This is a genomic window from Pseudomonas sp. DCA-1, from assembly GCF_046523955.1.
Classification (GTDB): Bacteria; Pseudomonadota; Gammaproteobacteria; order Pseudomonadales; family Pseudomonadaceae; genus Aquipseudomonas; species Aquipseudomonas putida_Y.
The window spans coordinates 5,007,672-5,120,885 of the sequence record NZ_CP169881.1 but is presented as its reverse complement, the minus strand read 5'-3'; the positions used below and the strand labels follow the sequence as shown (position 1 = coordinate 5,120,885).

General features: G+C 58.8%; 109 protein-coding genes and 1 other RNA gene (2 of these 110 running past the window's edge). 74 read left to right on the top strand and 36 right to left on the bottom strand.

Annotation, left to right across the window (positions count from 1 at the left end; genetic code table 11):
• Window positions 1–282: the final stretch of an ankyrin repeat domain-containing protein gene (locus tag ACE4QZ_RS24145; protein ID WP_279934973.1), read on the top strand. 378 nt of this gene lie to the left of the window's left edge; only the last 282 of its 660 coding nucleotides appear in the window; its start codon lies off the left edge, out of view; its stop codon occupies window positions 280–282.
• Between the two features lie 59 nt (window positions 283–341).
• Here ACE4QZ_RS24145 and ACE4QZ_RS24140 read toward each other — a convergent pair whose 3' ends face one another.
• A complete protein-coding gene (locus ACE4QZ_RS24140; protein WP_028697631.1) occupies window positions 342–1,217 on the bottom strand; it encodes a WYL domain-containing protein in 876 nt (291 codons plus the stop codon).
• A 119-nt stretch (window positions 1,218–1,336) separates the two neighbouring features.
• Here ACE4QZ_RS24140 and ACE4QZ_RS24135 point away from each other — a divergent pair, with 119 nt between their 5' ends.
• The 3 genes from ACE4QZ_RS24135 to ACE4QZ_RS24125 all read left to right on the top strand — a co-directional run bounded on the left by ACE4QZ_RS24135 (window position 1,337) and on the right by ACE4QZ_RS24125 (window position 3,068).
• A complete protein-coding gene (locus ACE4QZ_RS24135) occupies window positions 1,337–1,597 on the top strand; it encodes a hypothetical protein (RefSeq protein WP_028697630.1) in 261 nt (86 codons plus the stop codon).
• 8 nt (window positions 1,598–1,605) lie between these two features.
• On the top strand, window positions 1,606–2,655 hold the full coding sequence (locus ACE4QZ_RS24130) for an ADP-ribosylglycohydrolase family protein (protein ID WP_279934972.1): 1,050 nt from the start codon (window positions 1,606–1,608) through the stop codon (window positions 2,653–2,655).
• Window positions 2,656–2,942: 287 nt separating this feature from the next.
• Complete coding sequence (locus tag ACE4QZ_RS24125) at window positions 2,943–3,068, top strand: hypothetical protein (protein ID WP_257205338.1); 126 nt, start codon at window positions 2,943–2,945, stop codon at window positions 3,066–3,068.
• 500 nt (window positions 3,069–3,568) lie between these two features.
• Here ACE4QZ_RS24125 and ACE4QZ_RS24120 read toward each other — a convergent pair whose 3' ends face one another.
• Genes ACE4QZ_RS24120 through ACE4QZ_RS24090 form a run of 7 tightly spaced genes read right to left on the bottom strand, consistent with a single transcriptional unit; the run spans window position 3,569 to window position 10,414 of the window.
• Complete coding sequence (locus ACE4QZ_RS24120) at window positions 3,569–4,465, bottom strand: hypothetical protein (RefSeq protein ID WP_021784354.1); 897 nt, start codon at window positions 4,463–4,465, stop codon at window positions 3,569–3,571.
• The gene (locus tag ACE4QZ_RS24115) at window positions 4,465–5,205 is read right to left on the bottom strand and encodes a DUF3944 domain-containing protein (RefSeq protein ID WP_021784353.1); all 741 of its coding nucleotides are present in this window, start codon (window positions 5,203–5,205) and stop codon (window positions 4,465–4,467) included. Before ACE4QZ_RS24115 ends, ACE4QZ_RS24120 begins: the two co-directional genes overlap by 1 nt.
• Window positions 5,206–5,215: 10 nt before the next feature.
• Window positions 5,216–5,545 (bottom strand): YkgJ family cysteine cluster protein, encoded by a 330-nt coding sequence (locus ACE4QZ_RS24110; protein ID WP_033738470.1) that lies wholly within the window; start codon window positions 5,543–5,545, stop codon window positions 5,216–5,218.
• Window positions 5,538–7,172, bottom strand: coding sequence for a GTPase (locus ACE4QZ_RS24105; protein WP_021784351.1), 1,635 nt, complete (start codon window positions 7,170–7,172; stop codon window positions 5,538–5,540). Before ACE4QZ_RS24105 ends, ACE4QZ_RS24110 begins: the two co-directional genes overlap by 8 nt.
• Window positions 7,169–8,932, bottom strand: coding sequence for a dynamin family protein (locus ACE4QZ_RS24100; protein ID WP_274102068.1), 1,764 nt, complete (start codon window positions 8,930–8,932; stop codon window positions 7,169–7,171). Before ACE4QZ_RS24100 ends, ACE4QZ_RS24105 begins: the two co-directional genes overlap by 4 nt.
• 7 nt (window positions 8,933–8,939) lie before the next feature.
• Window positions 8,940–9,533, bottom strand: a complete 594-nt coding sequence (locus tag ACE4QZ_RS24095) for a hypothetical protein (RefSeq protein WP_028697627.1) — start codon at window positions 9,531–9,533, stop codon at window positions 8,940–8,942.
• A gap of 11 nt (window positions 9,534–9,544) precedes the next feature.
• Window positions 9,545–10,414 carry a GTPase gene (locus ACE4QZ_RS24090; RefSeq protein WP_028697626.1) on the bottom strand — a complete coding sequence of 290 codons (870 nt, stop codon included), beginning with the start codon at window positions 10,412–10,414 and terminating at the stop codon, window positions 9,545–9,547.
• Window positions 10,415–10,900: 486 nt separating this feature from the next.
• On the opposite strand from ACE4QZ_RS24090, the gene ACE4QZ_RS24085 reads away from it, so the two are divergent.
• The 7 genes from ACE4QZ_RS24085 (at window position 10,901) to ACE4QZ_RS24055 (ending at window position 23,434) form a co-directional block, all read left to right on the top strand.
• Window positions 10,901–11,644: a hypothetical protein gene (locus ACE4QZ_RS24085; protein WP_275966513.1), complete on the top strand. Its 744-nt coding sequence runs from the start codon at window positions 10,901–10,903 to the stop codon at window positions 11,642–11,644.
• Between the two features lie 278 nt (window positions 11,645–11,922).
• Window positions 11,923–12,834 carry a restriction endonuclease gene (locus ACE4QZ_RS24080; protein ID WP_274102067.1) on the top strand — a complete coding sequence of 304 codons (912 nt, stop codon included), beginning with the start codon at window positions 11,923–11,925 and terminating at the stop codon, window positions 12,832–12,834.
• A 489-nt stretch (window positions 12,835–13,323) separates the two neighbouring features.
• Window positions 13,324–15,258 carry a type I restriction-modification system subunit M gene (locus ACE4QZ_RS24075; RefSeq protein ID WP_084851552.1) on the top strand — a complete coding sequence of 645 codons (1,935 nt, stop codon included), beginning with the start codon at window positions 13,324–13,326 and terminating at the stop codon, window positions 15,256–15,258.
• Window positions 15,248–16,522, top strand: coding sequence for a restriction endonuclease subunit S (locus tag ACE4QZ_RS24070; RefSeq protein WP_084851553.1), 1,275 nt, complete (start codon window positions 15,248–15,250; stop codon window positions 16,520–16,522). Before ACE4QZ_RS24075 ends, ACE4QZ_RS24070 begins: the two co-directional genes overlap by 11 nt.
• Before the next feature lie 10 nt (window positions 16,523–16,532).
• Window positions 16,533–18,776, top strand: coding sequence for an AAA family ATPase (locus ACE4QZ_RS24065; RefSeq protein WP_253249194.1), 2,244 nt, complete (start codon window positions 16,533–16,535; stop codon window positions 18,774–18,776).
• Window positions 18,773–20,128: an McrC family protein gene (locus tag ACE4QZ_RS24060; RefSeq protein WP_084851554.1), complete on the top strand. Its 1,356-nt coding sequence runs from the start codon at window positions 18,773–18,775 to the stop codon at window positions 20,126–20,128. The genes ACE4QZ_RS24065 and ACE4QZ_RS24060 overlap by 4 nt, the downstream gene beginning before the upstream one ends.
• 204 nt (window positions 20,129–20,332) lie before the next feature.
• Window positions 20,333–23,434, top strand: a complete 3,102-nt coding sequence (locus tag ACE4QZ_RS24055; RefSeq protein ID WP_084851555.1) for a type I restriction endonuclease subunit R — start codon at window positions 20,333–20,335, stop codon at window positions 23,432–23,434.
• A 170-nt stretch (window positions 23,435–23,604) separates the two neighbouring features.
• Here ACE4QZ_RS24055 and ACE4QZ_RS24050 read toward each other — a convergent pair whose 3' ends face one another.
• The 4 genes from ACE4QZ_RS24050 to ACE4QZ_RS24035 form a co-directional block, all read right to left on the bottom strand.
• Complete coding sequence (locus tag ACE4QZ_RS24050) at window positions 23,605–24,960, bottom strand: class I SAM-dependent DNA methyltransferase (protein ID WP_084851556.1); 1,356 nt, start codon at window positions 24,958–24,960, stop codon at window positions 23,605–23,607.
• Window positions 24,957–25,541, bottom strand: a complete 585-nt coding sequence (locus ACE4QZ_RS24045; protein ID WP_084851558.1) for a restriction endonuclease subunit S — start codon at window positions 25,539–25,541, stop codon at window positions 24,957–24,959. Before ACE4QZ_RS24045 ends, ACE4QZ_RS24050 begins: the two co-directional genes overlap by 4 nt.
• Window positions 25,542–26,291: 750 nt before the next feature.
• Complete coding sequence (locus ACE4QZ_RS24040) at window positions 26,292–27,728, bottom strand: IS1182 family transposase (RefSeq protein ID WP_028697707.1); 1,437 nt, start codon at window positions 27,726–27,728, stop codon at window positions 26,292–26,294.
• 888 nt (window positions 27,729–28,616) lie between these two features.
• On the bottom strand, window positions 28,617–29,873 hold the full coding sequence (locus tag ACE4QZ_RS24035) for an integrase domain-containing protein (RefSeq protein ID WP_084850287.1): 1,257 nt from the start codon (window positions 29,871–29,873) through the stop codon (window positions 28,617–28,619).
• A 1,067-nt stretch (window positions 29,874–30,940) separates the two neighbouring features.
• Between ACE4QZ_RS24035 and ACE4QZ_RS24030 the strand changes: the two genes are divergently transcribed.
• Window positions 30,941–33,880: a DEAD/DEAH box helicase gene (locus tag ACE4QZ_RS24030; RefSeq protein WP_182816480.1), complete on the top strand. Its 2,940-nt coding sequence runs from the start codon at window positions 30,941–30,943 to the stop codon at window positions 33,878–33,880.
• 864 nt (window positions 33,881–34,744) lie between these two features.
• On the opposite strand, the gene ACE4QZ_RS24025 is transcribed toward ACE4QZ_RS24030, so the two are convergent.
• The gene (locus tag ACE4QZ_RS24025; protein WP_004575957.1) at window positions 34,745–35,941 is read right to left on the bottom strand and encodes an IS256 family transposase; all 1,197 of its coding nucleotides are present in this window, start codon (window positions 35,939–35,941) and stop codon (window positions 34,745–34,747) included.
• 168 nt (window positions 35,942–36,109) lie between these two features.
• Between ACE4QZ_RS24025 and drt2 the strand changes: the two genes are divergently transcribed.
• On the top strand, window positions 36,110–37,291 hold the full coding sequence (gene drt2, locus ACE4QZ_RS24020) for an antiviral reverse transcriptase Drt2 (RefSeq protein WP_410480229.1): 1,182 nt from the start codon (window positions 36,110–36,112) through the stop codon (window positions 37,289–37,291).
• A gap of 543 nt (window positions 37,292–37,834) precedes the next feature.
• The gene (mobI, locus tag ACE4QZ_RS24015; RefSeq protein WP_182816473.1) at window positions 37,835–38,296 is read left to right on the top strand and encodes a conjugative transfer protein MobI(A/C); all 462 of its coding nucleotides are present in this window, start codon (window positions 37,835–37,837) and stop codon (window positions 38,294–38,296) included.
• Window positions 38,297–38,674: 378 nt separating this feature from the next.
• Here mobI and ACE4QZ_RS24010 read toward each other — a convergent pair whose 3' ends face one another.
• Window positions 38,675–39,040 carry a hypothetical protein gene (locus ACE4QZ_RS24010; protein ID WP_410480228.1) on the bottom strand — a complete coding sequence of 122 codons (366 nt, stop codon included), beginning with the start codon at window positions 39,038–39,040 and terminating at the stop codon, window positions 38,675–38,677.
• Window positions 39,041–39,583: 543 nt separating this feature from the next.
• Window positions 39,584–40,552: an integrase gene (locus tag ACE4QZ_RS24005; protein ID WP_410480227.1), complete on the bottom strand. Its 969-nt coding sequence runs from the start codon at window positions 40,550–40,552 to the stop codon at window positions 39,584–39,586.
• Between the two features lie 226 nt (window positions 40,553–40,778).
• On the opposite strand from ACE4QZ_RS24005, the gene ACE4QZ_RS24000 reads away from it, so the two are divergent.
• The 3 genes from ACE4QZ_RS24000 (at window position 40,779) to ACE4QZ_RS23990 (ending at window position 43,705) form a co-directional block, all read left to right on the top strand.
• The gene (locus ACE4QZ_RS24000; protein ID WP_410480226.1) at window positions 40,779–41,354 is read left to right on the top strand and encodes a recombinase family protein; all 576 of its coding nucleotides are present in this window, start codon (window positions 40,779–40,781) and stop codon (window positions 41,352–41,354) included.
• Window positions 41,355–41,480: 126 nt separating this feature from the next.
• A complete protein-coding gene (locus ACE4QZ_RS23995; protein ID WP_004575957.1) occupies window positions 41,481–42,677 on the top strand; it encodes an IS256 family transposase in 1,197 nt (398 codons plus the stop codon).
• A 194-nt stretch (window positions 42,678–42,871) separates the two neighbouring features.
• On the top strand, window positions 42,872–43,705 hold the full coding sequence (locus ACE4QZ_RS23990) for a hypothetical protein (RefSeq protein WP_041167257.1): 834 nt from the start codon (window positions 42,872–42,874) through the stop codon (window positions 43,703–43,705).
• A 144-nt stretch (window positions 43,706–43,849) separates the two neighbouring features.
• On the opposite strand, the gene ACE4QZ_RS23985 is transcribed toward ACE4QZ_RS23990, so the two are convergent.
• The 12 genes from ACE4QZ_RS23985 to ACE4QZ_RS23930 form a co-directional block, all read right to left on the bottom strand.
• Window positions 43,850–44,905: an AAA family ATPase gene (locus ACE4QZ_RS23985; protein WP_041167256.1), complete on the bottom strand. Its 1,056-nt coding sequence runs from the start codon at window positions 44,903–44,905 to the stop codon at window positions 43,850–43,852.
• Entirely contained in the window at window positions 44,905–45,120 is a 216-nt protein-coding gene (locus ACE4QZ_RS23980; protein WP_014754489.1) for a helix-turn-helix transcriptional regulator, read from the bottom strand. The genes ACE4QZ_RS23985 and ACE4QZ_RS23980 overlap by 1 nt, the downstream gene beginning before the upstream one ends.
• Before the next feature lie 480 nt (window positions 45,121–45,600).
• Window positions 45,601–50,502 (bottom strand): DEAD/DEAH box helicase, encoded by a 4,902-nt coding sequence (locus ACE4QZ_RS23975; protein WP_014754487.1) that lies wholly within the window; start codon window positions 50,500–50,502, stop codon window positions 45,601–45,603.
• A 140-nt stretch (window positions 50,503–50,642) separates the two neighbouring features.
• Window positions 50,643–51,848, bottom strand: coding sequence for a tyrosine-type recombinase/integrase (locus ACE4QZ_RS23970; protein WP_014754486.1), 1,206 nt, complete (start codon window positions 51,846–51,848; stop codon window positions 50,643–50,645).
• Window positions 51,849–52,120: 272 nt separating this feature from the next.
• A complete protein-coding gene (locus tag ACE4QZ_RS23965) occupies window positions 52,121–52,834 on the bottom strand; it encodes a hypothetical protein (RefSeq protein ID WP_410480225.1) in 714 nt (237 codons plus the stop codon).
• On the bottom strand, window positions 52,827–54,020 hold the full coding sequence (locus ACE4QZ_RS23960; protein ID WP_410480224.1) for an Arm DNA-binding domain-containing protein: 1,194 nt from the start codon (window positions 54,018–54,020) through the stop codon (window positions 52,827–52,829). The genes ACE4QZ_RS23965 and ACE4QZ_RS23960 overlap by 8 nt, the downstream gene beginning before the upstream one ends.
• A 159-nt stretch (window positions 54,021–54,179) precedes the next feature.
• Complete coding sequence (locus tag ACE4QZ_RS23955) at window positions 54,180–54,956, bottom strand: hypothetical protein (protein ID WP_410480223.1); 777 nt, start codon at window positions 54,954–54,956, stop codon at window positions 54,180–54,182.
• Window positions 54,953–55,642: a hypothetical protein gene (locus tag ACE4QZ_RS23950; protein ID WP_410480222.1), complete on the bottom strand. Its 690-nt coding sequence runs from the start codon at window positions 55,640–55,642 to the stop codon at window positions 54,953–54,955. The genes ACE4QZ_RS23955 and ACE4QZ_RS23950 overlap by 4 nt, the downstream gene beginning before the upstream one ends.
• Entirely contained in the window at window positions 55,633–55,833 is a 201-nt protein-coding gene (locus ACE4QZ_RS23945; protein ID WP_410480221.1) for a hypothetical protein, read from the bottom strand. Before ACE4QZ_RS23945 ends, ACE4QZ_RS23950 begins: the two co-directional genes overlap by 10 nt.
• Window positions 55,830–56,225, bottom strand: coding sequence for a carbon storage regulator (locus ACE4QZ_RS23940; RefSeq protein ID WP_410480220.1), 396 nt, complete (start codon window positions 56,223–56,225; stop codon window positions 55,830–55,832). The genes ACE4QZ_RS23945 and ACE4QZ_RS23940 overlap by 4 nt, the downstream gene beginning before the upstream one ends.
• A gap of 90 nt (window positions 56,226–56,315) precedes the next feature.
• Entirely contained in the window at window positions 56,316–56,714 is a 399-nt protein-coding gene (locus ACE4QZ_RS23935) for a LuxR C-terminal-related transcriptional regulator (protein ID WP_410480219.1), read from the bottom strand.
• A gap of 126 nt (window positions 56,715–56,840) precedes the next feature.
• Window positions 56,841–57,599: a helix-turn-helix transcriptional regulator gene (locus ACE4QZ_RS23930; protein ID WP_410480218.1), complete on the bottom strand. Its 759-nt coding sequence runs from the start codon at window positions 57,597–57,599 to the stop codon at window positions 56,841–56,843.
• Window positions 57,600–57,697: 98 nt separating this feature from the next.
• Between ACE4QZ_RS23930 and ACE4QZ_RS23925 the strand changes: the two genes are divergently transcribed.
• The 48 genes from ACE4QZ_RS23925 (at window position 57,698) to ACE4QZ_RS23690 (ending at window position 90,784) form a co-directional block, all read left to right on the top strand.
• Entirely contained in the window at window positions 57,698–58,027 is a 330-nt protein-coding gene (locus ACE4QZ_RS23925) for a transcriptional regulator (RefSeq protein ID WP_410480217.1), read from the top strand.
• Window positions 58,028–58,168: 141 nt separating this feature from the next.
• Window positions 58,169–58,507, top strand: a complete 339-nt coding sequence (locus ACE4QZ_RS23920) for a hypothetical protein (protein ID WP_410480216.1) — start codon at window positions 58,169–58,171, stop codon at window positions 58,505–58,507.
• Entirely contained in the window at window positions 58,500–58,769 is a 270-nt protein-coding gene (locus ACE4QZ_RS23915) for a hypothetical protein (protein WP_410480215.1), read from the top strand. The genes ACE4QZ_RS23920 and ACE4QZ_RS23915 overlap by 8 nt, the downstream gene beginning before the upstream one ends.
• Complete coding sequence (locus ACE4QZ_RS23910; protein WP_410480214.1) at window positions 58,766–59,245, top strand: Cro/CI family transcriptional regulator; 480 nt, start codon at window positions 58,766–58,768, stop codon at window positions 59,243–59,245. Before ACE4QZ_RS23915 ends, ACE4QZ_RS23910 begins: the two co-directional genes overlap by 4 nt.
• Window positions 59,242–59,988, top strand: a complete 747-nt coding sequence (locus ACE4QZ_RS23905) for a Rha family transcriptional regulator (RefSeq protein ID WP_410480213.1) — start codon at window positions 59,242–59,244, stop codon at window positions 59,986–59,988. The genes ACE4QZ_RS23910 and ACE4QZ_RS23905 overlap by 4 nt, the downstream gene beginning before the upstream one ends.
• A complete protein-coding gene (locus ACE4QZ_RS23900; RefSeq protein ID WP_410480212.1) occupies window positions 59,985–60,599 on the top strand; it encodes a hypothetical protein in 615 nt (204 codons plus the stop codon). Before ACE4QZ_RS23905 ends, ACE4QZ_RS23900 begins: the two co-directional genes overlap by 4 nt.
• Window positions 60,596–60,820, top strand: coding sequence for a hypothetical protein (locus ACE4QZ_RS23895; protein WP_410480211.1), 225 nt, complete (start codon window positions 60,596–60,598; stop codon window positions 60,818–60,820). Before ACE4QZ_RS23900 ends, ACE4QZ_RS23895 begins: the two co-directional genes overlap by 4 nt.
• Complete coding sequence (locus ACE4QZ_RS23890; RefSeq protein WP_125923301.1) at window positions 60,817–61,611, top strand: hypothetical protein; 795 nt, start codon at window positions 60,817–60,819, stop codon at window positions 61,609–61,611. Before ACE4QZ_RS23895 ends, ACE4QZ_RS23890 begins: the two co-directional genes overlap by 4 nt.
• Window positions 61,608–62,390: an ATP-binding protein gene (locus ACE4QZ_RS23885; protein WP_410480210.1), complete on the top strand. Its 783-nt coding sequence runs from the start codon at window positions 61,608–61,610 to the stop codon at window positions 62,388–62,390. Before ACE4QZ_RS23890 ends, ACE4QZ_RS23885 begins: the two co-directional genes overlap by 4 nt.
• Entirely contained in the window at window positions 62,387–63,769 is a 1,383-nt protein-coding gene (locus tag ACE4QZ_RS23880) for a replicative DNA helicase (protein WP_410480209.1), read from the top strand. Before ACE4QZ_RS23885 ends, ACE4QZ_RS23880 begins: the two co-directional genes overlap by 4 nt.
• Window positions 63,756–64,256, top strand: a complete 501-nt coding sequence (locus tag ACE4QZ_RS23875; protein WP_410480208.1) for a hypothetical protein — start codon at window positions 63,756–63,758, stop codon at window positions 64,254–64,256. The genes ACE4QZ_RS23880 and ACE4QZ_RS23875 overlap by 14 nt, the downstream gene beginning before the upstream one ends.
• A complete protein-coding gene (locus ACE4QZ_RS23870; protein ID WP_137188533.1) occupies window positions 64,253–64,540 on the top strand; it encodes a hypothetical protein in 288 nt (95 codons plus the stop codon). The genes ACE4QZ_RS23875 and ACE4QZ_RS23870 overlap by 4 nt, the downstream gene beginning before the upstream one ends.
• A complete protein-coding gene (locus ACE4QZ_RS23865; RefSeq protein WP_103444127.1) occupies window positions 64,537–64,926 on the top strand; it encodes an antiterminator Q family protein in 390 nt (129 codons plus the stop codon). The genes ACE4QZ_RS23870 and ACE4QZ_RS23865 overlap by 4 nt, the downstream gene beginning before the upstream one ends.
• A gap of 152 nt (window positions 64,927–65,078) precedes the next feature.
• Entirely contained in the window at window positions 65,079–65,381 is a 303-nt protein-coding gene (locus tag ACE4QZ_RS23860) for a hypothetical protein (RefSeq protein WP_103444128.1), read from the top strand.
• Between the two features lie 269 nt (window positions 65,382–65,650).
• Window positions 65,651–66,667: a hypothetical protein gene (locus ACE4QZ_RS23855; RefSeq protein WP_103444129.1), complete on the top strand. Its 1,017-nt coding sequence runs from the start codon at window positions 65,651–65,653 to the stop codon at window positions 66,665–66,667.
• Between the two features lie 63 nt (window positions 66,668–66,730).
• Window positions 66,731–67,057 carry a phage holin family protein gene (locus tag ACE4QZ_RS23850; RefSeq protein ID WP_103444130.1) on the top strand — a complete coding sequence of 109 codons (327 nt, stop codon included), beginning with the start codon at window positions 66,731–66,733 and terminating at the stop codon, window positions 67,055–67,057.
• A gap of 48 nt (window positions 67,058–67,105) precedes the next feature.
• Window positions 67,106–67,303: a hypothetical protein gene (locus ACE4QZ_RS23845; RefSeq protein WP_101196100.1), complete on the top strand. Its 198-nt coding sequence runs from the start codon at window positions 67,106–67,108 to the stop codon at window positions 67,301–67,303.
• Window positions 67,304–67,306: 3 nt separating this feature from the next.
• Entirely contained in the window at window positions 67,307–67,465 is a 159-nt protein-coding gene (locus tag ACE4QZ_RS23840; protein ID WP_181004838.1) for a hypothetical protein, read from the top strand.
• Window positions 67,465–67,791 carry an HNH endonuclease gene (locus tag ACE4QZ_RS23835; protein ID WP_101196099.1) on the top strand — a complete coding sequence of 109 codons (327 nt, stop codon included), beginning with the start codon at window positions 67,465–67,467 and terminating at the stop codon, window positions 67,789–67,791. Before ACE4QZ_RS23840 ends, ACE4QZ_RS23835 begins: the two co-directional genes overlap by 1 nt.
• 130 nt (window positions 67,792–67,921) lie before the next feature.
• Window positions 67,922–68,380 carry a phage terminase small subunit P27 family gene (locus ACE4QZ_RS23830; protein ID WP_177433146.1) on the top strand — a complete coding sequence of 153 codons (459 nt, stop codon included), beginning with the start codon at window positions 67,922–67,924 and terminating at the stop codon, window positions 68,378–68,380.
• Window positions 68,334–70,133, top strand: a complete 1,800-nt coding sequence (locus ACE4QZ_RS23825) for a terminase large subunit (RefSeq protein ID WP_101196098.1) — start codon at window positions 68,334–68,336, stop codon at window positions 70,131–70,133. Before ACE4QZ_RS23830 ends, ACE4QZ_RS23825 begins: the two co-directional genes overlap by 47 nt.
• Entirely contained in the window at window positions 70,130–70,339 is a 210-nt protein-coding gene (locus ACE4QZ_RS23820) for a hypothetical protein (RefSeq protein WP_101196097.1), read from the top strand. The genes ACE4QZ_RS23825 and ACE4QZ_RS23820 overlap by 4 nt, the downstream gene beginning before the upstream one ends.
• Entirely contained in the window at window positions 70,339–71,550 is a 1,212-nt protein-coding gene (locus tag ACE4QZ_RS23815; protein WP_103444131.1) for a phage portal protein, read from the top strand. Before ACE4QZ_RS23820 ends, ACE4QZ_RS23815 begins: the two co-directional genes overlap by 1 nt.
• Complete coding sequence (locus tag ACE4QZ_RS23810) at window positions 71,528–72,181, top strand: HK97 family phage prohead protease (RefSeq protein ID WP_103444132.1); 654 nt, start codon at window positions 71,528–71,530, stop codon at window positions 72,179–72,181. Before ACE4QZ_RS23815 ends, ACE4QZ_RS23810 begins: the two co-directional genes overlap by 23 nt.
• Before the next feature lie 10 nt (window positions 72,182–72,191).
• Complete coding sequence (locus ACE4QZ_RS23805; RefSeq protein ID WP_103444133.1) at window positions 72,192–73,394, top strand: phage major capsid protein; 1,203 nt, start codon at window positions 72,192–72,194, stop codon at window positions 73,392–73,394.
• A gap of 38 nt (window positions 73,395–73,432) precedes the next feature.
• Entirely contained in the window at window positions 73,433–73,714 is a 282-nt protein-coding gene (locus tag ACE4QZ_RS23800; RefSeq protein ID WP_258035613.1) for a HeH/LEM domain-containing protein, read from the top strand.
• Window positions 73,707–74,024 carry a head-tail connector protein gene (locus ACE4QZ_RS23795; RefSeq protein WP_103444134.1) on the top strand — a complete coding sequence of 106 codons (318 nt, stop codon included), beginning with the start codon at window positions 73,707–73,709 and terminating at the stop codon, window positions 74,022–74,024. Before ACE4QZ_RS23800 ends, ACE4QZ_RS23795 begins: the two co-directional genes overlap by 8 nt.
• Complete coding sequence (locus ACE4QZ_RS23790) at window positions 74,021–74,347, top strand: phage head closure protein (protein WP_103444135.1); 327 nt, start codon at window positions 74,021–74,023, stop codon at window positions 74,345–74,347. Before ACE4QZ_RS23795 ends, ACE4QZ_RS23790 begins: the two co-directional genes overlap by 4 nt.
• A gap of 8 nt (window positions 74,348–74,355) precedes the next feature.
• Window positions 74,356–74,526, top strand: coding sequence for a hypothetical protein (locus ACE4QZ_RS23785; protein WP_181004839.1), 171 nt, complete (start codon window positions 74,356–74,358; stop codon window positions 74,524–74,526).
• 3 nt (window positions 74,527–74,529) lie between these two features.
• The gene (locus ACE4QZ_RS23780; RefSeq protein ID WP_028698313.1) at window positions 74,530–75,030 is read left to right on the top strand and encodes an HK97 gp10 family phage protein; all 501 of its coding nucleotides are present in this window, start codon (window positions 74,530–74,532) and stop codon (window positions 75,028–75,030) included.
• Entirely contained in the window at window positions 75,023–75,409 is a 387-nt protein-coding gene (locus ACE4QZ_RS23775) for a DUF3168 domain-containing protein (RefSeq protein WP_028698312.1), read from the top strand. Before ACE4QZ_RS23780 ends, ACE4QZ_RS23775 begins: the two co-directional genes overlap by 8 nt.
• A 53-nt stretch (window positions 75,410–75,462) precedes the next feature.
• The gene (locus ACE4QZ_RS23770; RefSeq protein ID WP_410480207.1) at window positions 75,463–75,963 is read left to right on the top strand and encodes a hypothetical protein; all 501 of its coding nucleotides are present in this window, start codon (window positions 75,463–75,465) and stop codon (window positions 75,961–75,963) included.
• A gap of 40 nt (window positions 75,964–76,003) precedes the next feature.
• On the top strand, window positions 76,004–76,348 hold the full coding sequence (locus tag ACE4QZ_RS23765; RefSeq protein WP_021784896.1) for a hypothetical protein: 345 nt from the start codon (window positions 76,004–76,006) through the stop codon (window positions 76,346–76,348).
• Window positions 76,349–76,362: 14 nt separating this feature from the next.
• Complete coding sequence (locus ACE4QZ_RS23760; RefSeq protein WP_050439958.1) at window positions 76,363–76,581, top strand: hypothetical protein; 219 nt, start codon at window positions 76,363–76,365, stop codon at window positions 76,579–76,581.
• Window positions 76,582–76,629: 48 nt separating this feature from the next.
• On the top strand, window positions 76,630–79,920 hold the full coding sequence (locus tag ACE4QZ_RS23755; protein WP_410480206.1) for a phage tail tape measure protein: 3,291 nt from the start codon (window positions 76,630–76,632) through the stop codon (window positions 79,918–79,920).
• Window positions 79,920–80,258 carry a phage tail protein gene (locus tag ACE4QZ_RS23750; protein WP_021784893.1) on the top strand — a complete coding sequence of 113 codons (339 nt, stop codon included), beginning with the start codon at window positions 79,920–79,922 and terminating at the stop codon, window positions 80,256–80,258. The genes ACE4QZ_RS23755 and ACE4QZ_RS23750 overlap by 1 nt, the downstream gene beginning before the upstream one ends.
• Complete coding sequence (locus ACE4QZ_RS23745; protein WP_103444138.1) at window positions 80,255–81,004, top strand: phage minor tail protein L; 750 nt, start codon at window positions 80,255–80,257, stop codon at window positions 81,002–81,004. Before ACE4QZ_RS23750 ends, ACE4QZ_RS23745 begins: the two co-directional genes overlap by 4 nt.
• A 2-nt stretch (window positions 81,005–81,006) precedes the next feature.
• Complete coding sequence (locus ACE4QZ_RS23740) at window positions 81,007–81,762, top strand: C40 family peptidase (RefSeq protein WP_103444139.1); 756 nt, start codon at window positions 81,007–81,009, stop codon at window positions 81,760–81,762.
• Between the two features lie 29 nt (window positions 81,763–81,791).
• Window positions 81,792–82,148: a hypothetical protein gene (locus ACE4QZ_RS23735; RefSeq protein ID WP_146048248.1), complete on the top strand. Its 357-nt coding sequence runs from the start codon at window positions 81,792–81,794 to the stop codon at window positions 82,146–82,148.
• A gap of 57 nt (window positions 82,149–82,205) precedes the next feature.
• The gene (locus ACE4QZ_RS23730) at window positions 82,206–82,808 is read left to right on the top strand and encodes a tail assembly protein (RefSeq protein ID WP_103444140.1); all 603 of its coding nucleotides are present in this window, start codon (window positions 82,206–82,208) and stop codon (window positions 82,806–82,808) included.
• 56 nt (window positions 82,809–82,864) lie between these two features.
• Window positions 82,865–87,022, top strand: a complete 4,158-nt coding sequence (locus ACE4QZ_RS23725; protein ID WP_410480205.1) for a DUF1983 domain-containing protein — start codon at window positions 82,865–82,867, stop codon at window positions 87,020–87,022.
• Window positions 87,019–87,333 carry a hypothetical protein gene (locus ACE4QZ_RS23720; protein ID WP_392469757.1) on the top strand — a complete coding sequence of 105 codons (315 nt, stop codon included), beginning with the start codon at window positions 87,019–87,021 and terminating at the stop codon, window positions 87,331–87,333. Before ACE4QZ_RS23725 ends, ACE4QZ_RS23720 begins: the two co-directional genes overlap by 4 nt.
• Entirely contained in the window at window positions 87,333–88,205 is an 873-nt protein-coding gene (locus ACE4QZ_RS23715; RefSeq protein WP_410480204.1) for a hypothetical protein, read from the top strand. Before ACE4QZ_RS23720 ends, ACE4QZ_RS23715 begins: the two co-directional genes overlap by 1 nt.
• Window positions 88,206–88,217: 12 nt before the next feature.
• Complete coding sequence (locus ACE4QZ_RS23710; protein ID WP_410480203.1) at window positions 88,218–88,976, top strand: hypothetical protein; 759 nt, start codon at window positions 88,218–88,220, stop codon at window positions 88,974–88,976.
• On the top strand, window positions 88,976–89,575 hold the full coding sequence (locus tag ACE4QZ_RS23705) for a tail fiber assembly protein (protein WP_305883415.1): 600 nt from the start codon (window positions 88,976–88,978) through the stop codon (window positions 89,573–89,575). The genes ACE4QZ_RS23710 and ACE4QZ_RS23705 overlap by 1 nt, the downstream gene beginning before the upstream one ends.
• 74 nt (window positions 89,576–89,649) lie before the next feature.
• A complete protein-coding gene (locus ACE4QZ_RS23700; RefSeq protein WP_161551356.1) occupies window positions 89,650–90,093 on the top strand; it encodes a structural protein P5 in 444 nt (147 codons plus the stop codon).
• Window positions 90,090–90,452 (top strand): hypothetical protein, encoded by a 363-nt coding sequence (locus ACE4QZ_RS23695; RefSeq protein ID WP_161551357.1) that lies wholly within the window; start codon window positions 90,090–90,092, stop codon window positions 90,450–90,452. Before ACE4QZ_RS23700 ends, ACE4QZ_RS23695 begins: the two co-directional genes overlap by 4 nt.
• A gap of 35 nt (window positions 90,453–90,487) precedes the next feature.
• Window positions 90,488–90,784: a hypothetical protein gene (locus ACE4QZ_RS23690; RefSeq protein ID WP_410480466.1), complete on the top strand. Its 297-nt coding sequence runs from the start codon at window positions 90,488–90,490 to the stop codon at window positions 90,782–90,784.
• 1 nt (window position 90,785) lies between these two features.
• Here the strand turns inward: ACE4QZ_RS23690 and ACE4QZ_RS23685 are convergent, their stop codons facing one another.
• The 6 genes from ACE4QZ_RS23685 to ACE4QZ_RS23660 form a co-directional block, all read right to left on the bottom strand.
• Window positions 90,786–91,526 (bottom strand): hypothetical protein, encoded by a 741-nt coding sequence (locus ACE4QZ_RS23685; protein WP_410480202.1) that lies wholly within the window; start codon window positions 91,524–91,526, stop codon window positions 90,786–90,788.
• Window positions 91,527–91,647: 121 nt separating this feature from the next.
• Window positions 91,648–92,039, bottom strand: a transfer-messenger RNA (tmRNA) gene (gene ssrA, locus ACE4QZ_RS23680).
• Between the two features lie 99 nt (window positions 92,040–92,138).
• A complete protein-coding gene (locus tag ACE4QZ_RS23675) occupies window positions 92,139–92,429 on the bottom strand; it encodes a hypothetical protein (RefSeq protein WP_021784342.1) in 291 nt (96 codons plus the stop codon).
• 453 nt (window positions 92,430–92,882) lie between these two features.
• Window positions 92,883–95,693, bottom strand: coding sequence for an FAD-binding and (Fe-S)-binding domain-containing protein (locus tag ACE4QZ_RS23670; RefSeq protein ID WP_021784341.1), 2,811 nt, complete (start codon window positions 95,691–95,693; stop codon window positions 92,883–92,885).
• Between the two features lie 75 nt (window positions 95,694–95,768).
• Window positions 95,769–96,914, bottom strand: a complete 1,146-nt coding sequence (lldD, locus tag ACE4QZ_RS23665; RefSeq protein WP_021784340.1) for an FMN-dependent L-lactate dehydrogenase LldD — start codon at window positions 96,912–96,914, stop codon at window positions 95,769–95,771.
• A gap of 62 nt (window positions 96,915–96,976) precedes the next feature.
• On the bottom strand, window positions 96,977–98,647 hold the full coding sequence (locus ACE4QZ_RS23660) for a lactate permease LctP family transporter (RefSeq protein WP_021784339.1): 1,671 nt from the start codon (window positions 98,645–98,647) through the stop codon (window positions 96,977–96,979).
• A 257-nt stretch (window positions 98,648–98,904) separates the two neighbouring features.
• Here ACE4QZ_RS23660 and ACE4QZ_RS23655 point away from each other — a divergent pair, with 257 nt between their 5' ends.
• A complete protein-coding gene (locus ACE4QZ_RS23655) occupies window positions 98,905–99,672 on the top strand; it encodes an FCD domain-containing protein (RefSeq protein ID WP_021784338.1) in 768 nt (255 codons plus the stop codon).
• 277 nt (window positions 99,673–99,949) lie between these two features.
• On the opposite strand, the gene smpB is transcribed toward ACE4QZ_RS23655, so the two are convergent.
• Window positions 99,950–100,432 carry an SsrA-binding protein SmpB gene (gene smpB, locus ACE4QZ_RS23650; RefSeq protein ID WP_014592415.1) on the bottom strand — a complete coding sequence of 161 codons (483 nt, stop codon included), beginning with the start codon at window positions 100,430–100,432 and terminating at the stop codon, window positions 99,950–99,952.
• A gap of 163 nt (window positions 100,433–100,595) precedes the next feature.
• Between smpB and ACE4QZ_RS23645 the strand changes: the two genes are divergently transcribed.
• Complete coding sequence (locus ACE4QZ_RS23645) at window positions 100,596–101,030, top strand: type II toxin-antitoxin system RatA family toxin (RefSeq protein WP_003249916.1); 435 nt, start codon at window positions 100,596–100,598, stop codon at window positions 101,028–101,030.
• A gap of 63 nt (window positions 101,031–101,093) precedes the next feature.
• Here the strand turns inward: ACE4QZ_RS23645 and ACE4QZ_RS23640 are convergent, their stop codons facing one another.
• Window positions 101,094–101,630, bottom strand: coding sequence for an outer membrane protein assembly factor BamE (locus ACE4QZ_RS23640; protein ID WP_028697610.1), 537 nt, complete (start codon window positions 101,628–101,630; stop codon window positions 101,094–101,096).
• A gap of 97 nt (window positions 101,631–101,727) precedes the next feature.
• Between ACE4QZ_RS23640 and fur the strand changes: the two genes are divergently transcribed.
• On the top strand, window positions 101,728–102,132 hold the full coding sequence (gene fur, locus ACE4QZ_RS23635) for a ferric iron uptake transcriptional regulator (RefSeq protein ID WP_003249922.1): 405 nt from the start codon (window positions 101,728–101,730) through the stop codon (window positions 102,130–102,132).
• Between the two features lie 189 nt (window positions 102,133–102,321).
• Here the strand turns inward: fur and recN are convergent, their stop codons facing one another.
• On the bottom strand, window positions 102,322–103,995 hold the full coding sequence (gene recN / locus ACE4QZ_RS23630; RefSeq protein WP_028697609.1) for a DNA repair protein RecN: 1,674 nt from the start codon (window positions 103,993–103,995) through the stop codon (window positions 102,322–102,324).
• Between the two features lie 192 nt (window positions 103,996–104,187).
• Here recN and grpE point away from each other — a divergent pair, with 192 nt between their 5' ends.
• The 6 genes from grpE to carB all read left to right on the top strand — a co-directional run.
• A complete protein-coding gene (gene grpE / locus ACE4QZ_RS23625) occupies window positions 104,188–104,745 on the top strand; it encodes a nucleotide exchange factor GrpE (protein ID WP_010955367.1) in 558 nt (185 codons plus the stop codon).
• 101 nt (window positions 104,746–104,846) lie between these two features.
• Window positions 104,847–106,772 (top strand): molecular chaperone DnaK, encoded by a 1,926-nt coding sequence (dnaK, locus tag ACE4QZ_RS23620; RefSeq protein WP_003249929.1) that lies wholly within the window; start codon window positions 104,847–104,849, stop codon window positions 106,770–106,772.
• A gap of 197 nt (window positions 106,773–106,969) precedes the next feature.
• Window positions 106,970–108,097 (top strand): molecular chaperone DnaJ, encoded by a 1,128-nt coding sequence (gene dnaJ / locus ACE4QZ_RS23615; protein ID WP_028697608.1) that lies wholly within the window; start codon window positions 106,970–106,972, stop codon window positions 108,095–108,097.
• A gap of 13 nt (window positions 108,098–108,110) precedes the next feature.
• Window positions 108,111–108,914 (top strand): 4-hydroxy-tetrahydrodipicolinate reductase, encoded by an 804-nt coding sequence (gene dapB / locus ACE4QZ_RS23610; RefSeq protein WP_003249933.1) that lies wholly within the window; start codon window positions 108,111–108,113, stop codon window positions 108,912–108,914.
• Between the two features lie 327 nt (window positions 108,915–109,241).
• Window positions 109,242–110,378 carry a glutamine-hydrolyzing carbamoyl-phosphate synthase small subunit gene (gene carA, locus ACE4QZ_RS23605; RefSeq protein WP_003249935.1) on the top strand — a complete coding sequence of 379 codons (1,137 nt, stop codon included), beginning with the start codon at window positions 109,242–109,244 and terminating at the stop codon, window positions 110,376–110,378.
• 105 nt (window positions 110,379–110,483) lie between these two features.
• Window positions 110,484–113,214 carry the 5' portion of a carbamoyl-phosphate synthase large subunit gene (gene carB, locus ACE4QZ_RS23600; protein ID WP_028697606.1) on the top strand. 491 nt of this gene lie beyond the right edge of the window, so only the first 2,731 of its 3,222 coding nucleotides appear in the window; it begins with the start codon at window positions 110,484–110,486; its stop codon lies beyond the right edge, outside the window.

Here is a 113,214-nt window from a genome sequence, read left to right as displayed (position 1 = left end):
AGTCTGAACGACCGTGACGCGGCGGGTAATACGCCACTGCATTGGCTAGCCGCGAACGGGCATAGCAAGGCGGCGAACTATTTTGCCAAGCACTTCAGCAAGTACTGCCTCGATCTGAATGCGAAGAACAACGAAGGGCATACGGCCCGAAACGTGGCCATTCTGGCGGGGCATCACGACATTGCGGCGCGGCTTCTTATCGGAGAAATCGACAACTATCTGCAGGCGGCACGTACCTGGCAGCAGATGCTCGCCACGATGAGCGGCCACTGGCGCAACTGAGTGAGAATTTCCCGGCCAGCGACGCGGGGCTCCAAGCCCCTCGTCGCGAGTTTCAAAGATTAGTCATTCAACAGCCAGGGCTTCAGTTCCTTGAGATTGCTCACTACCAGTTGCTGCGCCTCAGGGAGAACCGCGAGGTTACGGTGGTCGATTTGGTAACGCTGCAGCACATACTTCACCAGTGCCCTTCGGCTAGGCACCACCAGTTGCCCCTGCGTCATGCCGAAGTCGGTCTCGATGATCGCCTTCTGCGCCGCGTTCAATCGCCCATCAGGTTCGAATATGACCGGTACCTCGACATTCCAGTCTTCATCCTCTTCGCGTGTGTTAGGCGATTGGTCGAGCAAATCCGGCTGGCCTCGCAGGCGGCTGAGCACGAAATCCCGATACTGGCCGTTCTTCTCGCAATACGCCCTCACGTGCCAGCGCATGCCGGTGTAGACCAGCGTGTGCGGAGCAATCAGGCGCACCTCTACGTTCGGAGTGTTAAACGACACGTACTCGGTTTCCAGCCGCAGGCCTTCGCGACAGGCCTTGAGCAAGGGGCGCAGGACTTCCGGCCGGATCGGGCGATCGGGGACTTCCAATACCCGGGTGTGCGCATAGGCCAATGCCAGCCCGTCGATGTGTGGTGCACGTTCATTGTTCTGATAAAGCAGGTGCAGATAAGCGCTGGCACTGTCGTCGATGAACAACGGCTTGAAGTGCTTGCTCGGTACGTAGCCCTTGAGCTGCTTGTCATATGTCAAGTTTTTGGGCGCATGCTCGGTGATGTAGGTATTGATGTCCTTGGAGGCCTGCTGGCGACTGATACCAAAGCTCTGTATCAGGTGGCCCGTGGTCAGCCGGCCTTCCCACCAGGCAACGGTCTCGATCAAACGATAGCGAAGTGCCAGGTCCCAGCGGACCTGCTCGATGGATTGCTTGCGTTTCATACCCGCTCCATGTGCGCGATTACTTTACCTGTATAAGTCTACATTCTAGACCTGTCGTAAATCACTACATATCTTGTCTCTGTCTTCGAAATAATTTGAAGCCAGGAAAGGAAGTGGACATGACTATGTCTGAAGTGGTTTCGACAGGGGCGTTGGTGTTGATCGGGGTGATCCTGGCGGTGCTCCTGTTGCAGTACATGAAGTTGCGCGAGCTCTGGCAGATAGCGCTGGCATGCCGCCACAACGCGCGTTGGGCGCGGATCTGGGAGATGGAGAACCGTGAGCTGCGGTCGGCACGGCGTGCTGACCAGGAGCACATCGCCCAGCTGCAGCGCAAGCTGGTGCTGTTGCAGAACCTTATTGCAGCACAAGAGCGATAAGGAACGGCATGAACAGACTTGAACGGATCAGAGGCTGCCTGCTGGGCGGCGCTGTAGGCGATGCACTTGGCGCCCCGGTTGCTACGCTTGGGTGGCCTGCCATCGAAGCCAGGTTCGGGCCGAAAGGGATAACGGACTTTATCCCAGCTCATGACATTACCGGTGCGATCAGCAGCGCTACGCAGATGACGCTGTTTACCGTTGAGGGCTTGCTACGGGCCTATGTGATTGGGAGTTCAGGGCAGGCATGCCATGTACCCAGTGTTATTCACCACGCGCTGCTGCGCTGGCTGACGACTCAGGACTATCTCCCGGCGATACAAGTCGCCACCGATGGTTGGTTGATCAAGCAGTCGCAGCTATGGTTGCGTCGAGGCCCCGACACAACGAACTTGAACGCACTGAAGGTCAGTGGGCGGTTAGGTGCGCTTGCTGAAAACAACAGCAAGGGCTGTGGAGCCCTAGTGCGGGTCGCACCCTGTGCATTCTTTGCCAATGCGTTTGACTACGCGGCGCAGTCCGGGCGTCTGACGCACGGGCATCCGACGGGTTATCTGGCGGCAGGGCTGTTCGCTGACATTCTCCAGCGGGTTGTCGATCGTCAAGATGGCCTGGAGCACGCTGTGACTCAGAATCTGGCCAGGTATGGGCACGTACCTGGTATGGAAGAAACGCGCAGTCTCATCGAGCGCGTGCAGTTCTTTTACAACGAGGGGTACACACCTACACCCCAGCGCATCGACGATTTCGCTTCTGGTTGGGCCGCTGAGCAGGTGCTGGCAATTGGATTGTGGTGTGCGCTGACGGCACGGTCGTTCGAGGAGGGGGTGGCCATGGCGGTGAATCACAGTGGCGACAGCAGAACGGGCCTGGTCGCCGGGCAATTGCTTGGTGCGCAATATGGTGCTGCCGCTATTCCTGCTCGCTGGCTCATGCGCCTGGAATTGCGCCGGGTGATGGCTCAGATGGCGGAAGATATCGAGCGCGTGCCGCGGGAGTATTGCGGGGTTGGCGGGGAGTTTGATGAGCAGATTGAACTGGCTTATCCCCGGAGTTGAACGTAGTGGTGACAATGAGTTTGTGCAGTGAACAAGGAGTTTGAAAATGCCGATCAAACCTAGGCCCTTCACTTTTGAATGTGAAGATTGTGGTTGGACGAAAACAGTGGCGCCTCGCAGTGATGCGCTGGCGCCGGGTGAATGGGTCGACCACTGCCCGAAGTGTGGCGGTATGAAGTTGAAGGTGCGTGCTGCGGGGCGGTTGGCCCGCGCGGTGGCGAAACTGCTGGGAGCGCGGCGGTTTTAGGGTGTGGGCGGAAAAAACCATTAAACAGGAGCATTCAGCCATGAAGAATATCTTTGCCGTAGTCGGATTTATCGTGATTGTTACCAAGGGGTATGAGTTATACCGGGAATATAGCGAGATGAAACGTGAGAAAGCGGCGCGGGAGGCAGGTGGCAGTTCGATTTGACGCATGTCGAGTAGTGGCATTGACGACTCGTTCGAGGGTGTCGGGATGACGGCACCGCAGCACACCGACTGGGTGCGACCTGATTACGAGTCTATCGCGATGACGAGGGCCTTCTTCGGTGAGTACTGGCCGCAATTGGAGCTGATCGGCACGTTCCACTGCGGGTTATGTCGTTAGCGCCGACAAACGCAAGCTGTGGATCAAGGGCTACACATCCGCGCTGTCCGAAGAGGTCGACGAGGATACGCCCTTCGATGAGGCGCTCATGACGGGAGAGATTGAGATGGCGCGCTTCTACGATGTCTACGAGGATGAAGATGTCCTGTTGGAAATAGCCTCCTTGGAGGCGCGCCTCCGGTATCAGCTACTGCGCAAGTGAACATAAGCTGTTCATGCTGGTAAAACACCTGCGGCTGGCTGGCGAGCACATGAGTCTAGTCTGATCCAGCCGGGCTGGGGCTCATGTTCGAGCCCCTTTTCGCCTGAGCTGGCTAGTGGGCTTATGCAGCTTCGAGCGTTGCCATACGGCCATAGGGCAACGTGAGCAGTAGCTGATTCTCTTGCGATTGAATCAGGTGACGAGCCTTGTCTTCGATGCGCTGCAGGACCACGGTTTTGTCACCCATGTTACCCCGTACCAGTTCGCGATGTTGGGCATTGAGGAATGCTTTGTATTGTTGCATTGCGCCTTGATAACGCTCTGCACCATCTTCCAATATCAGTTGGGCGAGCATCGGTTTGCCTACCCGGGCCGCCAGCAAATATTCTGTATGAATGCCGAGTGGCATGACCTCCAGCATCATGTGCGCGAAGTTGACTACCAGCTCGTAGTGCTTGCTGCTCAACTCGTTGCGGCTCTGCGCCAACGCCAGAATGTTGTCGATGAATGACATCGCATGGTTGCGCTTGGCTGCGGCTGTTGCCAACAAGGGGAAGGCCACCTCCTTGATTTCACTAGCCAAGCTGCGGTCCTTGAGCAAGGTGCGGGCTACTTCGATACTGCCGATGTAGTCGGTGACCTTGTCCATGTAATAGACGATGTTTTGGGTATGCAACTCTTTAGCTATTTCGTCGACTGTGTTCTGGATCTTGTCGAGTTTTGCCGCCAGGTATTTGGTCTGGATGATCAGCGCACCGAGAATCACGCAGGTGGACGCGGCGGTAGCCATCACGGTGGTCATCTGCGCGGCCTTGAGTGCTTCTTCGGCGGACTTGAATACGGTTTCCTTGAACGGTAGGTGCTGGATGACACCCGTCTTACCACTGCCTGCCGCGTAATAAGCCACGCCGTCATGAATGACTGCCTTGCCTGCTGCCAGCGCATCGATAAGGGCCTTTGAAAAGGCGGCCTCGTCGAGCACCCAGATTTTTTCGAGAAGTTCTGCTGCTGCTTGCATTAGAAGTGATCCTCTTTTTCATACTGCCGCCGCATGAACGCGATTTGAATGACAGCCGGGATAGTGACCCGGTACGCCGTACCGCTGAGTAGAGGAACGGTGACGGCGATCGCTGCCAAAGGCCCGGCGATGGCCGCTACCGCGCGCCCACCTACCAGAGCCGCAGCGCCACCGAGGGTTACCCCTACTGCATTGCTGAAAGACGCAGTAGCCCCCCTTGCAAGCCAGGATGACCACTGCAGTGAGCCCAGGCCACCTGCACGAATGGCATTGATGATCGCGACTAGCGGCACCGCCCCAAGCGAGCCGTTCAGGTTCATTTCTTCGGCTGTGCTACGCTGTTGTTCCGGCGACATTTGCTCCCAGCTCTTTGCCACCAGCTTTTCGATGAGCTGGTTTTCGATGGCGTAGGCGCTGGCTTTGTTGTCGTACTTCACGTCAGTCTTGTCGCAGACGTCGCAGAGCATTTCCCTGTATAGGACACCCTGACGTCGGAACAGGTTGACGATTGAGTCTCCAGCGAAATGTTGTAGCTCACCAGCAACCAGTTGCCAGCAGCGCCGCCATTGATCTGGCTGGCCTTGCAGCTTCTTGAATTGCGGGTCATCGGCGATTTCGCTTGCTCTGCGCTTTTCTCCGTCCTTGTCGAACATGAGATAGGCCGCCAGGTTGCGGATATCGTCTTCCCGGCAATATTGCAGAAAGGCCAGGTCGTCATCCGCGCGATAGCTAATACCCATTCTGAAGTCCCTATGGTTGTGTGTCGCAGTTGTCTTTAGAGGCCGAGATTGCTCGGGTGTCCTCGCCAACGCCAAGTGCCTGCAATTGCCTGCACCCGGCTTCGTTGATTCTGACAAACGTTTCCCAACTCATTGCCTGGCGATAATGCAACTCGTACTGCCGATCGACGCGGCAGGCGTCTGGCCGCTGGTCATAAATGCGGCAACCGGCGTCGTTTTCATCCAGGTGCCGGCAGACACCGTCGCCGCGGTCCATCGCGGCGGTATCAGCAAGCAGATACACGCGTCGGCAGCATTCCATGCAGCGGCTGCAGGCAAAGGGAAGGGGAGTGTCAGGCATACTCACCCATTGCGGCTCGGCACTGGACAAGGCGTTCGCGGTCCTCGCTGAGGCGGCGCTGGTCCTGGCCGAGGCTGCCACGCAGGCTTTGCAGCTTGTCCTTGATCTCGGCGAAGTTGCTCTTCAGGTGGGTATCGACCATGGTGTTCAGCGACCGCGAGAATTCCCAGGCAGTCTCATCGGCGAATGCCTGGATCGCCTGGTCGCGACGCTCGCGCTCTTGGGCCTCGCGTTTGGCCTGTTCCTCCAGGCGCTGCTGGTCAGGGTCGCCAGCGAAGGCGGAGTACAGCGTGCTGCCTACCTGGAAAGCAATACCGATGACCGGGATGACCTTACCGACGATCTGCTCGGCAACCTTGCCCATGGTGACCGGGCCGACGCCCTTGAACAGTGTCGGCAGCCACTGCTTGCCAACTTTTAGCACGCTGACGACATGCTCGGCCTTGAGCATGCTGCTGGCCTGGCGGACGCCGGATTCGAGCAGGCTCAGGTCGATGCCCTGCGATGCGGGCGCCTGGTCGTAGAGGGCTTCAGGCGTATCGAGGGCCGGTGCAGCCTGGGCATTGTAGGCCTGTGGCTGTACCTGCACGTCTCGAATGACTTCGTCGAGCATCTCTGAAGCGTCCAGACCAAGGCGAGTGAGTGCGTCTTCGAGCTCGCTGCAGACCTGTTCGTTGGCCTGCCCGATAAGCTGCTCGATCTTGCCCTGAGCGCCATCGATGTTTTGGTTCAGCGCAGTGATCGTGCTCTTGCCGATGTAGGCGGCCTTGGCTTCGATCAGCGATTTCAAACCGTGGCGAATATCGATCTCGCGACGCGCAATTTCGCCATAGAAAGCGTCCAGGCGTTTGATCGAGGCTTGGTCCTGGTGTTTGTCCAGCTCGGCTACCGTTGCATCGAGGAAGCTGCACAGTTCGGTGGCGACACGCGCGACGATGGCCTTCTGCTCCACGGATGCAAAGAATCCGGCCAGATCGCTTTCGAACTTCGGAAAGCCTGAGCTGTTCAGCAGGTTCTGCTTGTTCTCCAGTTTCGCCTTGAGCGCGGAGCGGGCGTTGACCTCCACGATCGGGATATGCCCAAGCACTTTCTGGTTACCGGCCTTCTGCTGAATGCGTTCGCTGAGTTCGTCTTTGATGCGGGCCAGGTCGATGGGGTCGAAACGGCTCTTGCAGTTGAGTACCAGGAAGATCATCTTGCCGGCAAGTACCAGCTCAAGCAGCACATCGAGGGTTTTCTCTTCCTCGACCACGCCCAGCGGATTGACTACGAAGATCACCACATCCGACTGCACCAGCTGCTCTCGGGTGATGGCTTCATGCTCGAGCGGCGCGTCGATGCCGGGCGTATCGAGCACTTCGAAATCGCCCCAGCGATAGCCTTGCACACGGGCGGTTTCCGGCACATCGGCTACCGCGGCCAGCTCTTGGCCGAGCAAGGCGTTGATCAGCGTGCTTTTACCGGCGTTGTAGACGCCGTACACCATGATGCTCGCGCCGGCCTGGGCCTTCTTCGCCCGGCTCAGTTCGCGAATGCTGGCGACAGCCTGCGGGTTGTAGGTTTCACACAGTCCATCCACTTCCTCATAGAGGGCCAGCAGTTGGGTCATCGGGCCTGGTTGGGTCATTGTGCAGTGCTCGTTTCGAGGGTGATGAGTGCCTGACGCAGGCGCTCCATTTCGATCGTCAGGATTTGGCAGTACTCGAGCATGGAGTCCCTCAGCGGCTCGTAGATGCCCCGTACCTGCTCGGTCAGATAATCTGGTAGGGCATTGGCGTACTGCTCGATGGCCACCTGGCGTTGTTCTTCCAGGTTGTCGCCGACGACCACGTTGTGTTTGGCGCGGATGACCTCGGCGCCGCGGCCAATCATGCTCGCGGCACTCCCCAGCGAGGCCCCCGCAGCTGCGCCCGCGGGGCCGCCAACGAAGAAGCCAATGACGCCACCGAGAACCGCCCCGCCAGCGCCCCAGGCAGTTTTGGTGCTGCTGCGGGTGCCGCTGGTGTATTCCTTCTCGACCGTAACTTCCCGGTAAGCAGGGATGGCGCCGAGACGGCTGGTGTCGAACGCACGCTGCAGCGTATTTTGCTGGCTTTCACCGATGCCTTTTATGGCCTCGCCAGTCAGCTTGCCTAGCACCGTGGCCAGGCGCTCGCGCAGCTGAAGCTGCGCGTCGTCGGTGCGGTGCCCGTTGAACAGCTGGTTGACGAAACTGCGCATTTCGGTGACGCCCTTCTGGCTCAGAGTTCGCAGCTCGCGCTCTACCGCCTGCTCCTGCTTTTGGATCTGCTGGTCGAACGTCTCGGTCAGCTCCTTGATTAGGCTCAGGTCGTCGCAGGTTTCAGCTATAGCCTTGCGCAGGTTGTTCAGAGGGGTAGTCAGCTTGAGATCGACACCTGGGCCTTGCGCCAATGCCTTGAGAGTTTGGTACAGGGTACCCAGGCCACTTTCTTGCAAGTTCGAGGGGTGGCGCTCGGCAAAACGGGTCGAGATAGGCAGGATGGTGACATGGTTGGCAGCGTCATGTTGCATCTCCACCAAGTTGCCGGTGACCTCCAGGATTTGCCGCTGCTGGGTTTCCTTTGACTTCATCAATACTTCGGTGACGAGTTGCCCATCGTCGTCCTCGTCTTCATCGGTGATGTCGCTGCCGGTCAGCAGAATCATCAACGTGCGCTTACCATCGAGCAGGCTGCTGACCTCGCTCATGTCGGATTGGCGGCCCGGAGCTTGCGAGTTCATGGTGTAGAGAATCAGGTCCGCCTGGTCGACATACTTGCGCGCCAAGTCGCCATTGGCCGAATTGGTCGAATGCAACCCTGGAGAGTCAACCCAGGTGAACCCAGGCAGCTTGAAGCCTTGAATAGAACTGGTGGCCTCGGTGGCGCCGACCCTGAATTGCTTGGAACTGTACGCCTCGCCTTCTTTGTCGCCGCTGGCGACGTCGGTTCGGTCATGGGAGAAATACGTGGGTTTCAGAGTGGCGTGGTCTTTGAGTTGCGCAGTTGGCTCACTGTGCCCCCAGGCCACGTAGTTGCCCAGCGAGCTCTTGCCCGACTTGACCTTGCCGTACACGAACACCAGCAGGGAATCATTGTAGTTTTCACGAAACTCTGCGCCTTTCGCACGTACCTCGGCGCGTTCTTCCCAAACGCTGAATTGATCCGTCAGGCGTCGCGCCATCTGGGTAGCGCCTTCCTTGAGCGGGTTATTGTCGCTGACCGCGCTAGCCATGCTTTCGGTTTGTTGGCGCAACAGGGTGACGAAGCCCGTGCGCAGCGTATCGAAGCGTTGTTGGGCCTGCGCTAAGTCTTGCTTCTTACTGGAAAACTGACCCTGCAGTTGTTGAAAGACCTGCATCAACTCATCGCGAGTAACAGTGCTCATGGATCAATTACGCCTGAAGGAGAAGTTGACGTTTAAGCTGCTGCAGCCGCTCGATACGTGCCTGGGCCGCTTGCGCCTGGGCGAGCGCTGCCTGGTCGGCGGCAGATGCCTCGGCGGGCGCGGACACGGATTCGAGCAGATTCACGCCCTGCATGAAATGAACGATGTGGCCGCCTTCCATGGCGGGTGACGCCTGAAGAATGGCTTTAACCGTCTTGCCGTAACTCGATGTCGACGATGCGGTGCTGCGGATGCGTTGTTCGAGCTGATCCCCCGGCACCCCTTCAAGCGTCAGGCGGGTCATTTTGCTGATACCTTCAGAGACCGGGTTGTGTTTGTCCGATGAGGCGGCCAGCGTAGATGCCGCACCCCTGAGCTGAGCCTTGAGTTGTTCCCGTCGGTCGCCTGCAAGTGACTGCACTCGGGCTTTCAGGTTTTCGCGTTCCCGCTGGCGCTTGGCTTCCTGCTCCTGCTGACGCCGTTCACTATCGTCGGAGTGCGTGGTGCTGCTCGAAGATGACGGGCTGTCGTCACTGACCGCTTTGGCAATGGCGGCGGCGGCAGCGACTGCCGCAACGCCGATCAACCAGGGTAGAGGCATTGCAAGTCTCCTTACTTGAGGCTGTCGAGTTTGGTGCGTGCTTTTTGCATGTCGGACGTATGAGCTTTGAAGGTGCGGCGAGCGCCGTCGATGTGCTCTACGAAGGCTTTGGCCTTGACCACATACGGCTCGGTGATCTGCTCGATCAGCTTGAGGTCCCGTTCGATCTCAGCGTCGATCCGCTCGCCCAGCTCCAAAGCACGCCGTGCCAGGCGCTTATGCCGGGCCTCTGCCAGAGACTGAGCGAGGCTTTTCGAAAGTGTTTGCAGATGCTGCGCCAACTGTGGAATGCCGCTTTTCTCGCAGAGCCCTTGCTTGTTCTTCTCTACACCGCTTTTGAAGCGCGTGTTGGAGATGACGAAGCATTCAGGCGCCGTACCCAGATGAATCAAGGCCTGGCGTTCGATGGTGTCCTTGACTGCGGCGAGGTCGGCGTCCTGCAGCTTGTCCAGCTGGCTGATCACTAGCACCACCCGCTCGCCAACATCCTGGCCAAAAGCGCTGCGCAGCTGATCGAGTAGGGCCACTTCTTCCTGGTCCAGTTCACCAGGCGGGGCATGAACGAACAGCACAACATCAGCAGCATCGAGGCCCTGGTTCGCTTGTTGAGTGTCATTCTGGTCATAGCCCAGACCTGGGGTGTCCACCAGTACGTAGTTGTCCAGTTCCAGCGCTTGGTTGGTACGGGTGGTACGCACATCACCGGTTTGGAAATGCTCGTCGCTGGCGTGGCCGCTGAGCATATTGAGCAGGGAGCTTTTCCCTGCCTTGACCAGGCCCCAGGCGGCAATGCGGGGCTTGCTCGGGGGGGCGTTGTCGCGCTGGCTAACAAACAGCTGGTACTCCGCCTCCAGCGCCTCAAGTCGTTTGGTTCGGTCCATCAGCTAGCGTCTCCTGTCGCATCACTGTTGCTGCAGTGCATCTGCCCACTGCCAGGCTTGGGGTGCTGAGCATGATGTCATACGGCTATTAAATATGCATTCTGACTATGTTGCCGAGCGCGATCGGTAGACATTGGCAGGGGAGTTACGGCTTTAGCATTGAAATGGTAAGCCCTGGGCAAGCTCACAATGGGTCCGGACTATCCAGCTTCATAGGATTAATGACCAAATCCGTTTGCCTAGTAGGTTGGCGCTGTTGCCCAGTTGATCTGGCATGACGCTGCTGCACCAGGTGGCGCCCCATGACACTAGGTTTGAGGAGGGATGGTAGAGTTTTAACATGCCGTGGTGGCATTATGCCCTCTCAACCGTGCGGTTTTTGCAGGGGAAGGCTGTGGTCGCACTTTGAGCTCATCTCCAACGTTTGCAATCGTGGCAAACCAGCTCGTTATACCCACCCAAGGTCCCGCTCAAGGAATGAAGGCAATGATCAAGAAATCGGTGACGGAGCTCGCGTTCGTCAACAGTAAATCGCCCCTACCCACCGTCGAGGTCGATTCGCAGTCCATCGAGGACGCAGGTTTCAGCATCTACCGCACGGTGATGCAGGTACTCACCCAATTGGCTGAGCAGGACGCATCACTGCGGGCGACTCTCTATATGTACGGTACTGTCAGCGTCAACTTCCGCGAGCCGTGCTGGTCTGAATTTTTGCTGGTTGCAGGTCCAGAAAAAGTGCTGCGTGCCTTGGGGGCTGGCTTTGAACGTTTGCCGGCCGTGAAGTCGCGATTCAGTGATTACGTTCCGTCTTCCGCAGCCCTGCGCACCTTCCATGTCCAGGATGGCTTAGTGTGGGAACAAGAGGATGCCAGCACATGGTACTCCCATGCCCAGACGCTGGCTGACCTGACCGCTGAGGTCGACGAGGCTGAAGAGGCCAACGACGATGGCGAGCTGATTGAGGAGGATGAAGCGGAAGAGACCTGGGATAACGAGGACCTGGAGGCTTCGGATGACCAGGAAGAAGACTCAACGGTTGTTATTGGAAACCGGAAGGCGGCTCGCTATCGGGCCGCGCGCTCCGATGCAAAAGTGAGCACCATCCGGGCAAGGATCGAAGACGTCTTCGGATTACCGGAAGGTTCTGTCGCACTCTGTGGGCCAGACGGCCGCGCCTTGCGAGGAAACGCGCTGATCAGGACGCTGCGTAAGCGTTGGGACGAAAATTGATCCCGGAATTTCTACACGCCAAGCCGAGTTCGCTTGTATGGGGCAGTACTCTGTCTTTCGCCCAAGCGATTGGCCGCTGGCATTGGACAGCTATCAGCGTGGTTTCGTCTGGGGGCCAGATAAGCTGACGCAACTCGTCAGTGACCTAGCAACATATGCAGAACAGGCGGATACCACCTTGCCTTACTACAGGGGTGAGCGGCGTTGATGAGCAGGCAATGCGCGGGCTCTGATGGTTTTTCAGCGGGCTGAATTGCGATTATGGAGAAGGAACCAGGATGTCGATTCCGGATTTTCAAAGCGTCATGCGTCCGGTGCTGGAGGCCGTTCGAGACGGTGTAGCAATTCCGCTCAGCGTGTTGCGCGAAAGCATCGCTGAGGTATTCCAGTTAACCGAGGAAGAGCGCAAAGAGCGGCTGCCGTCGGGGCAACAAACGGTGATCAACAACCGAGTGGGCTGGGCCAGGACCTACCTGAACAAGGCCGGTCTGCTGACTATTCCGAGCAAGGGCTTGGTGCAGATCACTGCCCGTGGTCGGGAAGCACTGGCCAACGGTCCGGAGCGCATTACCGTTGCCTGGCTGAAGCAGTTTCCGGAGTTTGCCGACTTCCATACCGCTAAACCGCAGACCGTTGATGTGCTTGGAGTGCTTGATGTCGAGGCTGCCGAGACCACACCGGATGAGCAATTGGCCGAGGCTCATCAGGCACTGGTGCAGTCACTGGCCGATGAGCTGTTGGCGCAGGTCAAGGCGGCCACGCCAGGGTTTTTCGAGCAACTGGTGGTAGATCTGATGTTGGCCATGGGCTATGGCGGCTCGCGCAAGGAGGCGGGCAAGGCAACCCAGTCCACCAACGATGACGGAATCGACGGCATCATCAAGGAGGACAAGCTCGGCCTGGATGTGATCTACCTGCAAGCCAAGCGCTGGACCAATACGGTGCATCGTCCCGAAATCGACAAGTTCATCGGCGCGCTGACTCGGCAGCGGGCACGCAAGGGCGTATTCATCACTACGTCGGAGTTTTCCGCAGGCGCTCGCGAGGCGGCACTAGGCCTGGATATCAAAGTGGTACTGATCGACGGTGTCGAGCTCGCGCGGTTGATGGTCGAGAACAACCTAGGCGTGAGCGTTAAGCAGGTGTACGAGGTGAAGCAGCTCGACAGCGATTACTTTGCTGAAGAGTGACTCACGACCCTGGTGGCTTGGTTCAGTCCGCCGGGGTACTGTGAAACAAGTCGGTATCTATCTGTTTCTTCTAGTTAATAACTTTTTGGTCAACTTGCTTGGAATACCAGTTGGAACGCAGCGTGGCCTGGATTCCGATGGACGGTGCATTTTGAGCTTCGCGTCCAAAACGAATCGGGGCCGAATCGATCAAGCAAATGGACGCGCTGCTGATTGTTGCCCCTGGGCTGGCAGATCAGGGGCTCCTAGTGTGGTGTTTCAGAAATACTCATGGAAATCAGGCCACCGCTTTACCCGTGCTCTGCCAGCCGATAAGGTGGCGCGCATTCCAAAATGATGGCAGCTTGCGTGGCCCAGGGATGGCTCTCTGAATGTAGCGGTGCATTAAAGCACTGTTTTGAGGCGTCCTCAGGTTCCCTCTCGCTTGATCATTGCCCGTTTGAGTATTGGCCGGCCCATCTGATTGTGGACGGTATGGGAGTGTTATGCATGAGTGAATTGGCCCAGGCGTTGCTGGCAGCAGTACCGGAAGATGGCGGCAGCATCGGCAATCAGGCCCTTTATGAGCGACTCAAGAGCCAGTTCACCGGCCTGAGTGAAGAGCAATTCTGGGAATCGCGCGACGCGCTGATCGGTGAGGGTGTTCTGGTCAAGGGCCGCGGGCGCGGTGGTTCTGTGCTGCGCGCCCAGGCTGCAGGTGCCAGCCTGGCGGCGCAGGCTCTGAGCAAGGCGCGTGAGCGTTTCGAGCCGGCCGTGGCCGAAGTATCTGCTAGCTATGTCGTCGAGGCGGCAGCCAGCAAGGGCAAGGTGGTCAAGGTACAGGCTGCCACCAGCATCGAGGCCATGGAGAAAACCCTCTGGGCCACCGCCGACAAGCTGCGCGCCAATATGGATGCCGCCGAGTACAAGCACATCGTGCTCGGGCTGATCTTCCTCAAGTACATCTCCGACAGCTTTGCCGGCCGCCGCGCCGAGCTGGAGCGCAAGCTTACCGACGAGAACGACGACTACTACTTGGGTGATGACGATCCCGAGGCGCTCAACGCCGAGCTGGAAGACCGCGACTACTACCGTGAGGTCAACGTGTTCTGGGTGCCGGAAGTGGCGCGCTGGGAGTCGATTCGCGCCGCCGCCAAACAGGTGGATATCGGTAAGCGTATCGACGAGGCCCTGGCCGCCATCGAGGCGGAAAACCCCAAGCTGAAGAACATTCTCGACAAGCGCTACGCCCGCGCCCAGTTGCCGGACGGCAAGCTCGGTGAGCTGGTGGACCTGATCTCCACCATCGGTTTCGGTGACGACGTGGGCCGCGCCCGCGACCTGCTCGGTCAGGTCTACGAATACTTCCTCGGCCAGTTCGCCAGCGCCGAAGGCAAGAAGGGCGGGCAGTTCTATACACCGGCGAGCATCGTGAAAACCCTGGTGGCGGTGCTCAATCCGCACCATGGCAAGGTGTATGACCCCTGCTGCGGTAGTGGCGGTATGTTCGTGCAGTCGGAGAAGTTCATCGAAGCCCACGGTGGCAAGCTGGGCGATGTGTCCATCTATGGCCAGGAGTCCAACCCCACCACCTGGCGTCTGGCCGCGATGAACCTGGCCATTCGCGGCATCGACTTCAACCTGGGCAAGGAGCCGGCGGATACCTTCGTCCGCAACCAGCATTCGGATCTGCGTGCCGACTTCGTGCTAGCCAACCCGCCGTTCAATATCAGCGACTGGTGGCACGGCAGCCTGGAAGGCGACCCGCGCTGGGTGTATGGCACCCCGCCGCAAGGCAACGCCAACTACGCCTGGTTGCAACATATGCTTTACCACCTCAAGCCCAATGGCCGCGCCGGCATCGTGCTGGCCAACGGCTCCATGAGCTCCAGCCAGAAAAGTGAAGGCGATATTCGCCGCGCCATGGTCGAGGCCGACGTGGTGGAAGTGATGGTCGCTTTGCCCGGCCAGCTGTTCTTTAACACCCAGATTCCCGCCTGCCTGTGGTTCCTCGCCAAGGACAAGCGCCATGTCCTGAGCACCGCTGGTATCGACCGTAGCGGCCAGGTGCTGTTTATCGATGCGCGCAAGTTGGGTACCAGCGTTAGCCGGGTGCAGATCGAACTCACCGATGCCGATTTCGAGCGCATCGCCAGCACCGTGGCGGCCTGGCGTGGCGAAGCACTGGACGAGGGCGGGCAGGTCGGCGAGTACGCCGACATTCCCGGCTTCTGTCGCAGTGTCACCCTCGAGGAGATCGCCGAGCACGGCCATGCGCTGACGCCGGGGCGCTATGTCGGCGCCGAAGAGGTCGAGGACGACGACGAAGCCTTTGCCGAGAAGATGCAGCGGCTTACCCAGCAGCTGGGTGAGCAGATGCAGAAGGGCGCAGAACTGGATCAGTTGATCCGGCAGAAGCTGGGGGGGCTGGGGTATGAGCTCTGAATGGCCAGTCGTTCCTGTTGAGGACGTTTGCGAACTCATTGTCGATTGCGTCAACAAGACAGCGCCCGTTGTTTCGTACGAAACGCCGTTTCGCATGATTCGGACGACGAACATTCGTGACGGCAGAGTAAGTCTTGATAGCTGCCGTTTCGTCGATGGAGCAACCTATGAGAAGTGGACTCGTCGAGCAAAATTGCAATACGGCGATGTTTTACTGACTCGTGAGGCTCCAATTGGGGAAGTTGGTTTTGTGGACTTGCCAGAGGGGTTGTTTCTTGGGCAGAGGATCATGCAATACCGAGCTAACTCCAAAGTCCTGCATCCTCGATTCTTGCATTACGTTTTCCAATCACCGTCGTTGAAACATCAATTTGGTAGTCACGAAGGCTCAGGGTCTGTTGTAAGCCATATAAGAGTAGGGGACTGTTTCAAATTCAAAATTCCGTTGCCTCCGATTGATGTTCAGGACGGGGTGGCTGAGCTTCTTGGTGCCCTCGACGACCGCATTACCCTGCTACGCGAAACCAACGCCACCCTGGAAGCCATCGCCCAGGCGTTGTTCAAATCCTGGTTCGTCGATTTCGACCCCGTGCGCGCCAAGGCCGAAGGCCGCCAGCCGGAAGGCATGGACGCCACCACCGCTGCCTTTTTCCCCGATAGTTTCGAAGAGTCCGAGCTGGGCTCGGTTCCGAAGGGGTGGGCAGTTCGTAGCTTGGATTCGATTGCGGATTATCTGAACGGCTTGGCTTTGCAGAAATTCCCTCCAAGCGAAGATGCGTGGCTTCCCGTCATCAAGATTGCCCAACTCAGAAAGGGAAATACCGAGGGAGCCGACCGCGCTGGTCGAAATATCAAACCGGAGTACATCATTCAGAACGGCGACGTGCTTTTCTCATGGTCTGGCAGCCTTGAGGTCGCGATCTGGTGTGGCGGTGAGGGAGCATTGAATCAACACCTGTTCAAAGTTACCTCCGCAGAGTTCCCGAAATGGTTCTATTACCTGTGGACGCGTCAGCATCTATCTGCGTTCCAGCAGATTGCTGCCAGTAAGGCAACCACCATGGGGCACATACAGCGCAAACATTTGACGGAGGCCAAAGTAATAGTGCCTCCTGACGAGGCTATTCTGAAGCTCGGTGTACAGATCGAGCCTTTGCTCGATCGTTGGCTGGCTAATGCAGAGCAGGCTCAAACTCTCACCCGGATGCGTGACATCCTCTTGCCCCGTCTAATTTCCGGCCAGCTTCGACTGCCAAAAGAGTAAGGAAGGTCTTATGGCTACATTCGACGAGCGGCAACAGGCGTGGGAAGAATTTTTGCAGCGCTGGCCTCTCCGGACGCTGAGTAAATTGACGCCGAGCACTTATAACAAGAGCGGTGATCAGGACACGTTTACCTACTGGTTAGAATTTGGTCCTGGTCGGCTACTGGGCTCAATAAAAGGTGGTGATTCATCCAAGCTAGGTTTGTACGAGCGTAAAAATGAGCCCAAGGGGCCGCGAGCTCATGTGCAGGCTGGCGATGTGTACTCATGGAAAAAGAAGTACGGCACTTCTGTTGATGAAGCCTTTACAACAATTCGCTCGCGAATCGTTGAGGTTGCTAAGGCGGCCGGCAAAGGAGACTCGCAGCGCGTTCAAGAAATTGACCTTGAGCATGTGCTGAAATGGAAAGTTGCTTTTATCTATCAGGACGTCAATGCCCCTTGTGTGCTGCCGATCTACAACTACAAAAGTCTCTGTGCAATTGCCGGCGAAACTGATAAGCGCGTTACTCAGGCTGAACTCTATGCTCGTCTGTTGGAGCTGCGAGGTGAAGAACCAGTTTTGGCTTATGGATTTGATCTATGGAATGCCATGGAGGATGAGTCTGACGATGAGGAAGTGGGTGGTGGTTGGGAGAGTGAAGGCGATACCAAGGAAAAGGCTTATGAGCCACCTTTAAACCAGATTCTTTTTGGCCCCCCTGGTACAGGCAAAACCTACAATACCATCAACCAGGCACTGGCTATTCTGGCACCGGAGTTTTTGGCGCAGAACAGTGGCGATAACTCTGAGTCCCGCAAGCGTTTGAAGACCGAGTTCGATCGCTTCGTGGCCGCTGAGCGAGTACGCTTTGTAACCTTCCACCAAAGCTTTAGCTACGAGGATTTTGTTGAGGGGCTGCGGGCTTTGCCACCTAACAGCGAGGGCAACCCTGGTGCGACATTGGCTTACGACGTGGCCAAGGGGGTGTTTGTCCAGCTGTGTTTGGATGCCAGCGGCGACCCGGTTCTGGAGCAGAAGCTGGGGCTGAAGAAGGATCCGACCATCTGGAAGATTTCCATCGAGGAGGCTAGCAGCGACGGGCGAACCCGGCGCTACTGCTTTCAGCATGGTGAAGCCCGTATCGGCTGGCACAAGGTGGGTGATATTCGCCAGGTCGATCTGGCCGATCCTGCGCTCAAGCTTGGCAGCAATGACAAAAGTTCGCTGGCCAGCTTCGGCGGCGAGGTCGAAGAAGGTGATGTGCTGGTCTGCCTGGGTACCCGCAAGAGTATCTGTGCGGTGGGGGTGGTTACTGGCGAGTATGAGTACAACCCCGAGGTGCCGGAGGGCGTGCGCAAGGACTATGTGCATCGCCTGCCAGTCAATTGGCTGCTGAGTGATATTGACTTCGACATCACCACGCTTAATGGCGGCCGAGGCCTGACGCTGAAAACCCTGTACCCGATGAGCCGCATCAGTTGGCCTGAATTGCAGCAGGGGCTACAACAGGCCGGTCTCAGCCTCGCCGGTGAGGCCAAGCAGCCGGCGATCGGGGCAAAGCTACCGTATGTGCTGATCATCGACGAGATCAACCGCGGCAATATCTCGCGCATTTTCGGCGAGCTGATCTCGCTGATCGAGCCGTCCAAGCGCGCCGGTGCCTCAGAGGCGCTTGAGGCAGTGTTGCCATACTCGAAGCGGCATTTCAGCGTGCCGGATAACGTCTACCTGATAGGTACCATGAACACCGCAGACCGTTCGCTGGCGGGGCTGGATATAGCATTGCGTCGTCGCTTCGTGTTCCGCGAGATGCCGCCACGACCGGAGCTGCTGGACGCTGTAGAAGTGCAGGGGCTGAATATCGGCAAGCTGCTGCGGGTGATGAACCAGCGTATCGAGGTGCTACTGGATCGGGATCATTGCCTGGGACATGCCTACTTTATGCCGCTCAAAGGTGACCCTACGTTGGCACGGCTTGAAAGCACCTTCCGCAACCAAATTCTGCCGCTGCTGCAGGAATACTTTTTCGAGGACTGGCAGCGTATTCAGTGGGTGTTCAACGACCATCGCAAACCGGTAGTCGACCGCTTCGTGGAGCAGGACAAACAGGATGTGGCGGCACTATTCGGCAACATCAGCGTCCCGGCCCAAGGTGGGGTTTGGCGGATCAATGCGGCGGCGTTCAAGCGGTTTTCTGCGTATGCAGGCGTAATCGCGGTGAATGCCAAGGCCGAGGCTCCAGCAGAAGAGCTAGAGGAGGCGAGTGCTTGAGCGCAGTCGTCACGGTTCGTGAGTACGCTCGCCTGACAACAGCCGCCGTCGCGCCCGGCAACCTCGACTGCGCGCAGATTTCCGAAAGTGCCTTCGACTGGCTCTGTGAGCTGAGCGCCAGCTTCAACCGCAATGGCGCCACGCTGCTGCAGGTGGAGGGGCGGCGCGCGCTGAAATGGGACTCTTACGTGGGCGTGTTGGAAACGCCCTGTGGCACGCGGCTGGAGATTCTGCCCAAGCATCATGAACGGGACGATTGTCTGGTCAAGAGCCGCCAGTTACTGCGTAAGCTGATTCAAAGCGCCTTGCAGCTCAAGCCGCGCGAGGCTTCGGTAGCAAGCCTGGAGCTGTTCGATAAGTCGCTCAGCGAGTGGGTGATGGCGCAGTTTCTCGCGGAGCTGGATCTGCTGGTGAAGCGTGGCGTGCGTTTCGATTATCAGCGTATCGAGGAGGAGCAGCGCTTTCTGCGTGGTCAGCTCAATGTGGTCGCACAGATGCGCCAGCCACCGGGGCGCCAGCATCACTTCCAGATTCGCCACGATGTGTTCCTGCCGGACCGTGCCGAGAACCGCTTGCTCAAGCTGGCGTTGGAGCAGGTGGCCAAGAGTACGCAGGATGCCGCCAACTGGCGCCTGGCCAACGAGCTGCGGGCGATGCTGGCCGAGGTGCCGGTTAGCAAGCAGGTGAGCCAGGATTTACGCGCCTGGAGCCGCGACCGGCTGATGGCGCATTACCAGGCGATAAAGCCCTGGTGCGAGCTGATCCTCAACCAGCAGATGCCGATTGCAGTAAGCGGCGAGTGGCGCGGGATGAGCATGCTGTTTCCGATGGAAAAGTTGTTTGAAAAATATGTTGAGGGGTGGCTGGGGGGGAAATTGCTACCAAGCGCGAAACTGACGCCACAATCCAGCCGGAATTATCTCTGCGAGCATGACAACGGAAAGATGTTCTGCCTGAAACCGGATTTGCTTATCGACCGGTCCGGACACCGCTGGATTGTTGATACCAAGTGGAAGCGCATCGATGCCGGTAGACCTGATAAGAACTACCACTTAAGCCAGAGCGATTTCTATCAGCTGTTTGCTTACGGGCATAAATATCAAAGAGGCGATGAAGTGCCGAAGCTGGTGCTGATTTATCCGTATTGGTCTGGGCTCCAGAAAGCGCTGCCGGTTTTCGATTACGGAATGGGCATGAGCTTATGGGTGTTGCCGTTTGAGCTGGATAACGAACACTTGCTGGGCGCTGAGTCCGCAGGAATTCCTTTACGGAAGGAAAGTGGCGTCGCTGCGGAACCTCGTTATCCGTTTGGGACGCTGCTGGAGCCCGGCCAAGAAGGACCAGGCAACTGATCGCGGCTATCGAATCGGTTAGAAGAAGGATGTGTATGTCTATTACCCGATTGTTCTTGATGGCAGAATGCCTACAAATGAGGCGACGCTGCACGAGTTACTGAGAAAGCGTCGCGAATTGGCGCGGGATATGCCGTACGGAGCACCTGAGCCTCAGGCGGCTGATTTCGGGGAAATGTTAGGGTCTAGGGATGAGATTGGATAATGACTGAAGACCAGTTGGAGCAGGAAACTCTTGGCTGGCTTGCTGAGCAGGGCTACCAGATACTTCATGGGCCGGATATTGCGCACGACGGAGAAACTCCAGAGCGTGAAAACTATCGCCAGGTAGTGCTGGTGGAGCGTTTGCGAGCTGCAATTGCCCGATTGAACCCACTGGTACCAGTGTCTGCACGTGAGGATGCCTTGCAGCACGTACTGGAGTTAGGGGTACCTGTTCAGCTTTCTGCCAACCGTATTTTCCATCGTCTGCTGGTCAGTGGCGTGCCCGTCCAATACCAAAGGGATGGCGAAACTCGCGGTGATTTTGTACGACTGATCGATTGGGCGAATGTGCCGAGTAATGAGTGGCTGGCGGTCAGCCAGTTCACTATTCAGGGGCCGAAGCATACTCGCCGCCCGGACATCATTCTGTTCCTCAATGGCCTGCCGTTGGTGCTGCTGGAGTTGAAGAACCCGGCAGATGTAAATGCAGATCTGGTAAAGGCGTTCGACCAAATCCAGACCTACAAGGAGCAGATCCCGGACATCTTCCAGTACAACGAAATCTTGATCATCGCCGATGGCAGTGAGGCCCGCATGGGTTCGTTGTCAGCCGATATCGAGCGATTCGCCCGCTGGCGCACCATCGATGGCGTGACCGTTGACCCATTGGGGCAATTCAACGAGCTAGAAACGTTGGTGCGCGGGGTGCTGCAGCCTGCCATGCTGCTCGATTACTTACGCTACTTCGTACTGTTTGAAGACGATGGTCGTTTGGTAAAAAAAATCGCCGGCTACCATCAATTTCATGCAGTGCGGGCAGCTATTCAGCAGGTGGTAACTGCCTCACGCCCTGGCGGTACTCACAAAGGAGGGGTGGTCTGGCACACCCAAGGCTCCGGTAAAAGCATCACCATGACCTGTTTCGCGGCACGGGTGATGCAGGAAGCAGCAATGGAGAACCCGACCATTGTGGTGATCACTGATCGCAACGATCTGGACGGGCAGCTCTTCGGGGTGTTCTCACTGTCGCAGGACCTGCTACGTGAGCAGCCGGCGCAGGTCGCAACTCGCGGTGATTTGCGCGAGAAACTCGCTAATCGCCCGAGCGGCGGTATTGTCTTCGCCACTATTCAGAAGTTCATGCCGGGCGAGGACGAGGACAGTTTCCCGGTGCTTTCCACCCGTTCCAATATCGTGGTGATCGCCGACGAGGCACACCGCACTCAATATGGCTTCAGTGCCTCGTTGAAAGCGCCTAGCTTGCAGGCGGCTGAGGCGCATGCTCGTTACCAGGTCGGTTACGCTCAGCACCTGCGCGATGCGTTACCCAATGCCACCTTCGTAGCGTTTACCGGCACCCCAGTCTCTAGCGAAGACCGTGATACCCGTGCGGTGTTTGGCGACTACATCCATGTTTATGACATGCAACAGGCCAAGGAAGATGGCGCCACTGTGGCTATCTACTACGAATCCCGACTGGCCAAGTTGTCGCTAAAGGAGAGTGAGCTGGCCCATATCGACGATGAAGTCGATGAGCTGGCGGAGGACGAGGAGGAGAATCAGCAGTCTCGCTTGAGGTCGCGTTGGGCTGCGTTAGAGCAGGTTGTAGGTGCCGAACCGCGTATCAGAAGCGTGGCGTCCGATCTGGTGGCGCACTTCGAAGAGCGCAACCAAGCGCAAAACGGCAAGGCTATGATTGTCGCCATGAGTCGCGAGATCTGTGTCCACCTGTATAACGAGATCATCGCTCTACGTCCTGACTGGCATGACGAAGATCCGGAAAAAGGCGCGGTGAAGATCGTCATGACTGGTAGTGCGTCGGACAAAGCGCTGTTGCGCCCACACATCTACCCCAATCAGGTGAAGAAACGGCTTGAAAAGCGCTTCAAGGACCCAAGTGATTCGCTCAAGCTGGTGATTGTCCGAGATATGTGGCTGACCGGCTTTGATGCACCCTGCGTGCATACGCTTTATGTCGACAAGCCAATGAAGGGCCACAATCTGATGCAGGCCATTGCGCGCGTGAATCGCGTGTTCAAGGACAAGCAGGGTGGATTGGTCGTGGACTACATCGGCATTGCCAACGAGCTTAAGGCCGCGCTCAAAGAGTACACGGCTAGCAAGGGCAGGGGGCGCCCTACGGTGGATGCTCACGAAGCCTATGCCGTACTGGAGGAAAAGCTAGATGTTCTCCGCAGCTTGCTGTTTGGCTTCGATTACAGCAATTACCTCACGGGGGGGCACAAACTGCTGGCGGGTGCTGCCAACCATGTGCTTGGACTCGAAGATGGCAAAAAGCGCTTTGCTGACAATGCGCTTGCAATGAGTAAGGCCTTCACGCTTTGTTGCACCTTGGATGAAGCCAAAGCGGTGCGCGAGGAAGTAGCGTTTTTCCAGGCGATAAAAGTGCTGTTGACCAAGCGCGAAATCAGTCAGAAGAAAAAGACGGACGAAGAGCGAGAGTTAGCCATCCGCCAGATCATCGGCAATGCCGTGGTGTCGGGTGAGGTGGTAGACGTGTTTGAAGCTGTAGGTTTGGATAAGCCCAACATTGGTCTTCTAGACGATGAGTTTCTTGCGGAGGTGCGGAATCTACCGGAAAAGAACCTCGCTGTAGAGCTCCTGGAACGCCTGCTTGAAGGCGAGATTAAGAGCAAATTTTCCAGCAACCTGGCACAGGAAAAAAAGTTCTCTGAACTGCTTGATAGCGTAATCAAACGCTATCAGAACCGCTCAATTGAGACGGCCCAGGTAATCGAAGAGCTGATCGAGATGGCTAAAAAGTTCGCCGCCGCTAGTAAGCGCGGTGATCAGCTGGGCCTCAATGAGGATGAGCTTGCCTTCTACGACGCTCTTGCTAACAACGAGTCCTCCGTACGAGATCTTGGAGATGAAACACTGGCCAAGATTGCTCATGAGTTGACTAGCAGCTTGCGGCAGAATGTGACAGTAGATTGGAGTAATCGCGACAGTGTCCGGGCGAAGTTGCGTTTGATGGTAAAGCGGATTTTGCGAAAGTACAAATACCCCCCAGATCAGCAAGAGGAAGCAACGCAAATGGTGCTAGCGCAGGCTGAAATGCTTTGTGAAACATGGGTGTGATAGTTAGCGGTGGAGTAATGCCGTAATTTTGAGGGCGGAAATGTATATTTTATAGAAGTAGAACTTGGGGCGTGGTGTCTGAGTTTTACTTGCGCCCAATGGCTCGCATTGCGAGCCATTGCACATTGGCAGAGCTTAAAAATATTGCTTTCGTTTTCTGTTAGCTCTTGTTAGGTTAGTAGTTCGCTAAATTCTTTTTGAAGTTCTGCTAGTTGCGTTTCAAGATCTTTCTGTTTTTCAGTAAGGATAGTTATCGAGTTTTTTTGTAGCTGCTTGTTTTCCATGTATCTTGACGGGCTTAAGCTGTAGCCGTTGTTCTCAAGTTGTTCGTTTGTTATGAGTTTTGATATTCCTTCAAGTTCACTTCGGGTTTTATATATTTCTAGGGTCGTGTAAAATGGAGCTCTTGACTCCATCGGGGAGTTGTCATTTGCATACTTTTCTGCTTCGGGAGAATCGATTAGTAGAACCGGTTTGTTGGTGGTTCCCGGTTTTTTGAGAACTAATACTGCAGTCGGTATTCCAGTGTTTTTGAGCATTCCTCCTGGCAGAGCAATCACTGCATCAACTAATCCATTTTGGATAATGCTTCTCCTGATGGCCCCCTCTAAACCACCTCGAAATAGAACTCCATTGGGAACGAGTACAGCCGCGCGCCCATCTGGTTTGAGTGATTTCAAAATCATCTGTAAAAAGGCGAAGTCAGCCTTGTTTGGAGGAGGAGCGCCGAAATCGAAATATGAGGTGGTGATGCCTGCCTGGTAGCTGCTCGTAGACAGTGAAAATGGAGGGTTTGCAAGTACTATATCGTAAGTTGAAGCCTCAACTTCTTGAAGTGAGTCTGACTTGCGAATCTCGAAGTCGGTAACTCCATGCACGATGCAGTTTATTTTCGCTATTCGTGCGGCTGACGAGTTTATCTCTCTTCCATAAATTTTGAGTGGTCCACTACGCTTGCATGTTAGGGCGTTTATGTTGGCGGATATTAGAAAGCCACCAGATCCGCAGGTGGGATCGTATAAACTTTCGCCGCCTACGGGCTCGACAATATCTACCATCATCTTCACTAGTTCGCGAGGGGTATAGGCTTCCCCAGCCCTTTTTCCTTGCGCCTCTGCAAAATGTTGGATGATTTTTTCAAAAAAGCTACCGGCGGCAGCAGGAAAACTATGACTTGATATTAGTTCATATAATTGAATGCATGTTTCCGTTACGGCGAACGGGTTCCTTACACGCTCTGTTAGGTGTTGTATGGCTATTCTGAGGTTCAACTCATTGCTGTAGGCACTGTCAACTTGGTCTGCAGCCTGCAGAAGGGTTGATATTACTATGTCATTTCGTGATGTTTTTATTGACTCTCGAAGGAGTGCTTGTAAGTGGTCATCAATTTTTCTATTGTGAATTGAAGAAAATATAACAAAGAATATGCCAACAAAAAAATCTGTGTAATCCTGGATGTCAAGGTTTGTCTTCGACCGAAGGTCATCGATGATATTGTCGATGATGGAGTATTTAAAATCGCTCAAGAGTCTTCTCTCAGTAGGTTAGTGCAAAAAACGTCAAGGATGTCCTCGCCGTTTCTAGCTAATGATTCGAGCACTTTTTTTTGAGTCATCCAGTTTTTGTAAATCTGAGTTATCTTTATCTGGTTGTGAATCTTAGGTATCGGGATTGTAATCTCTGATAGATCCTTCAGGCCTATGTTGGGTATGGCGCTGCCTGCTTTGATGCGCGATAATTTTGAGCGACCTTCGCCTGAATTTAGATACCAGCATAAGTAGGCTGGCTCTATTTCATTTTTTGGGGTGCTCAGGATAGCAACTTGATTTGTGGTGATTACGCTTAGATCTGTCGGCAATGTAATTAATACAGCCTCTATTCTGTTTCCGCGTAAGGGGATCAGTATATCGCCAGTGTATAATATACTTTTTGCTTTCCCTGGTTCGACTGCAGCAAAAGGCAGGTTAGAAAATTCAATGCCTTCCTCGTGGATATCCTTAATTTGAACTAATTTATACCCATCGCTGCGGCTTTCGTCCTCCGCTTTCCCCCTAAAGGTATGACCTGCGCGGACGTCTATGATTTCGGATAGTTTTCTTATGTTCAATGACGGTTACTCATTTTCATTGATTGCTCAAGGTGGGAGTTTATCCCAATGCTTGTCGTGTAGCCTGACCCGGTCTCCGGTACCGAGTGCTCGTAGTAAAAGCTGAAATTCTGCAGCAGCCACAACCAGGGCAAAATCACGCCATACAGCTTCGCATTCTTCATTGTGGCTCCTAAGAATCCATTACAGTACCGTTGGTACTACCTTGTCATGCAGGCAAATTTAGTCCTTCCTAGGGATTTCGTCAATAGTACTGACGATACTACTGAAAAAATCTCCTCCTGTGCCCGAAGACATCATGGATAAGCCAGGGTAGTTACGGCTTCGAGGGGGGACTGGCGTGAGCCTGGCTATACCTATCGCCGCGACCGGGTATGGCGGAGGCGCTATCTGCTGTTCCAGCAAGGGGGAGCGTGGTGGCCCTTGGGCTTCGCACAGTTGCATAGCTATTCTCCAGAAGTTACCGATCTCTCCCTCACGTCATCCCGCCAAGAATGCTGAGTGTTATCAGGGATCAAGGCCCCTGCGACCTGTGAGGGTGTCCACTGACGCAGGACTGGCGGCTCCTTACGACCCAGGCTGTGTGAAAACTCGCGGAATGCGTTGAAGGTCGTGGCTATCTAGGGGCGCTTGCAAAACTGGCAGGAAATTGCCTGGATTAGCTCAGTTGGCCTCGCAAGGGTGCATCTGGCCGGTATGAGTCCTTCGTGGAGACTTTGGGGCCCCTAACTGGCGGCTCAGTAGGCTATTTCACCTTTTGAGCGCTTCGAGCAGCCCCCTGATGCCCAAGATGCTCATCATTCGCTTGAGGTTGTAAGCGAGCACATGGAGGCTCATTTCAGTACTGACCCTTGGCAGGGTCTTGGTCAGGAAGTGGGTCGCCCCCATCCAGTACTTGAGCGTTCCAAATGGATGCTCAACGGTTTGACGGCGCACCTTCATTTTCCCAGGATCGTGCTCCAGTTGAACCTGCATCGAGTCGAGGGTCGCTTCATGTTCCCAGCGTTTCAACCGCCGCTCCTTGCCCGTCGTACATTGCTTGTGCATCGCGCAGGACTGGCAGCCCGAGAACCAATAAACATGCATCAGCATCCCGTCTTCCCAAGTTGAGTAACGCTTGGTCAGTAATTGCTCCGCAGGGCATCGATACTCATCCGATGCCGAGACGTACAGGAAATCCTGCTTGCCAAATCGACCTTCGGCTTTGCTGCTAGAGGTCAGTGGTTTCGGTACGAAGGGCGAGATTCCAGCTTGCTCACATGCAACGATTTCCGTGCCTGTGTAGTAGCCCCGGTCGGCAACGACATTCAGCGATTCAGTACCGATTTGGTCACGCGCTTGCTTCGCCATGTTGCTCAACTGGCCGCGATCATGACCGACATTCGTCACCTCATGTGCAACGATCAGATGGTGCTGATCGTCAACGGCCGTCTGCACGTTATAGCCAACGGTGCCACTGCCCCGACCACCAACTGACATGGAGCGAGCATCGGGATCTGTGAGAGAAATTTGTTTGTCTGGGGTTTGAAGTAGCTGCGTTTCAATGTCTTTGAGCTTCTGCATCTGCTGTTTCAGCGTTTCGATCTTCTCTTTCAGTCGCTCGGCCTTGGCCACAGCTACCTCCGGCGTTGCCCGGTCCGCCGAATCCATCGCTGTCAGATAGCGCTCAATGCTCTGCTCGACTTGCTGCATACGGGCCTTCACCTTGGCCTGGGTGAAGTTACGGTCGCGATTGTTCACGGCTTTGAACTTGCTGCCGTCGATGGCAATGATTGAGTCAGAGAACAGGTTGAGGTTGCGACAGAGGATCACGAACTGACGGCAGACACTGCGAATGGCTTTACCGTTGTCCTTGCGAAAGTCGGCGATGGTTTTGAAATCTGGAGCCAGACGCCCCGTAAGCCACATCAACTCGACATTGCGTTCAGCTTCACGCTCGAGCCGGCGGCTGGACTGAATGCGGTTTAGGTAGCCGTAGATGTAGATCTTCAGCAGGACCGCTGGATGGTAGGCCGGGCGACCTGTTGCTGCCGGATCGACGCCTGCGAAACCGAGCGCGCTCAGGTCGAGTTCATCAACAAAGACATCGACCACTCGCACTGGGTTTTCATCGGTGATGTAGTCATCCAGGCACTCTGGCAGCAATGTGACCTGCGTCCGAGCTTCACCTTCGATGAACCGCTTCATGATTGTCCCCGCCACGATCACGACGGTCAGAAGGTTAGACAACTGCGGGCGTTTTCACACAGCCTGGACCGGGAGCAAGGGCATCTCATGATCTGGCCTCCTGAGCACCGTTACCGGTGGGCGGGTGGAGGCTGCATTGGCTGACGAGACCAGCGCCGCGAGATCCTGAGCCAGGTGCAAGCAGCAATGCGATGACCGGGGCATGCCTGACTGTCAGTCAGGTGCAGTCCATTCCTTGGTCTGCTGCACCATCATCTACAGCGCTGTTGCTGGTGAGATCGGTGTTTGTCACGCCGATTGTCACGAGTGGAGTAGCCGCAAAGCCAAAAGCTATGAGGGCTGCAGCAGTGTCAGGAGCGCCCGTCTCTTTCCATGAGAAAGAGACGGGCGCCGGTTGGCGCAGGTTTCGGCCAAGCGGATAGGTTGCTGCAGGGCAGCGAAGTAGGAGGTGTTATCTGGCGCACGAGGGCCATGATCTGAAGTAGGCATCCATCACCGGGGAGGTGACCGGGCGAGCTGCCGGACGCGAATCGCCATTTGGGGGGGAGAACCACCGCGAGAGCGGCGTGACCTTCAAGGTTCGGGTCACCTGGGTTGCTGTCATCGACAGCGCTTGCACGGCCAGTTCTACGCCTGAGGATAAACGCGGTCAAGGTTCGAAATTCAGCGCCACTTTGGACTTTAAGAGCGGTTATCCACCGCTGGAATTCCGTGGTAAATCCTGGACAACGTAGTCGCTTTTAGCTCTTCAAAGTGAGGTCCTTCCAAACAGGGCGGCTTTGCAGCCCTGTTTGGAAGGACCCGTGCTGAGAAGCGGATGAGCGAGGCTGATTGCCCCGAATCTTGAACGTTCAGTTGCTGCTGCTGCCGTTCTTGCGCCGTACAGAGCTAGCGAATCGGTACCACGTTCTTGTCTCTCACTTGGCCGTACGCTGAGGCAAGCAGGCTGCCGGTGGCGGCCTTCTGGATGTACTCACTCCACCAAGCCATCATCGGGCGCCGGCGCTCAATGTAGTCGGCTCGGTTGTAGGCGCTGCGTACCTCATCTTTGTCGACATGCGCCAGTGCCACTTCGATGAGCTCCGGATCCCACCCATGTTCATTCAAGATGGTGCTGGCCATCGAGCGCATGCCGTGGCTGACCAAGCGGTCCTGGAAGCCCATGCGTTTCAACGCCATGTTGGCGGTCTGGCTATTGGCGTGGGTGCGCGGATTTCTGTCTGCCGGGAAGACGTATTCTCGATGGCCGCTGTGAGTTTTCAGTGATTCCAACAGAGCGACAGCGTGATCACTCAACGGAATGCTGTGAGGGCGGCGCTTTTTCATCCGCTCCGGTGGGATAGTCCAAACACGCCTTTCAAAGTCGATGTCTGCCCAGCGAGTAGTCGCTGCCTCGGCAGGGCGAGTCATGGTGTGCAACTGCCATTCGATCAGGCAGCGGGTGGTCCGTTTGATGCTGGCGTTCGCGATCTCCAGCATGAGCTCGGGGAGTTCTTCGGGCGGAAGCGCAGCCATGTTCTCTTTCTTGGGCTTCTTGAATACTGCCCGAATGCCGGTGAGCGGGTTGGCGAAGATCAGGCCGGAATTTACGCCGTAGGTCATGATCTCGTTTAGCCGCTGACTGAGACGCTTGACCGTTTCCAGGCTGCCTTTCGCTTCGATGGGGCGAAGCAATGCGATCACCATCGGCGCGGTGATTTTCGTCAGTGGTGTTGTCCTCAAGTCGGGGAATACATGCAGTGTGAGCGACCGCCAAATGTCCTCGGCGTAGGCCGGGGTGACCGAGTCTTTCTTGAGCTCGAACCAGGCGGTGGCCACGTTCTCGAAGGTGTGTTCGGTTTCTGCGCGCTTGGCTTCATTCAGCGTATTGCGCTGCACCTTCGGATCGATGCCTTGGGCGAGCAGCTCGCGGGCATCGACTGCCATCTTTCGTGCGTTCGCCAGTGACAGTTCGGGGTAGGTCCCGAAGCCGATGTTGATGCGCTTCTTGGTCACTGGTTCGCGGTAGTTGAAATTCCACAGCAACGAGCCGTTGCTGCGTACCCGGAGCTGCAAACCGTCACCATCCGTGAGGACGTAATCCTTGGACGCGGGTTTGACTCCCTTGAGTTGTCGATCGGAGAGGCGGAGGTTTTGAGCAGGCATGAGATTCTCCTCAGGCACTGATTCGGTATTCCAAAGATTAGCACCCGGTGAGGTGGAATACCGCCTGGAATACCCGAATGGCTGGAACTCAAAAACTCTCAAAAGACCGCAAAAGCGCTGGAAGCCGTGTATTTACTAGGGCTCAGGCACAAAAAAAGACGTCCGTGGACGTCTTTGATTGATCATTTGGTGGAGCCGGGGGGATTTAAAATATATACATAAGATATTGTTTTAAATGGATTTATTTATAGATTTATTATTATGTGCCCCCATAGGTGCCCCCGTGCACGTATTTCCGATGAGCGGCTATTTGAGGAGTTGAACTGGCGTCCTGAATTATCATTTTGCGACCGGGCGAGGCCAGTCAACCACCAGGGAGCATTCAATAGAGTCGGTCGTGTACGGCATAACCTCGGTTATCAGGCCAGGAGGGTTTGATGGCCAGCTCAGACCGGGTGCTGGGTAGATGTCAGGTCACGCGGTTGGGTTTTTTCCGCGGTAGCGCACCATGGGCTCATCTAGGACGATTTGAGCTGAGGTGCGGTATGAGACACTCGATGGTTACCTGCCACAACTGTGGCAAAGCGATGGTTCCGAGAGCGTCATATAGCCGTGGTTTCAGGGGGTATTCGCCTTCGTCCAATCATTGCCCCTTTTGCCTGAGTGAGAACTGGCACGGCGGAAATCCAGGGTTAGGGGCTCGGCTGTTCGCTTTGGTTGGCCTGGCTCTTGGTGTTCTGGCCTGCGTGTTGGTAGGAGCTTTTCTGTTCAAGGTGCAGTGGTGGCTTGGTGTCGAAGGACAGTGGCCTCTATTGACGCTGGGTACATGTGCTGTGTCTGTTAGCGCGGGATACCATTTCTACAACTGGTTTGTTGATTGCTGACCGGTGATCATGCTGTGGAAGGCAGCAATCGGCCAGAAGCGGCCTCTACAGTTCGACAACTCTGCGCCGGAGCTCGACCGGTCTGGTCCTTATGTCTAAGGCGGTCAGGTCATGCAGGTGGTAGAGGCGTGCTACCATTTCGCCACCCTAGCCAGAAGCCCTTTCTACTCTCAGGTAATCGCCATGGACGACGTAGTGATAACGCATTCGGATGTGTACCAGAGCTGGCAAAACCATCTCTTCAATTTCAGTCTCGACGATCCCAGGACGAACGCACCCGGGCTGCGAAAGCCGCAACTGGCTGCGCTTTATGCCACCCTGGGGCACCTGGTGGTCGACCCCTCCTCGACCGCTACAGTGGTCATGCCCACCGGCACAGGGAAGACCGACACCATGCTCGCGCTGATCATCGCTGCGAGGATGGCTAGAACATTGATCCTGGTTCCCTCGGACGCCCTCAGGACGCAGTTAGTGGGCAAGTGCACGGAGATGAAGACGCTTCGTACCGTGGGGGCAGTATCGGACACGGCGCGCAATCCCATTGTTGCAGCCATCGATTCGAAGCTGTCTGAGGAGCAGGTTGCTGAATTGGCTACTGCCAACATCATTGTGGCCACTCCCCAGGCTTTGCTGTTATTTGAGGACGCCGCCTTGGGGGCACTGGTGAACATGTGCAGTCACTTGATGATCGATGAGGCTCACCATGTCGCGGCAGCCAGTTGGAACCGAATCAAAACAGCCTTCAGGGGCAAACCTTGTATTCAGTTCACAGCGACGCCATTCCGGGAGGATGGTCTGGCTCTGGCTGGCAAGATCATCTTCAACTACCCGCTTCGGGATGCGCAGCTTGACGGCTATTTCAAAGGTATCGAGTTCCATCCGGTACGAGAGTACAACCTCAAACTGTCCGATCAGGCCATCGCAGACAAGGCCGTTGAGCTGCTCAGGACTGACCTCAAGGCCGGCTTCAACCATTTAATGATGGTGCGGGCCAAGTCGCACAAGCGGGCGACAGACCTGTTTGAAATTTATAAGCAGCACGCCGACCTCACGCCAGTGTTGATCCACAGCAAGGTGCCGAACCAAGCCAGGGTAATGGCGGAGATCGTCAAGAAAAAGCACCGGATCATCGTCTGCGTGGACATGCTTGGCGAAGGTTTCGATCTGCCCGAGCTCAAAATCGCCGCCATTCATGATCAACACCAAAGCCCTGCGGTGACGCTTCAGTTCATTGGCCGGCTGACGAGGGTAGATGCGGCCCTTGGTGATGCCAAGTTCGTGGCAAACATCGCTAACCAGAAGACCGACCACCAAATGGCAGCCCTTTATAAGGAGAGTGCTGACTGGGGTGCAGTCATTCGCGACGTGAGCGAGCAAAAGGTCAGCCGGGAAATTGAGAAGGCGGACTTCAACGAGCAGTTTGCCGATGGGGACGATGCCCAAGTGATTTTTGGGCTGAACCCGAACCCCAAAATCAGCGCCGTGGCGTATCACGTCTCCCCCAACGACTGGACACCACAGCGTGCGCAGGGTCTGGATGGGCGTAGAGAGACACTGCAGTACATCTCGATCAACGACCAGGCCGATACAGTCATTGTAGTGACTCGGCGAGAGACGCTGGTTGGGTGGGCTCAGACCGAAGAAATCGTCGACACCAACTGGAATCTGTACATCGCTTTCTATAACAAGGCGCAGAAAACCCTCTTCCTTCACGCCTCAGGTGACGACACCCAGGCAACTCGCTTTCTCAACCTGGTGGCCAAAGACCCTCGTCGCATCAATGGTGAGCCGACCTTCCGTACGCTTCACGATATCAAGCTTATGAAGCTGCAGAACGTTGGCCTATCCCGCGCGCGGAAAGACCTGCGGTTCACGATGCACGTGGGGCGCGATATCAATCAAGTGATCAACGACATCGAGACGGGCAACGCGACAAAATCCAACATCTTCGCCACCGGTTTTGAGGATGGAGAACGAACCACCGTGGGCTGCTCGCACAAAGGCAAGATCTGGGAGATGAACTCCTCTCCGATCAACTATTGGGTCGAGTGGTGCAAGCGCATGTCGGTCAAGCTCAACGACGACACCATCGATCCTGCCGACGTACTCAAAAATGTCATGCGTGTTGAGCAAATCAGGGGCAGATGGCCAGAAGGCCTGTTTTACGCCGACTGGCCTGTGTCGATTGCGATCGAAAACGAGCAAAGGATCTCGCTTTATTTTCAGGGAGAGACCTTCAACCTTCTCGATGTCGAGCTTGGTAAGCCTGAATACAACGGCGCGCGGACGCTGGATATTCCCGTCTTGGTTGCGGGTAACGACGGTGGGGAACGTCGCCTCACTACCATCGCAGTCAAGTTGTTGGAGGACGGATACAAGACCTCTTGCCCTGGTGTGAAGATCCTTTACCCACACGAAATGCCATTGGACTCATACTTGGATGGAGAGCCGCTTGTATTGCTCAAGGTTGACGGTTCCATGGTGCAGGGCAACTACCGTCAGTACTCGCTCAACAGCGTGGATGTAAAACTGCCTGCCGGCTTGCTCGAACCCTGGAATTGGGGAACGACGAAAATCCATCAAGAGTCCATGCGTGCGGAGCGACGTACGGACTCCGTACAAGGCTTCACCTTCGCCAAGATCGCTGACGACTACTCGATCGTCTTCAACGATGATGGCAAAGGCGAAATCGCTGACCTGGTGGCAATCCGGGAAAGCAAGGACGCCATCTACGTAGACCTCTACCATTGCAAATTCTGCCCAATGACGGATGGCGTGGCCGCGCCCGGCGCGCGCGTGGCCGACGTCTATGAGGTATGCGGTCAGGCGTCCAGATCGGTGAAATGGCTGTACACCGGCGATAAGTTCTTCAATCGATTGATGGATCGCTACCAGCAATCGCTGCTCAAGGACTTCGACAGAATACTGAAAGGCACGCCTCAGCAGCTGGAGATACTGCGCAACAAATGCCACGACCACGAGCTGATCTTTAAATTTGTGATCGTGCAACCCGCGATATCAGCGCAAAAGGTGTCGAAGGAGCAGCTCGCCGTCCTGGGAACGAGCTACTCATACATCAAGAGCATCTCGGGATCGGATATCAAGGTCATCGTTAGCCCGTAATCTACTTGCGTCAGCGGAGTTGCGACTAATTCCGCTGACGTCCTGCTGCGATCCGCACCTCCTATACCTACTTCGCTTTTGCCTCCACAGGTTTTTGGCGGTCTGAATCGCCCCAACTTCCTAGGAGCTCGATGTCCGCTATTGGCCGATTCTGTTGAAAAAGTCGGTTTCTGAGAGAGCTGCTTATCGGCAGCTCAAAACACGCTCGATTTTGGCGGTGCTACGTGAAAACCAAGGCAGCTCCGTCTTCTGACTCACCAGATTTCAACGTCGCTCACTCTCTTTACATGGGCAAAATCGCGGCGGGACTTTATCAACAGAATCGACTGGTAGCAGCCTTTAATGGATGTCCGCTACTGGAACTGGCACAGCAGTGATTCTGATAAGCTCTATTGAGGATGGTGGCTGATTCAGCCAGATTTATGCTAGCCTGCGTACGCTTTGGGTATAGACCTGAAGGTGCATCACAAGCTGTCAAGCCCCAAGGCGGCATCCCAGGTGTAACAACCCAGGGTGACCAGCAATGCGGCTAGCAGCCCTCGGATACTTATCTTCATAGGTACTCCAAATGTGACGCTGACACTATACGTCGATCCTAGCAATCGCGGCGAAATCGGGACTGGGTGACTGAGACCGATTGGATAATGTGAGGAACATTTGGGTTTATCCGGCCAGGCGGCTTGAGGATTGCCGCCATCCTAAGTCTGGCCGGTTGGCTCGAAACAAGGATGTATTCTGATGCCAGAAAATTGGTACAAGTCTCGGGGCTATCTGCACTTTGACCGTCCGATCAACCAGGCAGCGGCAGATCGTGTCCCGGGAAGTGGTGTAACTCATCATGGTTCTGGCCGCTGAGTTCGCCGTTTAGTTGATCACGGCCGACAGCTTGGCCTGTGGATTATCGCTGACTGCCTCAAAGGCCTCCAACTGCATGTAACGCCGTTGCAGGCACCACTCGTCGTTCTGCTCCAGCAGCATCGCGCCTACCAGCCGTGTGATTGCAGGATCGTTGGGAAAGATGCCTACGACGTCGGTGCGGCGTTTGATCTCCGCGTTAAGCCGCTCCAGTGGATTGGTGCTGTGTAATTGCTGTCGGTGCGCTTTTGGAAACGCCATGTGAGCCAGCACTTCATCCTCGCAGCCGTCCATGAGTGTCGCGATCTTGGGGTATTTTTCGCGTAGCTGATCAGCGACCAAACGCCATTGCTGATGGCATTCGGCACGGCTGTCCTGGGCGAAGACTGTGCGCAGTAGGGCCGCCACCATGGTGCGCTGACCTTTGCCGACGTGGGCCATGGCATTACGCATGAAATGCACACGGCAGCGCTGCCAGGTCGCGTTGAAGACCTTGGAAACAGCCGCCTTGAGCCCTTCGTGGGCGTCGGAGATGACCAGTTTCACGCCCCGCAAGCCACGTCGCGTGAGGCTGCGCAGGAAGTCTGTCCAGAACGGCTCAGCCTCTGACGGCCCAACCCGCATGCCCAGGACTTCGCGGCCACCGTCGGTGTTCACGGCCACGGCGATTATTACGGCGACCGAGACGATGCGTCCGGCCTCCCGCACTTTGACGTAGGTGGCATCGATCCAGAGATAGGGCCAGTCGCCCTCAAGCGGGCGGTCAAGGAAGGCGTGAACGCGCTCATCGATCTCACCAGCTAGCCGTGAGACCTGGCTTTTGGAGATGCCGGTCATGCCCATGGCTTTGACCAGCTCGTCCACTGAGCGTGTTGAAACGCCTTGGATGTAGGCCTCCTGGATGACTGCCGCCATGGCTTTCTCAGCGGTGCGTCGAGGTTCAAGGAAACCAGGGAAATAGCTGCCTTGGCGCAGCTTGGGAATCTTAAGGTCGACGTCGCCTGCGCGGGTTTGCCAAAGACGATCGCGGTAGCCATTACGGCTATTTGTCCGGTCTGGGCTTTTGACATCGAAGCCCGCGCCGCACAGGCCTTCGACGTCGAACTCCATCATGCGCTGGGCAACGAACTGGATCATTTGCTTGAGCAGATCAGCGTCTGCCCCTTTCTCAACCAACTCGGTCAATGCGATAGTGGGCTTGGTCATCGTGGTTTCTCTGGTGAGTGTTTGGTCTTCGCAAACTCAACGTTAGCCAAGAACCACGATGACCATCCTCTTTCGCCCGCAGGGCGCCTTCGGCTGGTTCAGTTACACCACTTCCCGGGACACGATCCAGCGGCACTAGCGATAGTCTCAAGTCCTAAGACTGTTGCTATGCATGCCTTTTACCCGTTCATTCGCTATGTCGCGCAAACACAGAAAGTGTTTTTCGACAAAAGCATTGGGAAGGTTGTCAAAAAAGACCCTAAGCAAAGGCCCATTTCCTATGCCGCGCACGTCGACAGCCATATTTATTCGTACTACTGCGATCTGCTGAACCAGGCCTACGAGGACCATCTGGCGAAGGTACCGTGGTCGTCTGCAGTTCTGGCGTTCAGAGCGCTTAAGAAAAGCAATATCGATTTTGCTCTCGACGCTTTCCTGGATATTGCGGTGCGGGAGTCCTGCTGCGTCATCGCCATCGACATCAAGGGCTTCTTTGACAACCTAGACCATGCGCACCTGAAAAGTGCCTGGCAGGCGCTGCTAGGCACCAGCCATTTGCCCAACGATCACTACGCGGTGTATCGATCCCTGACCAAGTATTCGTTCGTCTATAGGGATCAAGTCTACGAAGCGCTGGGGCTCTCCAAGAACAATCCCAAGCATGGCCGCAAGCGAATTTGTGAGCCCCATGAGTTCCGGGCCCAGGTTCGAGATGGTGGTCTGGTCGAAACCAACAAGGGCAAAAAGGGTATCCCTCAAGGCTCCCCCATCAGCGCCATGCTGTCCAATGTCTACATGATGGGGTTCGATGAGCAGATTCACACTTATGTCGAATCCTGCGGCGGTGCCTACTACCGCTACTGCGATGATGTGCTGCTGATTGTGCCGCTGGAGAAGGAGGCAGAGGCCAAGGCCCTAGTCGACCTACGCGTCAATGAGATTGGCCTGGAGATCCAGACTGCCAAGACGGAGACCTGCAAATTCACACGATCAGCCAAGGGATTGAGAACCGACCGACCGCTGCAATATCTGGGCTTCATCTTTGATGGGGCCAACATTTACCTGCGCTCATCGTCACTAGCTCGCTATCAGGACCGTGTAAACAGAGGCATCTGGCTGGCAGGAAAATGCATGGACAAGGTCAACGCTAAGCGAATTGCCAGAGGGCAGTTGCCTCGCTCGATGTTCCTGAAGAAGCTGTATAAGCGGTACTCCTATCTGGGCCGGAGAAACTTCATCTCATATGGCTATCGGGCCGCCAGGATCATGGGCTCTCCCTCGATCAAGAAACAGCTCAAGCCACATTGGAACAGGCTCCGCGAGCGCATTTCTGATGCCCAAGGCGAATGACAGCCCACTAGAAGAATTGAAAGAGCGAACCATGGTGAATAGGCCCCGCTTCTCTAGCGGCCGACCCCACATACTGACCGCTGAAAATGGGTTTTTTGCGCGCCGCTACGCGAAATCTGAGCCGGGAATCCTCTGCTCAATGTAAAGATTTCAATCTCAAGCGCGTACTTTTCTACCGTGGAAATCAGGGCCGACTTTTCAACAGAATCGGCCGATTTCTGCCTGTCGTAACTTGTATAAATCGGCCAGTTGCAGCTCGGCAGGGATACAGCCCGCACACTATCATCTGCTTCTAACATGTTGATCTTGTCCCGCTCAGGGTCAAAGCTGCCGTCGTCATCAATTGTGCATCCTTTTTAAGTTATGTTTTTCTGCGACTGACATGTCGTCGTCCGTCGATCATCTGACGCGAGGTAGAATGACAGCGTGAGCCAGTCCACCCACTTTCGGTAGATTTCCGACGGTAGAACGGTCTGAAATCGAATTCCGGGGGCTCAGCGATCGGTCACCATTTTGGCTCTTACAGCGAAGAGAGCCTTGGCCATGAGTAAAGAAGCACAGACAATAGTTACCCTGCTGGATCAGCAGTACGAGCAGTTGCTTGCGGACGCGAGATGCCTGGCCGCAAGCTATATGGATGCGTCCATGAAGATATACAAAAAGACTGGGGTTAAATCTGTCGTGGCTGCCGTTTCAATCAAGCAAACGAGCCCGAATGCGTACTCTATCTACTGGTGCAAACTGGTGCCACTGCAAGGGCAAAAAAACAAGTTCGCGCCCCTGACTATTCCCAAAGGCAACGGTAAACACAAATACCCGGCTTCCTCATTTGAGTTTGTTAAATCCCCTTACCGTGGCCTCGTTTTACAGGTTGAGGAGCGTCTGGCTGAGATTCGCAGCATCGCCAGTGAGAATCGTCAGCTGCGTCGGACGTTGGTCGCCTATGAGAAAAAGCTGTGTAGATATCAAGCGCTTGATCATGGTGACCTCTGCTCGGAGGAGTAGAGGCTGAGCACACTATAAGCAGTGCCAAACGGATCTGAACCGACTTAAATACCCGAAAGCCCCGTGCAGCTTGGTCTGACGGGGCTTTCTCGTATCAGCAGTGAACTCCGGCGAGACATACTGCTGCGCTTGGTCAGGGACGGCGACGGGTACGGGCTATAAGCAGTGTAGGGCGCTAAATCTACTCGCTGTCAGCCAGCAGGCCCGTACAGGCGGGGCGGAGGCCGTATTTGCTATTAGCAGTGACGCTTACGACAAGTCAGCCGGCCAGCTGCGATCTGTATTAGTAGTGAAAGGCTTCACTTTCATAAAATAATCTTTGGTAGGTGCCGGCCTAGCTGGTACCCGTGTCGCGTAGCGGGTGGCGACGGTGACGCGCTACTCCTCAGTGCCTCGCTGCTTTTCGAACGCAATACGGTTCATTACGCACATGGGGATGGGGTAGCCCTGGATGTGGGTCGTGAGGGCCTCGTTGCCTGCTATCACCATGATGCAGGATAGGCCTCTGCGGAAGCGCATTCCTCGTCCCGAGTAATTGCGCGGGATGATCTCCCAGGATTCGTCGTCGTAGTAACAACCAACGATTTCTGACCAGCGTAATTGGATGCCCGCGCCCATGATGCCTACTGGGGCCAGGCAGAAAATTTCTACCTGGGTTTCCTGCCCAAAAGGTACAGCGTAAATCCGACCGTTTGGTGCAATAGGTGGGAAGTACTGCCCGTTACCAAGGTGACGAAATTCCATGGTGCTGCTCCGGTTAGATGAGGTCGCTAGACACTCTCTGGTAGCTTTCGGAAAACCCAAGATGAGATGCTGCCCATGAGTCCGCGCACGGGTTTTAGCGTACTCGGCAAGCTAACTCGTCACATGGAGGGCGTGCATGTCGCTGATCTAAACGCTTCGGCGCTCCGGTCACTTTCGCTATGGTGCGGAAATTGACAGCCCTTCCGAAGTCATCTCATGACCTCATGGGCTTGGGGAAATACTGCGTAGCGCAGCGGTAGATTGCCTTGCCGATAGATTTGGGTAAGCGCCCGCTGCCAAGGGGCAGCGGGCAGTTTGTTGCAGGTATCTGGCCGTTCCGCTGAAGGCTCAATCGTCGCCGTGCTTCTTGTCCAGGTACGCTGCGACCATATAGCCAATTACACCTGCGATAGTCAGCGCACTGATGACGGCAAGCACGGCATATACAAGCAATTCAAAACGATCCATACCCTGACTCCTTTAATTCGAGCTCTGCCAAGGTTAAGGGCGTCTGATCTAATCCCAAATCTGCTGTGTGATGGCTTAGCGACTGGTACCGGCGGCTTCCTTCCTCAGGTTTGCTCGGGCACCGACGTACGCATCAGTTTCCCAGATACGCATATTCCCGAGCTCGTAGGCGACGTGATTCCGGGCCTCCAGATCCTCATCTTGGGGAGCTTTGCCCCCAAGAATTGGGGCGTGGTGACCAGACAATCGCCAGTAGAGCTCGCAGGCATATGCCGCGCGACAATCATCAATGTTTAGTCCGTGAGAAAGTAAAAGCTCTTGAGCTGCAGGTAGGTTCTTTAATTTCCATGTACGCCAAGCTGCTGGTGTCGCGTGGCTGCTGCCCTGAAGTTTTTGAAATGCCGCGGCCTTCTTCAAAATTACAATTTGCTCAGGGGCAGAGATATTAATGATCCGATGCTCATGTTTATCTTTGCTGAACACATAAAAGATGTTTTCTTCTTCGGCGTCCTTGTGAGCATCTTCTGCGTCGAAGAAAAAAGCCTCAAGCAATGACATGCCGAGGTATCGAACCAATCTGATCAATGTTGCTAGCTGCTCTGAGTGGAGAGCCTGAATATCCACCATCGCGGCTTCAAACCTAGTTCGGTCAAGACCGCGAGGTACCGTAATCCGTGCATGGCTTGGAAAGCCTAGCCGGCTACCAGCATCAGCCGCTGAGCCCTTCCAGCGTCCATCACTTGCGAAGCTCATTACTGAATGTACAGTCTCAAGCAGAGCGATTACGTTTTGCTGCGGAAGGTTCCCTTGGTATGCCTGGATGTAGAGCTCTTCCCCGTACTCCCTCACAAGTTTTTTATTGACGAATTCCAGGATATCCACCTCATGAGAGTCCCTGGCATAAACACAAAACTGCGCCCATTGCTGGTCGTGGATCATGGCCTCGTGTTGCCCAAGTAGCCCGCGTCGGACTGCCTCCCCGAGTACCGCCGAGCCGGCCTTGGTCAAGTCCCGATCAAAATGTGAGTGGAAACTCTGTTTCATTGTCATTCCTCCATTCAGCTCAGGTGCTGAGCTGCTAAAGGAAATTTTGAGCGAGGAAAAGCATCCTGGGGTTCGGTTTCAGTCGCTTTCAGCGCCTGAAATTGACGAGCCCATCCGTCCCGTAAACGGTCGTTTATGGCACACCTATTCCAGATGATCTTTTGGACTTGGGATTTACCGCTTTCCTGTCACTTTTCCTGTACCGAAATCAGTGTGAGAAAAACGTATGGGAAAGCAGATTGGATATGCCCGAGTGTCGACTGATGATCAGAATCTCGACCTGCAGCGAGATGCACTTGCTCTGGCTGGGTGCTCAACAGTCTATGAGGAGACCATGAGCGGCAAGTCGGCGGACAGGCTGGAGCTGAGGCATTGCCTCAAAGCTCTGCGTAGTGGTGACACTCTGGTTGTCTGGCGACTGGACCGCCTTGGTCGTTCTTTGCCTGACTTGGTTGGGATTGTCAGTAGCTTGGAGCGGGAAGGGGTGGCCTTCGAGTCCATAACCGAACGAATCGAAACCACCAGCGCTGCCGGCAAGCTGATCTTCCATGTGTTTGCAGCCTTGGCCGAGTTCGAGCGCAATCTGATTCGAGAGCGGACCCGCGCAGGACTGGCTGCGGCTCGGGCTCGCGGTCGGAAGGGAGGACGCAAGCCTGCGCTGGATGATCGTCAGGTACGTGAGATCCGAGCTCTTCTCAGAGATCCTGAGATACAGGTAACCGATGTTGCCCGACGGTATGGCGTTTCTCGAACAACGCTTTACCGCTACGTCGGTTCGCCGAAATCATCTGCGGTCGTTTAGATCGTGTCCCGGGAAGTGGTGTAACTGAACCAGCCGAAGGCGCCCTGCGGGCGAAAGAGGATGGTCATCGTGGTTCTTGGCTAACGTTGAGTTTGCGAAGACCAAACACTCACCAGAGAAACCACGATGACCAAGCCCACTATCGCATTGACCGAGTTGGTTGAGAAAGGGGCAGACGCTGATCTGCTCAAGCAAATGATCCAGTTCGTTGCCCAGCGCATGATGGAGTTCGACGTCGAAGGCCTGTGCGGCGCGGGCTTCGATGTCAAAAGCCCAGACCGGACAAATAGCCGTAATGGCTACCGCGATCGTCTTTGGCAAACCCGCGCAGGCGACGTCGACCTTAAGATTCCCAAGCTGCGCCAAGGCAGCTATTTCCCTGGTTTCCTTGAACCTCGACGCACCGCTGAGAAAGCCATGGCGGCAGTCATCCAGGAGGCCTACATCCAAGGCGTTTCAACACGCTCAGTGGACGAGCTGGTCAAAGCCATGGGCATGACCGGCATCTCCAAAAGCCAGGTCTCACGGCTAGCTGGTGAGATCGATGAGCGCGTTCACGCCTTCCTTGACCGCCCGCTTGAGGGCGACTGGCCCTATCTCTGGATCGATGCCACCTACGTCAAAGTGCGGGAGGCCGGACGCATCGTCTCGGTCGCCGTAATAATCGCCGTGGCCGTGAACACCGACGGTGGCCGCGAAGTCCTGGGCATGCGGGTTGGGCCGTCAGAGGCTGAGCCGTTCTGGACAGACTTCCTGCGCAGCCTCACGCGACGTGGCTTGCGGGGCGTGAAACTGGTCATCTCCGACGCCCACGAAGGGCTCAAGGCGGCTGTTTCCAAGGTCTTCAACGCGACCTGGCAGCGCTGCCGTGTGCATTTCATGCGTAATGCCATGGCCCACGTCGGCAAAGGTCAGCGCACCATGGTGGCGGCCCTACTGCGCACAGTCTTCGCCCAGGACAGCCGTGCCGAATGCCATCAGCAATGGCGTTTGGTCGCTGATCAGCTACGCGAAAAATACCCCAAGATCGCGACACTCATGGACGGCTGCGAGGATGAAGTGCTGGCTCACATGGCGTTTCCAAAAGCGCACCGACAGCAATTACACAGCACCAATCCACTGGAGCGGCTTAACGCGGAGATCAAACGCCGCACCGACGTCGTAGGCATCTTTCCCAACGATCCTGCAATCACACGGCTGGTAGGCGCGATGCTGCTGGAGCAGAACGACGAGTGGTGCCTGCAACGGCGTTACATGCAGTTGGAGGCCTTTGAGGCAGTCAGCGATAATCCACAGGCCAAGCTGTCGGCCGTGATCAACTAAACGGCGAACTCAGCGGCCAGAACCATGATGAGTTACACCACTTCCCGGGACACGATCGTCGTTTAAGTGGTGGTGGTATTTTCCGCTGAAGTTGTCCAGATAATTTTGGGCGCTATGACCTGGCAGGCAAGTGACGGATGTCTCCGGCGCACTACGTGTGCCGTACTACCACTGAATAAAAATAGGGAGTTTTCATGTCGGTGCATTTTTCTGTGAAGGGATGCGTTGGTACCTTGCTGTTGGTTGCGCTAGTTGGGTGCTCCAGTACCCCGAGGGTCACGTTGCCAGAACCTAAAAATGTTCCTCGCGAGAAATGGTCCGATGCCATGCTGGTTCTGGAAGCCATGCGCATCGATGGTCAGCGCGATATTCCAAGGGAAATGGTCGGGAACGAGGTAAATAACTTGAGCGCGCTGGGGTCTTCGGGAGGCTCTGGAGGTCTGGCGACGGCAGGTTTGGGATACGTGTCACCTCCAACTGGTTTTAGCAGCGCAGGAGCAGCCTCTCTTGGCGTCGGGTTGTTCTTGCTGGGTGGTGGCAGCGCTGGCCCTGTCTATCATTACCAGGTTGCTGCGTGGGTGCCTGAGGAACTCGCGTCTAACCCAAAGGAGGCATCTGCGTTGGTCAGGTTGGCCTGGCTTGATGCGAGAGAAAAATACTTCGGTGGGAAAATCTCAAAGTTGCGTCATGAGCCGGCTAAGTACGCTGACGGATCAGGCAAGAAATACGACAGGCTTGCAGATTTGGCTGCTGGGAACCCTGCACCGTTCGACGCTCCGGCGAGCGCTGCGCCAGCATTCATTTCGGCCGAGAAAGCCTACGGCCCGATTTTCCTGACCGATCCCTCAGGCGAACTATTTGCTGACGCTAGCAGAGCTGATAAGGACGGCATGGATGCGCTGGCGGGTATTGCTCGTCACCTGCCCGAATGGATATATGCATACTACCCTGGACGGAATTGGCCTAAGGACTTCCGACCTGCCGCTATTTACAACAAGAACGGCAATCTCTATTTCATTGGGAAGTAGTTCGTGGTCGACCTGTGCGCCTGGCGTGCCGGGGTTTTATCTGCGGAATCAGTCATACAGACTCTCTCGCGAGTCGAAGGCGTTCAATAAAAACGAAGATGCTCAACACGAGTATTGAGCACCTTCGACGTGCGTTGAGCGCCTTCAGGGAGCGGTGGGAAGCTCCCATGCCCATCCGCCCTGCATACCTGTTTTGTGTGAACGTATACCTAGCTGTTTCTGGGCTCTGCGAAGTGACGCCGAAGAAATGCAACGTTCTTCAGCTAAAGCCATCAACGCATTGATTGCAACAGGCCCAGCTTGCAACGTCTCCTCAAGAAAGCTGCGCGCTTCTTGAGTAGCTGATGCGGGTCTGGCGTCACCCGTTTGCTCGATAGCAGCGAGAATGGCTTCAGCGCTACCATCGATGGCCTCTCCCCATCGGATGCAGGTTGTCTCCAACTGCTCGTCTATAACGATGGGCTCAACGAAATACTCGATTCCTCCGTTATCAATCGAAACGTTGGACTTGGCTCGGACAAGCACCCTGGCTTCTGAATTTTGATCCTTCTCTGCCACCAGTACAGTGCGAGCGAGCGCGGAGAATGCCTGGCTGCCGATTACACGATTAGCGGCGGAGGACTGGGCCGTACCTTTGCTCAGGTGAGATATGCCGAGGACAGCGCAACAATGCCGCTCTGCAAAATCCACTACCATTTGTAGCCCTTGCCGAACCTCGTTTGCTCGGTGCATATCCCCACGAATAAGATTGATCAGTGGATCGAAAATCAGCAATGAAACGCCGTCAATACGTGCTGCTGCCTCATTCAAAAGGGCAAAGTTGGCTGCAGGATCAAACTGTCGCCTGTTCCCGCGCTGATCACTTAGCCCTTCGATTATGTGCACGCGGGTTAGGTCTGCATCTGCAGCCGTAAGGCGGGGAATGATCGTGTCAGCGATACCATCCTCGCCGCTCCAGATTACGATGTTGCCTGCTGCCTCACATTTGCTGCCGTCTGGCCAGTCACCACCTCTGCTGAGCGTGGCGGCCAGCGAGATTGCCAGCGTGGTTTTGCCGCATCCACCTGCGCCGGCAAGAATGGATAACTTTGCCTTTGGCAGCCAGCCTGGCCAAATCCACTGGATTTTTTCCGCTGGGATATCGACCGCTGCTGTGAGTTCTATCATCCAGCCCGGTTGTTGAGGTGTTCGGCGCTGCATTACAGCGCCTCCCTTTGCCGAATCCAAGCCTGGACTTCGCTATTACGCCAACCGACGCTGGAGCCGCACAAAAGGCGCTGTCGCGGGAAAAGGCCTTCCGAAATTTTCCGATAGATCGTTGAACGTTTTAGGCCGACGATTGCCTCGACATCGCGCAAACGAAGAATTTTGTCATCGTCGCTGACATCATCAGAGTTGCTAACGTGCATTGCCATAGGTTTGAGTCCTAGGTTCTGAAGCGTGGGGCAGCGTCCTCCGGCACTACTGCTAAAAAGGGTAAAAGACGGATATCGGCTGGCTATATAGCGAGCAGGGGCATTTGCCACACGCATAGGTATATGCGCGTTTCCGAGATTGATGTTCGGTAGCGTCGGAGGTCGTTGTGGGCTACAGAAGTTCTAGGGCCCTAAGGCTTCTAGTGGCAGAACGGACTGAGAGTGTCCTGGCCAGATACGCAAATCAACCAATGGCAGCTGATGCGGGCCGTTCAGCGGATGCGAACGAGGCGAAGTTTTTAACATCGTTACCAGGGCGACGTGGCGGACCGTTGCGGATCGATATGGATCGCTTGGGACGAACACTATTTAACATGAGAGTGCCGGGCTGGCAATCAGCAGGTGCTCTGCCTTGGTTGGGAAAGGGTGGCCCAACCAAGGCAATAGTTGACTGAGTGCTCAGCGTTTTATCGGACTCAACTAGTCATCTGTACCGATATCGAGTTTGGGCAATCCCTTGACGATTTTCTGGGTTTCCAAGCTCACGGTGACCACGCGCTGGAACAGCTCCAGAGGGTATTTGGGGTTGCCCATGGTTTCGGTTGCCCAGTCGTTGGCGTCGTTGACGATGCCGCTGGCTTTGTCGGTGCGCACGGCTTGGCGTTCCATTACCCAATCCAGCGCAGCTTTGCCGTTGACCACGTAATCCCAAGCCACCTCGGGGATGCCCTTGAGGGTGATACGGGGGTTATAGATGACTGTGGTTTTGTCGCCCTTCTTGGCGAACTTCATCTTCTCCACTCGGTAGTCGGCATCGGTCAGCGTGCCCTTGGCCTCGATGGTCAACGGGTACGGCTCGACAGTTTCGTAGTTCAGGTGAAGGTCAGCCAGGGCGCGGCCTGCTTTGCTGAAAGCCCAGAAGTCGGCGGCCTTCTTGACAGCCGGGATGCGCGGCAGCTCTTTGCTCAGGTTGTCAGCAAAGCGCTCGCGGTAGTCTGGGGAGTGCAGGATGCCGTAGACGTAGTAGAACAGGTCTTCTTTGCTGATCTGCTCGCCGGGGTAGGTGGTATTGAAGTGTGCAAGGCCGGCATCGGTGATGGCATCGCGCCGGCGCAGCCCGGCTTCAGTGGGCTCGGAAAAGAGATCTTTTTTCGAGGCCTGTGCGGTTTCGTCGTAGAGGTACAGGGGGAAGCACTGCGAACCCTCAATATCCACGAAGTGAAGGCTTGGTACATGGCGAGAAATCAAGGCGCTAAATGCAACCTTTTCACCTGTGGCAGAAACGCCGATCACCAAATTCTCAGCCACGGCATCGGGAAAAATGCGCGGCATCTGGTAAACCATCTCGTTGAATCGACGGTTGAAGTACAACCATTGCTTGGTGAAAGGGCGATAAAGTGCAGGCACCAAGCAGTCGACCTCGAAGGCATAGCTGCGATCTTTGCCAAGATCCTGCTTCAGTGCGCGAGTCCAACTGATGCGTGTCGGATCGGTGTCAATAAATCCATCCACCTGAGCCTGACGGCCCTTGGTATCCAGCCCCGGATGCGCCGCATTGAAGCGCTTTACTTCAGCGTTGTAGAAACCAATCATGCCTTCCATATTGGTCGCTAATTTGGCTTTGCAGGAATTGAAGGCCCAAGCATCACGCTGAGTTTTCACGCCATTGGAGTAGTTGTCGAACAGTGTAAGTGCGCTTTTGTCGTCCTTTTCGCCCAACACAATGAACTGGTTAAAGCTGTCGTCACGCTGCTTAACCCAGTCCCCGTGCTCATCCGGGGTGATCGGCTGCCACTGCTCGATGCCGGCCACGCTGCTAAAGCCGGCGATCTTCTCCAGCTTTTCCTCACGGCTGAGGTAGTCGCCTATGTCGTTGAAATTAATCTGGCCACAAGCCTCTGCGTTAGGATTCTTGACCAATAGGGAGATGGCAATAGGCGCTCGACTACCCATGCCAAACACGTTGTCCTTTTCCTTCCGGCGTGTTTCACCTGATGTGCGGGCGTTCCCGCGCAGATGGAACACATACAGGCTGGAAAACTCATCATTTAGGCACTTCCGCAGTCCGTCAGTAGTGCTGGCATCGACAAAGCCGGCGTTGGTAACAAAGCCGATGATCCCGGCATCACCGATACGATCGCTGGCCCATCGGATGGCGCGAATGTAGCTGTCATACAGCGAGTTCTTGTTGGTTGCTTCAGAACGCGCTCCGTATGTATCACGAATGCGTGCGTCCAATGATGGATAGGGCACATTGGCATTGTTGGCATTGGCATCTCCTTGACCAACCGAATACGGCGGATTACCCACAATCACCCGTATATCCAAATCCTTCTGGCGCTGACGCCGGGCGCTGTTGTCCTCCAGCAGCGCGCTTACCAAATCGTCCTTTTCGTACATCTGGAAGGTGTCGGTCAGGCAGATACCTTCAAACGGGGTGTATTCGTCAATCACTTCGCCGTGGTATGCCGCTTCGATATTGATGGCCGCGATGTAGTAGGCCAGCAGTACCAGCTCGTTGGCGTGAATCTCGTGTCTGTATTTGTGCGGCAGCTCGTCCGGCTTGATCAGGCCTGACTGGATCAGGCGGGTGATAAAGGTACCGGTGCCGGTGAACGGGTCAATGATGTGGACGCCCTTGCTGCCCAAGGTCTGGCTGAACTCCTGCTGCAGCAGGTGATTGACGCTGTGCAGAATAAAGTCCACGACCTCAACCGGGGTGTAAACGATCCCTAGGCGCTCAGTCATCTTGGGGAAGGCATTGCGGAAAAACTTGTCGTACAGCTCGACGATGATCTTCTGCTTGCCTTGGGCATTGTTGATGCCGGCAGCGCGTTGCCGCACGCTGGCGTAGAACTTATCCAGGGTATCGGCTTCCTTGGCCAGGTGATGTTCATGAAGCGCGTCCAGTACGCCTTGCATGGCCTTGGACATGGGGTTGTGGCTGGCGAAGCTGTATTCATCGAACAGCGCGTCGAACACTGGCTTGGTTACCAGGTGCTGGGCGAGCATTTCGACAATCTCGCCATCGCTGATGCTGTCGTTGAGGTCGTCGCGCAGCTCGGTGGCGAAGGCATTGAATGCGGTCTTTTCCTGGATGTTGGCAGGGTTCTCCAGGATGCCCTGAATGCGGTCGATATGGGTGCGGGCGATCTTGGCGATGTCGTTGGCCCAGTCTTCCCAGTGGTGGCGGTTGCCGCACTTGTCAACGATCTTGGCGTAGATGGCCTTCTCGATTTCCCCCACCTCATAGGCCAGCTCGGCCTGCTGGGTCATCTGGCCTTCGACATCGTACTTAGCGCGTTTCTCACCAATGCCGTACTGGCCTTTGCCTGCCTGGCCGTTGCTGGTGCCACTAGCTTTCCTGGCCTTTTTCTCGGCCTTGTCGGTGATGGCGATGACTTCCATCTTGCGCGGGTCAGAGCCAATCAGGTCGAGCTTATTGACCATGGCGTCGAAGCTGTCGTCGTGCGAGCGCAGTGCCTGAAGCACCTGCCAGACCACCTTATAGGTCTGGTTGTCGTTGAGCGCTTCATGGGGCTCCATACCGGCAGGAATAACCACCGGCAGCACCACATAGCCACGCTTCTTGCCCGGTGCGTTGCGCATTACCCTGCCAACGGATTGCACCACGTCGACCTGGGAATTACGCGGGGTGAGGAAAAGCACGGCGTCCAGCGCTGGCACGTCGACACCTTCAGACAGGCAGCGCACATTGCTGAGGATGCGGCAGGTGTTGGCTGGCGGTTCTTCCTTGAGCCAGTTGAGCTTGGCTTCCTTGGCACTGGCGTTCATGCCGCCATCGACGTGTGCGGCTTCGCAGATGATGCGTGAGGCCTCATCGATGTTTTCTGACTCCTGATAAGCTTCTACCACCGACTGGAACATGCTGGCGATGTTGATCGAGCTGACCTTGTGCTTGGTGCCCTTGTAGTTGGGCGAGATGACCTGGCAGAAAGCTACAGCGCGCTTCATGGGTTGATCATCACCCACCAGGTTTTCCGCCAGTCCCTGCTTGGCCAGCGCCTTCCAGCAACCGACTATCTTGGCGGCGTCATCTACCTTGAGCTGGTTGTTCTCGTCCTTCAGCATGTCCTGAAGGCGGCGGCTGATGGTGCTCTCCTCGACGGTGAGTACCAGCACTTTGTAATCAGTGAGCAGGCCGCGCTGAACGGCCTCGGAGAAGTTGATGACGAACAGCTCTTTGCCGTACAGCGCCTCGTCATCCATCGAGCACAGTGTGACTTCGCCGGACTCAGCCTTGAGCTTGGCGTTGTCGCCATAGATGCGCGGCGTGGCGGTCATGTACAGGCGTTTGCTGGCGCGGATGTAGTCGGCATCATGGATGCGCACGAAGGTGCTTTCGTCGTCATCATCAAAGGTTGCGCCGGTAGTGCGGTGCGCTTCGTCGCAGATCACCAGATCGAACGTGGCCATGTCATGCTCATGCTGGGCGCGGCTGATCACGTCGATGGAGTGATAGGTGGAGAACACCACGCTCATGTGCTCGGCATCGTGGCGCTTGAGCATTTCCGCTGCGAGGCGATCCGCCTGGGTGGTAGCCGGGTAGCGCAGCTCGTGGGTGAACACCTGAACCGCGTCATCCTCTGCTTTGCGCTTCTTGCCTACGTCACTGTCGGAGCAGACGGCAAAGCTGTGGAGCGGGGTGGTACTTTCCTGCGTCCATTCGGTAAGGGTCTGCGATAGCAGCGACAGGCTGGGCACCAAGAACAGTACGCGCTTACCCTTACCGGTCTGCTGCTCGGCAATCTTCAGGCTGGTGAAGGTCTTGCCGGTGCCGCAAGCCATGATCAGCTTGCCGCGCTCGGCATCCTTGAGGCCGGCGGCTACGGCGTTTAGTGCAGTCTGTTGGTGATCGCGAAGCTGCTTCTTGGCCTTGAGGGCGACTGCCTGATTGGGTTGATACTTGGCCCAGTCAATTTGGCTGTCTTCCAAGGCTTGTAAGTCGATCTTACTGACTGGGGGCTGCTGGCCTTGAAGCGCATCCTCGGCGTGCTCGCTCCAGTTGTTAGTGGTGGTAACGATGACGCGGTGCGAGAACGGCGTTTTGCCCGAGGCGGTAAAGAAACTGTCGATGTCTTTCTTCTGGACTTTGTAGTCCTCGGCATACAGCTTGCACTGGATAGCGTGGTATTGGCCGGTGCCCTGGGTGCGAGCCACTAAATCAATGCCAGCATCTTTGCCGCTGAGTCCTTGCTCCTTGGCCCATTGCGCATATGTCCATACCTTTTCGTACAGGTCGCGGTAGGTGGCTTCGTTGCGCAGATAAGTGCAAACCAGCTCTTCGAAGTAAGTACCTTTTTCGCGTTCGGTGACAGAAGCGCTGCGGTAGGTAGTGAGCAAGGCTGATAAGGCTGACATCGGCAGGAATTCCTTTTGAACTATGCGTGGCGCATTGCAGACGCCAAATCCGCGCAGTTTAGCAATTCAGCCCGTACTCATGCGAAGCGATGGTGTTTGTGCTGGTTTCAAGGGGGCCGGCTGATGGCGCGAGCGCGCATTCAGTTTTTTATCGAGTCCAAATAATCGGCCCATGTCTGCATCATTTCGCGGCGCTCCGGCAAGAAGGTGGTTCGATCGTACGCACGTCCCAGCGGATTTTTTACCGTGTGAGCAAGCTGATGCTCCAGGAGATCGGGGCGAAATCCTAGCACCTCCGCACCTATGGTTCTCGCTGTCGCACGAAAGCCGTGCCCAGTCATTTCGTCGCCGCTGATGTCCATGCGGCGTAATGCGCTGAGTACGGCATTGTTGGACATCGGCCGGTCGCCTCCTCGTGCCGAGGGGAAGGCGTACCGATGTCTGCCGGTGAGTGGTTTCAGCTCGCGCAGAACCGCGACTGCTTGTTGGCTGAGAGGAACCAAATGATCCGGCCGATCCTGTTTGGTGGCAGTAAGCCCTTTCATCTTGTGACCAGGAATCAACCATTCGCCCGTATCCAGATTGACCTCCGACCACTCCATGTGACGCAGGTCTCCGGGTCGGCAGAACAGCAACGGAGCCAGTTTTAAGGCACAACAAACAGGCATCGTTCCGCTATAGCTATCCAGTGCTTTAAGCAGAGCGCCGAGCTTTTCAGGGTCGGTCACGGCAGCAAAGTGTTTCACCCGCTTGGCTGGGAGCGTACGTGAGAGATTCCCAATCTGGTTGGGTGGGGTGATGCCGGCAGCTTCGGCGAACTCGAAAATTTGCTTGTAGATCTGAGCAACACGACGTGCTGTCTCGCGCGCGCCGCGCTTGATGATGCGCTGGAGGTTTTCTACCAGCATGGGCGTGCTGATGCTGCTGATCGGGAGTTTCCCCAGCCAGGGGTAGGCATTGAGCTCAAGGCGCTGCCGCACCGTGCGGGTGTACTCCGGGTCCCAGGAGGACTCGCGAATACTCAGCCACTGCGTGGCAACTGACTCAAACGTGTGCTGGTGATCGAGCTGGCTGACCACCTTGGCCATGCGTCTTTGCAGTGAGGGGTCTTGGCCGCTGGCGAGCTGGACACGAGCATCATCACGTTTTCGCCGCGCCTCCTGCAGGCCGACCTCTGGGTAAACGCCAAGAGCCAAGCGTTTTTCCTTGCCCAGAAAGCGATACTTCAAGCGCCAGTAACGGCCTCCGTTGGGCTGCACTTCCAGGTACAAACCTTGTTCGTCATACAGGCGGTACGGCTTGTCCTGGGGCTTGGCGTTGCGGCAGTTGGTGTCTTTCAGGGGCATTGGGGGCACATCCTCTCCGAGCGAGCTGATGAGCGTTTTATGCCCCCATATATGCCCCCGTCAACCGTGGGATGCCCTGGGATCAGCTGGGAAAACGCGGGCAAGAAAAAGGCCGTAAAGCGTTGATTTCTCTAGGCTTTACGGCTTTTCTGGGTCTTCCTGGGAAGACAAATTGGTGGAGCCGGGGGGATTTGAACCCCCGTCTACTCCAAGATCGGCGCGGGTTGCAGATTCTAAGCTGGCATAAAGCTGTCATTAATGGGATCTGTGTTCTAGGGCTCTTTCCACAGCAGCGGTTCCATCCCCTCTCCCATGATCATCCAAAGACGGTGGCTGACTAGGTAACCACTTTGTCCATTGTTCACATCCCATCGATAAATCTCACCCCGCTTAGACTTAACAGGCGGTCCACCGATGTCGGAGATCAAGCTTACCAGAGCTTTTTTTGTCGAAGGGGCAGCGGCGAACATTACTGCACTGATCACCCTAGTTTTTTCGTCATAATCGTATTCGATAGACTCGAAGTACCCGTCGGGAATGCTGACTTTGACTTTCCATTCACCATCAGAATTCCAGTGCACGTCTTTGGAACTATAAAGAGATTTCAGCTCGTCTACCGAGTCACCTACTCTTGGGCGACCATAACCTACAGGGTAAAAGTTCGCTTGAAATAAATTTGCCAAATGTAACTTCTGGATTGTGAGATTTTGCGAAACTATTCGTTCATTCAGCTCTCCAACTTGTAGCTCGGTGTCAGTCAGTTTCTTTTGGGTTTCAAGGTGTGCGGTCTTTACTTCATCGATCTCTTTTTTAGTTTTGGTGCTTGTTTCAGCAACGTTTTTGTATTCTAGTGTGACCTCGAGTACTTTCATTGGTACTCGGTAATTCTCGTAAAAATAAGTTATGCAAGTCGCGACGACGCCCGCAGTCACGATAATCGCTGAAGTGAGTTTAAATATTAATGACTTTTCAACCGATTCAGTCATGGATAACGCTTTCCTTAGTCGTCGCCTCGGGCGTGATCGAGGCATTGAAGAAGGATGATACTGCTTTGCCGCCTGCATCGTCATTTACTGTTGGCATCCATCTACCGTAAACCCTGGCGATCATCGTCCAGTCGCTATGGCCCATCTGTTTTGCCACCCACATAGGATGCTCACCTGCCGACAGCATCATCGACGCATAGGTGTGACGGGTCTGGTACGGACGGCGGTACCGGACACCGGCTTTCTTCATCGCCGGATGCCACATGGTCTTCCGGATCGGTTGATCTCCAGCCCAGCGCTCTAATGTGCGCGGGTTCTGGAAGACCTCTTTGTCAGCGAGGAAGGTGTGCGCCTTCTGTGCTGTGAGCGCCTCAAGGGCCGGACGAAGCAACTTCACTGAACGCCGGCCTGCTGCCGTCTTCGTCACTTCTGCCTCTCCAGCAGCAGCCTGAGTCATTGCCCGACTGATCATCACCTCTCCACGTACCCAGTCCACATCTCCCCAATCCAGCGCAACAAGCTCGCTCGTCCGGAGCCCCGTCCATAGGGCGAACTGAACCATGTTCCTGGCCTGGCCGCTCAAGGCTGCCAGAATCGCTTGCTGCTCCTCGGGTGTGAACGGGTCCACATCGTCATCTTTCGGCGGCGCTTCCTTCCTGGCGTAGGTCCACCCGGCCAACGGGTTGATGTCCAGCAGCTCTTCATCGACGGCATCATTGAGTGCAGATCGGAGGCAGCTCTGTATGTTGCTCAAGGTCTTGTTGCCTACCTGTAGGTCATCCAGCCAGTCGCGTACCAGCTTCCGTTTGAAGTCCACCACCAGGTGGTGACCGAGCGCAGGCACCAGCCGAAGCTCGACGATCTTCCGATAGCCTTCGAAGGTACTGCTCGATATGTGCTTCTGCTTGGCGGCCAGCCACCTGGTGAGAAACCCACCCACTGTTTCCTGGCTGGTCTCGGGTGCGAACTTAGAAGCCCTGGGCGAGCCAGGGAACGTGACGGCATAGTCGAACGTCCCCTGTGCGATCGCATGTTCAATCGCTGCCTTGTGCTGCTGGGCCTTCTTCAGATTAGTGGCGGTGGGCTTGAGCGCGACGCGCTCGCGGCACCTAACACCCCGGAACATGAACGTGATCTCGATACTCGAGTCTGAGACTGCCCTGACACCGCTCCCGCCTCTACCCATGATTCATATCCTTCCATGTCAATAAGCGTCCGGCCATCCGGCGCCTTTAGCCAAATTTCGCCAAGCCGCCAGATCCCGTCGCGGATCTTTGAGCGGATCGCGTCCTCGGTGTAGCCAGACTCACTGGCAAACTTTCTGACGGTCATGTAGCGCATTGCCTTACTCCACCGGGCGCGTCAGGTTTTGGTTGTCACGCTGATCTGTCACGACAGCCGCCGCGAGCGCCGCCAGTTCGGCCACCAATACGTCGGTCCGACCATAGAACCTCCCGGCATCCTCGTTCACGAACCGCTCGAGCACGGTGGCCACGGCGGGCTGGTTGGCGAGGCCGCGCAGGTCCGGCTCAGCGAGCGGTACGTCAGTCGATGGTGCGTACACGAACGCCTCCTGGCTGATCAGCAGCGTGCGCACCGGCCTGATGCCCTTGCACTTGCTCACCCAGTTGGTATCAGGCACGCACCAGGGCAGCATATGCAGGCACCAAGCAGTCGCTGCGTTCGCCTTCTGGCTGCTGGTCCAGTACTCGCTAAGGCCGAACGCCTGGGTGGCGCCCCTGACCGTGTACGACCCGTCGTGACCCCATTCTGGAAGCTGCAAGAGATTGCAGCGCAGCACCTGCAGCTCTTCGATGGAAGGGATGTGCCAGCCCCAGGTGCCGCGGATGTTCGTGCCAAGCACCTTGCGGGCGATAACACTGCCCTCGGCGGCCATGGCCTGGGTGTTAGCCAGGCCGTCGAAGCGCGACGTGGCACCCCGGATGCGTGGGCGTGGGCCTTCCTCCTGCCACCAATGGGCAGCCACTTCGAACTCCCGGCCTGCGTCGATGACTGCGTGCTCAGCCCCATCGAAGAAGAGACGGCCGGCGAAGAAGCCGCCGCCCAGGGGCTGGCCGATGGCGGGGAGGGCGGCGGGATTGATTGATCGGCGCTTGATCATTTTGCAGTCCTCGGTTTTCCGGTGACGACATGACTGCCCTGGCTGTCGTGCACTGTCACAGTGGGCGCGTTGCGTACCATCGTGCCGTCGGGCATATGCGTGTAGGTCGGGATTCCGTAGAGCGGTCCACCGGGCGCGCACGGATCAGGCATGGATCCTGGGTTGTCCAGCATCATCTGCTCGAATTGGCGCATGTAGGCGTTGAAGAGCGGACCATTCTTGAAGTCGGGTTGATTGCGGCCAGACCGCGTGCTGGCGCTGTCCTCCAGACCTGCCACGAATGCAACCCCGGAAAGCGTGCCTCTAGCCTCGACGGCATACTTGGCAGCTTCATCTCGATGCACGCCATTGACCGCCAGGACATCAAGGATGGCATCAAGGCCATGCACAATGGTCAGGTAGTCATCGGCCCGCAGAAGCCAGTCGGCGATAGCCAGAAAGTTTTTCCGGCGACCTTGACGACGCTTTTCACGCTCGGCCTCCAGCGCTTTCACCTTGCTGGTGGTGAACGGCAGACCCGCTTTCGCAGCCTTGATGTGAGCGCCATAGTAAGCGTGATCGTGCTCGCGCTCGGCGCACAAGTGACGGGCAGCGCGCCGGGCGATGATCAGGGAGACCAATGGCTCGACGTTGCCGCGGTTGGCCAGCTCGGTCAGCCGACGTACGTGCTCAGGCTTCATGCGCATGGCTGATCTCCCGATTCGGCAACGGCGCGCATGTGCAGCTTTATGCCGCAGGACTTGGCCAGGTCGGCCAGCTTGCCCACTGTGGTGTTCGGATCCTGCAGGGCCTCGCCGAAGCGGATCAGGCGCTCGCCCAGTTGGCCAAGGTCATCTTGCAGGTGCAGGCGGGTGCCTTGGGTCATCATGTGCGTCATGGCTGCTCCTCCTGCACCACCTGCTGCTGCAAGGCCTCCAGGCGCAGGGCGGTGTCGACCTCGCGGTCCAGCTCTTCATCACAGAACCATTTGTTTCCGCGCACCACCAACAGGTCGTGGTCAGGATCGTTCAGACGCTCGCGGTCTCGCAGATAGCGGTACCGGCGTGCATCGGCAGCCATCTGGACGTGCTCGTCGATGTTGAATTCTGATACCTGCTGGGCGGTACCTTCGGCGACTCGGCGCTGGTGAATCTCCTCCCGGTCGATGATTACGCCGCGCGGGGCCTCAATACCCAGGCGGACCTGGTAACCGTTGACCTGGGCCACGGTTACCCGGATGTTGCCGCCGATGATGACGGCCTTACCGATGTTGCGACTGAGCATAAGCATGTGAATCTCCTTATTTCGGGCAAGCCGGGGGCCTGCCGCGATGGTTGGCTTTCGCAAAAATCAGGGTTGGATCAGGTCAGGCGGATGTCATCACGCCACCGCCAACGCGCACTCGGCGCGTCGGGTTGCTACACGGATTTCAATTTTTCGCTCGCCGCTGTTGCCGCCACGACGAACACGCATTGCTTGGTCGTCTCCGATCATGCCGTGGATGGCCATAATCAGGGCTAGTGCGGTTACGGCAGGGCTGATGACGCCAAGCTTGAATGCCTCAGCAACCAGCGCAGCGCGACGGGTGACACCCCATTTCGTGCCGAGGGCGATCAGGCGCTTCTTGACGCCATCCTCGCTGATGCCCAATGCCCGAGCTGCTTCCTTGCCAGAAGCTCCACCAGCGATGGCCAGCAGGCATTCCAGCTCGCGAGGAGCTGCGCCATGACCCAGCAAGCCCTGCCAGTTGCCAATGGTGATTGAGGTTGCGGTGGTCATGGTGAGTGCTCCTTGCCGGCGTTGATGTGGCAAAGAGTACCAATTGGATAATTTTGGTCAATCCTTTTGGTAAATTTTTTTCCAAAAAAAAAGCCCGCTCATCAGCGGGCCCTTTACCAGCAGGATTCAGACTCTGCTTCCACTCCATACAAACACTACCCTTCCTAGGATCTGAACTCGCTCCTCAAGATCCTGTGGAACTACGATCTCTTTGTATTTGGGGTTATCGGACACTATCCGTATGCCGTCCACCTCACGCTGGATTCTCTTTACCAGCAGGGACGTGCTCATGGCTATCAGGTAGACAGCGTCATAGGAAACTGAATCCACACCCGTGTCGATGAGAAGCAGATCGCCATGCTTGATCGTGGGCGCCATCGACTCGCCCATTCCGGTGATGATTCTGAGGTTCGATATTTCGGTCATGGCGACTGTTCGTCGCAGCCATTCGACCTCCAAGGACATTCTGCTAGCCACTACCTCAGTCTCAGGAGCGAAGCGCCCTGGACCCATCGATGCCTCGACATCCATCACTGGGATATCAACATGACCGTTGTATCTCTCGATCTTTTGGGCGAGCCGAACAGGGATATCCATGTGAATAGGCGGAATCGCATCTGGGTTGGTCGCTGGGTCCCATGCTCCGCCAGCCTCAAGCTTTGTGAGAGGAGTGTCGAGATAACCAGGATCGATCCCCAGCGATCTCTCAATGTCTCGCGCCATGGATTCTCCAATGTTCCTTGAGTGGGCGGGATTGTCTGAAAACAGCCTCGACACGTACGAAGCAGGTTTGCCAATAGCCTCGGCCAGAGAGGACTTGCGTCCGCTGAACATTGTGAGAAGGAGCTTATGAAGGCGGTGGCGCCGGATGTCTTTGATTTCCATACCTGAAATGTACCTTTTATTTCCCATGAGGGAAATTACCTTGAATTGGTACATTTTCTGGGTAAGCTAGGGCGAAAATGCACCATTAGGTAAATTCAATGAACCTGGCCGACTACCTAGAAGCCTTGCCCAGGGGCGGAAAGAAAATCGTCGCCTTGCGGCTTGGCGTGACCGCCTCCTACCTGTCTCGCCTCGTCTCGGGTGATCGGTCTGTAACCGCTGAGCGGGCTATCCAAATCGAAGAAGCTACTGACGGGGTCGTTACTCGCTTTGAGCTTCGTCCTGACATCCAGTGGGTGATTCCCAAGCGGCCCAAGCGTAATGCCAAGTTGCCCCTACGGGAAACAAATGTACAGACAGACCCTGGGCAATACAGCTCCACCTGCAGGGCTGTTAATCCATCCAGCACCCCGCAGCCACCCCCATGACGGCCTGCCAATCCCATTTTTTGCTGAGCGGCTGAGCTTTTCGACCGCCCACAAAAAAGCCCAGCGCTTGGCTGAGCTTTTCTAATCGCCACTCGCGCCAACGAGTGGTTTGTATCTCATCGTCTTGAAGGAGACGAAGCAATGTCGCACCCAAAAAATACCACCACGCCATTACCGGCGCAACTCATCCTCACCAGCGAGACTGGTTTCCTTAGCGCGCCCATCGACAACCGGGGCATTCAACTGCTCGCCGTTGCGCCTGGTGCGAATGCAGAAGACGCCCTGCGTGCAGCCCGCACGCTTTCTTCCGGGTTGAGCCAGATCTGCCAGCACATGCACGACAGCCTGAACATGGGCGAGATGGCGTATTGCGATGGCGCGGCGACTCTCGCGTTTCTGAGCGAGACTGTTAGTGCGCTGATCTGGTCGGTAGAGAAGAGCGTTTCCCGCGCAGCTGCCGGCGGGGTGAGCAATGACTAATCAGCCCACAACGATCGCGCATCCTTTCGCTTCCAGTGGCGCCAGCGAAGTCTTTGAGGCGGTGGCGGGTGTTCCACTTCACGAATCCTTGGATGCATGCACTGATCGCTTGGAAGCGGTTCTTGCTGGTCTCCGCGACCTGATGACTGAACCGACCGTTTCCAACCAAGCCACCTTGATTTACTTCGCCGCCGACGCAGCGCTCGCGCTTTGCTACGCCGCCCATGCCGGTGTAGCTCCAGAGCAGGGAGGTGCTGCATGAGCGCCGACCAGCTTGAGACCATCGCCCAGGACGCTACCTTCCTGGCTCAGTGCGCCATGTGCCAGATCGACTGGCTGCGGGGCGTCTTACATGTGCTTGAAGACCGCCTCAAAACTGCTGGTGATTCGCACGACGCCAACGTGGCCAACCTGGCGATCTACAACGCTGATGACTGGCACAACGGTTTGGACGACCAAGTGGTGACTCTGGAGAAGCGCATCGAGTCGGCAGGCGCGGCGCCACAAAATGCCGTCGATCCAATTCGTGGCGCAACTAACCCTGAGCGCTTGCCGTTGGCTGACTTTGCACGCGGACGGCAGCATGAGGCGGCCATGGATCTCGGTGTTCAACAAGCGGCGATCAGCAAGGCAATCCGCGTTGGGCGGGCTGTTTTCGTAACGCGCATGGCTGACGGCTCGTACAGCGCGACTGAAGAGAAGCCGTTTCCCTCCCCGCGATTCGGAGATGCTGCATGAGCTTGGTAATCATCAAGGACGGCGATGCCGTTACGCCGACCACTGCTATCGCTGCAGGGACCGAGAACGAGCATGCCAGCGTTATCGCTCTTGTGCGTAAGTATCACGACGATCTGTACGAGTTCGGAAGGGTGCGATTCGAGGTAGACCCCTTCGAAACAGCTGGTGGTGTTCAGACGCGAGAGATTGCTCTGCTGACTGAGCCGCAGGCCACGCTGCTGCTCACCTACATGCGCAACACTGAGATTGTCCGGGCCTTCAAGAAAAAGTTGGTTCGTGAGTTCTGGGAGCTTGTGCAGGAGCGCAACCGGGCCAGGTCATCCATGCCGGAGAACTACATCGAGGCGCTGGAGCACCTGCTGGCCTCGAAGCGCTCAGAGCAGCTGGCGCTCGAGCAGCGTGACCATGCGATCGCCACCAAGGCCGAGATCGGCAGCCGGCGTGAAGCCACGGCTATGGCCACTGCTTCCGCAGCGGTCCGTAAGGTCATGCACCTGGAAAACGAGCTGGGTCGAGGCTGCCAGCACGCCACCGTTACGGCGGTGGAGAAAGCCGCCCACCGGAGCTTCGGTAGCCAGGGTTTCCGCCCGCTCAAGAACTGGTGCGACAGCCACGGGGTGTCCGCCCCGAAAGTCCAAGACCCTCGGTTCGGCTGGGTTCGCTCCTGGCCTGCTGCCGCCTGGGCGGCCGTGTACCAAATTGACCTGGCCGACCTGTTCGGCACTGCTGGAGAAGACCAATGACCATGAGGCTCAAAATCGCCGAGAAGATCGCCAGGATCGCACGTAAGCCTGACCACTCGCCGAGGACCATGCTGATCCTGACTCAGCGAATGGTGCGCATCAGCTTGGCCAGGCTGACTGAAATCCGTGCCGAGCGCCGAGTGTTCCGGCGCGAAGCTGCAAAGCTGCAGGGCTATCCGTTTACCCAGCAGCAGATGGATAGGCTCCTGGAGAAATCCCGAACCCATCGCGACGATGACACTCGAGACATCAAGCGGGGCTTGATTGGCATGGGCTATCACCTGATCAAGGATACCGACAACAGCTACGACGCCATTGGATTCGACAGCATCTGCGATCTGCTGAGCATTAACCCTGTGCACCGCCCGATGATTCCAAGCGACGAACGAGGCCTTGCTGGTCTGATCTACATAGCCCGGCTCGAAAACAGCGCCAGCCCCCAGTCTGATCGCTGGGGTGAGGGCGGGCCTCTGTTCGAGGCCTGCTTCATGGCCATGGTGGATTGGATCAAGACGGCCCCCGAGAGTGATCTGCCTGACCTCTTCGGGCCTGGGTCACCCTTTGCTGGCGCTCAGATCGTCCCAGTCAATCCAGGGGAGACTCTGCAATGAGCCCGTCTGCCCCCCAGGCGCTCCCGCAGCGCACTGGCGCCACGATCATCAATGGACCCTGGCCGACCTATGCCCAATTCCGAAGCCTGCCGGAGCGCGAGCGCTGGACGATCTACGAACTGGCCAAGGCCGGGCGTCAGACGATGGAAGACAACGGCTTTGAGATGGCTGAGAGCTACGACGCCTTCGTGCGCCGCGTTTGTGAGGAGCTGCAGCTGTGAGCAAGCCAGTGAACGTGGAAAAAGCTACGCCCACGACGTTCTACGCCAAGCAGGCACCGTACAGCTCACTGAGCAACGATGTGGTGGCCATGATCATCAATCCTGATGCCCTGGCTATCTGGACCTACCTCCAGACCCGATCCAGCGACTGGAAGGTCATTGGTTCACACCTGCAAGACCGGTTCGCAATCGGTCGTGAGCGCTACTCGAAGGCCATGGCTTGTCTCAAGGAGCTGGGGCTGGTCAGCCATGAAGTCGTGCGTGAGGAGGGGTCCGGCAAGGTGCTCGGACGCCGGGTGATCGTCCACTACGAACCGAACCTACAGGTTTCCGAATATTCGGTTAACCGAAGTGTGGGTTTACCGAACTGTGGGCAAACCGACAACTACTTAATAAAGGATTCTATTACTCAATCAATAGAGAAAAAACCAACGGTCGCCGGCGCTCCCGAGCAGGTCGAGTTTGATCGTTTTTGGAAGCTTTACCCGCGCAAGGTCGGCAAGGCCAGTGCCGAGAAGGTTTGGAAGAAGCTCAAAGTGGACGAATCCCTGTTCACCCGCATGTGCACCGCCCTGGCTGCTTGGAGCAAGTCTCCCGACTGGACCAAGGATGGCGGTCAGTTCATCCCGCACGCAGCTACATGGCTGAACGGCAAGCGCTGGGACGACGAGCTTCCAGCTGCTGGCGCGCATCACCAATCCCCACACCTAGATCTGGACCAGATCGACCACGAGGAAGGCCTTGAGCGCCAGCCCGATGGCTCCTACCGCATTGCGAGGCAGTACCCATGAACGACTTCATTCTGAAAACTCAGCGCGCCATCTGCGCTGATCATGGCGGCTACGATGCCAAGCTGGTGGAGCAGTTCACCGGCCCGGCGATTTGGACTGGGTGCCCGCGTTGCGAGTTTGATGCCCGCCACTCTGCCGACCAGGAAGTGCGCCAGCAGGCTGTAGATTTGCTGGATAGCCGGACGACCAACGCGCTGCTGATGGCCAGCAACGTGCAGCCGCGGTTCCGTGGGTTGGGCTTCGAAAGCTACCGCACTGACTTCGCTCCAGACGAGCAGCCTGGCGTACTGGCGCGATGCCGCAACTATGCCGAGAATTTTGACCAGAACTGGGAAGCCGGACGCTCGTTGATCCTGCTGGGCACCATGGGTACCGGGAAAACGCACTTGGCCTCTGCGATCATCCAGGCGGTGATCCAGGCTGATGCCCTTGGCGGTGCCAATGCGCTGTACACCACCGCGTCTGACATCATCCGCAGCGTCAAAGAGACGTTCGGTAAGTCGGGCCGGAGCGAAGCTGAGGTTTACGCTGATCTGTGCAGCTACGACCTGCTGGTGGTGGATGAGGTTGGTGCCCAGCATGGTACCGATTTCGAGCGTCAGGTGATCTTCGAAGTCATCAACGGCCGCTATGGTCGCAAGCTGCCCACCATCATGATCTCGAACCTAAGTCTCCCCGAGGTACGCAAGTTCATCGGAGATCGGGTGGTTGATCGGCTGTGCGACAACGGCGGTGAAGTGCTGGTGCTGCGCTGGAAGTCCGTGCGGGGTGCCGCATGAGTCGCGACCTGTTCAGCATTGAGGCCGAGCACGCCCTACTGGGCGCCCTGATGCTTGATGCTAGCCTGTACGACGATATCACCAGCAATCTGACCACCCAGGACTTCAGCGACCTGGAGAACGCTGCGCTGTATCAGTCGATTTGCAACACCCACGCTGCCGGCTACTCGGTCGACCCGGTTACGGTTGGGTCGCGGTACCCGACGCTGCCCAGCGGCGAGAGCACGATCTACTACGCCGGTACCATCGCCAAGAACACGCCCAGCACGGCGAACTGGAAGGCCTATCTGCGTACGGTATTGGAGCGCTCCACGCTGCGCCGCGTGGTAGAGGTGGCTGAGGTGATACGGGGCAGTGTCCACGACGACAAGCCCGTTGAGGAAGTGATTGCGCTGGCGCAGCAGGCCACCGCAGATCTGCGCAACCTCGACAGCGCAGAGCCTGAGTATCACCGCATCGGCGACGTGCTGCCCGCAGTGATCGACGGCATCGACGCACGGTTCAACGGCACTGTCTCGCGAGGCCTTAGTACAGGCATACCAGATCTGGACAACATCCTGTGCGGTCTTCGACCTGGTCACATGATCGTCGTGGCCGGCCTGCCCGGGTCTGGCAAGACGATCCTCGGCCAGCAGATCGCCCAGCACATCACTGTTTCGCTGGGCCACGCTGGCCTCATGTTCAGTCTGGAAATGACCAAGGAAGAACTGGCCGCGCGGGGCATTGCTTCTCTTGGCGCCGTGAACCTGTCGCGCATCGACGCGGGTAACACCCTGCAGGATGACGACTGGCCGAAGATCACCAGCGCTGTGAGCTTGCTGAATCGCGCCAGGCTGTACGCCAACGACCAGGCCGGCATGACCATGCCTCGCATCCGCTCTATCGCTCGGCAGTGCCAGAAGCGTGAAGGGCTAGATGTGCTGGTGGTGGATTACCTGACTTTAATCGCATCCGAGGGTGGCCAGAACCGCGCCCTTGAAGTGGGCAAGATCAGCACCGCCCTCAAGAACCTGGCCAAGGAGCTCGGTGTGCCGGTGATCGTGTTGGCGCAGCTGAACCGTGGGCCTGCCAACCGTCCCGACAAGCGACCACGCCCGAGCGACCTCCGCGACTCCGGCCAGATCGAGCAGGACGCCGATGCCGTGATCCTTGTGCACCGTGACCCTGACAGCGAGGAAGGCCAGAACGGCGTCACCGAGCTGATAGTGGGCAAGTGCCGCCACGGCAAGCCCGGCACCTGCCTTGTTCAGGCCCAGGGCCAATACGTGCGCTTTGTGCCGTTCGGCGGCCGCTCGCCAAGTGACGACGAGGTCGAGATGGGCCGCGTCGTGAATTTCTCCAAACACCGTAAGGGGAGCAAGCACCATGAAACTTTCTGATCTGTGGCCACGCGCTGGCGCTGGCAAACCTGCAACCCCGGTCGTGTCGGTGGCGGTGACCAAGCGTGCTGGTGCCGGGCAGCCTGTTGCCACTGGCAATACCCCTGCGTCCATCTGCGCCCCGCGCGGGCCTGCTGAGCTGCCCGCCACCCTGGCCGAGTGCGAGGTGCTGGAGGAAGTGTTGTGCCGCGACGCCATCCGCCTGGAGTGCCAGATCGGGCAGGCCAAGGCCAAAGCTGTAACGGAAGGGCAGTACGCCGACGCGAACTGGTACCACCGCGCCAAGGCGGCGCTTAAGCACATCAATCGTGACCGCCAGCGCCTGATGCAGCACATGAAGTCCTTGCGAGTCGAGGCCCGTCGCAACTGTCCGGCTTGGCAGGCCCGCGACAAGGCCATCCTGCGCGAGCTGAATGCCAGGGTGCCGAAGGAGGTATTCGACGAGTGCGTGCGGGTGGTGGACGAGGAATTGGAGATGGTTCGATGAGCAACGTTACTGCGGCACTGCCGCGCAAAAGCCTGACCGCCGTGGAGTGCAAGTTCCTCAAGGTTGGCAACCGCATGTTGCTGGAGCAGACCAATGGCCGGATCGCTTCGGCCGCCCTAATGGACATCGTTGCTGACTGGCACGCCGCCCGCGCCAATGTGGGTTTCGAGCAGTTCGCCAAGGGCTGGATCACCGAAGGCAACGCCAAGAACAAACACGCCGACAAGCTGCTGCGCGAGCTGTTTGGCCTGGACACCGACCCAACGCCCCGGAGGGCTGCATGAAGAAACGCACCTACATGGACAAGCCGCTGGGCGATACCGAATGGCTGCTCGAGCAATGGGGGTTCTGGCGTATGTGCGAGATGGGGGTTCCCCGGTACGTTTCACCGCTCTACGCCCTCATGCGGGACAACGTCCCATCCGTGGGTGGCGCACGACAACATGTGATCACGGACGATCTGGCCCTGGTGGTGGACGGCGCAGTAGCCAGGCTGGTCAAGCGTAATCAGCAGATGGGTGACTTCGTGTGGGCCTACTACGGCTACAAGCACCCAGCTATGCGGGTCGGTCGGGAGGCGGGCATGTCTGAGCGCAAGGCCCGGGAGATCATCAAAGCAGGCGTCGCATGGATTGACTGCGCCCTCGAAGAAATTCGAGAGGCTGCATAAAAAGTTCTATGCGGGCGGATAAACACCTGCTTTCATAGCAGCGTGTCCAGCTTGCAGCGTCACGCAGCACACATAAAACCCGGCCACTGCGTCGGGTTTTTTATTGTGTATCATCTGGTGCTCCGGAAACTCGACAATGCAAGGAGCTCGAAATGACTATTTCTGTGGAACAGGCCCTCCTCGAGGCGGAGAGTCTGTTACCTAAATTTGACATAACAGTGACCCCTATCACCGACAAAGGTGGTCGGCAGCGTCTGCTGGTGGCTATCAAGATAAAGCCGGGCACATTGGACAGCAGAGGTCAAGAGCTTCGAGACGGCTCCTATAGGACTCAAGAAGACATTCCCCTCCACACGAACGGCGTGGAAAAGTCAGATCTGATTGCAGCTGTTGAGAATATGAAGAATTACCTCAGGACCAATGATCTGTCCAACGGTTGGACCAACCTTTTTTAGCTTACGAGTATCATTGAGCAAGCCCTGTCATTAGAGGCGCTTTTTCAGTTCAGCAGTGTGGGGCAGTCTGGTGGATCGCCGGATTTAAGAATCCAAGGTCGTTGGTTCACTTTCAGCTCCTGCATAAATCTTTAAGGCCTCGGCGTTTGCCGGGGCTTTTTCGTTGTCGGCTCCACCACAACCATCGCCCCGAGCTGGGAGTGTTGCTGGGGCCGACCTACTTGAGGGCTCGCCATTTCGGCGGGCCTTTTTCGTTTCAGGAGCATGCCGTGGAAATTCGTGGATATCAGTCCAGTAACTATGTGCCAGGGTTTTCCGGCATCCTCTTCGACTTCAAGACCGGCGCCATTGAGATAAACGGCAGCAGTGTCGCCGTCGGTAGCCTGCCCAGCGAACCGCAAATGGCCACCATCACTGCTGGGCGCTGGGAGGAAAGCGAACTGCCGGCCAATGCACTTGAGCGCTACAAGTTCATCGGTGATCAAGTGATCGCGATCCCGGTCGAGTATCGCGAAAGTGCTGAGTTTTCGACCGAGGATATCTCATTCGACCGCGACGGCTCGGATATCCGGACCACCCTGACTTATCGGCGACCCGAGACTGTTCAGGAAGCCGCAGAGCGGGTTGCTCGTCGGGCCGGATCGAGCGTGATCATCAAGGACGGTGATGTGACCGTCATGTCCGGCGGCAAGGTCGTCTTCAGGCTGGGTCGCCGTATGGATGACGAGCAGTCTACCGAACAGCCATTTGCTGTCGAGGGTGATCAGGTTTTCATCAGCCAGGCTTTCATTGATCAGTTCGCAATCAAAGCGCAAATCGTTGAGGAAGCCAGCGTCCGCGCCTCGGCAGACATGGCTTTGGAGAGCCGCATTTCTGGACTTGAGGCCCGAATCTATCGCAACGACTCCAGTGACGGAGCGTTGCGTGATGCGCTGTCGGACTGGAAGACAGGCACCGCATTGCCGGCAGACCTGTTCCTGACGGCTGCTGATCGATTCGCTGTGAGCATGGAAAAGAATGCGAACGGTCAATACGTCTGCACCGGCATTGGTCTCGGCATCGATCCTGCCCAGGGCGAACCCAAAGGTGGCCAGACCGACATGGAGCAGGCTATCGCGAAGGGCGCTGCCGGCGAGATCCTGCGGTTACTGTCCTCCACGATCAGTGAATCCACGCTCGCTCGGGATCTGCGCGATGAGATCGAAAAGATCGCTGGCCCTGTTGACGCCGTACGTCAGGTCATCCGCGAAGAGCTTCGACCAGGCGGCATGTTGCACCGCGGCTGATGCCAACCCCGCCCGCCTTGAGCGGGTTTCTTTTTTGCGCTCCCCGCAACGGGAGGATTCGAGATGGCCCATATGCCGCCAGAGAAAGACCCATCCTTCTGGGTGCTCGTACTGACAGCCCTGAGAGAAAACGGCCTTGCGATGGGCCTGACGTTTGCCTTGACCTGGCTGCGTATTCAGTACGACGGCAAGGAAACACGCCCAGTCCGCCAGCTCATTGAGGCAACGCTTGGCGCGTTGATCGTGATGGTGGTTGGCCTGACCGTGAAAGAGTTCGGCCTCAGCATCGCCTGGTCGTTCGCCACTGCTGGCTTTGTCGGTGTGCTTGGCGTCGAGCAGGCTCGCCAGCTCGGCAAGCGCTGGGCAGAGCGAAAGGTCGATGGGCCGTGACCCGCGCCACAAAATCAAGATGCGCCGTTTCGTGGCGCGAGGTAGCCAATGATCACCCTAACCGACATCAACCGCCGCCAGCACTACCTGGCCACGACTGCCATTGCCCGCGTGCAGGAGGCTGGCACCAGCTCCCAGTGGCACGGCGTCTGTTCCATCGTCCACACGTTCGATGGCCAGGTGCTGGAGGTACGCGAGCGTGCCGTCGATATCGCCCGCCAAGTCGGAATGCAGCGAGAGGGGTGAGCCATGGCACGTATCACCGCAACTATTGTTTGCCGCCATCGCTGGTGGCTGAAGTACTACCTGGCTGGCGTTCTGCTCGTGTCCCACGTAACCGGTCGCGAGCCTCACCTCGGTCGCGTCATGCGCTGGATTGAGCGCGGCATCGTGGTAGGGGTGCGCTGATGGCCAACAACTCACCCTGGCACCACCTCTACAACACCAAGCGCTGGTATCAGCTGCGCTGGCACCAGTTGCAGGCTGAGCCATTGTGTCGTCGCTGTGCCGCGCAGGGTCGCACTGTTGAGGCCAGGATCGCTGATCACGTCGTCGCGCATCGAGGCGATGAGACGCTGTTCTTTGACGCTGCCAACCTGCAGAGCCTCTGCAAGCAGTGCCACGACAGCGCCAAGCAGCGTGAGGAGAAGACTGGCGTTGTGGTCGGCTGTGACGTCAATGGCCTGCCGATCGACCCCAACCACCACTGGAACCGTCAACGGCGCGACAGATGAGAGCCGATCTCAAAGGGAGTAGGTGTAGCACGCCACAGCCCCTAGGGGAGGGTCAAAAAGTAGTCATTCTCGCCTAGCAAGACCGCCACCGACCCTCTTTACGCAAAAAGCCAGAATTGGAGCCTTTTTTTTGAAGGGCAGAACGCCAGCTCCCACGGCCCAGAAAAAGGTCACCGGAACGTCGCGCCCGGCTCGGGAAAACAAGCGCGAACCCCAGCTCGCCGTCGCATCCTACCAGCCACCGCCGCCTCACATGACAGCGGAGGGCCAGGCCGTGTGGAAAGTTTTCTGCCCTCTCGCTTCCTCGATGGGCGTTCTGGCTGAGGCCGATCTCCAGACCCTGGAGCGCCTGTGCGAGGTTGCCGCCGAGGTGCGGCGACTGACGAACGTCATCGCGGAGGAGGGGCACACCTACACAACCGAGAACGGACTGATCAAGGCGCACCCGGCGGTGGCTATGGCGGCTGACGCTGACCGCCGACTTCTGTCCTACCTAACTCACTTCGGCATGACCCCAGCCGCACGTTCCAAGGTCCAGGCCATTGGCGAACCCCCGAGCAAAGACCCGGAAGACGAGTTCTTCAACTGAGGTCAAGAAGGTTTCCTACGAGGTTGACCCTGTAACCGCCTGGGCCCAAGACGTTCAATCCGGCAAGGTGCTGGCCGGGCCGGATATTCGGAATGCGTGCGGTCGCCACCTGCGTGACCTGGAAGACGGTCCGAAACGTGGACTGGTGTGGGATATCGAGAAAGCGAGCAGGGCGATCCGGTACTTCAGCACGGTGCTCAAGCTCAACGGTGGCGAGCATGAAGGCAAGCCGTTCGTTCTGCTGCCGTGGCAAGCGTTCATTGTGGGCTCGATCTTCGGGTGGTTGGGTGCTGATGGCTTCCGGCGGTTTCGGACGGTGTACATCGAGTCTGGCAAAGGCTCCGGGAAATCACCGCTCGCCGGTGGGATTGGGCTGTATTGCCTGACCTCTGATGGCGAACCGAGGGCCGAGGTATACGCGGCAGCAACGAAGCGTGACCAGGCCATGATCCTGTTCCGCGATGCCGTGGCGATGGTCGATCAGTCGCCGGCCCTGAGCAAGAAGATCAAAAAGTCGGGTCGTGACGAGAAGGTATGGAACCTTGCGTATCTCGCGACCGGCTCGTTCTTCCGACCGATCAGCTCTGACGACGGCCAGTCCGGCCCACGCCCGCACTGTGCACTCATCGACGAGGTGCACGAACACAAGAACAACAAGACCGTTGAGTTCATGCGGGCCGGCACGAAAGGGCGCCGGCAGGCATTGATCCTGATGATCACCAACAGCGGTCACGATCGCACGTCGGTCTGTTACAGCTACCACCAGCTCGGCGTGAACGTCTGCGCGGCCGGTGCAAAAGGCGTGACGAAGCGGCACCGGCACTTCAACGACAGCTTTTTTGCGTTCATCTGCTCCCTTGATAAGGGCGACGACCCGTTCAAGGACGAGAAGTGCTGGGGCAAGGCCAACCCATCACTGGGGCATACGTTCCAGCCGAAGTACCTGCGCGAGCAGGTGACCGACGCGAAAGGGATGCCGGCAAAGGCCAGCACCGTCAGGCGCCTGAACTTCTGCCAGTGGGTCGATGCAGCGAACCCATGGGTCGAGATCGGCACCTGGTTGTCGTGCTGCGCCAAGTTTGATCCGGACAAACTGGCTGGTCAGACTTGCTTCGGTGGCCTGGACCTTTCCGGCAAGCGTGACCTGACAGCGCTGAACCTCTATTTCCCTGAGGCAGGGAAGGCCATCACCGAGTTCTGGACGCCGAAGGACACGTTGCTGGATCGGGCGGCTATCGACGGTGTGCCGTATGAGGTTTGGCTGCAGGACGGCCACATTCATGCGCCTCCCGGCAAGGCAATCAACTACGCCTTCGTGGCCAAGCGCCTGGGTGAGTTGGCAGCGAAGTACGACATCAAGACAGTTGCCTTCGACCCGTACCACATGACTTACCTCGAGGCAGAGCTTGAGGCTCAAGGCATTGAGCTGAACCTGGTGCCTCATGGGCAGGGTTTCCGGCCTGCCCGGGATTCGAACCTGTGGATGACCCACTCCATCGACCTGCTGGAGGACTTGATCCTCACCGGCAAGATCCAGGTACTGGAGAACCCGTGCCTCACCTGGAACGTGGCATCGGCAGTGATGGAGGCGGATGCCCAGGAGAACAGAATCTTCTCGAAGCGGAAGAAGACGGGCCGCATCGACGGCGCTGTTGCCATGGCGATGGCTGTCGGTGCCGCAAACCAGACCGAGGCGAAGCCAGAAAAGAGCCTCTCGGATCACATAACCAAACACGGAATCAGAACCCTATGATCCCTGAACAAGAGGCGCCTCGCGAAGACGGGGTGCCTGCTCTCGCTCGCCTGCGAGAAAGCCTGCCGGATGTGGTCGGCATGGTCGGCTTCGGCCTGCTTGCGCGCGGTCTCTGGGTTGGCTTTGGCGAGGCCGTGTCGCTGTCGGTGTGTGGGGCGATCCTCATGGCACTGTCGGCATATGCCGTCATTCGAGGAGGGAACTGATGTTTAAGGCCCTTCTTGGGAGAAAGAGCAACCCGCTGGCTATCGGCACACCGGAGAAACTGGCGCAGGCCCTAGGCTCTGGCTACGAAACATCGTCGGGTCAGCGCGTGACCACTACCAGCGCTATGCAGCAGCTGGTGGTCTTCAACTGTGTGCGCGTGCTGGCGGAGTCGATAGGCATGCTCCCATGCCGACTGATGAAGCAGACGGAAAAGGTTCGTCTGCCTGCGACCGGTCACCGGCTTTATCCACTGCTGAGCATGGCGCCGAACGGTTACATGACCTCCCAGGAATTCTGGGAAATGCTGGTTGCGTGCCTGTGTCTGCGCGGCAACTTCTACGCCTACAAGGTCGAGGCCCTCGGCAATGTTGTCGAGCTTCTCCCGCTCAATCCCGACATCGTCCAACCGAAACTTAACGACGACTGGACGGTTGAGTACAAGGTCGATTTCAAGACTGGACAGAAAACGCTTTCGCAGAAAGAGATCTGGCACGTCCGGCTGTTCACGCTGGATGGACTGAACGGCCTGAACCCGATCGCCTACGCCCGCCAGACACTTGGGCTTGGCCAGGCAATGGATGCCCATGCCGGCAAGCTGTTCACCAACGGCGCCGTCACCAGCGGGGTACTGCGCACCGAACAGACGCTCACTGACGAAGCATTCGCTCGACTGAAGGAGGAGTTCCAGGGCGAGCACATGGGGGCAGCGAACGCCTACAAACCCATGATTCTGGAGATGGGCCTGGACTGGAAACCCATCAGCCTGAACGCCCAGGACGCCCAGTTCATCGAATCCAAGCGCATGACCGAGGCGCAGCTGTGCGGCCTCTTCCGCGTACCGCCACACCTAGTGGCGAATATGGACAAGATGACGCTCAACAACGTTGAGCAGATGGGCATGAACTTCGTGAACTACTCGCTGGTGCCGATCATCACGCGCGTCGAGCACCGGATTCAGGTCGGCCTGCTCAACGAGAAGGACCGCCTGACCCATTACGCCAAGTTCAATGCCGGCGCGCTGATGCGGGGCGACATGAAGGGGCGGTTCGATGCGTACGCGAAGGGCATTCAGTGGAGCATTTTATGCCCCAACGAATGCCGCGACCTTGAGGACATGAACCCGCGGGAAGGCGGCGATGTGTACCTGACCCCGCTGAACATGACCACCAAACCAGAGGCTGACGACGATGCAGACAAAGCAGCGCCTTGACCTGCCGTTGACCATCAAGTCGGTCAGCGACAGCGGCGAGTTCGAGGGATACGGCTCGGTGTTCGGCGTCGAAGACAGCTACGGAGACGTGGTTGTCCGCGGCGCCTTCGCGGCGAGCTTGGCCAAATGGAAGGAAAAGGGCCGACTGCCGGCGATGCTCTGGCAGCACAACATGAGCGAGCCGATCGGTGTGTACACCGAGATGCGCGAGGACGACGTTGGCCTGTACGTGAAGGGGCAACTGCTGATCGAGGCCGACCCGCTGGCCAAGCGGGCCCACGGCCACATGAAGGCCGGCAGCCTGACCGGTATGTCGATCGGCTACATGCTCGATGACTACGAGTACGACAAGGAAAAGGGCATCTGGCTGCTAAAGGCGATCGACCTGTGGGAGGTTTCCCTGGTCACCTTCCCGGCCAACGATGAGGCCCGGATCACCGACGTGAAATCTCTGCTGGCCCGCGGCGAAACCCCGCCGCCCAGCAAAGTGGAGCGAGCCCTGCGAGAGGTAGGGTTTTCTGGCTCCCAGGCCAAGGCCTTCATGGCCAAAGGCTACGGCGCAGTTTCACCGCGAGAGGCGGGTGCCGAAGAAGCACTTCAATCCCTGAAATCCCTTTTGGACAAAATGTAAGGAGCCTCTCATGGCTGTGGAAAAGAAAGACATCGACGACGTTGCCGAAGCCCTCGGCGCGAAGTTCGAAGAGTTCAAGAAGAACAACGACAAACGCATCGATGGCCTGGAGGCCGAGAAGGGCAAACTCTCTGGCCAGGTCGATAGCCTGAACGAGAAGCTGGGCGAGCTCGACGAGCTCAAGACGGCGCTCGAGAAGGAGCTGGCGGAACTCAAGCGCCCCGATGGCTCTGGCACCAAAGCTGCCAGCGAGCACAAGACCGCTTTCATGCAGTTCGTTCGCAAGGGGGTCGATACCGGCCTGGGCGACCTGCAGGCCAAGGCGCTGCAGATCGGCAATGACGCTGACGGCGGCTACGCGGTGCCGGAAGAGCTGGATCGCAGCATCATCGAACTGCTGAAGGACACCTCGCCGATGCGCCAGGTGTGCAACCAGATCACCGTGGGCACCCCTGACTACAAGCGTCTGGTCAGTCTGGGTGGCGCTGGTTCTGGCTGGGTTGGCGAGACCGCAGCCCGTCCTGCGACCGGCACCCCGACTCTGGGCCAGATCGCCGCCTTCATGGGCGAGATCTACGCCAACCCGCAGGCAACCCAGACCAGCCTGGATGACATTTTCTTCAATGCTGAGGCCTGGCTGAACAGTGAGGTGGCCCGCGAATTCTCCGAGAAGGAGGGCGCCGCCTTCACCAGCGGCGATGGCGTGAACAAGCCGAAGGGCTATTTGGCTTACGAGCTGGTTGCCGAAAGCGACAAAGTCCGTGCCTTTGGCAAGTTGCAGAAGCTGATCTCCGGCACTGCGGGCGCCTTCACCGGTGACAACATCATCGACCTGATTCACTCGCTCAAGGCGGCCTATCGCACCAACGCCCGGTTCATGATGACCAATCTGACCGTGGCCTATGTCCGTAAGCTGAAGGACAGCCAGGGCAACTACCTCTGGCGCCCAGGCCTCGAAGCTGACAAGCCATCCACCCTGCTGGGTTACGGCATTGTCGAAAACGAGGATGTGCCAGACGTGGCCGCCGATGCCAACGCCATCTCGTTCGGGGACTTCAAGCGCGGCTACACCATCGTCGACCGTATCGGCACCCGCGTGCTGCGCGACCCCTACACCAACAAGCCGTACGTTGGTTTCTACACCACCAAGCGCGTCGGCGGCATGCTCGTCGACTCCCAGGCGATCAAGGTTCTGACCCTGAGCGCTGCCTGATCGAGCGGGCGCCTTCGGGCGCCCACTCTGGAGGATTTATGCCAATCATTTCCGTGAAGAAGGCGTTCCCGTTCGCTGTCGACGGCAACCAGGTGGTTGAGATCCAGACGGGCGAGCAGGAAGTGTCGGAGCGCTGCGCCCTGGTTGCGGTCGAGCACCTTGGCGTGGCCGAGTACCTGGACGGCTCTGGCCCTCCTGAGAGCGATCCGCTCAAGATGAAGGTGCCAGAGCTGAAGGAATGGCTGACGGCCAAAGGCATCGCTTTCGAGCCGGGCGCGAAGAAGGAAGAACTGCAGGCCCTGGTGCCGAGCAATGATTGACCTCGCCACCGTGAAGGCGCACCTGCGGGCTGATGGCGACGAGGAGGACAGCCTAATTCAAGGTTATATCGAAGCCGCCATCAGTACCTTCGAGCTGTGGACGAACCGCCGTCTGATTGCCGAGGGCGAGGCCTTGCCTGATCCTGCAGGGAATGCGCTGATCATCACCAAGGCAATACGCCAAGGGGCGCTTCTGCTGATCGGCCACTGGTATGCAAACCGCGAGGCTGTGGCTACCGGCACCATCGCTACCGAGCTGCCGCTTGCTACCAATGCGCTTTGGCGACCGCATCGCTGGGTGAATTTATGAGAGCCGGACCAATGCGGCACCGCTGCCGAGTGTTCAAGCCACACAGGGAGCAGAACCTCTCAGGCGGTTTCACAGAGACCTGGGTAGAGGTCGGCGAAGTCTGGGCAGAGGTCGCCATGCCCACCGGCAGGGTTTCGCCTGTCGCCGAGCAACTGCAGGCGGTTATCAGCGCCGAGATCCGGATCCGCCCACGCTCGGACATCGTCGCCGGTTGGAGGCTGGCCGAGAAACGCACAGGCATGACCTACTTGGTCGAGGCTCCACTACTCAACAACGAACGGGACATGCTGCGGCTACTGTGCTCCAGCGTCCCCAACCCATGAGGTGAACCATGAAAATTCGAGCATTGGGCCCGCTGACGGGCGCCTCTGGCGAGCGCGAGAAGGGCGAAGAGTTCGATGTAGCCAAGGAATACGGCGAGGGACTGATTGCCCGCGGCTATGCCGAGGCAGTGGAAGAGAAGACCGCCAAGCCGGCGAAGGCCGACCAGTCCAAGGAGTAAGCCATGGCCCGCCGGTCCAGCATTCGCGGTGATATCCGGCTACGCCGGACGCTGCGCAACATCCACCGGACGATGGACAACGAGCTTCAGCCGGCGATGTTGGAGGCGGCAAACCGTATTTTGGAGACGCAGCGGCAGCTGATGCCGAAGGATACCGGTGCTGCCGCCGCCGCGCTAAAGGTGTACGTCTCGCCAAGCGGCCTGGACGCGCAGGTCGGCATACGCGGCAAGCGCGACAACCGGCGGTTCTTCTACTTGCGCTTCATCGAATACGGCACCAAGGGTTATACCGGTGGCAAACGGGCCGGAGATCGAAATCGGCGCGTCACCAACAAGAGCGATGGTACGCACTTCTTTGGCAAGTACCCGGATATCCCGGCCAGGCCGGCGCATCCGTGGCTTCGCCCATCGATAGACGTTAACCGGGAGTATGTGATGGCCGACATCGAAGCGGCCGTGCAGCGCACATTGCGCAAGGCGAGCCAGGGGGTAGGCAATGGCTGATCCATCGCTGGCCTTGCAGGAAGCCGTCTTTGCCAGGCTGCAGGCTGAGGTGAGCTGCCCGATTTACGACGGTGCGGACATCAATACCCCAATGCCTTATGTGTCGATCGACCGTGAGGTCTCGGTCAACAGTACCCCGATCTCAGGTCGCAAGCGCGAAACTCGCCTGCTGTACCTGTCGGTCTGGTCCGGTGCCGTTGGCCAGGCAGAGGTGAAACGCATCAACGCCGAAGTCATCGCTGCTCTGGACGAGCGCCGGCTGCCGCTGGAGGTGGGCCGCGCTGTATCCGTCAGGGTCGAGCAGGTCGACGCCCAGCGCGATGCCGACGGGATTACTTACCAGGGCTCGATCACCGTCCGTGTGATCACCACCCACTGAATTACCTACCGGCCGCGCAGCGGCTTTATCCAATGCCATTTGGAGGAACCCCCATGGCCGATGACAACCTCAACACCGCCGCCGGCTGCCGGCTGGCGTTCGGCGGCAAGACCGCCCCAGCTTCCCTTGCCGAGTACGAGGCCGACACCTATGTCCAAGTTGGCGAGATCGAAGACCTGGGCGAGTTCGGTGACACGTTCAGCGCCGTGAACTTCACTGCCTTGAGCGACGGCCGCGTGCGCAAGTACAAGGGCACCGCCGACGCCGGCAACATGACCCTGGCGGTCGGCTTGGACGCAGGCGATGCTGGCCAGAAAGCGGTGGCGGTCGCACACAAGGACCGCACCAAGGGCAACTACAACGTCAAGATCACGCTCAACGACGGCGATCCGACCGCCACCCCCGCCATCCTGCCCACCACCTTCTACTTCGGTGTGAAGGTGATGAACAACACCGTGGCTGCAGGTTCGGCTGACAACGTGGTGCGCCGCAACATGACGTTCGCGACCAACACCGACATCATCGAAATCCCGGCCGGCCCGGCTGTCTCTTGATCGGCGGGGCTGAGCCCCGTCCTTTACTGCGAGAACCCGAATGAGCGAAGCCTTGTACGGCACCGTCACAATCGTGATCGGTGGCCGCAGCTACACCCTCAAGCCCACCCTGGACGCGGCATTGCTCATCGAATCCCGCTTCGGTGGGCTGCGTGCGGCGCTGGAATCCATGAGGCTGATGAGCATCGCCGCCTGTGCGGACATCATCATCGCCGGCGCCAATCTCAAGCCCGACGAGCACGCGGTCATCGCGGGCGATGTGTTCCGCACGGGCGTGGCCAAGGTGTCGGGGCAGCTGACCGACTTCATCACCGTGCTGCTCAACCCGGTACCGCCGAGCGTGGCCGCCCGGGGAAAGGACGAGGCGGCCAGCACAGCGCAGTAAAGAACGGGAGCTACGTGGACTACCTGTTCGGCGTGGCTACCGGCTGGCTTGGCTGGCCGCCCGATACCGCGTGGCACACCCCGATCCCACACATCATGCTCGCGCTCGATGCCCGGCTCGATTGGACAGGGCGTGGCCAGACACAAGGCCAGGCTATCGCCGCGAAACCACCGACCCGGCAGGGCGTGGCGGAAAAATTGAAAAGCTTCCTGCGAGGGCGGCCCAAACAGTAGACAGCGTGCCGCCTCCGGGCGGCTTTTTTTTTGTGCTTGGAGATTTGCATGGCCGACCAACAAGTCCAAGGGATGCTGGTCCAGATCGAGGCCACCACGGCGCAGCTGCGCCGCGAGCTGGCAAGCGCTGACCAGGTGGTGGCGCGCACCTCGCAGTCGATCGACCGCAACCTGGCTCAGGTCGACTCCGCGTTCGACAGTGCCGGAGGTGCTGCGCAGCAGGCCGGTGTGCTCATTCGCGGCGCCTTCGCCGCTGTGGCCGGTGCCGGCATTATCGGCAGCATCATCAAGCAGGTCGACGCCTATGGGCAGATGTCTGATCGGATGAAGGCTGCCGCTGGTAGTGCTGGCGAATACCAGACGGTGCAGGAACACCTGCTGCGCACCGCACAGGAAACCTACCGACCCCTGGCCGAGGCGCAAGAGCTTTACATCCGTACCGCCGATGCGATGCGCAGCCTGGGCTATGACACCCAGCAGACCCTCGACATCACCGACAGCTTCAGTTTCCTGCTTGTGACGAACGCCGCGTCGGCCGACAAAGCCGGTTCTGCGCTTGGCGCTTACTCCAAGGCTCTGCAGACCGGAAAAGTCGAGGCCGATGGCTGGGTATCGATTCAGGAAGCGATGCCAACGATCGTCGGAGCGATCGCTTCGGCCACCGGCAAGAGCGCTGAGGAGATCCGCAAGCTCGGCGTGGAAGGCAAGCTGTCCCTGGAGACCATCAACACCGGGCTCCTGCGCACTGTTGAGGCCAACCGAAAGGCTGCGGCCGACATGTCTACCAGCGTACAGGATGCCTTGGTGAACATCGGCAACGCCGTTCAGACCTTCTTGGGAGGTATGGAAGAGCAGACCGGTGCTGTTGCGGGCCTGTCGAGCGTGCTGATTGCCTTGGCGGACAACGTTGACCTGGTCGCGGTGGCCATGGGCGGCGTGGGCGTTGCAGCCCTGACCAACTATGTGGCGAAGTCCGGGCTGGCCGTGAAGGCTGCGCTGGCCGACAGGGCGGCTCGTATCGCTCAGGCTGAGGCCGTGGTGCAGGCGGCTCTCGCCGATCAACGCAAGGCCGAGACCGCAACCATTCTTGCCGCCCGCGAGGCTGCTGCGGCGCGCGGCACTGCGGTACAGACGCAGATGTCTATCCAGCTGGCCCAGGCGCGGCAGCGCGAAGCGGCCGCTACTGCTGCGGTAGCAACTGCACAGGCTGGTCTTCGCACCGTCAGTGCAGGGCTCCTCAGCGTCCTGGGTGGGCCTATGGGGCTTGCCCTGTTGGCCGGCACGGCGGCTGCCAGCTTTCTGCTGCTGAGCAACAACGCCGATCAGGCGGGCGTCAGCCTGGAAGACCTGCACAAGCCGGTTGCCCAGCTGCGGGAGGAGTTCTCAAAGCTCAACAAGGACCAGCGCGAAGCATCGCTGGTCAAGTGGCAGCAGGAGCAGGTCACTGCGACCGACAAGGTCAAGGACGCCTATGGCGACCTTGCCCAGTCCATTCGTTCTGCCGTGGTTACCGCGCCTGCGCGCGACTCTGGCGGTCAGTACAACCGACAGCTGGCTGAGTACCAGGGCCTGGTTGATCGTCTCAATGAAGCGCGGTCGGCAGGCGAGGGGCTTTCGCCGATCCTGCAAGAGGTCGGTAACCGGCTTCAGTTGCCGGCCGGCACGGTGCAGCAGTGGATCACCCAGGCCGGCGCGGTCAGCGATGCCGACCAGCGTTCAGGCCTGATCGCGGAAACGCTTAGGGTGCTCACCGGCGTCACCGAGGAAAACACCTCGGCCACCCAAGCCAACAACGCCGCGAAAGCTGGCATGAGCTCGGCGGGACAGACCTATCTTGAAACGCTGCAGAAGCAGCTGGCCGGACTACAGGACAATGGCGATGCCACCAAGGCCGCCAACCGCTACATCGCGGAAAACACCGACCTCACCGAAACCGATCGCCAAGCGATTCTATCGGCGGCCAGTGCGATCGAGTCGCAGAAGAAGGCCAACAAGGATGCCACCGAAGGTACGAAGGATCGCACCAAGGCCCTGAAGGATGAGATCAAGGCCCTCGACGCGATCATTGACCGGGCCCTGCCGGAGAAGAAGCGGCTCGTCGACCTAGCAGAAGGTGTGCAAGGCCTGCGTAAAGCTCAGGCCGCCGGCAAGATCACCGCTGCCGAGATGGAGCTCGGCATCAAAAACCTGAACACTGCGTACGCCGATACGACCATCCAGAAGCGGGCAGAAGAAGAGAAGAAGCTGGCGGAGATCCGGCGTAACAGCGCCGAGGCCTACCGTAAGGCCATGGAGGTGGTGCTTCAGGCCCGCCAGGACGCCATCAACGCAGATGTGTCAGGCGTTGGAATGGGGGACGATGAGCGCGAGCAGGCCGACCGGCTCAACGCGGTTCGCCAGAAGTACGCCGAATCGCGCCGGCAGCTGGAGGAGCAGCAGGAAGACGTCAGCCGGCGCCTGAGCCAATCGGCCTACGAGGAGCGGCTGGCCGACCTGGCCGACTACCAGGCCCGCGAGCTGCAGATGGAGGTCGACGGTTTCGAAGCAAGGCTGCAGGCCCAGCGGGACTACCGCAACGGCGCCAAACGAGCCTGGGCCAACATTCAGGCAGATGCCGCGAACGTCGCGGGCGCAACCGATGACATGCTCACCACCGGATTCAATTCGGCTCGGGACGCCGTGGCCGATTTTGCGATGACGGGGAAGGCCAACTTCAAGGACTTCGCCACCAGTGTGATTTCGGACATGGCCAGAATAGCCAGCCAACAGGCTGCCAGCTCGCTGCTGAGTGGGCTGGTTGGCCTGGGCGTGTCTGCGGTCGGCAGCTATTTCGGCGGCGGGTCCGGTAACGGCATGACGCCTGGTTCTGCGGGTGCCGTCTCGTCGAACCTTGGTGCGACTCAGGCTGGCTATGGCAGCGCGTACATCCGCCAGGCGCTGGGCGGCGCTTGGTCTGGAGGCGTGCAGTTGTTCGCCAAGGGCGCCGGGTTCGCCACCAACAACATTTTGAACACGCCGACCATGTTCGGCATGGGCAATGGCGGCCTGGGCGTGGCCGGCGAGGCCGGGCCTGAGGCAATCATGCCGCTGGCCAGAGGCTCGGACGGATCACTTGGCGTTCAGGTCGTTGGCGGCAATGGCGGCGGTTCCACGGTGGTTCAGCTAAACGTGCCGGTTTCGGTGAACGTTGAAGACCGGAGCGCTGACGGCATGGAGCTGGACAGCGCCGCGCTTCAGCAGAATCTTCAGCAGCAGATGCAGGGAGTGGCCGAGCGAGCCATTGCCGCTTCCTGGCGCGCCGGCGGCGTGAGCTATCGAAATAGTAACGGGAGACGCTGATGGCGATCGAAACCTTCACCTGGACGCCAGATGATGAGGCGAGCGGTGACAGCACCTTGCGCACCCGCAAATCACAGTTCGGTGACAACTACGCCCAGGTGTCCACTGATGGTCTGAACGCTGAGTCTGACAGCTGGGCGCTGTCGTTCGGCGGTCTGGCTGACGAGGTCGCGCCTATCCTGGCGTTCATCCGGCGGCACCGGGGCGCCACGTCCTTTCTTTGGACGAACCCCGAGGGTGTTCTGGGGCTGTACCGGTGCGAGACGTTCCGGCAGCAGCGAAAGCCGGGCGGTGTGGCGGTGCTGACAGCCACCTTTGAACGAGCATTTCATCCATGAGCTTGATTACTCAGTTGCAGAAGCTGGAACCGGGCGCAGAAATCCTGTTGTTCGAGCTGGACGGCTCCGACTTCGGAGCGGACATGCTGCGCTTCCATGGGCACGCAATACCGCACACACCCGGGGAGCTTGCAGCGGCTGGCGCGAACGCCGACCAGTTACCGGCTAAGTCGATCTGGTGGCAGGGCAACGAGTATGGCGCTTGGCCCATGCAGATCGAGGGCATCGAAGCGAACTCGGACGGTACCGCCGTGCGCCCAACGCTGACGGTTGGCAACGTCAACGGTAGGATCACGGCGCTGTGCGTGGCCTTCGACAACCTGCTCGAGTTCAAGCTGACCATGCGCCACACGATGGCGCGATACCTGGATGCGGTGAATTTTCCGGCTGGCAACCCGGATGCCGACCCGACCGAGGAAGCCATCGAGGTCTGGTACATCGACCAAAAGGTGTCCGAGAACGGCTCCACTGTGTCTTGGGAGCTGGCCAGCCCGGGCGACGTGGGCGGGGAGACGATCGGCCGACAGATGACCCAGCTATGCCACTGGGCCATGACCGCCGGCTATCGTGGTCCGAACTGCGGATACACCGGACCCTACTACGACTTGGACGGCAACCCAACGGATGACCCGGTCAGGGACCAGTGCAACGGTTGCCTGGACTCAGGCTGCACCGTCCGCTTTGGCCAGGGCAACCAACTGCCCTTTGGCGGCTTCCCGGCCGTCTCCCTCATCGCACGGAGCTGAACATGCGCAAACACATCCTGGCCGCCGTGCAAGCGCACGCCGCGGCGGAATACCCGCGGGAATGTTGCGGGTTGCTCATGACCGTGGGACGCACCCAGCGGTACATCCCATGCGACAACACCGCTACCGATCCTGCAGAGGAATTCCGCATCTCGCCGGAGCAGTACGCGGCGGTAGAAGACCAGGGCGAGGTGATCGGCATCGTTCACTCGCATCCAGATGCCACCAGCCGGCCGTCACCCCGTGACCTGGCTATGTGCGAGGCAACTGGGCTGCCCTGGTACATCCTGTCCTGGCCGGAGGGCGACCTGCGCACCGTCACGCCCACCGGCCATGCGCCGTTGCTCGGGCGGCCGTTCGTGCACGGCGCCTGGGACTGCTGGCAGGTCTGTGCGGACTGGTACAAGCGGGAGTGGGGCCTGGATTTCCCGGTCTATACCCGGCAAGAGGGCTGGTGGGAGCAGGCAGACGGCCCGAGTCTCTACGAGCAGGCCTATGAGGCAGCCGGCTTCTACCCGGTCAGCCAGCCGCAGCGCGGCGATATGATCGTCATGGCCGTGGGCCGCACGGCTCACCCGAACCACGCCGGCATCTACCTGGGCGCTGACGCTCGGCTGCCGGAGGAAGCGGCGGAGGTCTTCGGGCCTGGCCCGTTCATGCTGCACCATCTGCTGGGGCGGCCATCAGAAATCGTTGTGTTCGGCGGGCCATGGCTCGACCGGACGCGGCTGGTGCTGCGTCATCGCCTCGCCAAGTGATACATTCCCTGTTTTCAGGGAGGGATGACATGCGAATTCTGTTCGGTGCGTTTGGGCTGGCATTGCTGACTGGTTGCGCGAGCGTTGCTGAAACACGAAGTAATCCGCCACTTCTGACCTTGAGTTCTCAGAAATCCGCCCAACAGGTTGCGGAGTGCATTCGCGATAGCTGGCAGAGCACAACGGTGCTAGGAGCAAGCGTCGGTGGCATCCTGCAGTCATCTGGAGCACGTTACTCAGTTCTCGCACCTGACGCACAGGCACCACTGCATCTTGTCGATATTGAGCCGAACGGTGCGGGTTCTACTGTTCGTTACCACTTCTACCGCACCTGGCAGTCGCCGCTCGATCGAGTCACCGATGCTGTTACCGCCTGTGCCCGGTAACTGATGTGCTTATCTCAAGCCACCTTCGGGTGGCTTTTTTGTTTCTGGAGAAAGGTAATGAGCGCCTTAACAATTGAGTATCAACCGGTGACCACCGTACTGTTGTACGGAAAACTTCGTCAGTTCGGGCGGTCGTTCAGGCTGTCTGTCCGCTCTCCTGCGGAGGCGATCAAGGCCCTCTGTATCCAAATTCCAGGTTTCGAGCGGTTCCTCGCTAACTCCAAGGCTGAGGGGCTCGAATTCGCCATATTTCGTGGTGAGAGGAACCTGGAGGAAAAAGAGCTTGGATTTGGTGGCACAGGAGACATACGGATTGCTCCTGTAATTGCGGGCAGCAAGCGCGCCGGTCTTCTTCAGACCATCATCGGCGTTGCTATCGTGGCTTTGGCCTGGTGGAACCCCCTAGGCTGGTCTGCTGCTACCGCTCTCGCAGTTGGCATGGGCGGCGGCTCGATGGCGTTGGGTGGCGTGATCCAAATGCTGAGCCCACAAGCTCAAGGGCTAACAATGAGCGGTTCCCCAGAGAATCTCCCCAGCTACGCCTTCGGCAGCGCCAAGAACACCACGGCCAGCGGCAATCCCGTCCCGATCTGTATCGGCAAACGCCGCTGGGGTGGGGCGATCATCTCAGCGTCCATCGAAGCGCAAGACAAGGCCTGAGGCCAATTCAGTAAGCAGACCGCCACGTGGCGGTTTTTTTATGCCTGGAGGAAAGCATGGGCGCAGCAGCTCACCTGGATATCAGCGGCGCCAAGGGCGGCGAGAGCAAGCCGAAGACGCCGGTAGAGGCTCCGGACAGCCTTCAGTCGACTAACATTGCGAAGATCCTGCTGGCGGTCGGAGAGGGCGAGTTTGAAGGTACGCCGACCGACCGCGATATCTACCTCGACAACACACCAATCATGGACGCCAGTGGCAACGTGAACTTCCCAGGTGTGAAGTGGGAATGGCGCCGTGGCAGCGTTGAGCAGGACTACATCCAGGGCATCCCCTCGGTAGAGAGCGAGAACACCGTCAACGTCGAACTGCGCAGTGACAACCCGTTCACACGCTCGCTTAGCAATACGCAGCTCTCGGCGGTGCGCGTTCGTATGTCCTGGCCTCGCCTGGTCAAGCAGGACAGTAGCGGCAACACCAATGGTTACCGCATCGAGTATGCCATCGACATTGCAACCGACGGCGGGGCATACGTCGAAGCTCACCGCGGCGCCGTCGACGGCAAGACCACCAACGGCTACCAGCGCTCTGTTCGCGTGAATCTGCCCCCGGCCACATCCGGCTGGATGCTGCGTGTCCGCCGCATCACGCCGAACGCCAACAGCGGCACCGTCGGCGACACGATGACCATCGCCGGCTACACCGAAATCATCGATGAAAAGCTGCGGTACCCGAACACCGCGCTTCTGTACATCGAGTTCGATGCCCAGCAGTTCCAGAACATCCCGGCTGTAACTGTCGATTGCAAGGCCAAGCGCTGGCCGGTACCAAGCAACTACGACCCGGAAACCCGCACCTATACGGGCGTGTGGGACGGCACCTTCAAGCAGGCCTGGACCAACAACCCGGCGTTCGTCACCTACGGCCTGTGTGTCGAGGACCGTTTTGGCCTGGGCAAGCGCATCAAGTCGTGGATGGTCGACAAGTGGGAGATGTACCGCATCGCCCAATACTGCGACCAATTGGTGCCGGATGGAGTAGGCGGGCAGGAGCCGCGCTACTTGTGCGACATGAACCTGCAGGGCCGCGCCGAGGCCTGGACGCTGCTGCGCGACCTTTCGGCCATTTACCGCGGCATGGTGTACTGGGCCCACGGCTCGCTGTTCATGCAGGCAGACATGCCGCGCGCTCAGGACATCGACTATGTGTTCACCCGAGCCAACGTCATTGACGGCGAGTTCGTGTATGGCGGGGCCGAGCGCAACACCCACTACAGCCGCGCCCTGGTCAGCTACGACAACCCTGCCAACAACTACGACACCGATGTGATCCCGGTGACCGACCTGGCGCTGCAGCGGCGGTACCGCGACCGGCCGATCGAGATCTCGGCCATCGGCTGCACGCGCGCCTCCGAAGCCCAGCGCCGGGGGAAGTGGGCACTGCTGAGCAACAGCCAGGACCGGACTGTTACCTTCAAGACTGGCATGGAGGGCCGCATTCCGCTGCCTGGGTTTGTCATCCCGGTGGCGGATGAGCTGGTGGCCGGCCGCCCGAACGGTGGCCGGATCTCGTCCGCTGCCGGCCGTGTGGTCACCCTCGATCGCGACACGCCGATCAAGGCAGGTGACCGCTTAATCGTGAACCTGCCCAACGGCACCGCCCAGGCGCGCACCGTGCAGTCTGTGGCCGGGCGCGCGGTGACGGTAACGACTGAATACAGCGTGCAGCCAGAGCCCGAGCTGCAGTGGGCAATCGACTACGAAGACCTGGCGGTGCAGCTGTTCCGCGTGCTGAAGACCACCCGCACCCAGGAAGGCGAGTACGAGATCACTGCGCTCGAGTTCAACCCAAGCAAGTTCGCAGCAATCGACACCGGCGCCAAGTTGGACGAGCGCCCGATCAGCGTCATTCCGGTCACTACCGTACCGCCGCCGGCCAGCGTGTCGCTGACTTCGGCCTACGCCGTGGATCAGGGGATCGCTGTCAGCACCATGACCATCAGCTGGCCGGCGGTCCAGGGGGCGGTTGCTTACGATGTGGAGTGGCGCAAGGACAACGGCAACTGGATCCGCCTGCAGCGTACCGGTGCAAACTCGATCGATGTGGTGGGCATCTATGCTGGCGCCTACCTGGCCAGGGTTCGAGCCGTCAGCTCGTTCGACATAACGTCGATCTGGCGTGACTCGACGCTCACTGAGCTGAAGGGAAAGGAGGGGGTGCCGCCGGCGGTCACATACTTGGCGGCCACCTCGATCGTCTTCGGCATCTCGTTGAAATGGGGCATCCCACCTGGTGCCGAGGACACCCAGCGGACAGAGATCTGGTACAGCCCAACGAACAGCCTGGAGGCAGCAACGAAGCTCGCCGACCTGGCCTACCCGCAGACCGAGCACGTAATGCAAGGCCTGAAGGCCGGTGTGTCGTTCTTCTTCTGGGCGCGCCTGGTGGACCGAACCGGCAACATCGGCCCATGGTACCCGACTGGCAATGGCGTGCTTGGCCAGTCTGGGGCGGATGCCAGCCCGGTGCTCGAGCTGATCAGTGGCCAGATCACCGAGAGCGAGCTTGGGCAGAATCTGCTGAGCGAAATCGAGAAGATTTCCGGCGAAGGCCCGGAGTCGGTGAATGGCCGTATCGAGGCGGCCAAGCAGGAGCTGGAGGACCTGATCACTGATTTGACCGACCCGCTCGAGTACGTGGCTACCAACGCTTACGCCAAGGACGACGCCGTGCGCAGCGGACAGCGCTTGTACATGGCCATTGCGCCGGTACCGGCGGCGGCCAACGGCAGCAACGCCCCGCCGAACCCGGCTTACTGGGTCGATATCGGCAGCATTGCCTCGGCGGCAAATGGCCTGGCGCAGGCGGTGACCAAGAACACCACGGACATCGCGACGGTTGATGGGAAAGTGACGGTGAACGCGGCCATGCTTCAGGCCGTGCAGTCGGCGTACCGCGACGAAAACCCGGAAGGCGCGCTCACTGATGCGCTACGGGGCTGGGATACGCTTGCCAAGGTCTCGGAAGAGACGCGCACGCGCGCAACGCAGAACGAAGCCATGGCCACCAGGCTGGTGGTGGTGGAGTCGCGCGTCGATGACAACATCGCAAGCGTCCGGTCCTTGGAGCGCACGGTGGCTACCAACGAGAGCGCGACGGCCAGCCGACTCACCGAGGTCAATACCAAGGTGGCCGGAAACACCGCGAGCATTTCGCAGCTGGAGACCACAGTCACCGACAACGAAAGCTCGACTGCCTCGCGCCTCCAATCGGTCAATGCACGGGTCGATGCCGCTAATCAGGCACTCGATCAGGAGAAGCTTGACCGTGACGGCGCGGTGACAGGCGAGCGTCAGGCGCGGGAAGCGGCTGTAGAGAACGAGGCGACTGTTCGGGCGGATGCGGACGAGGCGTTGGGCCTATTGGTCGAAACCGTCAGCGCCCAAGTGGACGAGAACACCGGCAAGATCCAGACCGTGGAGCAGGCCCAGGCAGACACCAACCAGGCAGTTGCCTCGATGCGCACCAATATTGAGGCGGTGTACACGGCTGGGCGGGACGACAACGCCGAGGGTGAGCTTGCCGGGTCGCTGAAGGCTTGGGAAAGCACTGCCAAGATCGCCGAGGAGTCGAAGACGCGGGCCACCGCAATTGACGCCCAGGCGAAGAAAACCGAAACGCTGGAGGTGTCGTTCAATTCGGCGCTCGATAAAGCCAACGGTGAGATACAGAAAACCAGCGCCTCGGTGCAGGTCACCAGCCAGGCCTTGGCTGCACTTGACGACAAAGCCAGCACCATGTGGTCGGTCAAGATGCAGGTCAATGCCCAAGGCCAGTACGTTGCCGCGGGCATTGGCCTCGGCATCGAGAACGGTCCGGCCGGGCTGCAGAGCAAGTTCCTTGTATCGGCAGACCTCTTCGCGGTGGTCAACGGCATCAACGGTACGCTTTCCTCGCCGTTCGCGGTACAGGGCGGGCAGGTGTTCATGAATGAGGCCTTCATCCAAGACGGCACCATTACGAATGCCAAGATCGGCAGCTACATCAGTTCGACCAACTACGTGGCCGGCCAGCAAGGCTGGATCCTGAACAAGAGCGGGACGTTCGAGATCAACGGCATGGTGGCAGGGCAGGGGCGCTTGCTGATCAACAACCAGCGGCTGCGCATCTACCACGCCAACGGCAACCTGGCGATTGACCTGGGAGTGAGCGTATGACGGCAGGCCTGAAGGTCTACGACCCGAGCGGCTTGGCGCTGCTGGATATGACCAGTTCGATCAGCCAGATGATGGGTTACGTGGATACGGGGGCGGCCAATGGGTCGCTCTCGATTCCCCTGCCGCCGGCTGGGAGAACGCTGTTCTACGCCATCACCGAGCTTTCCGCCCAGAACAAGTACCTCGGCAAGCGGCCAGGGGTGACCCTGGCCGTGGGGGCCTCCGCCGCCACCCTGGCTTGGCAGTACTCATACGCCGGCGGCTGGGGATTCTACTCACTCAACTGCCGCATTCACTATGGCTACTACTAATGTCAGCAGGTCTGAAGGTTTACAAGGAGAACGGGCAGTTACTGTTCGATACCGAGAAGATTACTTACGGTCTTCTTAAAAGCGGCTATCTCTCGTTCCAGGTCAATTGGCCACGCCTCTATCATCGCTCAGCCCAGTTGCCACCCAATGAAGGGAGCAGTTATGCAGAGTCGTCGATTACCGATGCAGTCCACGGTTTCAGCGTTACGGGGGCAGTAGCGCCGATCGTATTCATCACGGGTTCGGGGATCTCTTGCGGATCCTCAAAGTCAGGTGACACCACGACGTTCTACTTCATCGGGGCCAGCCCCTCAACGAAGTTCTACTACTTCGACACCATGCGGAACACGCTGAATGGGGCCGGCCTAAAGTGCTACGACGAATCCGGCGTGCTCACCTTTAACTCTCTGCAGTATCCGCTCAATATCGTCGCCAGGATAAATGCGCCACCACCCCCAACACCGACGGTAATCAACGGTATTGCCATGTACGGCGTTCCTTTCGCCGGCGCGACCAAGCAGGCTACCAGGTTTATCAGTAGCGGCCCCTACTACTGCGTGGCGAGGATCTTTATCGCGATAGGATCGGGTGAGTTCGCTGCTAGCACGACCTTTTCACGCTCGCTCGGGCAAGGGATCATGGATGATATGTCTTCGCCAGGCTCGCCATTCCCGGCTCGCGGGAGCATGCAAGCGCACATGGATGGCGCATATGGTGCAGCCGGAGGCATCTACTTCATGGCCTGCGACGCTGCGCGCACCACGATGATTTACAGCACTACTGCTGCCACCAGCTATTTCGACATCCCCACCGATCGATACCCGCAGGCGCTCGTCATCAAGACGGACAACCTGCCATTTCCATTCAACTAATCGGAGCATCCTATGCCCTGGTACAGGACAGGCACGGTCGCGATCACGGCTGGCCAAACAACGGTGACCGGTACCGGCACCAACTTTTCCGCGAATGCCCGGGTGGGCGATGCTCTGCTGGGACCGGACGGCAACTGGTACGAGGTGACCAACATTGCCAGCGGCACGGTGCTCAGCATCCTGCCGGCATATAAGGGGGCAACAGTAGCCGGCGGCACCTATGCAATCGTGCCGGTGCAGGGCTACACCAAGACCCTGGCCGACAAGTTCAACGACATCGCCAACACCTGGGGTTCGACGTTGGCCGGCCTCGGCTCCGTCTCGACCGAGAACGTAGTTCCCGTGGCTAAAGGAGGAACCGGAGGTGATACGCAGTCCTCTGCGAGGACCGGGTTGGGCCTGGGATCAGCTGCCACAGCTGCGTTGGTGGGCAGCGTCACACAAGGCGGAGGTGCCGTTGTCGAATACGGAAGTAATTCAAATGGAACGTACTGCAAACTCGCCGGCGGTTTGATGATCTGTCAGACCGCCGGTGCAACCCTCTTACCCCCTGCGGGCATAGGCTATGTGGGCTGGACTTTCCCGGCCCAATTCCTTGGGGGGGTTCCTGCGTTCGTAGACTTGATCGCAGAGCCTGGGCAGGGCTCCGACATCAGAAGCTACGCCTGTCAGTCGCAGTATCAAGGGACGACAACAACTGGCACTACGTTCCTTACCTACATGGCCTCATCGGTGGGATGCAAGGCCATTGCTATCGGGAGATGGATGTAATGATTATCAAACTGTCGCCAGTTCGTTCTGATTCGATGCTGTCAGTCACCAAAGCGGGTGATGCCCTTGTCGTCAATGGTGTGTCATTCGATTTTTCGCGACTTAAGGACGGCGAGACCCTTCCGGCAAAAGCGATATCCAGCGACTGGATTACCCAAGACGTAGCGCGTGGCGGTGCGGATATCGAGATTACTTTGATCATGCCTCATGCGGTAGATGCGCCAGAATCGGCGAGATTCCCTGTAGATATCGTAAGCCCTGCTGACGGCGTCATTCGGCTTCCAGGACTTGAGTCGGAGCCATCGCAGCCGCCGATCATGGCCGGCGTAATCGACTGGAGTCAGGTGATTACCGCAGTGATGAAGCAGGAGCAGGAGGCGGCTGTTCTGCTCGTCCAGATTGCCGATCAGATCACCGCCCGCCGCCTCGTGGTAGACACCGCGATCGCGCCGCTGCAGGACGCGGTTGATCTTGAGGTGGCCACCGAGACTGAGGCAGCCCTGCTGAAAGAGTGGAAGCGCTACCGCGTGGCGCTGAGCCGTCTTCCCGAGCAGGAAGGGTACCCAACGACCATCAACTGGCCCACGCCTCCGGCCTGATCCAGCTGAACTTACCTGCTGTCCAAAGAACACAACCGGCCGCGAGCCGGTATTTTTTTGCCTGGAGCAACCCCATGACTGCACGCGGTGTACGCAACAACAACCCCGGCAATATCGACTTCAACCCGAGGAACGCTTGGCAGGGCCAGCTGGGCATGGAGGAGGGCGTGGCCAAACCGCGCTTCGCCAGGTTCGACCAGGCCGAGAATGGTATTCGTGCCCTGGGCAAGCTGCTGCTGAACTACCGGGGCAAGGACGGTATGCCCGGTGTCGGCCGCCCTGGCATCGACACCCCGCTGGAGTTCATCAGCCGCTGGGCGCCGTCCAGCGAGAACAACACCCTGGCCTACGCCCAGGCCATTGCCAAGCGTCTCGGCGTCGGCGTGCGCGACTCAATCGACATCTCCAAGCCGCAGGTGCTGCGCGAGGCAGTGGTAGGGATCATCGTCCACGAGAACGGCGGCAACCCGTACACGGATCAGGTGATTGACGAGGGTGTGCGGAGGGCGTTGGCATGACGTCCTTGGCTATGCGTGCTCTTGGCGCCGGCCTGTTGATCCTGCTGGGCGTCCTGTTGGGTATCTGGTCCGCTACAGGGCACTTCCGGCCGCTGCTGGACGCTGAGCAGAACCAGGTGGCCAGCTGCAAAGCTGCTCGGGACAATCTCAGCGGGTTGGCGGTGGAGCAGGGCAAGGCCATGGGCGACCTGACCCTGGCGGCAAAGACTCGCCAGGCCGGGGCTGAGCAGGCGGTTGGCAAGGCGAAGGCCAGCGCGGAAGTCGACTACGCCGCGGCAAACCGCCTGCAGCAGGAGCGCACCGGTGGCGACCAGTGCACAGCAGCCACCTCGATTATCGACAAGGAGCTTGGGCTATGACGATGGTGGTGAACTCGCTCACCTGTAGGAGCGAAATGGCCATTTATCAGGCTGCAAGCCACGTAATACGAGGCCTTGCCTGTGGGAGCGGGCTGGTGCTGGCGCTGACCGGCTGTGCCGGTAAGAGCGAACCTCAGATCCAGTACGTTCGCGTCGAGGTACCGGTGCAGGTGCCATGCCGGGCGCCGGAGATCGCAGTACCGGCCTGGGCAGCCGCCGGCCTGCGGAAGGCCGACAGCCTAGAGGTGAAGGTGCGGGCGCTTTTAGCTGAGCGTCGGCAGCGGCTCGGCTACGAGAAGGAGCTGGTGGCCGCTGTTGACGCGTGTCGATGAGTCACTTTGGAATTTGACTAAGCATCAGCATGATAGATGCCCCAATTGTCTGAGCATTCTGCACAACTTGTACTGAGTCGTTGATCCTGCCAACAAGGCTGAAAAATTTATCCATAAGGCCGCTTGTTTGAGGATCTTGTTGGGCGCTTTCCACCTCTGCCTTATACCGGTAAATTGCACCGCCGATACGGTCTATCTCGTCTTGGATCCCCTCTGCACCAGATATCCGATAGCCGATCAAAGCGCTGCGGAGCCCCTCAATGTTCTTTGCGAACAACAGCTTCAAGTGTTCGGGAAGCTGCGAGTTCAGGCATTCTCCCAACAGTTCTGCAAGACCTGATAAAAGAGCATTGATCTCCTGCTGGTCAAAGGCGGTCGCGCCGTATTTGAAGCCCAGCATATGATCGCCAAACTCCAAACCGCTGATCATCTTGTCGTTGACGTGCGCTTTAATCGTGTTCCACTGCTGATCCAAGCTGAATCTGGAGAGCATGACCTCGATTTGCGGGAAGGGCGCGAGATAGATGGTTGGGTCCCCTGGGGCGTGCTGCATGGTAGCTTCCTTGGCTTCATTCAGCAGATTTATCAATCTTGCCACCCCATTCAGCATGGCACTTGTGTCGTTCCTGTCACAAGCGAAAATCTGTGCCCATGCGTCTCTGCACCTGGTGCTATCGGGAATGCTGTTGACCTGCTGGAGAATGTCCAGCAATCGTCCCGTAGGGTTATTCTTGATCTCCAACCGTAGTCTCCCGCCGGCTCAACGCTGTCATTAAGCTGGCATTCCCCAGCCAAAACAGCCCATTTGGACACAAAAAAGGCACTTGCGAGATTCGCTAAGTGCCTGATTTGTAAGGATTATTTGGTGGAGCCGGGGGGATTTGAACCCCCGTCCGCCAGTACTCCGCTGTCGGTACTACATGCTTAGCCGTGTCTACTGATTTAATCCGCAGCCGCCCGACGGGCAGGGTGCTTTGGATGAGTTGTGTAAGTTTTAGTCACTTCGCCCACAACGTGCTACGCGACGATCCTGTTCTGTATGACAATCATTTCGGGTTTACAGGCATCCCCTAGTGATTGCTGGAGCCGAAGCTACCAGAAGCAAAGGTCACTTACGCTGCGAGAGCGTAGGATTCCTCGCCGTAGGTTTCGTCATTGGCAACTATAGAAGTTGCAACAGTGGATTTACGAGTTCTGTTACCAACTCGGCATGCACCTAGAGTTTCGCTACCGGCGTCGAATCCTAATCGGCCCCGCACTAGCTCTTGGCTAACGCACCTTACGGCGCGTAGGACGGAGTATACGCCATTGCGCGGGCGACGTCGACAGCCGGTCCAGTCGCCCGCTTTGGGGCTTATGCGCCGCCGTTGCCGCTACTGCTGCCTTTCTCGGTTTTTTCCAGGCGCTCCAGCACTTTGCTGGTAATGGCGATGCATTCCTTAATGTCGCCCGAGGCCTGGGCGGCCTTGGCTTTGTCGACGTGCTCGGTGATGGCTTTGTCCAGGCCCTCGGAGGTGGCGCCGGCGGTGGCCATGCTGTTGTCGATTTTTTGCAGATTGGTGGTGCAGAGGTCTTCGGCGGCGAACACCGGCGAAGCCAGCAGGGTGGCGGCCGCGAACAGGGCCGAAAGTGCGGTACCTTTCATGGGTGTCTCCTCTGGGGCCTCTGGAAGGTGGGCCTGTAAGGTGGACTGTGGGGGATTGGCGGGGGTTCAATCGGGATGTGTGGGGGGGCAGGTGCTTGGCGTGGGATGTTCGGGGCCTGGGAGATCGAGCGCCGCCCGCGCGGCGCATCGCGAGCTGCGCTCGCTCCTACGTTTGTTTCGGGCCAATTATTCCTGGGGGAATTGCGCGCGATCCCCTTGGCGCATGACGCGATATCGCGTCGTACAAACAAGGCGGTCGCGCGCGGCTGTCACAGGCATGGCGCGATATCGCGTCGTACAAACAAGGCGGTCGCGCGCGCCTGTCACAGGCATAACTGGCCCGAAACAAACGTAGGAGCGAGCGCAGCTCGCGATGCGCCGCGCGGGCGGCGCTCGATCTCCCAGGCGCCACACCCCCCACGGCGAACGACCCCCACGGCGAACCCCCCCGCCCTAAATACTGCGCGGCCGGGTGACGCGGTCTACCAGGTAAACCAAACCGTGATAGTCGATACCACTGTGGCTCGACAGGCCAATCTCGCAGGTACGGCTGGTAGAAATACCTTCGCTGCAATACTGCACGGCGTCCTTCAGGCTGCGCAGCGAGTGGGCGTTCAACTCGGGGGTGGTAAAGCCTTTGTCACCGGCAAACCCGCAGCAATGAATGCCTTCCGGAATCACCACCTGTTTGCTGCAGCGCCGCGCCAGGTCGATCAAGGCCTGGCTTTCGCCCAGGTGCTGGGTGCTACAGGTCACGTGCACGGCTACCGGTTCGTCCTGGGGGGTGAACTCCAGCCGGTCGAGCAAGTGAGTGCGGATGAAGCGCACCGGGTCGTACAGGTCCAGCCGGGTGTCGCCCAGGTCCTGCACCAGGCGCAGGGTGCAGGGGCTGGTATCGCAATAGATCGGGTCGAGGCCGCCGCGGCTGGCGTGCAGCAGGGCGGTGATCAGCTCCTGGCGCTTGTGTTCGGCCTGCTCGGGGTAGCCCTTGGAGGCGAACGGTTGGCCGCAGCACAGGCTGTCGGCGTTGTCGGGGAACACCACCTGGTAACCGGCCTTTTCCAGCAGGGCGCGGGTTTTTTCCAGCAGCGAGCTTTGCTCGCGGTCGGCATAGGCCGGGCCCATTACCCGGGAGACGCAGGCAGCCAGGTACACCACGCGGGGGCGGGCGTCGTTGCTGGTGGCGCCGAAGGCCAGTGGGCGCAGCGGTTGCGGCATGGCCGGGGTCCATTGGGGCAGGCGGCCTTTGCTGGCTTTGCTCAGCGAGGCGCTCAGGCGGCCCAGGCGCGGGGCGCCAAGCAGCTTGCGTGCGGTATTGGCGGCGGTCAGGGTCAGGCGCGCACCGCTTAGGGCAGTGTGGAAATGCTCGGCCAGCCAGTCGGCGGTTTTAGCGTGGTCGGCGGCCTGGCTGCGCAGTTTCTTCACCAGCTCGCCGGTGTTGATGCCGACCGGGCAGCGCTGGGCGCACAGGCCGGTAGCGGCGCAGGTGTCGATGCCCTGGTACTGGTAGCTTTGCATCAGTGCGCGGGTATCGATGCCGGCGCGTTGCTTGGCCTGGATGTCACGCCACATGACGATGCGCTGGCGCGGGCTGAGGGTCAGGCCCTTGGACGGGCACACCGGTTCGCAGAAGCCGCACTCGATGCACTTGTCGACGATTTCGTCGGCGGCAGGTAGCGGCTTGAGGTTTTTCAGGTGGATATCCGGGTCGTCGCTCAACACCACGTCGGGGTTGAGGATGCCGTTGGGGTCGAGCAGGCGCTTGAGCTTCCACATCAGCTGGTAGGCGTCGTGCCCCCACTCCAGCTCCACGAAGGGCGCCATGTTGCGCCCGGTGCCGTGCTCGGCCTTGAGCGAGCCGCCGAACTCCACCGCCACCAGCTGCGCCACGTCGTCCATGAACGCCTGGTAACGGGCGACTTCTTCGGCGCTGTTGAACCCCTGGGTAAAGACGAAGTGCAGGTTGCCTTCCAGCGCGTGGCCGAAAATGATCGCTTCGTCATAGTGGTGCTTGTCGAACAGCTGGATCAGGCGGTTGACGCCTTCGGCCAGTTGCTCGACGGGGAAGGTCACGTCTTCGATGATGACCGTGGTGCCGGTCTGGCGCACGGCACCGACGGCGGGGAAGGTGTCCTTGCGGATTTTCCACAGCTGGTTGTACACGGCCGGGTCTTCGCTGAAGTCCACTTGCTGTTCCAGCGGGAAGTCGGCGATCGAGGCCATGATCTGCTGCAGTTGCTCGTGCAACAGGCTTTGGCTGGCGGCGCGGGATTCGATCAGCAGGGCGCAGGCATTGTCCGACAGGCCTTTTACCCACAGCGGCATGCCGGGCATGTTCTGCACCGAGCGCAGGCTGCGGCGGTCGAGCAGTTCCACGGCAGAAACCGGCTGCTGCTTGAGCACGGGTACCGCGCGGCAGCAGCTTTCGACGCTGGGGAACACCAGCAGGGCGCTGGCCTTGTGCGGGTGGTCGGGCACGGTGTCGTACGTGACGGCGCTGATGAAGCCCAGGGTGCCTTCGGAGCCGACCAGCAGGTGCTGCAGGATGTCCAGCGGCTGGTCGTAGTCCACCAGTGCGTTCAGTGACAGGCCGGTGGTGTTCTTCAGCCGGTATTTGTGCCGGATGCGCTCGGCCAGCGCGGTGTTGGCGCGGGTTTCGCGGCCCAGGCGGGCCAGAGCTTCCAGCAGTTCGGCGTGGCTGTTTTCGAAGGCGGCCACGCTGGCCGGGTCTTCGCTGTCCAGGCGGGTGCCGTCAGCCAGCACCAGGCGCAGGCCCGCCAGGGTGTGGTAGGTGTTCTGCGCGGTGCCGCAGCACATGCCACTGGCGTTGTTGGCGACGATGCCGCCGATCTTGCAGGCGTTGATCGAGGCGGGGTCGGGGCCGATCTTGCGCCCGAAGGGGGCCAGCCAGGCGTTGGCCTGGGCGCCGATCACGCCGGGTTGCAGGCGAATCTGCTCGCCCTGGCGACGGATTTCGCGGCCGTTCCAGTTATCGCCGAGCACGATCAGCACCGAGTCGCTGATGGCCTGGCCAGACAGGCTGGTGCCGGCAGCGCGGAAGGTGACCGGCACCCGCTCGCGCTGGGCCAGTTTGATCAGGCCAACCACTTCGTCCTCGGACTCGACGCGCACCACCAACTTGGGGATCAGGCGGTAGAAGCTGGCGTCGGTGCCGAAGGCCAGGGTGGAGGTGGGGTCGTCGAAGCGGCGTTCGGCGGGGATCAGGCGCTCGGCATCACGCAGGAACGCGGCGGGCAGGCTCATGCAGTCTCCTCGCGGGGCTGTGGCGTCTGTGCGCTACATGCCCCGGGTCATTCAGGCGGTGGTTCTTGCAGGCGTTCAGGCGCCCAGTTCGCGTACCAGCGAGTCGCGGGTGATCTCGCTGATCGACTTGGCACCGGTCAGCACCATGGCCACGCGCATTTCCTTTTCGAACAGCTCAAGCAGGTTTTTCACGCCGGCCTGGCCATGCACGGCAAGGGCATAGAGGAAGGCGCGGCCGATCAGTACGGTGTCGGCACCCAGGGCGATCATGCGCACCACGTCCAGGCCACTGCGAATGCCCGAGTCGGCCAGGATCTTCAGGTCGCCTTTGACCGCGTCGGCAATTGCCGGCAGGGCGCGGGCGCTGGACAGCACGCCGTCGAGCTGGCGGCCGCCGTGGTTGGACACCACGATACCGTCGGCACCGAACTTGACCGCATCGCGGGCGTCATCGGCATCGAGAATGCCCTTGATGATCATCGGGCCGTCCCAGAACTCACGGATCCACTCCAGGTCTTTCCAGGAAATGGACGGGTCGAAGTTGTTGCCCAGCCAGCCGATGTAGTCGGCAAGGCCGGTGGGGTTGCCACGGTATTTGGAGATGTTGCCCAGGTCATGCGGGCGGCCCATCACGCCCACATCCCATGCCCACTCGGGGTGGGTCATGGCTTGCAGCACGCGGCGCAGCGGGCCGTTCTTGCCGCTCATGCCAGAGTGGGCGTCGCGGTAGCGGGCACCGGGCACGGGCATGTCGACGGTGAACACCAGGGTCTTGACGCCAGCGGCCTTGGCGCGCTCCAGGGCATTGCGCATGAAGCCGCGGTCCTTGAGCACATACAGCTGGAACCACATTGGCCGGTCGATGGCGGGCGCCACTTCTTCGATCGGGCACACCGACACGGTAGACATGGTGAACGGGATGCCATGGGCGGCTGCCGCGCGCGCCGCCTGCACTTCGCCACGGCGGGCGTACATGCCGGTGAGGCCGACCGGGGCCAGGGCCACCGGCATGCTCAGGGTTTCGTCGAACAGCTTGGTTTCAAGGCTGAGCTCGGACATGTTGTTCAGCACGCGCTGGCGCAGGGCGATGCCAGCCAGGTCCGACACGTTGTGGCGCAGGGTGTGCTCGGCGTAGGCGCCGCCGTCAGCGTAGTGGAACAGGAAGGGGGGCAGCTTGCGTTGGGCCGCGGCGCGATAGTCGGTAGAGGCAGAAATGATCATGGATTCTCGCAGCGTTGCTTGTGGGAGTGCCGGGCGCGCGACGGCGCCCGGCCCCTTTCACTTTAGTGATGAACCAGCATGCCGGTCAGCCAGTAAGCCTGGATCAGGGTGATCAGGCCGACGATGGTGGCGAAGAACAGGCTGTGCTTGACGGTGAAGCGGAACAGGTCGGATTCCTTGCCGACCAGGCCGGTAGCGGCGCAGGCCACGGCGATCGATTGCGGCGAGATCATCTTGCCGGTTACGCCGCCGCTGGTGTTGGCCGCCACCAGCAGGGTGTCGTTGACCCCGATCTGGTGCGCGGTGGTGGCCTGCAGCGAGCTGAACAGGGCGTTGGACGAGGTGTCCGAGCCGGTCAGGAACACGCCCAGCCAGCCGAGGAACGGCGAGAAGAACGGGAACGCGGCGCCGGTACCGGCCAGCACCAGGGCCATGGTCGAGGACATGCCTGAGTAGTTGGTGACGAAGGCGAAGGCCAACACCATGCCGATCGACAGAATCGGCCAGCGCAGTTCCCAGAAGGTTTCTTTGAAAGTGGTAAGACCAGTTTTGAAATTGATCTTCAGCACCGCCATCGAGATCAGCGCCGAGAGGAAGATCGCGGTGCCGGTGGCGGAGATCGGGTCGAGCTTGAACACCGCTGGCATGGCGGCTGGCGCGGCAACGATCGGTGCGGTCTTGATCACCAGTTGGTCGAGGTGCGGGATGGCGAAGTTGAACACGAAGTTGTACATCGCGCCGCCCGGAGCGAAAGCCGCCTTGAACGGCTTCAAGGTCCAGATGGTGACCAGTACGGTGAGGATCAGGAACGGCGACCAGGCCTTGAAGATCTCGCCAAAGCTGTACGGGCTAGGCTGGCTGCCGCTTGGCTGCACAACGGCTGCGCCGACACTGCCTTTGGCCTCGCTGAACGCGCGCTTGGGCTGCCAGACTTTCAGGAACAGGGTGAGGCAGATCAGGCTGGCCAGTGCCGAGGTGATGTCTGGCAGTTCCGGGCCGATGAAGTTCGAGGTGAAGTACTGGGTGACGGCAAAGCTCAGGCCGGCGACCAGGGCGGCAGGCCAGGTTTCCTTCACGCCACGCAGGCCGTCCATCATGAACACCAGCCAGAACGGCACGAACAGCGACAGCAACGGCAGCTGGCGGCCGGTCATGGCGCCGATGTGGAAGGCGTCGATACCGGTAACCTGGCCGGCCACGATGATCGGGATGCCCAGGGCGCCGAAGGCCACTGGCGCGGTGTTGGCGATCAGGCACAGGCCGGCAGCGTACAGCGGGTTGAAGCCCAGGCCCACCAGCAGTGCGGCAGTGATGGCCACCGGTGCGCCAAAGCCCGCCGCACCTTCGAGGAAGGCGCCGAAGCAGAAGCCGATCAACAGCACTTGCAGGCGCTGGTCGTCGGTAATCGACAGCACCGAGCTGCGGATCACTTCGAACTGGCCGCTCTTGACCGTGAGTTTGTACAGGAACACCGCGGCAACGATGATCCAGGCAATTGGCCAGAGGCCGTAGAGGAAGCCGTAACCCGCGGCGGCGAGGGCCATGTCGACAGGCATCTGGAAGGCGAAGATCGCCACCAGGATCGACAGCGCGAGGGTGATGCTGCCCGCTACGTGGCCCTTGAGGCGGAACACGGCGAGGGCCAGGAAGAAGAACACGATAGGGATGACCGCCGCCAGTGCGGACAGGCCGAGACTACCAAGCGGGGTATAGAGTTGTTGCCAGGTTTGCATATGGGGTGGCCCCTAATTGTTGTTGGTCAGGCACTGGCATTGGATAATTGGTAAGACCAATTTACAATGGCTGGACGCTAGGTTAAAAGCGCTGTCGTGGGTGTGTCAATTTGTCCTGTGCAAAACTTTTGTCGTGTACCGATGAGCGGGCATCTGATGTGCTGGGAAAATCGGGGCTTGATGGGTGTTTGCGTGGCCTGGATCGGCGAGAATAGGCACCCCCTGACATTTGCCCGGGGGTTTGTGGAGAGCATGTGATGGTTTTTGATCAGGTACGCCAACGGCGCCTGTCCGACGACATTGTCGATCGGCTGGAAGGGATGATTCTGGAAGGCACGCTGACCTCGGGGCAGCGGCTGCCGGCCGAGCGCGTCCTGGCCGAGCAGTTTGGTGTGTCCCGCCCGTCACTGCGTGAGGCGATCCAGAAGCTGGTGGCCAAGGGGCTGCTGGTCAGTCGTCAGGGCGGGGGCAATTTTGTGGCGGAGTCGTTGGGGTCCACCTTCAGCGACCCGTTGCTGCAGTTGCTCGAGCACAGTGCCGAAGCGCAGCGTGACCTGCTCGAGTTCCGCCATACCCTGGAGGCGTCCTGCGCCTATTACGCTGCCCAGCGTGCCACCGAGCCGGACCGGGCGCGCTTGAAGGCGGCCTTCGATACGCTGCAGGACTGCTATGCCAGGTTCGACGAGGTAACCCGTGCGGAGGAGGGCGCGGCTGATGCGCGCTTCCACCTGGCGATCGCCGAGGCCAGCCATAACGCGGTGTTGCTGCACACCATCCGGGGGTTGTTCGACCTGCTCAAGCGCAACGTGGTGACCAACATCGGCGGCATGTACCAGCAGCGCACCGAAACCCGGGACATGCTGATCAGTCAGCACCGGGAACTATACCTGGCGATTGTCGAGGGCAGGGCGGAGGATGCGCGGGAGGTGTCCAGCCGGCACATTTTGTATGTGCAGGAGGTGCTGGAAGAAGCGCACGAAGAAGCGCAGCGGGTGGCGCGGGCGGAGCGGCGCAGCGGGCGCTGAGACTTTTATGGGCAGTACCTGCCTCTTCGCGGGCAAGCCCGCTCCCACAGGATAGGCGCCGGGCTTGAATCTGGTGCCCTTCCTTTGGGAGCGGGCGTGCCCGCGAAGAGGCTGCTTCCACAGGATGGCGCCGGGCTTGAATCCGGTGCCCTTCCTGTGGGAGCGGGCGTGCCCGCGAAGAGGCAGCTCCCACAGGATAGGCGCCGGGCTTGAATCTGGTGCTCTTCCTGTGGGAGCGGGTTTACCCGCGAAGAGGCCGGAACAGGCTAGAGACCAATTAGTCTTCCTTGCCCTTGTTCCGCACAGCCCGCTGCAGCTCGCGGTTGGAATCGCGTTCGCGCATGGTGTCGCGCTTGTCGAATTCCTTCTTGCCCTTGCCCAGTGCGATTTCGCACTTGATCAGGTGCTTGCTCCAGTACAGCGCCAAAGCCACACAGGTGTAGCCTTTTTGCGCCACAGCCGCTTCCACGCGCTCTAGCTCGCGCTTGTTCAGCAGCAGCTTGCGGGTGCGTGTAGGGTCGGCGATGACGTGGGTGCTGGCCGTGGTCAGCGGGGTGATGTGGCTGCCGAACAGCCAGGCCTCACCGTCCTTGAGCAGCACGTAGCTGTCAGTCAGGTGCGCCTTGCCGGCTCGCAGGCTTTTTACTTCCCAGCCGGACAGGACCAGCCCGGCCTCGAACTTGTGTTCGATGAAGTAATCGTGTCGCGCTTTCTTGTTTTGCGCGATGGTCCCGGTCGGATGTTTTTTTTGCTTAGCCATAGGGGCGGCATTATAGGCAAGTCCGCGCGTCGTCCGCTATGGGATTTCGGTGTGCTTGAGCCACTGGAATGAATACCGGACAATACAAACCCTGTCATACGCACAGAACCTGTTTTCGGCACGCTGCGAAGCGTCGCCACCCAGCCTTGGAAGTGACGCCTGGATGACTACCCATATTCAACGCTCCGCCCTGCTGCCATACCCCGCCCAGGCGCTTTACGATCTGGTCAACGATGTGGCCAGCTACCCTGAGTTTTTGCCGTGGTGCTCGGCCTCGACGGTGATCGAAACCAGCGATACACACATGCGTGCCAAGCTCGAAGTGGCCAAGGGTGGCATGAGCCAGCACTTCGTTACGCGTAACGTGCTGGTGCCGGGGCAGTCCATCGAGATGAACCTCGAAGAAGGGCCATTCACCCAGCTGCATGGTGTTTGGGTGTTCAAGCCACTGGGTGAAAAAGCCTGCAAGATCAGCCTGGACCTGTCCTTCGATTACGCTGGGCCGATTGTGCGCGCCACGTTGGGCCCGCTGTTCAATCAGGCGGCCAACACACTGGTCGATGCGTTCTGCCAGCGTGCCAAGCAATTGAATGCCTGACGGATAAGGCGCAAACAAAAAGCCCGGACCAGGTCCGGGCTTTTTTGCATCTGCTGTTCCCGGTTAGCGGGTTTCCAGCGGTGCGGGGGTCGGGACCGGGGTGGTCTCGATGGTGTCGATCTCGCGCTGGATGGCCTCTTCAGTCGAACCTGGCTTGGCCGGTTTTTCTTCAGGCTGCGCTGCCGGTTGTTCGGTCTGGCCTGGCTCGGTGGCCGGGCTGACGGTGGTGTCGCTGCTGCCACCGAGGATTTCCTGATCGCGGCTGACGCCTGGCATGAAGTCGCCAGACAGGCTGACCAGTTGATCGCTTTCGTTGAAAAACACACTCATGCGTTCTTGCTGGCGCTTACCGCCACCAGGCTGCAGGCTGTACAGGTAATCCCAGCGATTGGTGTTGAAAGTGTCCTGAATCAGCGGGTTGCCCATGATAAACCTTACTTGCCGGCGGGTCATTCCCGGCCGTAATTGGTCTATCATGTCTTGCGTGACGACATTGCCCTGCTGGATGTCGATTTTGTAAACCCCGGGAAACGAGCAACCGGCGAGTGCGAGCAGTCCCACTAGGGTGAGGCTGGTTAGCAAGAGCTTGGTGTTTTGCATCGGTGGGCGACTTCCACTATCTTGGCTGGACAACGTAAACCCCGATCATACCCGTATTAAGAGAAGCTGCGAAGCAGCATCGGCGAGAAAGCTGACCATGGTTGAAAATAGCGAATTGCGCAAAGCCGGTCTCAAGGTGACCCTGCCTCGAGTCAAGATCCTTCAGATGCTCGACTCTACCGAGCAGCGTCACATGAGTGCAGAGGATGTCTACAAGGCGCTGATGGAGGCTGGCGAGGACGTAGGCCTGGCCACCGTCTATCGCGTGCTGACCCAGTTCGAGGCGGCGGGTCTGGTGGTTCGCCACAACTTCGACGGCGGTCATGCAGTGTTCGAACTGGCCGATGGCGGTCACCACGACCACATGGTGAACGTGGATACCAGTGAAGTCATCGAATTCATGGATGCCGAGATCGAGAAGCGCCAGCGCGAAATCGTGGCCGAGCATGGCTTCGAGCTGGTGGACCACAATCTGGTCCTGTACGTGCGTAAGAAGAAGTAACGATTTTTCGTTATGGATAGCAAAGGCGACCTTCGGGTCGCCTTTGTGCTTTCTGGGGCTAAAAGATTTGTTGTCCGTGCCGGCCTCTTCGCGGGCGCGCCCGCTCCCACAGGTACACCTCAGGTTTCAGACCCTGTGATCACCCTGTAGGAGCGGGCGTGCCCGCGAATCGTCCTGGAAAAGCAAGGCTCAGGCCTTGCCGCTCACCACCATCTTGCGTGCGTGGGCCAGGGACTCCTTGGTCAGGTCGATGCCGCCGAGCATCCGCGCCACTTCTTCCACGCGCTCACGCTTGCCAAGGCTAGCCACGGCGGTGTGGGTGGTGTCGCTGTTGCGCACCTTGTGCACGAACAAATGGTGATGCCCCTGCGCCGCCACCTGCGGCAGGTGGGTCACGGTCAGTACCTGGCCGCGCTCGCCCAGGCGCCGCAGCAATTGGCCGACGATTTCTGCCGTGGGCCCGCCAATACCCACGTCGACCTCGTCGAACACCAGGGTAGGAATGCGCGAGGTCTGCGCGGTAATGACCTGGATCGCCAGGCTGATACGCGACAGTTCGCCACCCGACGCCACCTTTGCCAGGCCCTTGAGCGGCTGGCCCGGGTTGGCACTGACCAGCAGTTCGATCTGCTCCAGGCCATGGGGTGACAGGTCTGTGCCTTCGTTGGGTGTCAGCTCTATGCAGAAGCGACCGCCAGGCATGCCCAGACGCTGGATTTCCTGCTCCACCGCGCCCGCCAGCTGCTGCGCCGCTTGCTGGCGCAGGCCGCTGAGCTCACGGGCTTTCTCTTTATAGTGCTGGGCAAAGGCGCCAAGCTCTTCGCCCAGCCGCTCGATCGACTCGTCGCTGGCATTAAGGCCTTCCAGCTCTTCCATCAATTGCTGTTGCAGGTGGGGCAGTTCGGTGGGGTGCACCCGGTGTTTGCGCGCCAGGGTATAGATGGTGTCCAGGCGCTCTTCCAGGGCTTGCAGGCGCATCGGGTCGGCGTCGAAGTTGTCGAGGAAGCGGTTGAGCTCGCCCACGGCTTCTTCAACCTGAATCTGCGCGCTGGCAATCAGGTTGGCCGCTTCGCTCAGCGCCTTGGGCGAGTTGGTGGCGGCACCCAGGCGGTTGAGGCTGGAGGTGAGGGCGCTGAGCACATTGCCCGAATCGCTCTCGCTGCATTGGTCGATAACCTGGCGGCAGATGCCGAACAGGGCCTCGGCGCTGGTCAGGTTCTTGTGCTCCTGTTCCAGCTGCTCCAGTTCGTGCTCGCCCAGGCCGAGGTTGTCCAGTTCTTCCAGCTGGTAACTGAGCAACTGGTGGCGGGCGCGCTGCTCGTCGCCCGAGTTGGAGAGGCGCTCCAGCTCCAGGCGGGTCTGGTTCCAGCGCTTGGCTGCAAGCTGGACCTGGCGGGCCAGGTCGACGGCACCGGCATACTCGTCCAGCAGGCGGCGGTGGGTGTCGGTCTTGAGCAGGGACTGGTGCTCGTGCTGGCTGTGGATATCGATCAGCAGTTCGCCCAGCGCCTTGAGGTCGCCGAGCGGGCAGGGCGTGCCGTTGATGTAGCCGCGGCTGCGGCCTTCGGCGGTGATCACCCGGCGCAAGATGCACAGGCCTTCGTTGTCCAGGTCGCGCTCGGCCAGCCAGGCGTGCGCTTCGGGAATGTCCACCAGGTCGAAGGTGGCCAGGATGTCTGCCTTGTCGGTGCCGGGGCGCACCACGCCGCTGTCGGCACGGTCGCCCAGGGCAAGGCCGAGGGCGTCGAGCATGATCGATTTGCCGGCGCCGGTCTCGCCGGTGATGACGGACATGCCACGGGCGATTTCGAGGTCGAGGTGCTCGACGATGGCGTAGTTGTGAATGGACAGGTGCACCAGCATGGGGGCGGCTCCCGGAAGTCAGGTCTGGTTATTTATACAGTACTTTTTTCAGGCCTGCCAATGCCCCTTCGCAGATTCTGTTGCAGCCTTGAAAACCACCTTGCCCCTTGAACCTGGTTTTTCCGGCCCCATATAGCCGACATCCAAGGCGAGCCTGGCTCGCAGTCCACAAAATTGCGCAGGAGAGACCCCATGGCTGATGAGCAGCTGAACGAGAAAGACCTTAACGTGGAAGAAACCGGTGCAGGCAATGCAGCTGATACCCGTGTTCTGGAGCTCGAGGAACAGCTGGCCGCAGCCAAGGACCAGGCGCTGCGCGCCGTTGCCGACCTGCAGAACGTACGTCGTCGTGCCGAGCAGGACGTGGAAAAAGCCCACAAGTTCGCCCTGGAGAAGTTCTCCAGCGACTTGCTGCCGGTGATCGACAGCCTGGAGCTGGCCCTGGCTCACTCCAGTGCCGACGATGAGCACGTCAAGCAGATCCGCGAGGGTGTCGAGCTGACCCTGAAGATGTTCCAGGACACGCTCAAGCGCTACAACCTTGAAGCGGTCGACCCGCACGGCCAGCCGTTCAACCCTGAGCACCACCAGGCCATGGCCATGCAGGAAAACGCCGAGGTCGAGCCAAACAGCGTGCTGAACGTGTTCCAGAAGGGTTACCTGCTGAACGGCCGCCTGCTGCGCCCCGCCATGGTGGTGGTCAGCAAGGCGCCGAGCGCGGCGCAACCCTCGATCAATGAAAAGGCTTGAAATCCTTCCGGGCATCCCCATCTAGGTGTCAAGCCTTCAAGTATTACCGCAGTTGGCCAAAGTAGTCGCTGCTACCAAATTCAAGTTTCGGGAGAGTTAACATGGGTAAAATCATCGGTATCGACCTGGGGACCACCAACTCGTGCGTCTCCATTCTGGAAAACGGTAACGTCAAAGTCATCGAAAACGCCGAAGGTGCGCGTACAACCCCTTCGATCGTGGCCTACGCCAACGATGGCGAAATCCTGGTTGGCCAGTCGGCCAAGCGCCAGGCCGTCACCAACCCGCACAACACCCTGTTCGCAGTGAAGCGCCTGATTGGCCGCCGCTTCGAAGAAGATGTCGTGCAGAAAGACATCAAGCTGGTGCCGTACAAGATCGTCAAGGCAAACAACGGTGACGCCTGGGTCGAGGCTGCTGGCAAGGAAATGGCTCCGCCGCAGATCAGCGCCGAAGTTCTGAAAAAAATGAAGAAGACCGCCGAAGACTACCTCGGCGAGCCAGTCACCGAAGCGGTCATCACCGTTCCGGCCTACTTCAACGACAGCCAGCGTCAGGCGACCAAAGACGCCGGCCGCATCGCTGGCCTGGACGTAAAACGCATCATCAACGAACCGACTGCCGCTGCACTGGCTTACGGCATGGACAAGGCCAAGGGCGACCACACCGTCATCGTTTATGACCTGGGTGGTGGTACCTTCGACGTTTCGGTCATCGAAATCGCCGAAGTCGACGGTGAGCACCAGTTCGAAGTACTGGCTACCAACGGCGACACCTTCCTGGGTGGCGAAGACTTCGACATGCGCCTGATCGACTACCTTGTCGACGAGTTCAAGAAAGAGTCGGGCATGGACCTGAAGAACGATCCTCTGGCCCTGCAGCGCCTGAAAGAAGCCGCAGAAAAAGCCAAGATCGAGCTGTCGTCCGCTCAGTCGACCGACGTCAACCTGCCGTACATCACTGCAGATGCCACCGGTCCTAAGCACCTGAACGTGAAGATCTCCCGCGCCAAGCTGGAGTCGCTGGTCGAAGACCTGGTCAAGCGTACCATCGAGCCTTGCCGCATCGCCCTGAAAGACGCCGGCATCGACGCCAGCAAGATCGACGACGTGATCCTGGTCGGCGGTCAGACCCGCATGCCGCTGGTGCAGAAAGAAGTTGCCGACTTCTTCGGTAAGGAAGCGCGCAAGGACGTGAACCCGGACGAAGCCGTTGCCATGGGCGCTGCCATCCAGGGTGCGGTACTGGCCGGTGACGTGAAAGACGTACTGCTGCTGGACGTCAGCCCGCTGACCCTGGGTATCGAAACCATGGGCGGCGTGATGACCGCGCTGATCGAGAAGAACACCACCATCCCGACCAAGAAGTCGCAGGTGTTCTCGACTGCCGACGACAACCAGGGCGCCGTGACCATTCACGTGCTGCAGGGTGAGCGTAAGCAGGCTGCGCAGAACAAGTCGCTGGGCAAGTTCGACCTGGCTGACATTCCGCCAGCACCACGTGGCGTGCCGCAAATCGAAGTGACCTTCGACATCGACGCCAACGGCATCCTGCACGTAGGCGCGAAAGACAAGGCTACCGGCAAGACTCAGTCGATCGTGATCAAGGCCAACTCCGGCCTGTCGGACGAAGAGATCGAGCGCATGGTGCGTGACGCCGAGGCCAACGCCGAGGAAGACCGCAAGTTCGAAGAGCTGGCTGCTGCCCGTAACCAGGGTGACGCGCTGGTGCACTCGACCCGCAAGATGGTCGCTGACGCAGGTGACAAGGTTACCGCTGAAGAGAAAACCGCCATCGAGGCCGCCGTTGTTGCCCTGGAAGCCGCTGTCAAAGGCGACGACAAGGCTGCCATCGACGCCAAGGTAGAAGAGCTGTCCAAGGTCTCTGCCCCGGTTGCCCAGAAGATGTACGCCGAGCAGTCGGCTGAACAGCCTCAGGGTGGCGCGCAGCAGGCCGAGCCGGAAGCCAAGCACGATGACGTGGTTGACGCCGAGTTCGAAGAAGTGAAAGACAACAACAAGCAGTAATCCCTGCATGTTGTCGGCCAGTTCACCGTCGTTTGCCGGTGAGCTGGTAGGATGTCGCCGCGCGGGGGCTTGCTCCCGCGTTGGCGTATCTGGAATTCGAGAATTTTTACAGCATCTGTCAGCGGCTCTTATGGGGAGTGGGCGGGTGCTGATGGCGTGGCGCAGATGCCAGACGCCCAACAAGGTGCAAATGACCTATGTCCAAGCGTGATTATTATGAGGTCCTGGGTGTCGAGCGCGGCGCCACTGAATCGGACCTCAAGAAGGCTTACCGCCGTTTGGCGATGAAGTATCACCCGGACCGCAACCCGGGCGATAAAGAATCGGAAGACAAGTTCAAGGAGGCCAACGAGGCCTACGAAGTGCTGTCGGACGCGAGCAAGCGTGCGGCCTTCGACCAGTATGGCCATGCGGGTGTCGACCCAAGCATGGGTGGCGGTGGTGCCGGCTTTGGTGGTGCCAACTTCTCCGACATCTTCGGTGATGTGTTCAGCGACTTCTTCGGTGGCGGCGGCCGCGGCGGTGGTCGAGGCGGTGCCCAGCGCGGCAGCGACCTGCGCTACACCCTGGAGCTGAACCTGGAAGAAGCGGTGCGTGGCACTACGGTCAGCATCCGCGTGCCTACCCTGGTCAACTGCCAGCCTTGCGACGGTTCCGGTGCCAAGAAGGGTTCGACCCCGTCGACCTGCCCGACTTGCGGCGGCATCGGTCAGGTGCGCATGCAGCAAGGCTTCTTCTCGGTGCAGCAGACCTGCCCGCGCTGCCATGGCCAAGGCAAGATCATTACCGACCCGTGCACTTCGTGCCACGGTGAGGGGCGTGTCGAGGAGTACAAGACGCTGTCGGTCAAGGTGCCAGCAGGTGTCGATACTGGCGACCGCATCCGTCTGTCGGGTGAGGGCGAGGCGGGTACTCATGGTGGCCCGACTGGCGACCTGTACGTGGTGATCAGCGTGCGTGAGCACGAAATCTTCCAGCGTGATGGCAAGCACCTGTACTGTGAAGTGCCGATCAGCTACACCGATGCTGCCCTGGGCGGCGAACTGGAAGTGCCGACCCTGGATGGTCGCGTGAAGCTGAGGATTCCGGAAGGCACCCAGACCGGTAAGCAGTTCCGTCTGCGTGGCAAGGGTGTTGCCCCGGTGCGTGGCGGTGGTGCGGGTGACCTGCTGTGCCGTGTGGCCGTAGAAACCCCGGTCAACCTCAGCCGTCGCCAGCGCGAGCTGCTCGAAGAGCTGCGTGATTCGCTGGAAGGCGACAGTTCCCACTCGCCCAAGGCCAGCGGCTGGTTCGATGGTGTGAAGCGCTTCTTCGGCGATCTCTGACAAGGAACAGGTTATGCGACGTATTGCAGTGATGGGCGCGGCGGGGCGGATGGGCAAAACCCTCATCGAAGCCGTGCAACAAACCCCAGGTGCGGGGCTGACCGCGGCGATCGATCGCCCTGACAGCTCGTTGGTCGGGGCTGATGCCGGAGAGCTGGCGGCACTTGGCCGAATTGGCGTGCTGTTGTCCGACGACCTGGCCAAGGTTGCCGACGAGTTCGATGTGCTGATCGATTTCACTCACCCCTCGGTGACCCTGAAAAACCTGGCGTTCTGCCGCAAGCACGGCAAGGCGATGATCATCGGCACGACCGGTTTTACAGTCGAAGAGAAGCAGCTGTTGGCTGAGGCTGGCAAGGACATTCCAATCGTGTTCGCCGCCAACTTCAGCGTGGGTGTCAACCTTAGCCTCAAGCTGCTGGATATGGCTGCGCGGGTGCTGGGTGATGATGTCGATATCGAAATCATCGAGGCGCACCACCGGCACAAGGTCGATGCCCCGTCGGGCACTGCACTGCGCATGGGTGAAGTGGTTGCCAATGCGCTGGGCCGTGATCTGCAGGAAGTGGCCGTGTATGGCCGTGAAGGGCAGACCGGCGCGCGGGATCGCAAAACCATCGGTTTCGCTACCGTGCGTGCCGGCGATGTGGTGGGCGATCACACCGTATTGTTCGCTGCCGAAGGCGAGCGCCTGGAAATCACCCACAAGGCCTCCAGCCGCATGACCTTCGCCAAGGGTGCCGTGCGTGCGGCGCTGTGGCTGGATGGGCGCGAGCCGGGGCTGTACGACATGCAGGATGTGCTCGAGCTGCGTTGAGCCGTTCTGGCGGTGCTGGCTGCTTCGCGGGCTTGCCCGCTCCCACAGGTATTGCGCGGGTCTTGTGGCTTGTGGTGGGCCTGTGGGAGCGGGCGAGCCTGCGAAGAAGCCAACACAGATGTCAGTCTGTCGCATTGATGTGTTTTAGAGGCACATCCGCGGTAGACCGAAAACACACTTTTCTGTAAGCTACAGCTTTAGTGTGTCCACTAAAAGCGCGCAGCGAATTGAATTCAGCACATGAAAGCGGGGTGACGTGTCCATACGTCACTCCGCTTTTTTGCAACCTGCGATCGCCCTTTCATGCTTGATTTACGGGAGGTCTTCTTGACAAAGCCAGCCATACTCGCCCTTGCCGACGGCAGTATTTTCCGCGGTGAAGCCATCGGTGCCGACGGTCAGACCGTTGGTGAGGTGGTATTCAACACCGCTATGACCGGCTACCAGGAAATCCTTACAGACCCTTCCTACGCGCAGCAAATCGTTACCCTGACCTACCCGCACATCGGCAACACCGGCACTACCCCGGAAGACGCCGAGTCGAACCGCGTCTGGTCCGCTGGCCTGGTCATCCGTGACCTGCCGCTGCTGGCCAGCAACTGGCGCAACACCCAGTCGCTGCCTGAGTACCTCAAGGCCAACAACGTCGTCGCCATCGCCGGCATCGACACTCGTCGCCTGACCCGTATCCTGCGTGAAAAGGGCGCCCAGAACGGCTGCATTCTGGCGGGTGACAACATCAGCGAAGAAGCCGCCATCGCTGCTGCCCGCGGCTTCCCGGGCCTTAAGGGCATGGACCTGGCCAAGGTCGTCTCCACCAAGGAGCGTTACGAGTGGCGCTCCAGTGTGTGGGAGCTGAAAACCGACAGCCACCCGACCATCGACGCTGCCGACCTGCCGTACCACGTGGTTGCCTTCGACTACGGCGTCAAGCTGAATATCCTGCGCATGCTGGTAGCCCGTGGCTGCCGCGTGACCGTGGTGCCAGCCCAGACCCCGGCCAGCGAAGTGCTGGCACTCAACCCGGACGGCGTGTTCCTGTCCAACGGCCCTGGTGACCCCGAGCCGTGCGACTACGCGATCCAGGCGATCAAGGAAATCCTCGAAACCGAGATTCCGGTATTCGGCATCTGCCTCGGCCACCAGCTGCTGGCCCTGGCCTCCGGTGCCAAGACCGTGAAAATGGGCCACGGCCACCACGGTGCCAACCACCCGGTCCAGGACCTGGATACCGGCGTGGTCATGATCACCAGCCAGAACCACGGTTTTGCCGTTGACGAAGCGACCCTGCCGGGTAACGTTCGCGCCATTCACAAGTCGCTGTTCGACGGCACCCTGCAGGGTATCGAGCGTACCGACAAGAGCGCGTTCAGCTTCCAGGGCCACCCTGAAGCGAGCCCAGGCCCGACCGACGTCGCGCCTCTGTTCGATCGTTTCACCGATGCCATGGCCAAGCGCCGCTGAGCATCCTGCTTCAAGGCCCCGGGCCGGCATCTGCCGCGCCCGGAAGCGCCTGACCCAGATTGTTCAAAGCGGCTTGCCGACTGACCCCGGATTTGAGTGACCACCATGCCAAAACGTACAGACATCAAAAGCATCCTGATTCTCGGCGCTGGCCCGATCGTGATCGGCCAGGCCTGCGAATTCGACTACTCCGGCGCCCAGGCCTGTAAAGCCCTGCGCGAGGAAGGTTTCCGCGTCATCCTGGTGAACTCCAACCCAGCCACCATCATGACCGACCCGGCCATGGCCGACGCCACCTACATCGAGCCGATCAAGTGGCAGTCGGTGGCCAAGATCATCGAAAAAGAGCGCCCGGACGCCGTTTTGCCGACCATGGGTGGCCAGACCGCACTGAACTGCGCCCTGGACCTGGAGCGCCACGGCGTTCTGGAGAAGTTCGGCGTAGAGATGATCGGTGCCAACGCCGACACCATCGACAAGGCTGAAGACCGCTCGCGCTTCGACAAGGCGATGAAGGACATCGGCCTGGAATGCCCGCGCTCCGGTATCGCCCACAGCATGGAAGAGGCCAATGCGGTCCTCGAGAAGCTTGGCTTCCCCTGCATCATTCGCCCGTCGTTCACCATGGGCGGCACCGGCGGCGGTATCGCGTACAACCGTGAAGAGTTCGAAGAAATCTGCACCCGCGGTCTGGACCTGTCACCGACCAAAGAGCTGCTGATCGACGAGTCGCTGATCGGCTGGAAAGAGTACGAGATGGAAGTGGTCCGCGACAAAAAGGACAACTGCATCATCGTCTGCTCGATCGAGAACTTCGACCCGATGGGTGTGCACACCGGTGACTCGATCACTGTTGCCCCGGCACAGACCCTGACCGACAAGGAATACCAGATCATGCGCAACGCCTCGCTGGCGGTGCTGCGTGAAATCGGTGTGGAAACCGGCGGTTCCAACGTCCAGTTCGGCATTTGCCCGAACACCGGCCGCATGGTCGTCATCGAGATGAACCCGCGCGTATCGCGTTCGTCCGCCCTGGCCTCCAAGGCCACCGGCTTCCCGATCGCCAAGATCGCCGCCAAGCTGGCCATTGGTTACACCCTCGACGAGCTGCAGAACGATATCACTGGCGGTCGCACCCCGGCGTCCTTCGAGCCGTCGATCGACTATGTCGTCACCAAGCTGCCACGTTTTGCCTTCGAGAAATTCCCGAAAGCCGACGCTCGCCTGACCACCCAGATGAAATCCGTGGGTGAAGTCATGGCCATCGGCCGTACTTTCCAGGAATCCCTGCAGAAAGCCCTGCGCGGTCTGGAAGTCGGCGCCTGCGGCCTCGACCCGAAAGTCGACCTGGCCAGCCCGGAAGCCGCCAGCATCCTCAAGCGCGAACTGACCGTGCCGGGTGCCGAGCGTATCTGGTACGTGGCTGACGCCATGCGTTCGGGCATGACCTGCGAAGAAATCTTCAATCTGACCGGCATCGACATGTGGTTCCTGGTGCAGATGGAAGACCTGATCAAGGAAGAAGAGAAGGTCAAGACCCTGGCTTTGTCGTCGATCGACAAGGACTACATGCTGCGCCTCAAGCGCAAGGGCTTCTCGGACCAGCGTCTGGCAGTACTGCTGGGTATCACCGACAAGAACCTGCGCCGCCACCGCCACAAGCTGGAAGTGTTCCCGGTGTACAAGCGCGTCGACACCTGCGCCGCCGAGTTCGCCACCGACACCGCCTACCTGTACTCCACCTACGAGGAAGAGTGCGAGGCCAACCCGTCGACCCGCGACAAGATCATGATCCTGGGTGGCGGCCCTAACCGTATCGGCCAGGGTATCGAGTTCGACTACTGCTGCGTACACGCAGCCCTGGCGCTGCGTGAAGACGGTTACGAGACCATCATGGTCAACTGCAACCCGGAAACCGTCTCCACCGACTACGACACTTCCGACCGCCTGTACTTCGAGCCGCTGACCCTGGAAGACGTGCTGGAAGTCTGCCGCGTCGAGAAGCCGAAGGGCGTGATCGTTCACTACGGCGGCCAGACCCCGCTGAAGCTGGCCCGCGCTCTGGAAGAAGCTGGCGTGCCGATCATCGGTACCAGCCCTGACGCCATCGACCGCGCCGAAGACCGTGAGCGCTTCCAGCAGATGGTTCAGCGCCTGAGCCTGCTGCAGCCGCCAAACGCTACCGTGCGCAGCGAAGAAGAAGCCATCCGTGCTGCGGGCAGCATCGGCTATCCGCTGGTCGTGCGTCCGTCCTACGTACTGGGCGGCCGTGCCATGGAGATCGTCTACGAACTGGACGAGCTCAAGCGCTACCTGCGTGAAGCAGTACAAGTGTCGAACGACAGCCCGGTACTGCTCGACCACTTCCTCAACTGCGCCATCGAGATGGACGTGGATGCGGTGTGCGACGGCACCGACGTGGTCATCGGCGCAATCATGCAGCACATCGAACAGGCCGGTGTTCACTCCGGTGACTCGGCGTGCTCGCTGCCACCTTACTCGCTGAGCAAGGAAGTGCAGGACGAAGTCCGCGTTCAGGTCAAGAAAATGGCCCTGGAGCTGGGCGTGGTCGGCCTGATGAACGTGCAGCTGGCCCTGCAGGGCGACAAGATCTACGTGATCGAAGTCAACCCGCGTGCCTCGCGTACCGTACCGTTCGTGTCCAAGTGCATCGGCACGTCCCTGGCGATGATCGCAGCCCGTGTCATGGCGGGTAAAACCTTGAAAGAGCTGGGCTTCACCCAGGAAATCATCCCGAACTTCTACAGCGTCAAGGAAGCCGTCTTCCCGTTCGCCAAGTTCCCAGGGGTTGACCCGATCCTCGGCCCTGAGATGA

Bases quoted from the DNA above. Each gene is read 5' to 3' on its own strand.
- ACE4QZ_RS23720 (WP_392469757.1), top strand. From the start codon at position 87,019: ATGACGGCAGGCCTGAAGGTCTACGACCCGAGCGGCTTGGCGCTGCTG.
- ACE4QZ_RS23925 (WP_410480217.1), top strand. From the start codon at position 57,698: ATGAACCTGGCCGACTACCTAGAAGCCTTGCCCAGGGGCGGAAAGAAA.
- ACE4QZ_RS23865 (WP_103444127.1), top strand. From the start codon at position 64,537: ATGAAGAAACGCACCTACATGGACAAGCCGCTGGGCGATACCGAATGG.
- ACE4QZ_RS23940 (WP_410480220.1), bottom strand. From the start codon at position 56,225: ATGCTTATGCTCAGTCGCAACATCGGTAAGGCCGTCATCATCGGCGGC.
- ACE4QZ_RS23955 (WP_410480223.1), bottom strand. From the start codon at position 54,956: ATGATCAAGCGCCGATCAATCAATCCCGCCGCCCTCCCCGCCATCGGC.
- ACE4QZ_RS24130 (WP_279934972.1), top strand. From the start codon at position 1,606: ATGAACAGACTTGAACGGATCAGAGGCTGCCTGCTGGGCGGCGCTGTA.
- ACE4QZ_RS23655 (WP_021784338.1), top strand. From the start codon at position 98,905: ATGGTTTTTGATCAGGTACGCCAACGGCGCCTGTCCGACGACATTGTC.
- ACE4QZ_RS23905 (WP_410480213.1), top strand. From the start codon at position 59,242: ATGAGCTTGGTAATCATCAAGGACGGCGATGCCGTTACGCCGACCACT.
- drt2 (WP_410480229.1), top strand. From the start codon at position 36,110: ATGCATGCCTTTTACCCGTTCATTCGCTATGTCGCGCAAACACAGAAA.
- ACE4QZ_RS23695 (WP_161551357.1), top strand. From the start codon at position 90,090: ATGACGTCCTTGGCTATGCGTGCTCTTGGCGCCGGCCTGTTGATCCTG.
- ACE4QZ_RS23745 (WP_103444138.1), top strand. From the start codon at position 80,255: ATGAGCTTGATTACTCAGTTGCAGAAGCTGGAACCGGGCGCAGAAATC.
- ACE4QZ_RS23960 (WP_410480224.1), bottom strand. From the start codon at position 54,020: ATGGGTAGAGGCGGGAGCGGTGTCAGGGCAGTCTCAGACTCGAGTATC.
- ACE4QZ_RS23690 (WP_410480466.1), top strand. From the start codon at position 90,488: ATGGCCATTTATCAGGCTGCAAGCCACGTAATACGAGGCCTTGCCTGT.
- ACE4QZ_RS24025 (WP_004575957.1), bottom strand. From the start codon at position 35,941: ATGACCAAGCCCACTATCGCATTGACCGAGTTGGTTGAGAAAGGGGCA.
- ACE4QZ_RS23735 (WP_146048248.1), top strand. From the start codon at position 81,792: ATGCGAATTCTGTTCGGTGCGTTTGGGCTGGCATTGCTGACTGGTTGC.
- ACE4QZ_RS23970 (WP_014754486.1), bottom strand. From the start codon at position 51,848: ATGCCCCTGAAAGACACCAACTGCCGCAACGCCAAGCCCCAGGACAAG.
- ACE4QZ_RS24070 (WP_084851553.1), top strand. From the start codon at position 15,248: ATGAGCTCTGAATGGCCAGTCGTTCCTGTTGAGGACGTTTGCGAACTC.
- ACE4QZ_RS23885 (WP_410480210.1), top strand. From the start codon at position 61,608: ATGAACGACTTCATTCTGAAAACTCAGCGCGCCATCTGCGCTGATCAT.
- recN (WP_028697609.1), bottom strand. From the start codon at position 103,995: ATGCTGGTGCACCTGTCCATTCACAACTACGCCATCGTCGAGCACCTC.
- ACE4QZ_RS24055 (WP_084851555.1), top strand. From the start codon at position 20,333: ATGACTGAAGACCAGTTGGAGCAGGAAACTCTTGGCTGGCTTGCTGAG.
- ACE4QZ_RS24100 (WP_274102068.1), bottom strand. From the start codon at position 8,932: ATGAGCACTGTTACTCGCGATGAGTTGATGCAGGTCTTTCAACAACTG.
- ACE4QZ_RS23930 (WP_410480218.1), bottom strand. From the start codon at position 57,599: ATGGAAATCAAAGACATCCGGCGCCACCGCCTTCATAAGCTCCTTCTC.
- ACE4QZ_RS23860 (WP_103444128.1), top strand. From the start codon at position 65,079: ATGACTATTTCTGTGGAACAGGCCCTCCTCGAGGCGGAGAGTCTGTTA.
- ACE4QZ_RS23980 (WP_014754489.1), bottom strand. From the start codon at position 45,120: ATGGCAATGCACGTTAGCAACTCTGATGATGTCAGCGACGATGACAAA.
- ACE4QZ_RS23765 (WP_021784896.1), top strand. From the start codon at position 76,004: ATGAGCGAAGCCTTGTACGGCACCGTCACAATCGTGATCGGTGGCCGC.
- ACE4QZ_RS23920 (WP_410480216.1), top strand. From the start codon at position 58,169: ATGTCGCACCCAAAAAATACCACCACGCCATTACCGGCGCAACTCATC.
- ACE4QZ_RS24035 (WP_084850287.1), bottom strand. From the start codon at position 29,873: ATGCCTGCTCAAAACCTCCGCCTCTCCGATCGACAACTCAAGGGAGTC.
- ACE4QZ_RS23915 (WP_410480215.1), top strand. From the start codon at position 58,500: ATGACTAATCAGCCCACAACGATCGCGCATCCTTTCGCTTCCAGTGGC.
- ACE4QZ_RS23700 (WP_161551356.1), top strand. From the start codon at position 89,650: ATGACTGCACGCGGTGTACGCAACAACAACCCCGGCAATATCGACTTC.
- ACE4QZ_RS23910 (WP_410480214.1), top strand. From the start codon at position 58,766: ATGAGCGCCGACCAGCTTGAGACCATCGCCCAGGACGCTACCTTCCTG.
- ACE4QZ_RS23985 (WP_041167256.1), bottom strand. From the start codon at position 44,905: ATGCAGCGCCGAACACCTCAACAACCGGGCTGGATGATAGAACTCACA.
- ACE4QZ_RS23660 (WP_021784339.1), bottom strand. From the start codon at position 98,647: ATGCAAACCTGGCAACAACTCTATACCCCGCTTGGTAGTCTCGGCCTG.
- ACE4QZ_RS23800 (WP_258035613.1), top strand. From the start codon at position 73,433: ATGCCAATCATTTCCGTGAAGAAGGCGTTCCCGTTCGCTGTCGACGGC.
- ACE4QZ_RS23705 (WP_305883415.1), top strand. From the start codon at position 88,976: ATGATTATCAAACTGTCGCCAGTTCGTTCTGATTCGATGCTGTCAGTC.
- dapB (WP_003249933.1), top strand. From the start codon at position 108,111: ATGCGACGTATTGCAGTGATGGGCGCGGCGGGGCGGATGGGCAAAACC.
- mobI (WP_182816473.1), top strand. From the start codon at position 37,835: ATGAGTAAAGAAGCACAGACAATAGTTACCCTGCTGGATCAGCAGTAC.
- ACE4QZ_RS24095 (WP_028697627.1), bottom strand. From the start codon at position 9,533: ATGCCTCTACCCTGGTTGATCGGCGTTGCGGCAGTCGCTGCCGCCGCC.
- ACE4QZ_RS23880 (WP_410480209.1), top strand. From the start codon at position 62,387: ATGAGTCGCGACCTGTTCAGCATTGAGGCCGAGCACGCCCTACTGGGC.
- ACE4QZ_RS23950 (WP_410480222.1), bottom strand. From the start codon at position 55,642: ATGCGCATGAAGCCTGAGCACGTACGTCGGCTGACCGAGCTGGCCAAC.
- ACE4QZ_RS23965 (WP_410480225.1), bottom strand. From the start codon at position 52,834: ATGACTGAATCGGTTGAAAAGTCATTAATATTTAAACTCACTTCAGCG.
- ACE4QZ_RS24000 (WP_410480226.1), top strand. From the start codon at position 40,779: ATGGGAAAGCAGATTGGATATGCCCGAGTGTCGACTGATGATCAGAAT.
- ACE4QZ_RS23870 (WP_137188533.1), top strand. From the start codon at position 64,253: ATGAGCAACGTTACTGCGGCACTGCCGCGCAAAAGCCTGACCGCCGTG.
- ACE4QZ_RS24065 (WP_253249194.1), top strand. From the start codon at position 16,533: ATGGCTACATTCGACGAGCGGCAACAGGCGTGGGAAGAATTTTTGCAG.
- ACE4QZ_RS23995 (WP_004575957.1), top strand. From the start codon at position 41,481: ATGACCAAGCCCACTATCGCATTGACCGAGTTGGTTGAGAAAGGGGCA.
- ACE4QZ_RS23780 (WP_028698313.1), top strand. From the start codon at position 74,530: ATGGCCCGCCGGTCCAGCATTCGCGGTGATATCCGGCTACGCCGGACG.
- ACE4QZ_RS23775 (WP_028698312.1), top strand. From the start codon at position 75,023: ATGGCTGATCCATCGCTGGCCTTGCAGGAAGCCGTCTTTGCCAGGCTG.
- ACE4QZ_RS23895 (WP_410480211.1), top strand. From the start codon at position 60,596: ATGAGCCCGTCTGCCCCCCAGGCGCTCCCGCAGCGCACTGGCGCCACG.
- ACE4QZ_RS23725 (WP_410480205.1), top strand. From the start codon at position 82,865: ATGGGCGCAGCAGCTCACCTGGATATCAGCGGCGCCAAGGGCGGCGAG.
- ACE4QZ_RS23675 (WP_021784342.1), bottom strand. From the start codon at position 92,429: ATGAAAGGTACCGCACTTTCGGCCCTGTTCGCGGCCGCCACCCTGCTG.
- ACE4QZ_RS23990 (WP_041167257.1), top strand. From the start codon at position 42,872: ATGTCGGTGCATTTTTCTGTGAAGGGATGCGTTGGTACCTTGCTGTTG.
- ACE4QZ_RS23845 (WP_101196100.1), top strand. From the start codon at position 67,106: ATGATCACCCTAACCGACATCAACCGCCGCCAGCACTACCTGGCCACG.
- ACE4QZ_RS23935 (WP_410480219.1), bottom strand. From the start codon at position 56,714: ATGACCACCGCAACCTCAATCACCATTGGCAACTGGCAGGGCTTGCTG.
- fur (WP_003249922.1), top strand. From the start codon at position 101,728: ATGGTTGAAAATAGCGAATTGCGCAAAGCCGGTCTCAAGGTGACCCTG.
- ACE4QZ_RS23770 (WP_410480207.1), top strand. From the start codon at position 75,463: ATGGCCGATGACAACCTCAACACCGCCGCCGGCTGCCGGCTGGCGTTC.
- ACE4QZ_RS23810 (WP_103444132.1), top strand. From the start codon at position 71,528: ATGCAGACAAAGCAGCGCCTTGACCTGCCGTTGACCATCAAGTCGGTC.
- ACE4QZ_RS23875 (WP_410480208.1), top strand. From the start codon at position 63,756: ATGAAACTTTCTGATCTGTGGCCACGCGCTGGCGCTGGCAAACCTGCA.
- ACE4QZ_RS24075 (WP_084851552.1), top strand. From the start codon at position 13,324: ATGAGTGAATTGGCCCAGGCGTTGCTGGCAGCAGTACCGGAAGATGGC.
- ACE4QZ_RS23975 (WP_014754487.1), bottom strand. From the start codon at position 50,502: ATGTCAGCCTTATCAGCCTTGCTCACTACCTACCGCAGCGCTTCTGTC.
- ACE4QZ_RS23730 (WP_103444140.1), top strand. From the start codon at position 82,206: ATGAGCGCCTTAACAATTGAGTATCAACCGGTGACCACCGTACTGTTG.
- ACE4QZ_RS23795 (WP_103444134.1), top strand. From the start codon at position 73,707: ATGATTGACCTCGCCACCGTGAAGGCGCACCTGCGGGCTGATGGCGAC.
- ACE4QZ_RS24105 (WP_021784351.1), bottom strand. From the start codon at position 7,172: ATGACCCAACCAGGCCCGATGACCCAACTGCTGGCCCTCTATGAGGAA.
- ACE4QZ_RS23755 (WP_410480206.1), top strand. From the start codon at position 76,630: ATGGCCGACCAACAAGTCCAAGGGATGCTGGTCCAGATCGAGGCCACC.
- ACE4QZ_RS23805 (WP_103444133.1), top strand. From the start codon at position 72,192: ATGGCTGTGGAAAAGAAAGACATCGACGACGTTGCCGAAGCCCTCGGC.
- ACE4QZ_RS23715 (WP_410480204.1), top strand. From the start codon at position 87,333: ATGTCAGCAGGTCTGAAGGTTTACAAGGAGAACGGGCAGTTACTGTTC.
- ACE4QZ_RS23820 (WP_101196097.1), top strand. From the start codon at position 70,130: ATGATCCCTGAACAAGAGGCGCCTCGCGAAGACGGGGTGCCTGCTCTC.
- dnaJ (WP_028697608.1), top strand. From the start codon at position 106,970: ATGTCCAAGCGTGATTATTATGAGGTCCTGGGTGTCGAGCGCGGCGCC.
- ACE4QZ_RS24040 (WP_028697707.1), bottom strand. From the start codon at position 27,728: ATGAAGCGGTTCATCGAAGGTGAAGCTCGGACGCAGGTCACATTGCTG.
- ACE4QZ_RS24090 (WP_028697626.1), bottom strand. From the start codon at position 10,414: ATGGACCGAACCAAACGACTTGAGGCGCTGGAGGCGGAGTACCAGCTG.
- ACE4QZ_RS23710 (WP_410480203.1), top strand. From the start codon at position 88,218: ATGCCCTGGTACAGGACAGGCACGGTCGCGATCACGGCTGGCCAAACA.
- ACE4QZ_RS23740 (WP_103444139.1), top strand. From the start codon at position 81,007: ATGCGCAAACACATCCTGGCCGCCGTGCAAGCGCACGCCGCGGCGGAA.
- ACE4QZ_RS23790 (WP_103444135.1), top strand. From the start codon at position 74,021: ATGAGAGCCGGACCAATGCGGCACCGCTGCCGAGTGTTCAAGCCACAC.
- ACE4QZ_RS24135 (WP_028697630.1), top strand. From the start codon at position 1,337: ATGACTATGTCTGAAGTGGTTTCGACAGGGGCGTTGGTGTTGATCGGG.
- ACE4QZ_RS23640 (WP_028697610.1), bottom strand. From the start codon at position 101,630: ATGCAAAACACCAAGCTCTTGCTAACCAGCCTCACCCTAGTGGGACTG.
- ACE4QZ_RS23645 (WP_003249916.1), top strand. From the start codon at position 100,596: ATGACTACCCATATTCAACGCTCCGCCCTGCTGCCATACCCCGCCCAG.
- ACE4QZ_RS24120 (WP_021784354.1), bottom strand. From the start codon at position 4,465: ATGCAAGCAGCAGCAGAACTTCTCGAAAAAATCTGGGTGCTCGACGAG.
- dnaK (WP_003249929.1), top strand. From the start codon at position 104,847: ATGGGTAAAATCATCGGTATCGACCTGGGGACCACCAACTCGTGCGTC.
- ACE4QZ_RS24125 (WP_257205338.1), top strand. From the start codon at position 2,943: ATGAAGAATATCTTTGCCGTAGTCGGATTTATCGTGATTGTTACCAAG.
- ACE4QZ_RS23835 (WP_101196099.1), top strand. From the start codon at position 67,465: ATGGCCAACAACTCACCCTGGCACCACCTCTACAACACCAAGCGCTGG.
- ACE4QZ_RS23750 (WP_021784893.1), top strand. From the start codon at position 79,920: ATGGCGATCGAAACCTTCACCTGGACGCCAGATGATGAGGCGAGCGGT.
- lldD (WP_021784340.1), bottom strand. From the start codon at position 96,914: ATGATCATTTCTGCCTCTACCGACTATCGCGCCGCGGCCCAACGCAAG.
- ACE4QZ_RS23900 (WP_410480212.1), top strand. From the start codon at position 59,985: ATGACCATGAGGCTCAAAATCGCCGAGAAGATCGCCAGGATCGCACGT.
- ACE4QZ_RS24085 (WP_275966513.1), top strand. From the start codon at position 10,901: ATGATCAAGAAATCGGTGACGGAGCTCGCGTTCGTCAACAGTAAATCG.
- grpE (WP_010955367.1), top strand. From the start codon at position 104,188: ATGGCTGATGAGCAGCTGAACGAGAAAGACCTTAACGTGGAAGAAACC.
- ACE4QZ_RS24115 (WP_021784353.1), bottom strand. From the start codon at position 5,205: ATGGGTATTAGCTATCGCGCGGATGACGACCTGGCCTTTCTGCAATAT.
- ACE4QZ_RS23840 (WP_181004838.1), top strand. From the start codon at position 67,307: ATGGCACGTATCACCGCAACTATTGTTTGCCGCCATCGCTGGTGGCTG.
- ACE4QZ_RS24005 (WP_410480227.1), bottom strand. From the start codon at position 40,552: ATGAAACAGAGTTTCCACTCACATTTTGATCGGGACTTGACCAAGGCC.
- ACE4QZ_RS24140 (WP_028697631.1), bottom strand. From the start codon at position 1,217: ATGAAACGCAAGCAATCCATCGAGCAGGTCCGCTGGGACCTGGCACTT.
- ACE4QZ_RS24110 (WP_033738470.1), bottom strand. From the start codon at position 5,545: ATGCCTGACACTCCCCTTCCCTTTGCCTGCAGCCGCTGCATGGAATGC.
- ACE4QZ_RS24010 (WP_410480228.1), bottom strand. From the start codon at position 39,040: ATGGAATTTCGTCACCTTGGTAACGGGCAGTACTTCCCACCTATTGCA.
- ACE4QZ_RS24030 (WP_182816480.1), top strand. From the start codon at position 30,941: ATGGACGACGTAGTGATAACGCATTCGGATGTGTACCAGAGCTGGCAA.
- ACE4QZ_RS23785 (WP_181004839.1), top strand. From the start codon at position 74,356: ATGAAAATTCGAGCATTGGGCCCGCTGACGGGCGCCTCTGGCGAGCGC.
- ACE4QZ_RS23815 (WP_103444131.1), top strand. From the start codon at position 70,339: ATGTTTAAGGCCCTTCTTGGGAGAAAGAGCAACCCGCTGGCTATCGGC.
- ACE4QZ_RS23670 (WP_021784341.1), bottom strand. From the start codon at position 95,693: ATGAGCCTGCCCGCCGCGTTCCTGCGTGATGCCGAGCGCCTGATCCCC.
- ACE4QZ_RS23945 (WP_410480221.1), bottom strand. From the start codon at position 55,833: ATGACGCACATGATGACCCAAGGCACCCGCCTGCACCTGCAAGATGAC.
- ACE4QZ_RS24080 (WP_274102067.1), top strand. From the start codon at position 11,923: ATGTCGATTCCGGATTTTCAAAGCGTCATGCGTCCGGTGCTGGAGGCC.
- ACE4QZ_RS23850 (WP_103444130.1), top strand. From the start codon at position 66,731: ATGGCCCATATGCCGCCAGAGAAAGACCCATCCTTCTGGGTGCTCGTA.
- smpB (WP_014592415.1), bottom strand. From the start codon at position 100,432: ATGGCTAAGCAAAAAAAACATCCGACCGGGACCATCGCGCAAAACAAG.